Source organism: Pseudomonas sp. UBA5706, assembly GCF_002419965.1.
Lineage (GTDB): Bacteria > Pseudomonadota > Gammaproteobacteria > Pseudomonadales > Pseudomonadaceae > Aquipseudomonas.
The window spans coordinates 1-115,343 of sequence record NZ_DIHC01000057.1; the positions used below are offsets into that span (position 1 = coordinate 1).

106 protein-coding genes, 1 tRNA gene and 1 pseudogene (1 of these 108 running past the window's edge) are annotated in these 115,343 nt (G+C 59.3%); 39 read left to right on the forward strand and 69 right to left on the reverse strand.

All coding sequences use genetic code 11. From position 1 onward, the window contains the following. The 6 genes from B3I26_RS25875 to B3I26_RS25900 all read left to right on the forward strand — a co-directional run. A partial coding sequence (locus B3I26_RS25875) for a L,D-transpeptidase family protein (protein WP_296262287.1) occupies positions 1-88 on the forward strand: 88 nt, incomplete at its 5' end. A 589-nt stretch (positions 89-677) separates the two neighbouring features. Continuing rightward, positions 678-1,409 carry a GntR family transcriptional regulator gene (locus B3I26_RS25880; RefSeq protein ID WP_296262054.1) on the forward strand — a complete coding sequence of 244 codons (732 nt, stop codon included), beginning with the start codon at positions 678-680 and terminating at the stop codon, positions 1,407-1,409. Between the two features lie 46 nt (positions 1,410-1,455). Next, a complete protein-coding gene (gene nagA, locus B3I26_RS25885; protein ID WP_296262058.1) occupies positions 1,456-2,565 on the forward strand; it encodes an N-acetylglucosamine-6-phosphate deacetylase in 1,110 nt (369 codons plus the stop codon). Then, a complete protein-coding gene (locus B3I26_RS25890) occupies positions 2,543-3,565 on the forward strand; it encodes an SIS domain-containing protein (RefSeq protein WP_296262060.1) in 1,023 nt (340 codons plus the stop codon). Before nagA ends, B3I26_RS25890 begins: the two co-directional genes overlap by 23 nt. 39 nt (positions 3,566-3,604) lie before the next feature. Beyond that, positions 3,605-6,145, forward strand: coding sequence for a phosphoenolpyruvate--protein phosphotransferase (gene ptsP, locus B3I26_RS25895; RefSeq protein WP_296262062.1), 2,541 nt, complete (start codon positions 3,605-3,607; stop codon positions 6,143-6,145). A 99-nt stretch (positions 6,146-6,244) separates the two neighbouring features. Next, positions 6,245-7,882: a PTS transporter subunit EIIC gene (locus tag B3I26_RS25900; protein WP_409522039.1), complete on the forward strand. Its 1,638-nt coding sequence runs from the start codon at positions 6,245-6,247 to the stop codon at positions 7,880-7,882. A 96-nt stretch (positions 7,883-7,978) separates the two neighbouring features. On the opposite strand, the gene B3I26_RS25905 is transcribed toward B3I26_RS25900, so the two are convergent. Both B3I26_RS25905 and purL read right to left on the reverse strand, forming a co-directional pair. Next, positions 7,979-8,290 carry a YqfO family protein gene (locus tag B3I26_RS25905; protein WP_296262066.1) on the reverse strand — a complete coding sequence of 104 codons (312 nt, stop codon included), beginning with the start codon at positions 8,288-8,290 and terminating at the stop codon, positions 7,979-7,981. Positions 8,291-8,296: 6 nt separating this feature from the next. Continuing rightward, positions 8,297-12,196, reverse strand: coding sequence for a phosphoribosylformylglycinamidine synthase (gene purL / locus B3I26_RS25910; RefSeq protein WP_296262068.1), 3,900 nt, complete (start codon positions 12,194-12,196; stop codon positions 8,297-8,299). Positions 12,197-12,409: 213 nt separating this feature from the next. On the opposite strand from purL, the gene mltF reads away from it, so the two are divergent. Next, positions 12,410-13,870, forward strand: a complete 1,461-nt coding sequence (gene mltF, locus B3I26_RS25915) for a membrane-bound lytic murein transglycosylase MltF (RefSeq protein ID WP_296262073.1) — start codon at positions 12,410-12,412, stop codon at positions 13,868-13,870. Positions 13,871-13,980: 110 nt separating this feature from the next. Here the strand turns inward: mltF and tadA are convergent, their stop codons facing one another. From tadA to B3I26_RS25930, 3 genes are all read right to left on the reverse strand, one after another. Beyond that, on the reverse strand, positions 13,981-14,463 hold the full coding sequence (tadA, locus tag B3I26_RS25920) for a tRNA adenosine(34) deaminase TadA (protein WP_296262076.1): 483 nt from the start codon (positions 14,461-14,463) through the stop codon (positions 13,981-13,983). Next, positions 14,463-15,836, reverse strand: coding sequence for a multicopper oxidase family protein (locus B3I26_RS25925; RefSeq protein WP_296262079.1), 1,374 nt, complete (start codon positions 15,834-15,836; stop codon positions 14,463-14,465). Before B3I26_RS25925 ends, tadA begins: the two co-directional genes overlap by 1 nt. A gap of 195 nt (positions 15,837-16,031) precedes the next feature. Beyond that, positions 16,032-17,639 carry an IclR family transcriptional regulator domain-containing protein gene (locus tag B3I26_RS25930; RefSeq protein ID WP_296262082.1) on the reverse strand — a complete coding sequence of 536 codons (1,608 nt, stop codon included), beginning with the start codon at positions 17,637-17,639 and terminating at the stop codon, positions 16,032-16,034. Between the two features lie 166 nt (positions 17,640-17,805). Here B3I26_RS25930 and B3I26_RS25935 point away from each other — a divergent pair, with 166 nt between their 5' ends. The 11 genes and pseudogenes from B3I26_RS25935 to B3I26_RS25985 all read left to right on the forward strand — a co-directional run bounded on the left by B3I26_RS25935 (position 17,806) and on the right by B3I26_RS25985 (position 30,325). After that, on the forward strand, positions 17,806-18,618 hold the full coding sequence (locus tag B3I26_RS25935) for a ribonuclease activity regulator RraA (protein ID WP_296262083.1): 813 nt from the start codon (positions 17,806-17,808) through the stop codon (positions 18,616-18,618). Further along, a complete protein-coding gene (locus tag B3I26_RS25940; RefSeq protein ID WP_296262087.1) occupies positions 18,615-19,070 on the forward strand; it encodes a nuclear transport factor 2 family protein in 456 nt (151 codons plus the stop codon). Before B3I26_RS25935 ends, B3I26_RS25940 begins: the two co-directional genes overlap by 4 nt. Beyond that, positions 19,070-20,488, forward strand: a complete 1,419-nt coding sequence (locus tag B3I26_RS25945; protein ID WP_296262090.1) for an aldehyde dehydrogenase (NADP(+)) — start codon at positions 19,070-19,072, stop codon at positions 20,486-20,488. Before B3I26_RS25940 ends, B3I26_RS25945 begins: the two co-directional genes overlap by 1 nt. Beyond that, positions 20,485-20,796, forward strand: coding sequence for a Dabb family protein (locus B3I26_RS25950; protein ID WP_296262092.1), 312 nt, complete (start codon positions 20,485-20,487; stop codon positions 20,794-20,796). The genes B3I26_RS25945 and B3I26_RS25950 overlap by 4 nt, the downstream gene beginning before the upstream one ends. Positions 20,797-20,870: 74 nt before the next feature. Next, positions 20,871-22,277, forward strand: coding sequence for an MFS transporter (locus tag B3I26_RS25955; protein ID WP_296262095.1), 1,407 nt, complete (start codon positions 20,871-20,873; stop codon positions 22,275-22,277). 46 nt (positions 22,278-22,323) lie between these two features. Then, positions 22,324-23,409 (forward strand): mannonate dehydratase, encoded by a 1,086-nt coding sequence (locus B3I26_RS25960; protein WP_296262097.1) that lies wholly within the window; start codon positions 22,324-22,326, stop codon positions 23,407-23,409. Between the two features lie 149 nt (positions 23,410-23,558). Beyond that, positions 23,559-25,091, forward strand: coding sequence for a UxaA family hydrolase (locus tag B3I26_RS25965; RefSeq protein ID WP_296262098.1), 1,533 nt, complete (start codon positions 23,559-23,561; stop codon positions 25,089-25,091). 207 nt (positions 25,092-25,298) lie between these two features. Next, entirely contained in the window at positions 25,299-28,241 is a 2,943-nt protein-coding gene (locus B3I26_RS25970; protein ID WP_296262099.1) for a membrane-targeted effector domain-containing toxin, read from the forward strand. 353 nt (positions 28,242-28,594) lie between these two features. After that, positions 28,595-29,089 (forward strand): annotated as a pseudogene (locus B3I26_RS25975) (Hcp family type VI secretion system effector). An 11-nt stretch (positions 29,090-29,100) separates the two neighbouring features. Continuing rightward, positions 29,101-29,946 (forward strand): RNase A-like domain-containing protein, encoded by an 846-nt coding sequence (locus B3I26_RS25980; protein WP_296262101.1) that lies wholly within the window; start codon positions 29,101-29,103, stop codon positions 29,944-29,946. A gap of 7 nt (positions 29,947-29,953) precedes the next feature. Further along, positions 29,954-30,325, forward strand: a complete 372-nt coding sequence (locus tag B3I26_RS25985) for a hypothetical protein (RefSeq protein ID WP_296262103.1) — start codon at positions 29,954-29,956, stop codon at positions 30,323-30,325. A gap of 270 nt (positions 30,326-30,595) precedes the next feature. Here B3I26_RS25985 and guaA read toward each other — a convergent pair whose 3' ends face one another. From guaA to B3I26_RS26005, 4 genes are all read right to left on the reverse strand, one after another. Next, positions 30,596-32,173 carry a glutamine-hydrolyzing GMP synthase gene (gene guaA / locus B3I26_RS25990; RefSeq protein ID WP_296262104.1) on the reverse strand — a complete coding sequence of 526 codons (1,578 nt, stop codon included), beginning with the start codon at positions 32,171-32,173 and terminating at the stop codon, positions 30,596-30,598. Between the two features lie 118 nt (positions 32,174-32,291). Continuing rightward, positions 32,292-33,761, reverse strand: coding sequence for an IMP dehydrogenase (guaB, locus tag B3I26_RS25995; protein WP_133752266.1), 1,470 nt, complete (start codon positions 33,759-33,761; stop codon positions 32,292-32,294). Between the two features lie 127 nt (positions 33,762-33,888). Continuing rightward, complete coding sequence (locus B3I26_RS26000) at positions 33,889-34,437, reverse strand: sugar ABC transporter ATPase (protein ID WP_296262108.1); 549 nt, start codon at positions 34,435-34,437, stop codon at positions 33,889-33,891. Between the two features lie 73 nt (positions 34,438-34,510). Next, a complete protein-coding gene (locus B3I26_RS26005; RefSeq protein WP_296262110.1) occupies positions 34,511-35,296 on the reverse strand; it encodes a sulfite exporter TauE/SafE family protein in 786 nt (261 codons plus the stop codon). A gap of 136 nt (positions 35,297-35,432) precedes the next feature. Between B3I26_RS26005 and xseA the strand changes: the two genes are divergently transcribed. The 3 genes from xseA (at position 35,433) to leuA (ending at position 39,719) form a co-directional block, all read left to right on the forward strand. Further along, a complete protein-coding gene (gene xseA / locus B3I26_RS26010) occupies positions 35,433-36,812 on the forward strand; it encodes an exodeoxyribonuclease VII large subunit (RefSeq protein WP_296262289.1) in 1,380 nt (459 codons plus the stop codon). Between the two features lie 3 nt (positions 36,813-36,815). After that, a complete protein-coding gene (locus B3I26_RS26015) occupies positions 36,816-37,658 on the forward strand; it encodes a M23 family metallopeptidase (RefSeq protein WP_296262113.1) in 843 nt (280 codons plus the stop codon). Positions 37,659-38,036: 378 nt separating this feature from the next. Next, entirely contained in the window at positions 38,037-39,719 is a 1,683-nt protein-coding gene (leuA, locus tag B3I26_RS26020) for a 2-isopropylmalate synthase (protein ID WP_296262114.1), read from the forward strand. 197 nt (positions 39,720-39,916) lie between these two features. On the opposite strand, the gene B3I26_RS26025 is transcribed toward leuA, so the two are convergent. The 23 genes from B3I26_RS26025 to trmJ form a co-directional block, all read right to left on the reverse strand. Beyond that, positions 39,917-40,327, reverse strand: coding sequence for a hypothetical protein (locus B3I26_RS26025; protein ID WP_296262117.1), 411 nt, complete (start codon positions 40,325-40,327; stop codon positions 39,917-39,919). Between the two features lie 120 nt (positions 40,328-40,447). Further along, positions 40,448-40,879 (reverse strand): hypothetical protein, encoded by a 432-nt coding sequence (locus tag B3I26_RS26030; protein WP_296262120.1) that lies wholly within the window; start codon positions 40,877-40,879, stop codon positions 40,448-40,450. 58 nt (positions 40,880-40,937) lie between these two features. After that, a complete protein-coding gene (locus B3I26_RS26035) occupies positions 40,938-41,729 on the reverse strand; it encodes an amidohydrolase (RefSeq protein ID WP_296262123.1) in 792 nt (263 codons plus the stop codon). Next, on the reverse strand, positions 41,717-42,865 hold the full coding sequence (locus tag B3I26_RS26040) for a pyridoxal phosphate-dependent aminotransferase (RefSeq protein WP_296262124.1): 1,149 nt from the start codon (positions 42,863-42,865) through the stop codon (positions 41,717-41,719). The genes B3I26_RS26035 and B3I26_RS26040 overlap by 13 nt, the downstream gene beginning before the upstream one ends. A gap of 118 nt (positions 42,866-42,983) precedes the next feature. Next, the gene (gene der, locus B3I26_RS26045; RefSeq protein WP_296262126.1) at positions 42,984-44,453 is read right to left on the reverse strand and encodes a ribosome biogenesis GTPase Der; all 1,470 of its coding nucleotides are present in this window, start codon (positions 44,451-44,453) and stop codon (positions 42,984-42,986) included. Between the two features lie 149 nt (positions 44,454-44,602). Next, the gene (gene bamB / locus B3I26_RS26050; RefSeq protein WP_296262128.1) at positions 44,603-45,754 is read right to left on the reverse strand and encodes an outer membrane protein assembly factor BamB; all 1,152 of its coding nucleotides are present in this window, start codon (positions 45,752-45,754) and stop codon (positions 44,603-44,605) included. Beyond that, on the reverse strand, positions 45,747-46,388 hold the full coding sequence (locus B3I26_RS26055; protein ID WP_296262132.1) for a YfgM family protein: 642 nt from the start codon (positions 46,386-46,388) through the stop codon (positions 45,747-45,749). The genes bamB and B3I26_RS26055 overlap by 8 nt, the downstream gene beginning before the upstream one ends. Positions 46,389-46,424: 36 nt before the next feature. After that, the gene (gene hisS / locus B3I26_RS26060; RefSeq protein WP_296262134.1) at positions 46,425-47,714 is read right to left on the reverse strand and encodes a histidine--tRNA ligase; all 1,290 of its coding nucleotides are present in this window, start codon (positions 47,712-47,714) and stop codon (positions 46,425-46,427) included. A gap of 20 nt (positions 47,715-47,734) precedes the next feature. Then, positions 47,735-48,844, reverse strand: a complete 1,110-nt coding sequence (gene ispG, locus B3I26_RS26065) for a flavodoxin-dependent (E)-4-hydroxy-3-methylbut-2-enyl-diphosphate synthase (RefSeq protein WP_296262136.1) — start codon at positions 48,842-48,844, stop codon at positions 47,735-47,737. Between the two features lie 3 nt (positions 48,845-48,847). Further along, positions 48,848-49,855 (reverse strand): RodZ domain-containing protein, encoded by a 1,008-nt coding sequence (locus B3I26_RS26070; protein ID WP_296262138.1) that lies wholly within the window; start codon positions 49,853-49,855, stop codon positions 48,848-48,850. Next, complete coding sequence (gene pilW, locus B3I26_RS26075) at positions 49,855-50,613, reverse strand: type IV pilus biogenesis/stability protein PilW (protein WP_296262142.1); 759 nt, start codon at positions 50,611-50,613, stop codon at positions 49,855-49,857. Before pilW ends, B3I26_RS26070 begins: the two co-directional genes overlap by 1 nt. Positions 50,614-50,639: 26 nt before the next feature. Next, positions 50,640-51,788 carry a 23S rRNA (adenine(2503)-C(2))-methyltransferase RlmN gene (rlmN, locus tag B3I26_RS26080; protein WP_296262146.1) on the reverse strand — a complete coding sequence of 383 codons (1,149 nt, stop codon included), beginning with the start codon at positions 51,786-51,788 and terminating at the stop codon, positions 50,640-50,642. 27 nt (positions 51,789-51,815) lie between these two features. After that, entirely contained in the window at positions 51,816-52,241 is a 426-nt protein-coding gene (ndk, locus tag B3I26_RS26085) for a nucleoside-diphosphate kinase (RefSeq protein WP_133752248.1), read from the reverse strand. Positions 52,242-52,331: 90 nt separating this feature from the next. Continuing rightward, the gene (iscX, locus tag B3I26_RS26090; RefSeq protein ID WP_296262149.1) at positions 52,332-52,532 is read right to left on the reverse strand and encodes a Fe-S cluster assembly protein IscX; all 201 of its coding nucleotides are present in this window, start codon (positions 52,530-52,532) and stop codon (positions 52,332-52,334) included. Between the two features lie 13 nt (positions 52,533-52,545). Further along, the gene (gene fdx, locus B3I26_RS26095) at positions 52,546-52,887 is read right to left on the reverse strand and encodes an ISC system 2Fe-2S type ferredoxin (RefSeq protein WP_296262151.1); all 342 of its coding nucleotides are present in this window, start codon (positions 52,885-52,887) and stop codon (positions 52,546-52,548) included. A gap of 3 nt (positions 52,888-52,890) precedes the next feature. Then, complete coding sequence (hscA, locus tag B3I26_RS26100; RefSeq protein ID WP_296262154.1) at positions 52,891-54,753, reverse strand: Fe-S protein assembly chaperone HscA; 1,863 nt, start codon at positions 54,751-54,753, stop codon at positions 52,891-52,893. A 46-nt stretch (positions 54,754-54,799) separates the two neighbouring features. After that, positions 54,800-55,318, reverse strand: a complete 519-nt coding sequence (gene hscB / locus B3I26_RS26105; RefSeq protein ID WP_296262156.1) for a co-chaperone HscB — start codon at positions 55,316-55,318, stop codon at positions 54,800-54,802. 8 nt (positions 55,319-55,326) lie between these two features. Then, positions 55,327-55,650 carry an iron-sulfur cluster assembly protein IscA gene (gene iscA, locus B3I26_RS26110; RefSeq protein WP_296262160.1) on the reverse strand — a complete coding sequence of 108 codons (324 nt, stop codon included), beginning with the start codon at positions 55,648-55,650 and terminating at the stop codon, positions 55,327-55,329. A gap of 35 nt (positions 55,651-55,685) precedes the next feature. After that, a complete protein-coding gene (gene iscU / locus B3I26_RS26115; protein ID WP_133752242.1) occupies positions 55,686-56,072 on the reverse strand; it encodes a Fe-S cluster assembly scaffold IscU in 387 nt (128 codons plus the stop codon). 90 nt (positions 56,073-56,162) lie between these two features. Continuing rightward, a complete protein-coding gene (locus B3I26_RS26120; RefSeq protein WP_296262165.1) occupies positions 56,163-57,377 on the reverse strand; it encodes an IscS subfamily cysteine desulfurase in 1,215 nt (404 codons plus the stop codon). Between the two features lie 44 nt (positions 57,378-57,421). Beyond that, positions 57,422-57,913 carry a Fe-S cluster assembly transcriptional regulator IscR gene (iscR, locus tag B3I26_RS26125; RefSeq protein ID WP_296262167.1) on the reverse strand — a complete coding sequence of 164 codons (492 nt, stop codon included), beginning with the start codon at positions 57,911-57,913 and terminating at the stop codon, positions 57,422-57,424. Positions 57,914-58,083: 170 nt separating this feature from the next. Continuing rightward, positions 58,084-58,884: a serine O-acetyltransferase gene (gene cysE, locus B3I26_RS26130; protein WP_296262171.1), complete on the reverse strand. Its 801-nt coding sequence runs from the start codon at positions 58,882-58,884 to the stop codon at positions 58,084-58,086. After that, the gene (gene trmJ / locus B3I26_RS26135) at positions 58,884-59,657 is read right to left on the reverse strand and encodes a tRNA (cytosine(32)/uridine(32)-2'-O)-methyltransferase TrmJ (RefSeq protein WP_296262173.1); all 774 of its coding nucleotides are present in this window, start codon (positions 59,655-59,657) and stop codon (positions 58,884-58,886) included. The genes cysE and trmJ overlap by 1 nt, the downstream gene beginning before the upstream one ends. Positions 59,658-59,894: 237 nt before the next feature. On the opposite strand from trmJ, the gene suhB reads away from it, so the two are divergent. Continuing rightward, positions 59,895-60,710 carry an inositol-phosphate phosphatase gene (suhB, locus tag B3I26_RS26140; protein ID WP_296262175.1) on the forward strand — a complete coding sequence of 272 codons (816 nt, stop codon included), beginning with the start codon at positions 59,895-59,897 and terminating at the stop codon, positions 60,708-60,710. Positions 60,711-60,949: 239 nt separating this feature from the next. On the opposite strand, the gene B3I26_RS26145 is transcribed toward suhB, so the two are convergent. Continuing rightward, positions 60,950-61,882 carry a LysR substrate-binding domain-containing protein gene (locus B3I26_RS26145; protein WP_296262177.1) on the reverse strand — a complete coding sequence of 311 codons (933 nt, stop codon included), beginning with the start codon at positions 61,880-61,882 and terminating at the stop codon, positions 60,950-60,952. A gap of 131 nt (positions 61,883-62,013) precedes the next feature. Between B3I26_RS26145 and B3I26_RS26150 the strand changes: the two genes are divergently transcribed. After that, complete coding sequence (locus B3I26_RS26150) at positions 62,014-63,234, forward strand: cation:dicarboxylate symporter family transporter (protein WP_296262179.1); 1,221 nt, start codon at positions 62,014-62,016, stop codon at positions 63,232-63,234. Between the two features lie 135 nt (positions 63,235-63,369). On the opposite strand, the gene B3I26_RS26155 is transcribed toward B3I26_RS26150, so the two are convergent. The 8 genes from B3I26_RS26155 to queA all read right to left on the reverse strand — a co-directional run bounded on the left by B3I26_RS26155 (position 63,370) and on the right by queA (position 72,707). Continuing rightward, positions 63,370-64,968, reverse strand: coding sequence for an argininosuccinate lyase (locus B3I26_RS26155; protein ID WP_296262182.1), 1,599 nt, complete (start codon positions 64,966-64,968; stop codon positions 63,370-63,372). Positions 64,969-65,034: 66 nt separating this feature from the next. Continuing rightward, positions 65,035-66,276, reverse strand: a complete 1,242-nt coding sequence (locus B3I26_RS26160; RefSeq protein ID WP_296262184.1) for an OprD family porin — start codon at positions 66,274-66,276, stop codon at positions 65,035-65,037. Positions 66,277-66,600: 324 nt separating this feature from the next. Beyond that, complete coding sequence (locus tag B3I26_RS26165; protein ID WP_296262186.1) at positions 66,601-67,146, reverse strand: glycine zipper 2TM domain-containing protein; 546 nt, start codon at positions 67,144-67,146, stop codon at positions 66,601-66,603. Between the two features lie 120 nt (positions 67,147-67,266). Further along, the gene (gene secF, locus B3I26_RS26170) at positions 67,267-68,178 is read right to left on the reverse strand and encodes a protein translocase subunit SecF (protein ID WP_296262189.1); all 912 of its coding nucleotides are present in this window, start codon (positions 68,176-68,178) and stop codon (positions 67,267-67,269) included. A 9-nt stretch (positions 68,179-68,187) separates the two neighbouring features. Next, positions 68,188-70,056 carry a protein translocase subunit SecD gene (gene secD, locus B3I26_RS26175; protein WP_296262191.1) on the reverse strand — a complete coding sequence of 623 codons (1,869 nt, stop codon included), beginning with the start codon at positions 70,054-70,056 and terminating at the stop codon, positions 68,188-68,190. 62 nt (positions 70,057-70,118) lie between these two features. Then, positions 70,119-70,457 (reverse strand): preprotein translocase subunit YajC, encoded by a 339-nt coding sequence (gene yajC, locus B3I26_RS26180; protein WP_110950009.1) that lies wholly within the window; start codon positions 70,455-70,457, stop codon positions 70,119-70,121. Positions 70,458-70,512: 55 nt separating this feature from the next. Then, positions 70,513-71,628, reverse strand: a complete 1,116-nt coding sequence (tgt, locus tag B3I26_RS26185; protein WP_296262290.1) for a tRNA guanosine(34) transglycosylase Tgt — start codon at positions 71,626-71,628, stop codon at positions 70,513-70,515. 14 nt (positions 71,629-71,642) lie between these two features. Then, positions 71,643-72,707, reverse strand: a complete 1,065-nt coding sequence (gene queA / locus B3I26_RS26190; protein ID WP_296262194.1) for a tRNA preQ1(34) S-adenosylmethionine ribosyltransferase-isomerase QueA — start codon at positions 72,705-72,707, stop codon at positions 71,643-71,645. A gap of 108 nt (positions 72,708-72,815) precedes the next feature. On the opposite strand from queA, the gene B3I26_RS26195 reads away from it, so the two are divergent. From B3I26_RS26195 to B3I26_RS26210, 4 genes are all read left to right on the forward strand, one after another. Then, positions 72,816-72,900, forward strand: a tRNA-Leu gene (locus tag B3I26_RS26195). Between the two features lie 236 nt (positions 72,901-73,136). After that, positions 73,137-74,261: an alkene reductase gene (locus B3I26_RS26200; RefSeq protein WP_296262195.1), complete on the forward strand. Its 1,125-nt coding sequence runs from the start codon at positions 73,137-73,139 to the stop codon at positions 74,259-74,261. A 52-nt stretch (positions 74,262-74,313) separates the two neighbouring features. Next, positions 74,314-74,640 carry an ArsR/SmtB family transcription factor gene (locus B3I26_RS26205; protein ID WP_296262196.1) on the forward strand — a complete coding sequence of 109 codons (327 nt, stop codon included), beginning with the start codon at positions 74,314-74,316 and terminating at the stop codon, positions 74,638-74,640. Positions 74,641-74,846: 206 nt separating this feature from the next. Then, entirely contained in the window at positions 74,847-76,088 is a 1,242-nt protein-coding gene (locus B3I26_RS26210; RefSeq protein WP_296262198.1) for a DUF1835 domain-containing protein, read from the forward strand. Positions 76,089-76,308: 220 nt separating this feature from the next. On the opposite strand, the gene B3I26_RS26215 is transcribed toward B3I26_RS26210, so the two are convergent. The 4 genes from B3I26_RS26215 to B3I26_RS26230 form a co-directional block, all read right to left on the reverse strand. Then, positions 76,309-76,947 carry a DUF2268 domain-containing putative Zn-dependent protease gene (locus tag B3I26_RS26215; protein WP_296262200.1) on the reverse strand — a complete coding sequence of 213 codons (639 nt, stop codon included), beginning with the start codon at positions 76,945-76,947 and terminating at the stop codon, positions 76,309-76,311. Positions 76,948-77,035: 88 nt separating this feature from the next. Beyond that, positions 77,036-77,548 carry a BRO-N domain-containing protein gene (locus B3I26_RS26220; RefSeq protein WP_296262202.1) on the reverse strand — a complete coding sequence of 171 codons (513 nt, stop codon included), beginning with the start codon at positions 77,546-77,548 and terminating at the stop codon, positions 77,036-77,038. A gap of 404 nt (positions 77,549-77,952) precedes the next feature. After that, complete coding sequence (locus tag B3I26_RS26225; protein WP_296262203.1) at positions 77,953-78,153, reverse strand: hypothetical protein; 201 nt, start codon at positions 78,151-78,153, stop codon at positions 77,953-77,955. 243 nt (positions 78,154-78,396) lie between these two features. Further along, a complete protein-coding gene (locus B3I26_RS26230) occupies positions 78,397-78,765 on the reverse strand; it encodes a hypothetical protein (protein ID WP_296262204.1) in 369 nt (122 codons plus the stop codon). Positions 78,766-79,453: 688 nt separating this feature from the next. Here B3I26_RS26230 and B3I26_RS26235 point away from each other — a divergent pair. The 3 genes from B3I26_RS26235 (at position 79,454) to B3I26_RS26245 (ending at position 82,107) form a co-directional block, all read left to right on the forward strand. Then, positions 79,454-80,044 (forward strand): DedA family protein, encoded by a 591-nt coding sequence (locus B3I26_RS26235; RefSeq protein WP_296262205.1) that lies wholly within the window; start codon positions 79,454-79,456, stop codon positions 80,042-80,044. A 150-nt stretch (positions 80,045-80,194) separates the two neighbouring features. Beyond that, complete coding sequence (locus B3I26_RS26240) at positions 80,195-80,980, forward strand: transporter substrate-binding domain-containing protein (protein ID WP_296262206.1); 786 nt, start codon at positions 80,195-80,197, stop codon at positions 80,978-80,980. A 146-nt stretch (positions 80,981-81,126) separates the two neighbouring features. Continuing rightward, positions 81,127-82,107: an ATPase gene (locus B3I26_RS26245; RefSeq protein WP_296262207.1), complete on the forward strand. Its 981-nt coding sequence runs from the start codon at positions 81,127-81,129 to the stop codon at positions 82,105-82,107. 43 nt (positions 82,108-82,150) lie between these two features. On the opposite strand, the gene B3I26_RS26250 is transcribed toward B3I26_RS26245, so the two are convergent. The 9 genes from B3I26_RS26250 to hmpA all read right to left on the reverse strand — a co-directional run bounded on the left by B3I26_RS26250 (position 82,151) and on the right by hmpA (position 91,245). Further along, positions 82,151-82,774 (reverse strand): CatB-related O-acetyltransferase, encoded by a 624-nt coding sequence (locus B3I26_RS26250; RefSeq protein ID WP_296262208.1) that lies wholly within the window; start codon positions 82,772-82,774, stop codon positions 82,151-82,153. 41 nt (positions 82,775-82,815) lie between these two features. Then, on the reverse strand, positions 82,816-83,673 hold the full coding sequence (locus B3I26_RS26255; RefSeq protein ID WP_296262209.1) for a glycosyltransferase family 2 protein: 858 nt from the start codon (positions 83,671-83,673) through the stop codon (positions 82,816-82,818). A gap of 287 nt (positions 83,674-83,960) precedes the next feature. Next, positions 83,961-84,851, reverse strand: a complete 891-nt coding sequence (cyoE, locus tag B3I26_RS26260; protein ID WP_296262211.1) for a heme o synthase — start codon at positions 84,849-84,851, stop codon at positions 83,961-83,963. A 10-nt stretch (positions 84,852-84,861) separates the two neighbouring features. Further along, positions 84,862-85,194, reverse strand: coding sequence for a cytochrome o ubiquinol oxidase subunit IV (gene cyoD / locus B3I26_RS26265; RefSeq protein ID WP_296262212.1), 333 nt, complete (start codon positions 85,192-85,194; stop codon positions 84,862-84,864). Continuing rightward, a complete protein-coding gene (locus B3I26_RS26270; RefSeq protein ID WP_296262214.1) occupies positions 85,195-85,827 on the reverse strand; it encodes a cytochrome o ubiquinol oxidase subunit III in 633 nt (210 codons plus the stop codon). Between the two features lie 3 nt (positions 85,828-85,830). Continuing rightward, positions 85,831-87,849: a cytochrome o ubiquinol oxidase subunit I gene (cyoB, locus tag B3I26_RS26275; protein WP_296262217.1), complete on the reverse strand. Its 2,019-nt coding sequence runs from the start codon at positions 87,847-87,849 to the stop codon at positions 85,831-85,833. Between the two features lie 3 nt (positions 87,850-87,852). Continuing rightward, entirely contained in the window at positions 87,853-88,788 is a 936-nt protein-coding gene (gene cyoA, locus B3I26_RS26280) for a ubiquinol oxidase subunit II (RefSeq protein ID WP_296262219.1), read from the reverse strand. Between the two features lie 469 nt (positions 88,789-89,257). Next, positions 89,258-89,767, reverse strand: coding sequence for a disulfide bond formation protein B (locus B3I26_RS26285; protein ID WP_296262220.1), 510 nt, complete (start codon positions 89,765-89,767; stop codon positions 89,258-89,260). Positions 89,768-90,063: 296 nt separating this feature from the next. Continuing rightward, positions 90,064-91,245, reverse strand: coding sequence for an NO-inducible flavohemoprotein (hmpA, locus tag B3I26_RS26290; protein WP_296262221.1), 1,182 nt, complete (start codon positions 91,243-91,245; stop codon positions 90,064-90,066). 288 nt (positions 91,246-91,533) lie between these two features. On the opposite strand from hmpA, the gene B3I26_RS26295 reads away from it, so the two are divergent. From B3I26_RS26295 to B3I26_RS26305, 3 genes are read left to right on the forward strand one after another with little or no spacing between them, the layout of a single operon-like run. Then, positions 91,534-92,430 (forward strand): chemotaxis protein CheV, encoded by an 897-nt coding sequence (locus tag B3I26_RS26295; RefSeq protein WP_296262222.1) that lies wholly within the window; start codon positions 91,534-91,536, stop codon positions 92,428-92,430. A 41-nt stretch (positions 92,431-92,471) separates the two neighbouring features. Continuing rightward, positions 92,472-92,933: a GNAT family N-acetyltransferase gene (locus B3I26_RS26300; protein WP_296262223.1), complete on the forward strand. Its 462-nt coding sequence runs from the start codon at positions 92,472-92,474 to the stop codon at positions 92,931-92,933. A 51-nt stretch (positions 92,934-92,984) separates the two neighbouring features. Further along, positions 92,985-93,308 carry a hypothetical protein gene (locus B3I26_RS26305; protein ID WP_296262225.1) on the forward strand — a complete coding sequence of 108 codons (324 nt, stop codon included), beginning with the start codon at positions 92,985-92,987 and terminating at the stop codon, positions 93,306-93,308. A 372-nt stretch (positions 93,309-93,680) separates the two neighbouring features. Here B3I26_RS26305 and B3I26_RS26310 read toward each other — a convergent pair whose 3' ends face one another. From B3I26_RS26310 to B3I26_RS26340, 7 genes are all read right to left on the reverse strand, one after another. Further along, positions 93,681-93,917 carry a hypothetical protein gene (locus tag B3I26_RS26310; RefSeq protein ID WP_296262226.1) on the reverse strand — a complete coding sequence of 79 codons (237 nt, stop codon included), beginning with the start codon at positions 93,915-93,917 and terminating at the stop codon, positions 93,681-93,683. A gap of 106 nt (positions 93,918-94,023) precedes the next feature. After that, on the reverse strand, positions 94,024-95,016 hold the full coding sequence (locus B3I26_RS26315) for a fimbrial protein (RefSeq protein WP_296262227.1): 993 nt from the start codon (positions 95,014-95,016) through the stop codon (positions 94,024-94,026). A gap of 2 nt (positions 95,017-95,018) precedes the next feature. Next, the gene (locus B3I26_RS26320; protein ID WP_409522040.1) at positions 95,019-95,756 is read right to left on the reverse strand and encodes a fimbrial biogenesis chaperone; all 738 of its coding nucleotides are present in this window, start codon (positions 95,754-95,756) and stop codon (positions 95,019-95,021) included. 20 nt (positions 95,757-95,776) lie between these two features. Next, on the reverse strand, positions 95,777-98,224 hold the full coding sequence (locus B3I26_RS26325; RefSeq protein ID WP_296262229.1) for a fimbria/pilus outer membrane usher protein: 2,448 nt from the start codon (positions 98,222-98,224) through the stop codon (positions 95,777-95,779). A 285-nt stretch (positions 98,225-98,509) separates the two neighbouring features. After that, positions 98,510-99,265, reverse strand: coding sequence for a fimbrial biogenesis chaperone (locus B3I26_RS26330; protein ID WP_296262230.1), 756 nt, complete (start codon positions 99,263-99,265; stop codon positions 98,510-98,512). A gap of 61 nt (positions 99,266-99,326) precedes the next feature. Further along, positions 99,327-99,911 (reverse strand): fimbrial protein, encoded by a 585-nt coding sequence (locus B3I26_RS26335; protein ID WP_296262231.1) that lies wholly within the window; start codon positions 99,909-99,911, stop codon positions 99,327-99,329. Positions 99,912-100,234: 323 nt separating this feature from the next. Continuing rightward, entirely contained in the window at positions 100,235-100,573 is a 339-nt protein-coding gene (locus B3I26_RS26340) for a hypothetical protein (RefSeq protein ID WP_296262232.1), read from the reverse strand. A 265-nt stretch (positions 100,574-100,838) separates the two neighbouring features. Between B3I26_RS26340 and B3I26_RS26345 the strand changes: the two genes are divergently transcribed. Genes B3I26_RS26345 through B3I26_RS26360 form a run of 4 tightly spaced genes read left to right on the forward strand, consistent with a single transcriptional unit; the run spans position 100,839 to position 107,207 of the window. After that, positions 100,839-102,011, forward strand: coding sequence for an efflux RND transporter periplasmic adaptor subunit (locus B3I26_RS26345; protein WP_296262233.1), 1,173 nt, complete (start codon positions 100,839-100,841; stop codon positions 102,009-102,011). Continuing rightward, positions 102,008-105,142: a multidrug efflux RND transporter permease subunit gene (locus B3I26_RS26350; RefSeq protein WP_296262234.1), complete on the forward strand. Its 3,135-nt coding sequence runs from the start codon at positions 102,008-102,010 to the stop codon at positions 105,140-105,142. The genes B3I26_RS26345 and B3I26_RS26350 overlap by 4 nt, the downstream gene beginning before the upstream one ends. A gap of 24 nt (positions 105,143-105,166) precedes the next feature. After that, positions 105,167-105,844 (forward strand): heavy metal response regulator transcription factor, encoded by a 678-nt coding sequence (locus B3I26_RS26355; RefSeq protein ID WP_296262235.1) that lies wholly within the window; start codon positions 105,167-105,169, stop codon positions 105,842-105,844. Continuing rightward, complete coding sequence (locus tag B3I26_RS26360) at positions 105,834-107,207, forward strand: heavy metal sensor histidine kinase (RefSeq protein WP_296262238.1); 1,374 nt, start codon at positions 105,834-105,836, stop codon at positions 107,205-107,207. The genes B3I26_RS26355 and B3I26_RS26360 overlap by 11 nt, the downstream gene beginning before the upstream one ends. A 414-nt stretch (positions 107,208-107,621) precedes the next feature. Here B3I26_RS26360 and B3I26_RS26365 read toward each other — a convergent pair whose 3' ends face one another. Next, complete coding sequence (locus B3I26_RS26365) at positions 107,622-107,960, reverse strand: zinc ribbon domain-containing protein YjdM (RefSeq protein WP_296262240.1); 339 nt, start codon at positions 107,958-107,960, stop codon at positions 107,622-107,624. 157 nt (positions 107,961-108,117) lie between these two features. On the opposite strand from B3I26_RS26365, the gene B3I26_RS26370 reads away from it, so the two are divergent. After that, complete coding sequence (locus tag B3I26_RS26370) at positions 108,118-108,546, forward strand: DUF1810 domain-containing protein (RefSeq protein ID WP_296262242.1); 429 nt, start codon at positions 108,118-108,120, stop codon at positions 108,544-108,546. Between the two features lie 166 nt (positions 108,547-108,712). On the opposite strand, the gene B3I26_RS26375 is transcribed toward B3I26_RS26370, so the two are convergent. From B3I26_RS26375 to pmbA, 6 genes are all read right to left on the reverse strand, one after another. Then, on the reverse strand, positions 108,713-109,600 hold the full coding sequence (locus B3I26_RS26375) for a ZIP family metal transporter (RefSeq protein ID WP_296262243.1): 888 nt from the start codon (positions 109,598-109,600) through the stop codon (positions 108,713-108,715). A 29-nt stretch (positions 109,601-109,629) separates the two neighbouring features. Then, positions 109,630-110,241 carry a superoxide dismutase gene (locus tag B3I26_RS26380; RefSeq protein WP_296262244.1) on the reverse strand — a complete coding sequence of 204 codons (612 nt, stop codon included), beginning with the start codon at positions 110,239-110,241 and terminating at the stop codon, positions 109,630-109,632. 1 nt (position 110,242) lies between these two features. Next, the gene (locus B3I26_RS26385; RefSeq protein ID WP_296262245.1) at positions 110,243-110,704 is read right to left on the reverse strand and encodes a hypothetical protein; all 462 of its coding nucleotides are present in this window, start codon (positions 110,702-110,704) and stop codon (positions 110,243-110,245) included. A 44-nt stretch (positions 110,705-110,748) separates the two neighbouring features. Further along, positions 110,749-112,125 carry a class II fumarate hydratase gene (locus B3I26_RS26390; RefSeq protein ID WP_296262246.1) on the reverse strand — a complete coding sequence of 459 codons (1,377 nt, stop codon included), beginning with the start codon at positions 112,123-112,125 and terminating at the stop codon, positions 110,749-110,751. Then, positions 112,118-112,513, reverse strand: coding sequence for a FagA protein (locus tag B3I26_RS26395; protein ID WP_296262248.1), 396 nt, complete (start codon positions 112,511-112,513; stop codon positions 112,118-112,120). Before B3I26_RS26395 ends, B3I26_RS26390 begins: the two co-directional genes overlap by 8 nt. A 533-nt stretch (positions 112,514-113,046) precedes the next feature. Continuing rightward, positions 113,047-114,393, reverse strand: coding sequence for a metalloprotease PmbA (gene pmbA / locus B3I26_RS26400; RefSeq protein ID WP_296262249.1), 1,347 nt, complete (start codon positions 114,391-114,393; stop codon positions 113,047-113,049). Positions 114,394-114,486: 93 nt separating this feature from the next. On the opposite strand from pmbA, the gene yjgA reads away from it, so the two are divergent. Beyond that, positions 114,487-115,008, forward strand: coding sequence for a ribosome biogenesis factor YjgA (yjgA, locus tag B3I26_RS26405; RefSeq protein ID WP_296262250.1), 522 nt, complete (start codon positions 114,487-114,489; stop codon positions 115,006-115,008). 50 nt (positions 115,009-115,058) lie between these two features. On the opposite strand, the gene tldD is transcribed toward yjgA, so the two are convergent. Then, positions 115,059-115,343, reverse strand: the 3' portion of a protein-coding gene (tldD, locus tag B3I26_RS26410) for a metalloprotease TldD (RefSeq protein ID WP_296262252.1). The gene runs 1,155 nt beyond the window's last position; the window shows 285 of its 1,440 coding nt (coding positions 1,156-1,440); the start codon falls outside the window, past its right edge; its stop codon occupies positions 115,059-115,061.

The following is a 115,343-nucleotide window of genomic DNA, read 5'->3' on the forward strand; positions in this document are numbered from 1 at the left end:
CAATGGCTGCATCGCCATGAAAAACAGTGACATTCGTGAGGTATGGGATCTGGTCAAGGACGGTACGATGATTGAGATCCGGCCGTAGCTGTGGACCAGTTAGATACCAGTTACGCGCCAGGGTCACCCGCCGCCGGTTGTTTTGCCCACACGGCGTAGGGTGCAGTGTGCTCGCGATCCGGCACGAAGTGGCAGCAACCCCAGGCATGGGACTTGCCTGGCGCGCCGAATGCGTCTGGTCTTACTGCCGCTACGCGCCAGATCGCGAGCAAGCTTCGCTCCTACGGCCTTCGGCCAGCGTCAAAAGCTGATCGCGATACGGCAGCTCAGTCGCGGGCAAGCCTACGGCCTTCGGCCAGCGTCAAAAGCGGGTCGCGATACGGCAGCTCAGTCGCGGGCAAGCCTGCCGCCTACGGCCTTCGGCCAGCGTCAAAAGCTGATCGCGATACGGCAGTTCAGTCGTGGGCAAGTCTGCCGCCTACGGGCTTCGGCCAGCGTCAAAAGCGGGTCGCGTTACGGCAGTTCAGGGGTGGGCAGCGCCTGCGGGATTTACTCGTCACCACCCCGTGACGAAAAAAACCTCCTGACTGATACCACTTCCATTGACGTGGTATGCAAGTGGTATTACTTTCGGCCCTATCCTCCGAACGTAATAACCATCACTTCGGTCCTTGCTCATGAATTCACTGCTTTCCCTGCGTCCAGACGACAGCCAGCCGACGCCGCTTTACCTGCAGTTGGCGCGTAATCTGGAAGCGGCGATCCATGCAGGTCTTTGGAAGGCCGAGCAGGCATTGCCCTCCGAGCGCAGTCTTAGCGAAACCCTGAACATATCCCGAGTGACCGCCCGCAAGGCGCTGGAGATTTTGCTTGCACAAGGGCTGATCCGCCGCAGCCAGGGTTCGGGCACGTTCATTACACCGCGCCTGGAACAACCGCTGTCACGCCTGTCCAGTTTCAGCGAAATGCTTCGCCTTAAAGGCTTCACCCCAACCTCCCAGTGGCTTGAGCGCGACATTACCTTACCGACCCACGAAGAATTGATCCGGCTGAGCCTGTCGCCTACCGAAAAAGTCGCGCGGCTCAAGAGGCTGCGCAAAGCCGATGGCATCGTCATGGCAGTTGAACTCAGCGCCCTGCCCGCCGCGCTGCTGCCACAACCGCAGGCCATCGGCGATTCGCTTTACGCCCACCTCGACTCGATAGGTCGGCCGGTGGTGCGTGCCCTTCAGCACATTCGCGCGATCAACGCTTCACCGCAAATGGCCGCACTGGTCGGCCTTGAAACCGGCACCGCCATGTTGCTCATGACCCGTATCGGTTATCTGGCCGACAACACGCCCATCGAGCTGACCGACACTTACTGCCGTGACGATTACTACGATTTCGTGGCAGAGCTGCGCAGGTAAAGCGCTGCGCAGCTCTAGCGAATCCACCGAATACAACGGAGCCTGCATGTCCGATTTCAACATCCTCACTCCCGACGGCTGGATTCGCGGCCAGCTGCAGCACCGCGACGGTCGGGTGACCAGCGTTCAGGGCGCCCCGTGCAACCCGCAGGACAACGACCTGCCCTACCTGCTGCCAGGCTTCATTGACCTGCACGTTCACGGAGGCGGCGGCAGCGACATCATGGAGGGCGCCGAGGGGTTCGCCACCATAGCCGGCACCCACCTGCGTTTCGGCACGACCTCGCTGCTTGCCACCACCATGACTGCCCCCGCCGTCGAGATCCGTCAGATCCTTGAGCAACTGGGTAGCTATTGTCGGGACCGCGCGCCAGACACCGCCCGCGTACTGGGCGTGCACCTGGAGGGCCCTTACATCAATCCCGGAAAACTTGGCGCGCAACCCAACCATGCGCACGCTGCGCTGTTAAGCGAAGTTGAAGATTACCTGGCCATCGCGCCAATCAAGGTGATTACCATCGCCCCGGAAATCGCCGGCCATGTGGCATTGATCAAAGCCTTGTCGTCCCGAGGCGTGCGCTTGCAAATCGGCCACACCCTGGGCAGTTATGAAGAAGGCGTCGAAGCCCTTAAAGCTGGCGCCACCAGCTTCACCCACCTGTACAACGCCATGAGCGCGCTGCATCACCGCGAGCCGGGCATCGTCGGCGCAGCACTGGCCCATGCCCGGTACGCCGAGTTGATCCCTGACCTGCTGCATGTGCATCCCGGTGCGATCCGCGTCGCCCTGCGCTCGATTCCCTGCCTGTACTGCGTAACGGATTCCACGGCCGCCACCGGCATGCCCGATGGTGAATACAGGCTGGGCAGTCACACCGTCACCAAATGCCTAGGTGGAGTGCGCCTGGCCGACGGCACGCTGGCTGGCAGCACGCTAACCATGGATCAGGCGCTGCGCAATCTGGTGAAGATCGGCGTGACATTGGCCGAAGCGTCCCAGCGCCTGTCGCAATTTCCCGCGGACTACCTGGGCATCGAAGAGCGCGGTCGCCTGCGACAAGGCAGCTGGGCCGACGCTGTGTGCCTGGATCGCGACCTGAAAATCACTGCCGTCATGGTCGAAGGAGAGACCCTTGAACTCAAAAATGCTCGATGAGGCGCTGGCCTCTGCCGATGTGATCCGGCGTCAACTGGAGGTGCTTGAGCCTCGCCTGATCGACCTGGCGCAACGCCTGCGCGAGGCCGAGCCGCACGTGATCCTGTCAGTCGCCAGAGGCAGTTCCGACCATGCTGCCAGCTACTTCACCTATCTGGCCATGCAGCTCACTGGCGTGCCGGTGGCCTCGCTGCCGATGTCAGTAGTGACCCTGCATGACTCAGCGATGCGCGTGCTGGGCCAACCGGCCATTGGCTTTTCGCAGTCGGGGCAAAGCCCTGATCTGGTGGACAGCCTACGCACACTGCGTAAGCGCGGCGCGCTGAGCATCGCCATGGTCAACGCCGAAGGCTCGCCCCTGGAACAGGTCTGCGAATACACCCTGCCCCTGAGCGCCGGACCGGAATTGAGCGTTGCGGCCACCAAAAGCTTCATCGCAACGCTGAGCGCGAGCGCACGTTTGCTGGCGCATTGGCAACAGGATGGGCCGTTATTGCAAGCCGGTCAGACGCTACCCGAGCGGTTGCATGAGGCGGCGCGTCAGGACTGGTCGGCGGCCATCGACGCGCTGCGCGACTCTCAGCGACTGATGGTGATCGGTCGCGGCACGGGCTTTGCGATCGCTCAGGAAGCGGCACTCAAGTTCAAGGAAACCTCGGCTATTCAGGCCGAGGCCTTCAGCAGCGCCGAAGTACGCCATGGCCCGATGGCGTTGGTGGACGATGAGTATCCGTTGCTGATCTTCGCCACCCGCGGCACCGAACAGGCCAGCCTGCTTACCCTGGCCGCGGACATGCGCCAACGCGGGGCCAAGGTGCTGCTGGCTGCCCCCGACGATATCGCAGAACGCGACCTGACCCTGACCTGTGCCGATCATCCGGCCCTCGATCCAATCCTCGCCATCCAGAGCTTCTATGTGATGGCGGCCGCCTTGGCCGAGGCGCGAGGGTTGGACCCGGACCAGCCGCGACACCTGAGCAAAGTCACCAAAACCCGTTGATGCCACGCCGCTTCAACCCACGCCTGCAAGGACGAAGTCATGCATAACAATAACCAAATGACGTTCAGCGCTCCGTTCAGCGGAGCGGTATTGAAACTGGCAACCGTTCCCGACCCGGTATTCGCCGGCGGCACCATGGGCGATGGCTTGGCCATCGACCCGTTGGATGACGTGCTGCACGCGCCGTTTGGCGGCGTGGTGATCAACATCGCGCGCAGCCGTCACGCCATCAATCTGCGGGCCGATAACGGCAGCGAGTGGCTGCTGCATGTGGGCATCGACACCGTGGCGCTGGGGGGCGAGGGATTCGAGGCCTTGGTCAAGGAGGGTCAAAGGATCAAGGAAGGCCAGCCGCTGCTGCGTTTCCAGATGGACCCTGTTGCGCGCAACAGTCTGAGCCTGGTCAGCCCACTGATTCTGCTTAATGGCGACCGCTTCAGCCTGACGCCGGTTCATCACTCAGGCTCTGTCAATGTCGGCGAGCCGCTGCTGACCATCAGCGCACTCGGTCCCATCACCGCAGACAAAGCGAGCAGCGACCAGTGCATCGAGCCATCTCGCGGCAGCACGCGCGTGGCACATAGTGGCGGCCTGCATGCGCGTCCTGCGGCGCTGATACGTCAGACCGCGCGCCAGTTCGCAAGCAATGCCGAACTGCACTTCGCCGGCGCCAGCGCCTCAACCGAAAGTGTGACCGCCCTGATGGGGCTGGGCGTCGCCGAACAGGACGAAGTGGAAGTGGTATGTCTGGGCCACGACAGTGAAGTGGCGTTGCAGGCGTTGCTCAAAGCGTTATCGACAGCCTCGCCGAATGAAAAACCGCCAGCAGCCGTCACACCTCGAACCGGCCCTCATCTGGCCCCTAAAAGTGACGTGTTGAACGGCGTCATCGCCTCTCCCGGACTGGCCAGCGGCCCGCTTTTCCGCCTCGACGCCCTTGAACTGGAGGAGGACCAGGGCGGCTATAGCCCCGGAGAGCAACGACAGATTCTGAACGAAGCACTGGTGCAGGTGCGTACCGATATCAGCAGTTCTCTGGATCATAATCAACACGAACAAAGCGCAATTTTCGCCACCCACTTGGCGATGCTCGAAGACCCGGCCCTGCTAGACGCCGCCTACGATGCCATTGATCAGGGCCACAGCGCGGCTCATGCCTGGAGCAACGCGGTACTGGCGCAGTGCTCGATGCTGGAAAGACTCGACAACCCGTTGCTCGCCGAACGTGCCAACGACCTGCGCGACCTGCGCCAGCGCGTGCTGCTGACCCTGCTGGGCGACCGTCGCGATGTGCAGGTTCCGGCAGGCGCGATTGTCGTTACCCGCGAGCTGACACCTTCTGACTTGCTGATGCTGGTTAAGTGCGGGATCGGCGGCATTTGCATGGCCGACGGTGGCGCCACCTCTCACCTCGCCATTCTCGCCCGCAGCAAGGGCGTGCCTTGCGTGGTGGCGTTGGGCGCCGGGGTTCTTGCTCTCCCAGCGGGCCAGGAGGTTGTGCTGGACGCCGACCAGGGACATCTTGAGCTCAAACCCGATGCGGCGCGCCTGCAACACATCCACAGCCTTCGCGCGCAACGCTTCGACCAGCGCAAGCGTCAGCAACAACACGCGCATCTTGCAGCGCAGACACAGGATGGCGTGGGCATCGATGTCGCGGCCAACATCGGCTCACGCGCCGATGCTGAAAACGCTCAACTCAATGGCGCGGACGGCGTCGGCCTGCTGCGTACCGAGTTTCTCTTTGTTGGCCGCAGTACAGCGCCCACCGAAGACGAGCAGCTGTTGGCCTATCAAGCAGTGCTCGACGCCATGCCCGGGAAACCGGTGATCATCCGCACTATTGACGTCGGCGGCGACAAGCAGCTCGACTACCTGCCATTGCCTGCCGAGGCCAACCCGGTGCTGGGCCTTCGCGGTATCCGTCTCGGTCAGGCGCGCCCTGAACTGCTGGACCAGCAACTGCGCGCGCTGCTTCGGGTCAAGCCGCTGGCGCGCTGCCGCATTCTGTTGCCGATGATCACCGAGGTCGGCGAATTGCTGGACGTTCGGGCGCGGATCGACGCCTTGGCGCAGCAGACCGGGATCAGCGAACGGCCGCAGCTGGGGGTGATGATCGAGGTACCTTCCGCCGCCCTTCTGGCCGGGCAATTGGCCGAGCACGCTGACTTCCTGTCCATCGGCACCAATGACTTGTCGCAGTACACGCTGGCCATGGACCGCGATCACGCTGGGCTTGCCGCGCGCGTCGATGCTCTGCACCCCGCGCTGCTGCGCCTGATCGCCATGACCTGCAGCGCCGCAGAGAACCACGGGCGCTGGGTCGGGGTCTGCGGGGCGTTGGCATCGGACCCTTTGGCAACGGCTGCGCTGATCGGACTGGGCGTACGCGAGTTGTCCGTAAGCCCGCCCCAGGTCGCCGAGATAAAAGCGCAGGTGCGTGAACTCGACACCCGGCAGTGCCAGGCCCTCGCTCAGCATCTGCTGGGGCTGTGCAGCGCCGAAGATGTACGCGCAGCCTGCGCCACGTTTCGGGCGCAAGTCCCTCCGCACATCGCAGGCGTTGCACAGCACACCTGACAACTGACATTAAGAACAAGAACAACAGACCAGAGATCAAGGAGAGACGCCGTGTATCAACATTTCATCGAAGGGTTACAGCGACTGGGGCGGGCGTTGATGTTGCCCATCGCGATCCTGCCCATTGCAGGTCTGCTGCTGCGCCTGGGCGACACCGACCTGCTGGACATCGCCATCATCCACTCGGCCGGCAACGCCATCTTCAGTAACCTGGCGCTGATCTTCGCCATCGGCATCGCCGTGGGTTTCGCCCGCGACAATAATGGTACTGCCGGGCTGGCGGGGGCGATTGGCTACCTGGTGATGACCTCGACGCTCAAAGTGCTCGACCCACACATCGACATGGGCATGCTCGCCGGGATCATCGCGGGGCTATTGGGCGGCGCGCTGTATAACCGTTTCAAGGAAATCGCCCTGCCGGAGTACCTGGCGTTCTTCGGGGGGCGGCGATTCGTGCCTATCGTGACGGGCTTGTCGGCGGTGGCGCTGGGACTGCTGTTCGGCCTGATCTGGCCGCCGGTTCAGCAAGCGATCAATTCGCTGGGCCAGTTGATGCTGGAAAGCGGCAGCATCGGTGCGTTCTTCTTCGGCGTGATGAACCGCATCCTGATTATCACCGGGCTGCATCACATCCTGAACAATCTGGTCTGGTTCGTCTTTGGCAGCTTCACCGATCCGCAAACCGGGCGTGCAGTCACTGGTGATCTGGCACGATATTTCGCTGGCGATCCCCACGCGGGCCAGTTCATGACCGGGATGTTCCCGATGATGATCTTCGGCCTGCCGGCCGCGTGCCTGGCGATGTACCGTAACGCGCTGCCGCAGCAACGCAAGCTGATCGGCGGGATTCTGCTTTCGATGGCGCTGACCTCAGCACTGACCGGCGTGACCGAGCCCATCGAGTTCGCCTTCATGTTCCTCGCACCGATGCTGTACGTGCTCCACGCCTTGCTGACCGGGCTTTCCATGGCGCTGGCGAACATGCTGAACATTCACTTGGGCTTCACCTTTTCCGGCGGCGCGATCGATATGGCGCTGGGTTGGGGCAGGTCCACCAATGGCTGGCTGGTGTTCCCGCTGGGCCTGGCCTATGCGCTGGTGTATTACGTGGTGTTCGATCAGTGCATCAAGCGCTTCAACCTGAAAACCCCAGGGCGCGAGCAAGTTGCCAGTCAAGCGTCTCAGGTGGGGCAAAGCGACCGGGCGGGTGCGTACATCCAGGCATTGGGCGGCGCTGAAAACCTGTTGGGCATCGATGCGTGTACCACACGGCTGCGCCTGCAACTGGCGGATCGCAGCAAAGCACTTGACGTGGAGTTGAAAGCCCTGGGCGCCATGGCCGTGGTGCGTCCGGGCAATGCGAGGAGTTTGCAGGTAGTGGTAGGGCCGATGGCCGATGGGCTGGCGGACGAACTGCGCAACGCCCTGCCCCATGCAGCGAAAGCGCCTGTTGCGCAGACGCCGATGAACACACAAACCCATCGGCCTGTGGATACTGGCCAAGCTGCGCAGTGGTTCAAGGCATTGGGTGGGAAGGATTTGATGGACGTGGAATGCGTAGCCCTGACGCGCTTGCGGGTCCAGCTCAAGGATGGGCAATCGCTGGCGGCAAGTCAGTTGGAGGCGCTAGGGTCACAGGGAGTCAGAAGCCTGGGCAATGGGGTCTGGCATGTATTGGTGGGGGACGGTGCTCAGGGGTTGAGCGAGGCGTTGCGAACCATGGTGCGAGCGCGGTGACACAAACACCTGTAGCCGAATGGCTTGCCGGCGGTGACGTCCTGGAGAACGCTGCCGCCGTCACGCCGGACGGCTACAAAAGATTTGCGTTGGGCACTAAATGTCTTCCAGCTTCCACACTTCATAAGCCGGTGTTTCATAGGGGTGGCTGCTTTTGAGGGCAGCCACCGCTGGCTTAATCAGTTCATCGGCGACGACCAGCTCTACTTTCCATTCTTCGACGTACTCGATCTCACCCGCCTGTCCAATGAACGGCTGACTGCCGTCCAGTGGGCGAAACTGGCCATGACCGAGCACCTGCCATGAGCAGTTGTCGTAAGCACCGATTCGCCCCGCACCGGCGGCGAATAATGCTTGCTTGACCTGCTCCACATGGCTCTGAGGAACGAAGAAGGCGAGCTTGTACATCTTCGATCAGTTCACCCAGACGCGAGCGTTACGGAACATCCGCATCCACGCGCCGTCTTCGGCCCACTCATCCGGGCGCCACGAGTTGTTCACGGCGCGGAACACGCGCTCAGGGTGCGGCATCATGATGGTGACACGCCCGTCGCGCGTGGTCAGACCGGTGATACCGCGCGGCGAGCCATTCGGGTTGGCCGGGTAGGTTTCGGTCACCTTGCCATGGTTGTCGACGAAGCGCATGGCCACGGTGCCGGACACATCGCTTTGCAGCAGCGCTTCAGGCGACTTGAATTCCGCATGCCCCTCGCCGTGAGCAATAGCGATCGGCATGCGCGAACCGGCCATGCCTTGCAGGAAAATCGATACCGACTTCTGGATCTCGACCATCGCCACGCGACCCTCGAACTGCTCGGAGCGGTTACGCACGAAATGCGGCCAGAACTCGCTGCCCGGAATCAGCTCGCTGAGGTTGGACATCATTTGGCAACCATTGCACACGCCCAGGGCGAAGCTGTCAGTGCGCTGGAAGAAGCCCTGGAAGGCATCGCGGGCGCGGCTGTTGAACAGCGCGGACTTGGCCCAGCCTTCCCCGGCGCCCAGCACGTCGCCGTAGGAGAAGCCACCACAGGCGACCAGGCCTTTGAACTCATTCAGGTCGACACGACCAGCGAGGATGTCGCTCATGTGTACGTCGACCGAGGCGAAACCGGCACGGTCGAAGGCTGCGGCCATTTCCACCTGACCGTTCACGCCCTGCTCGCGCAGAACGGCGACCTGTGGACGCACGCCTTTCTTGATGTAAGGGGCGGCGATGTCGTCATTGACGTCGTAGCCGAGCTTGACGCTCAGGCCCGGATTGTCTTCTTCGAGCAGGGCATCGAATTCCTGATCGGCGCAGTCGGCGTTGTCGCGCAGGCGCTGGATCTGATAGCTGGTTTCGCTCCACTGACGTTGCAGCAGGCGACGGTCGCCCTTGAATAACGCTTCGCCATTGAGGCTGATCTTCACTTCGCTGTTGTTGATCGGCTGGCCGATCACTGCCACACAGTCTTCACCCAGGCCAGCGGCGCTGAATTGCTTGAGGACGACCGGCGTCGCGTCCTGACGCACTTGAATGACCGCACCCAGCTCTTCGTTGAAGAGAATGGCCGCGACTTTTTCAGGCTTGCCTGTCAGGGTGTCGAGTTCAAGATTCAGGCCACAGTGCCCGGCGAAGGCCATTTCCAGCGCCGTGGTCATCAGGCCGCCATCGGAACGGTCATGGTAGGCCAGCAGGTGGCCGTCGGCATTGAGGCCCTGGATGACCGCGAAGAACGCCTTGAGGTCTTCAGCGTCATCGACATCCGGCGCGGCGCTACCCAGTTTGCCGTGGGTCTGCGCAAGGATCGACGCACCCATGCGGTTCTGGCCACGACCCAGGTCGATCAGAATCAGGTCGGTAATGCCCTTGTCCATACGCAACTGCGGGGTCAGGGTGCTGCGAATGTCAGCGACCGGAGCGAAGCCGGTGACGATCAGCGACAGCGGCGACGTCACGGTTTTTTCCGTGCCTTCATCGCTCCAGCGGGTCTTCATGGACATCGAGTCCTTGCCCACCGGAATGGTGATGCCCAGCTCAGGGCACAGCTCCATGCCGACCGCTTTGACGGTGTCGTACAGACGCGCGTCTTCGCCCGGATGACCGGCTGCGGACATCCAGTTGGCCGACAGTTTGATGTCGGACATTTTCTCGATACGCGAGGCGGCAATGTTGGTCAGGGTCTCGCCAATCGCCATGCGACCGGATGCCGGGGCATCCAGCAGCGCCAGCGGTGTACGCTCGCCCATGGCCATCGCTTCACCGGTATAGACGTCGAAGCTGGTGGCGGTCACGGCAACGTCGGCCACCGGCACCTGCCACGGGCCAACCATCTGGTCGCGATTGACCAGACCGGTGATGCTGCGGTCGCCGATGGTGATCAAGAAGTTCTTGCTGGCCACGGCCGGGTGGTGCAGTACGCGTTGTACGCTCTCTTCGAGGTCCAGGGTGCTTGGGTCGAAGTCGTCACCCAGTTCAGCCTCGCGAGTGGCCGACCGGTGCATGCGCGGCGCCTTGCCCAGCAGCACTTCCAGCGGCATGTCCACGGGGCTGTTGCCGAAGTGACTGTCGGTTACGGTCAACTGCGGTTCTTCGGTGGCTTCACCGACCACCGCGAACGGGCAGCGCTCACGTTCGCAGATCGCTTTGAAGCGTTCGAAATCAGGGGCGCTGACGGCCAGAACGTAACGTTCCTGCGATTCGTTGCTCCAGATTTCCAGCGGCGCCATGCCGGGTTCGTCGTTGGGCACGTTACGCAGTTCAAAGCGCCCGCCACGGCCACCATCGTTGACCAGTTCCGGGAAGGCATTGGACAGACCGCCCGCGCCAACGTCATGGATGAAAGCGATCGGGTTGTTGTCACCCAGCTGCCAGCAGCGGTCGATAACTTCCTGGCAGCGGCGTTCCATTTCAGGGTTTTCACGCTGGACGGAGGCGAAATCCAGGTCCGCCGAGCTGGTGCCGGTGGCCATGGACGAGGCCGCGCCGCCGCCCAGCCCGATCAGCATGGCCGGGCCGCCGAGCACGATCAGCTTGGCGCCAATGGTGATTTCGCCCTTCTGCACGTGCTCTTCACGGATGTTGCCCATGCCGCCAGCCAGCATGATCGGCTTGTGGTAACCGCGCACTTCTTCGCCGTGAGGGGTATTGATGGACTGTTCGAAGGTACGGAAGTAACCGGTCAGCGCCGGACGACCGAATTCGTTATTGAACGCGGCGCCGCCCAGCGGGCCTTCGATCATGATGTCCAACGGGGTGACGATACGCTCGGGCTTGCCGTAAGGCTTTTCCCAGGGTTGCGCGAAACCGGGGATATTCAGGTTGGACACGGTGAAGCCGGTCAGGCCCGCTTTCGGCTTGGCGCCACGGCCGGTTGCACCTTCGTCGCGGATCTCGCCACCGGAGCCAGTGGAAGCGCCCGGGAACGGAGCGATCGCCGTTGGGTGGTTGTGGGTCTCGACCTTCATCAGAATATGCACCGGCTCCTGCACCGCGCCGTACTGGCGGGTCTCAGGGTCCGGAAAGAAGCGACCGGCAACGCTGCCGACGATTACCGAGGCGTTGTCCTTGTAAGCGGACAGTACGCCTTCGCTGTGCATCTGATAGGTGTTCTTGATCATGCCGAACAGGCTTTTTTCCTGGCTCTGACCGTCGATGTCCCAACTGGCGTTGAAGATCTTGTGGCGGCAGTGCTCGGAGTTCGCCTGGGCGAACATCATCAGCTCGATGTCGTGCGGGTTACGTTTGAGGCCGGTAAAAGCACTGACCAAATAATCGATTTCGTCTTCAGCCAGGGCCAGGCCCAACTCGACATTGGCCTTTTCCAGAGCAGCGCGACCGCCACCGAGCACATCGACGGCAGTCAGCGGCTTGGGCTCGGCGTGGCTGAACAACCCGGCGGCCTCTTCCAGCGCACCCAGCACCAGTTGAGTCATGCGGTCGTGCAGGCTGTCGGCAATGATTTGCGCATCAGCGTCGCTAAACTGGCCTTCTACATAAAAGGCAATGCCGCGCTCGATCCGCTGAACGCTGGTCAGGCTGCAATTACGCGCGATGTCGGTGGCCTTGCTCGACCAAGGCGAGATGGTGCCCAAACGCGGCAGCACCAGAAACAGACGACCGCGAGGCTCTTGAACCGGCACACTCGGGCCGTATTTCAACAGACGGGCAAGGACCTGCTGCTCATCCTCGGTCAGGACGCCAGTGACCTCAGCGAAGTGGGCGAATTCAGCGTACAGGCCACTGACAGCTGGAACTTTGTCGCTCAGCTGTTCAAGTAATTTCTTGTGGCGGAAGGCAGAAAGGGCGGGAGCACCACGCAAGATCAACATCGTCGGGACAGCCTCGGGGAAGGGGGTGTGCTTTGAGGCCGTGCATTCTAGACTAAACACGATCTTTGGGCACCCGAAACGAAGACCTGGACGCGTCCGAACGTCGGTGCGAGACCGTTTCTTACACTGATGGGTAAAAAACTTCGCGCTCTATCAGACGCAACCCGTGCTGTCGAGATATGGCGCTCAGCACGCTTTGCGTATACTGCACCGATGTTTTCCCCATCGGATTTCCGCCCACGCTGTGCCAAGTGGCTCATCGCAACCGGAATCTTCCTGCTGCTCGGTGCCTGTGTTGAAAAACCCAACACGCTGGAACGAGTCAAGGAGGATGGCGTCTTGCGCGTCGTCACCCGCAACAGCCCGGCAACCTACTTCCAGGACCGCAATGGCGAGACCGGCTTCGAGTACGAGCTGGTCAAGCGGTTCGCCGACGACCTGGGCGTCGAGCTGAAGATCGAAACCGCCGACAATCTCGACGACCTGTTCGACCAGATCAACAAACCCGGTGGACCGGTGCTGGGCGCGGCGGGTCTGGTCAGTACCGAAAACCGCGCCAGACAGGTGCGCTTTTCCCACTCGTATCTGGAAGTCACCCCGCAAGTCATCTACCGCAATGGCCAGTCACGCCCTACCGATCCGGGCGATCTGGTGGGCAAGCGTATCCTGGTCCTCAAGGGCAGCAGCCATGCCGAGCAACTGGCGGCGCTGAAGGTCAAGTACCCCGGGATCAATTACGACGAATCGGATCAGGTCGAAGTCGTGGACCTGCTGCGCATGGTGGACGAGGGGCAGATCGACCTGACCCTGGTGGACTCCAACGAGCTGGCGATGAACCAGGTGTATTTTCCTAATGTGCGCGTGGCGTTCGACCTGGGTGATGGGCGTGATCAGCGGTGGGCCGTGGCGCCGGGCGATGACAACAGCCTGCTCAACGAGATCAATGCCTATCTCGACAAGATGCAAAAGAACGGCATGCTGCAGCGGCTCAAGGACCGCTATTACGGGCACGTTGACGTGCTTGGCTACGTGGGCGCCTATACCTTCGCCCAGCATTTGCAGGAGCGCCTGCCCAAGTACGAGAAGCACTTCCAGTCCGCCGCCAAGGAAGAACAGGTGGACTGGCGTCTGCTGGCGGCGATCGGCTATCAGGAGTCGCTGTGGCAACCGGGCGTGACGTCCAAGACCGGCGTTCGCGGGCTGATGATGCTCACCCAGAGCACGGCCCAGGCGATGGGCGTGTCCAACCGGCTGGACGCCAGGCAAAGCATTCAGGGCGGCGCCAAGTACTTCGCCTACGTCAAGGATCAGCTCGATGAAACGATCAAGGAGCCGGATCGCACATGGCTGGCGCTGGCCTCCTACAACATTGGCACCGGCCATCTGGACGACGCACGCAAGCTCGCGGAAAACGAAGGGCTGAACCCGGATAAATGGCTGGACGTGAAGAAGATGCTGCCACGCCTGTCGCAGAAGAAGTGGTACAGCAAAACACGATACGGCTATGCACGGGGCGGCGAGCCGGTCAGTTTCGTCGCCAACATCCGGCGCTATTACGACATTCTTACCTGGGTAACCCAGCCGCAGCTGGAAGGTAGCCAGGTGGCCGACGGCGCGCTGCATGTACCGGGCGTGGACAAGACCAAACCGCCGGAAGACAAGGCGCCGCTGTAGCAGGGATGATCTTGCCTGCGCTGACGTACCCTGTAACAGGCCGACCTGGCGCGGACACGTCCAGATTGCAGCCACCCGCAAGCCGGACGGCTGCAGGTCATGCACGTGCCTCAGCCCTTCGCTCGGCGCATCCTGAAGAACTCACTTAGCATCGCCCCGCACTCCTCGCCCAGCACCCCGCCCTCGAACAGCACCCGGTGATTGAGAAACGGCTGAGTGAAAAACTGTCCCTGGCTTTGCACCGCGCCCGCCTTGGGCTCAGTCGCGCCATACACCACGCGACCGACACGCGAATGCACGATCAACCCCGCGCACATGCTGCACGGCTCCAGGGTCACGTACAACGTGCTGCCCGGCAGGCGGTAGTTGCTCAACGCTCGGGCCGCTGCACGAATGGCGACCATCTCGGCGTGGGCGCTGGGGTCGTTGCCGCTGATGGGGCAGTTGTAGCCGCGGCCGATGATCACGCCGTTCTGCACCAGTACCGCACCCACCGGCACCTCGCCCAACCTCGCCCCTTCGGCGGCCAGCGCCAGGGCTTCACGCATGAAATGTTGATCGCCGCTGCGATCAATGATTTGCGGCTGCCGCATTACGAAACCTCGATAGCTGCCATAAGACCGGTTTCCATGTGATCGATCACATGGCAGTGGAACATCCACACGCCGGGATTATCCGCTACCAGCGCCACGCGTGCCCGTTCGTTCCTGCCCAGCAGATAGGTATCGGTGAAATAAGGGATGATTTTCCTGCGGTTGGAGGCGATGACCTTGAAGCTCATGCCATGCAGATGGATAGGATGCTGGTATTGGGTCATGTTCTTCAGCTCGAAGATATAGCTCTTGCCCTTTTCAAGCCGGGCAATCGGCCGCTCGGCGCAGGTCCTGTCGGTGATGTCCCAGGCCTGACCGTTGATCTGCCACAAACTGGCTGGCTTGCCGTTTTCGACATTGACCGACACCGCCCCCGCCCACTCGAAATTGAAGTTAAGCTTTTCGGCGTTGGCCAGATCTGGCTCGGCCACCGGGTTGGCGGGCAACGCTGGCGGCCATTCACCCGGCGCGTCGTGGCTAGCCACCGAGCGCAACGTGCCCAGGCGTACGGGCCCGTTGCGCAGGGACAGTTCTTCACCCGCGGCCGGGGCCTTGATTGCCAGACAGATGCGCATCCCCGGCCCCAGCCAGTAATCCCTACCCAGCGGGCGCGGCTCGACCGGATTACCGTCCAGGGCATAGATCATTGCCTCGGCACCTGGCAGATTGAGGCGGTAGGTCACGGTGTTGTCGAGATTGAGAATGCGCACGCGGGTAATCTGTCCTGCGGGCAACTCAACCACGCCCTGGGCGACACCGTTGATTGTCGATAACCGCCCCGCCGTACCTTCCCGCGCAGCCTCGCGGATCACGCTGAACGCAGTGAAGGCCCCTTGCTCGTCCACGTGCCAGCTTTTCAGGCTGACCGTGCGCTCATGGGCGAATCCGGTCGGCTGGCGCTCTTCGACGATCAGCGGCCCGACCAGTCCACGCCCCAGTTCTTCGCTGCTGCTCACATGGGGGTGATACCAGTAGCTGCCCGCGTCGGGCACACGAAACTTGTAATCGAAATATTCGCCGGGCTTGACCGGCAGTTGCGAGACGTACGGCACGCCGTCCATTTCCAGAGGCAGACGAATACCGTGCCAATGAACGGTGGTCTCCACCGGCAACCGATTGATGAACCGCACTCGCAACCATTCACCCTGACGGACCCGCAACTCGGTACCCGGTGCCGAGCCGCCAAAGGCCCAGGCCTGTGTCTGGTGCCCGGCAACCAGTTCGACATCCAGCGGCGCAGCGATCAGTTCAAAGTCGTGCCCTTCTCCGGGCCCACGTTTGCCCAGCCAGTACCGCGAAGCGCCATCCGCGCCCAGCCCTACCACGGCAAGGCCGGCTAAACCTCCGAGAATTTGTCGACGGGTAAAGGACATGCGCGCGAGCCCTCGAAAAAAGACCGCCACGATACGCGCGCAGTTACAAAACCTTAAGCGAGAGGCCCTGCTGATTTGCTTCAACACATTACAAACGGCAGATGCCCCCCCCCTGCAGTCGCCATGGAAAACATCAAGAACGACGAATATCGGTTTTTCACCCTCGCGCTCCGCAAAGGTTTGTTAATGGCTGAGTCAGGTTGGCCAGGATGTCGTGCCACCGACAACGCCACGCTGCTGAGCCTTGAGCTTGAACAGCCGCCCGGAAGCGGGGGCGTTGGACAGCATTTCCATGGGCACGTCGTGGCGCGCGCTGGTGATATACAGGGTGTCGTGCTGCACGCCACCGAATGCAAGATCGGTAGGACCGGGAATCGGTAAGCCGACCATACGGTCGATACTGCCATCGGCAGCGAACCGCACCAGACTCCAGCCGTCGCGAAGGGTGGTCCAGACGCCGCCGTCGCGGTCCAGCGCCAAGCCACTGAGCCGCCCGGACCCCTTCGGCAGCGAGGCCAGACGCCTGACGTTCGGGCTGCCCGCAGACATGACATAGACCGTGCCGCTTTGCGGGCCGGTCGCGTACAGCGCCTGCCCTTCCTCGTCCCAGCACAGTGATGTGATGGGCTCCTGAAACTCCCACGGTGCACGCAGATCACCGTGGTGGCTGAGTTCACCGACCTTGCAGCCGCCAGCGGTGGCCAGGCACGCCCAAAGACTCCCGCAAGGGTGGGCCGACAAGCCCTTGAGCGACTTGCCAGGCCACTGAGGCAAAGGGTGTTCGATGCCAGCGAAATCAAACAGCGACCAACCGTGGACATGCGCGATCAGCAAGCCATGACGATGCAACTCCATCGCCACGATGGGCGATTCCAGCCGTGCAAAAATCCGCTCACCGTCGGCCGTCAGCATATGGATGGCGGGCGCCAGGGTATCTGCCCAAAACAGTGTGCTGCGATCCTTCGACCAGCGCGGGAAAGCGCCATTGAATGACCATGGGCAGTCGACCATTTCCACGTCTGAATCCCCAAGTCGGACCCGCGGCTCGTTAAGCTGCGCACCGACACGCCGCGCCGCATCACTCAATTCCGGGCCGAGCAGTTCCAGGCGCTGCAACGTCAGCCGGTACGCCGGCCCCGCTACGCTCAACGCGCCGCGAACGTTACCGGCATTGTCACGGATGCTGGCCGCCACGCAGCGCACACCCATGACGATCTCCTCGTCATCGATCGCATAGCCTCGAGCACGGGTTATCTGCAGTTCGGTGTGCAAGCGACGGCGGTCGGTGATCGTCAACTCGGTTAGCGGCGTCAGCGTCAAACCCTTGAGGATGGCCTCGCGGCTCACCTCGTCCAGCGCCGCCAGGATCGCCTTGCCCTGCCCGGTGCAATACAACGGCTTGCTCTGGCCCAGTGTGGCTGCCGAGCGGGTGGAATGCGCACCGTCGCATCGCTCCAGCGACCTCACCTGATTGCCATCGAGCACGGCCAGATAGGAGGTTTCCCCCGTCAGGTCACGCAGCGCTCGCAGCTCGAAGCTCGCAGCCGCCACCAGATCCGGCATCAGGTAGGCATTGCGCACCAGCTCCAGGTAGCGAAAACCGAGCCGGTAGACCTTGCGCACCGGATCGCGCCGGATCATGCCCCTGTCCACCAGGCTTGCGATGATTCGGTACAGCGTCGTCTTGGGCAATGACAAACGCGCCGCTAGATCAGCCTGCATCACGCCGCCGGGCGCAGAGCCGATCGCCTCCAGAACATCTAGCGCTTTCTCCAGCGCCCCTGTGCCTTCACCCTTACTCATCAATAATTCCCACCATATGGAACATGTACAGGCTTTGAGCATACGAGCTGTGTTGCAAGCGTCAACAAATCTCTAGGATCAGGACAAAACCCATGGCTGCCTGACGGTTTCTTCCCAAAATATGGGAATACGCAGCGCTGGCACACGCTAAGCCCGGAGAACAGGAATGACGCAGATCCATCAGTACGCGGACACACTGACCAACACCCCCGAACGTAACGTCGCCATTACCGATGAGGTATTGGCCAGGCTGGCCCGCTGCAGCAGCGGCTCGCTGACAACCCAACTGTTCAAACTGGGGTTTCGCCAGCCAGCGCTAGTGGGCCTGCGGGCGCTTAACAGAGATATCCAGCCGTTTGCCGGCCGCGCCTTCACCATGCGTTTCATACCGGCGCGCGAAGATATCGACACCTACGGCACCATGACCACCAAGCCCAACCAGGACAATCTGCAATGGCAGGGCGTGGAGCAAATCCAGCCGGGCGACGTATTGGTGATCGACAGTCAGAACGACCCCCGCGCTGCGTCGGCAGGCAACATCCTGGTCACACGGCTGTTGGCCCGTGGCGCGCGCGCAATCGTCACCGACGGCGCGCTGCGTGACGGCAGTGAAATTGCCGCGCTGCCCCTTCCGGCTTACGCGCGTGAAGTCACCGCCACCACCCGTATCTCTTATCACCACGTCGCCGACCTGCAGGTTCCGATTGGCTGCGCGGGCGTTGCGGTGTATCCCGGCGACGTGATCGTCGGTGACGGCGATGGCCTGACCGTGGTGCCAGCGCACCTGGCCGAGGAGTTGGCCGACTACTGCCTCGTTCAGGACGATCTGGAGGCTTATCTGGCGATGCGCATCGCGGCGGGCGAGGCATTGTGGGGGGTGTACCCACCGAGCCCTGCAGCGATTTCCGATTATCATGCCTGGGTTGCTTCGGGCCGCCCGGCCATCCCGAGCATCATCAAAAAGGCGGGTGAGCAATGAGCAAGCAAGCCGACTATGCCGCGCTGATTCGTCGTTATTTCGCTGCATGCAACGCCGCTGATCATGCCGGGCTGGTGTCGTGCTTCACCCCGGATGCCGTGCATTACTTCCCTGCCGGCCTGCCGGAAATCCCGTGGCGCGGCGCCCATACCATTGCCTCCAAATGGGTGTGGTGCGTGGAAAACCTGGGCTCTCAATGGACCATCGAGAAGATCCTGGTCAGCCATGACAGCCCTGAAGCGGTGATCGAGTGGACGCACTGGAAAGGCAAACTCGGCACGGCGCTGCGCGGTGACGAGTGGTACATCTTCGATGAGAAGACCGGCCTGATCAAAGAGATCCGCGCCTACTACGCCTCACCTGCCGACCAGCAAGTGGCAATCAACGAGCTGGTGGATTTCGACTATGTCGCTCGGGGCTATCACCTCGAACCTGCAACAGGGGACAAGTGATGAGTTCGGATATTCAAGCAATCGATCAGGCAGTAGAAGCCGCGGCTTGCGTGGCCGGTTTCTGGGCTGAATCAAACAGCGCAGTGCGCGCTGCCTTGCTGCGCGGGCTGGCCGCCGGACTTGAGCAACAGCAGCAGGCGTTGGTGGCGGTGGCCGATGAAGAAACCGGTCTTGGCACACCACGCCTGAATGGCGAGGTTGCGCGCACGGCCTTTCAATTGCGCGGGTTTGCTAACGAGGTCGAAGCAGGGGTGCCGTATGGCGTCGTGGATGATCAGGCCGTGGCTGGTGCGCCCCCTGCAGGACGGCCCCACCTGACGCGGGTGCAGCAACCGCTGGGCCCGGTCGCGATGTTCAGTGCCAGCAACTTCCCGTTTGCCTTCTCGGTGTTGGGCGGCGATACCGCCTCGGCACTCGCAGCCGGCTGCCCGGTGGTGGTGAAGGCGCACTCGGGTCATCCGCGGCTGTCCCGCGCCGTGCATGAAGTGGCCCAAGGTGTACTTGCGGCGCAAAAGTTGCCTGCCGGTCTGCTCGGCCTGGTTGACGGCGCGTCACGCGCTGGCGGAGTGCATCTGGTTGCCCATCCGCAGATTGCCGCGGTGGCGTTCACCGGCTCTTACCAGGGCGGCGTGGCCCTGTGGAAAGCGGCCAACGAGCGCCCGCGTCCCGTTCCGTTTTTTGGCGAGCTGGGCTCGATCAATCCATTGGTCGCACTGCCGCAGATTCTCGAGCACGACGGCGCAGCCCTGGCGACAACACTGGCTGCCTCCATCACAAGCGGCACAGGGCAGTTCTGCACCAGCCCTGGCGTCATCGTGCTGCTCGAACATCCGGCCAGCGATCAGTTCATCGCCCAACTGAGCGACGCGCTGCAACCGATCAAGACCCACCGGATGCTCACGCCCGGTATGCGCAGCGGCTTCGACAGCGGTGTCGCTCAGCTCTCGAAGTCCGCGTCTGCAAGGGCGCTTTTCATGCCGTTGACTGACGGCGACGGACCTGCCCCGCGCCTGTTCGAAGTCGACGCACAGGCCCTCATCAGCGACGCGCACTTGCGCGAGGAGATGTTTGGGCCTGCTGCGGTGGTGGTCAAGGTCAGGTCCGTGAGCCAGGCGATCGAGGTATTGCACGCCATTGGAGGCAGCCTGACAGCAACGTTGTGGGGCCTTGAGCAAGACTGCGCCGACAACCGCGCACTGCTGCGGGCCGCGCGCCAAATCGCAGGCCGCGTGCTGTTCAGCGGCGTTCCAACCGGCGTCGCGGTCACCCACGCGCAGCAGCATGGCGGGCCATGGCCAGCCTCCACGCAACCCCACACCACGTCGGTGGGATACGCAGCACTTGCACGCTTCGTACGCCCGGTGGCGCTGCAGGATGCGCCCTCCTGGGCACTCACCGAAGGGAGTCTCCAGCCATGATGATGCACATCGTGATGTTCCGCCGCCTGCCTTCGGTGCCGAAAAACGACGAGCTGGAAAACCATCTGGTGCAGTGGATGAAAGACTTGCATCAGGACATCGACTTCGCGCGCAGCTGGAAGGTCTCGGCCAACGAACTGGATCGGCCTATCTGCTGGGACTACTTGCTGGAGACCTCCTTCGACAACGCCGACGCAGTCAACCGCTACCTGCCTCATCCGGCGCACATGGCACTGGTTACCGAATTGAAGAAGTACTTCGAGTGGGCAGCAGTCGACTACACGCAGACAGACGCACCAGCGGTTTGATACCGACCAGGGCATTGGCGGCTCTCGCCCGCCAACGCCTCAGCACTCCACAACAATAACTAGACGAGGCACACATGAACAATAACGAGCGTTATGCGCTGCAGGGTCCTGCGCCCAGCCCTGCACCACTCCCCGCTGCCTCGGTCAGGGCGCAGGCGGGGGCTGCAACCGCAAGCAAAACCCGCTACCGCTTCCTGATCCTGGCAATGATCACCATTGTCCTGGCCCTGAGCACCGGCGACCGTGCGGCACTGTCGGTTGCCGGTTCGGACATGGGCAAGGAGCTGGGCATCAGCTCGGTGGAAATGGGCTACCTCTTTTCCGCGTTCAGCTGGGCTTACGTGCTGTTTCTGATTCCGTCCGGATGGCTGACCGATCGCATCGGCTCCAAGCGCTCCATGATGCTGGCCGTGGTGGTCTGGTCCTGCTTTACGGTGATGATGGGCATGGTGCACTTCATCGGCCTGGTCGTCCCGTTGCTGCTGGCGCTGCGTTTCATGCTGGGCGCTGCCGAATCGCCGGTGGGACCGGCTTCGGGCCGGATCATCGCGGCGTGGTTCCCGTCGTCCGAGCGAGGCATCGCCGGTGCGATCTTCAACAGCGCGCAATACCTCTCCCTGGCCCTCTTCACCCCCGTGATGGGTTGGCTTTGCTACAGGTACGGTTGGGAATACGTGTTCATCATCATGGGGGCGATCGGGCTGGTCATCGCCGCAGCGTGGTGGAAATTCTACTACCTGCCAGTCGATCACCCGGCAATGAACAGCGAAGAGCTTGAATACATTCGCGCCGGCGAAGGCCTGGTGGATCTGGAAAGTCTGAAAGACAAGGCGGCCAACACCGGCGGCGGCATGAAGATGCGCCAGATCGGCCAATTGTTCCGCAGCCGCATGCTGGTCGGGATTTTCCTGGCGCAGTACTGCATTACCTCGATCACTTGGTTCTTCATGACCTGGTTCCCTATCTACCTGGTCAAGGAACGCGGCTTCGATATCCTCCAGGCGGGCTTCATCTCTGCGATACCGGCGCTGTGCGGCTTGGTGGGCGGGGTCTCGAGCGGCTTCATTTCCGACCTGATTCTGAAGAAGACAGGCTCGCTGAGCCTCGCGCGTAAAACGCCGATCACCATTGGCTTGCTGCTCAGTGCCAGCATCATCCTGTGCAACTACGCCGATAGCGCGACGATGGTCGTGGCCCTGATGAGCCTGGCCTTCTTTGGCAAAGGCTTCGGCTCGATGGGCTGGACGATCGTTGCCGACACTGCGCCCAAGGAGCTGATCGGCACCACCGGGGGCGTATTCAATGCGTTTGGCAACATGGCGGGCATCGTCACTCCCGTGGTCATCGGCTACATCTTGCAAACCACCGGTTCGTTCGACGGCGCACTGCTCTATGTCGGCGCCCATGGCCTGGTGGCAGTGGCCAGCTACTGCCTGATCGTCGGCAAGATTCAACGTTTCAAGCTACAGCCCAAGGCCTGAGTCAGGCTTGGCTTTTACGTCTAACAACGCTTAAGAGGCATCAACCATGAAGATGATTTTTCGCTGGCACGGGCCCAAAGATCCAATCAGCCTGCAGTACATCAATCAGATTCCGGGACTGTACGGCATCGTTTCTTCTCTTTACGACACGCCGCTGGGAGAAGTCTGGACGCAGGACCAAATTGGCGCGCTGCGTGATGCTGCGTCAGGCTACGGACTGAAAATGGATGTGGTGGACAGCTTTCGAGTGCATGAGGACATCAAGCTTGGCAAACCCACTCGCGAAGCACTCATCCCGAATTACATAGAAACGCTGAAAAACCTCGCCGCCAGCGGCATCAAGATCGTCTGCTACAACTTCATGCCGGTGTTCGACTGGACGCGCACGCAAATGGAGTACGCACTGCCGGACGGCTCGAATACGCTGTCATTCGAGGCCTCGCTGGTCGATCGGCTGGATGTGTCCAAGGGCGTGATTCCGCTGCCCGGCATCGGCACGAAATACCCCGCGGAAAAACTGCAGGCGCTGCTGCAGGAATACGAGAACGTAAGCACCGAGCAGATGTGGCGCAACCTTGAATGGTTTCTCGCCAAACTGGTTCCGGTCGCCGAGCAACTGGGCCTCAAGCTGGCCTTGCATGCGGACGATCCACCCCGCTCGGTATTTGGCCTGCCGCGCATCATCAAAAACATCGAAGATCACCGCAGGGTGCTGAACATCATTGATTCGCCGGCCAACGGGTTGACCCTGTGCAGCGGCACGCTGGGTTCGGATCTGAACAACGATGTGCCGTCTTTCATCAATGAGTTCGCCGCTCGCCAACGCGTGCATTACGTGCACCTGCGCAATGTCAAAGTATTCGAGAACGGTGACTTCTATGAAAGCGCCCATCCTACGCAATGCGGTTCGCTGGATATGGCGGAAATCCTTAAAGCGCTGCACGACGCGCAGTTCACAGGCTATGCGCGCCCCGACCATGGCCGGATGATCTGGGGAGAAACGGGCGTGCCGGGCTACGGACTTTACGATCGAGCGCTGGGGATCATGTACCTGCAGGGCTTGTGGGAAGGCATTGGCAAGGAAAAGGCCAAGGCGGTCATACGCCAACAGGGATCAAAAGCGGTTGCGTGACTCAGGCCTAACTGACGGTGCTGGCCGCGGGTGCCCGCACCTGACTGCTCGTTCAGGGACATGCGAGCAGCGCAGGCGGGGCCGAAACAGACCGCCGGCTCAGTAATGACCGGACCTTCAGAACTCATTATAAAAGCAGGACCCAAGCCATGACTTCCCGTGAAATCAGCCCTGTCATCCGCCTCGACCCCGCCGACAACGTGGTCGTGGCACGCGTTGAAATCAGCGCCGGGACCGCCGTACCCAGCGAACACCTGACGACCCTGCAGAACGTTCCCGTGGGTCATAAAATCGCTGCGCGCCTGATCGAGAAAGGCCAGCCAGTGCTCAAGTACAACACCGTCATCGGCTACGCCAGCGACGACCTCCCGGCTGGCACCTGGATGCACAGCCATAACATTGCATTCGGTGAAACCGCCCGCGACTATCGCTACGCTCAGGATTACGTACCTACCGACCTGCTGCCGGCCGAACAGCGTGCGACCTTTCAGGGCATTGTCCGCGCCGACGGCCGCGTCGCCACGCGCAATTACCTGGGCGTTTTCGTGGTGGGTAACTGCGGCGCCACCGTCGCCCGCAAGATCGCTAATCACTTCGATGAAGAGCGCCTTGCCGCATACCCGAACATCGACGGCGTGGTGCCCTTCGTCCACGAGATCGGTTGCGGCATGGAGATGACCGGCGAGCCGATGAACCTGCTGCGCCGGACCATCGGCGGGCACGTCAAACACGCCAATACCGCAGGCGGCCTGCTGATCGCGCTGGGCTGCGAACGCAACAACATTTATGGCTTCATCGAGCAGGAACAACTGGCGCTGGGCGACATGCTCAAGTCATTGGTGATTCAGGATGTCGGCGGCGTGAAAAGCGCGGTCGAGCAAGGCATCAGGATGATCGAAGCCATGCTGCCTCAAGCCAATGCCGTTCAACGTGAAACGGTGTCGGCCGAACACTTGATCGTCGGCATGCAGTGCGGAGGTTCGGATGGGTTTTCCGGGTTGTCGGCAAACCCGGCGCTGGGCGCGGCGGTCGACATTCTGGTGCGCCACGGTGGCACCGCGATCCTTTCCGAGACCTCGGAAATCTTTGGCGTCGAACACACGCTCACGGCGCGCGCCGCGACCCCGGAAATCGGCCGCAAACTGATCGAACGCATCGAGTGGTGGCTGGAATACAACCGCGGCCGCGACACGCAGATCAACGGTCGAGTGAGCCCCGGCAATAACGCTGGGGGCTTGGCCAACGTGCTAGAAAAATCCCTGGGCGGCGCCAAGAAAGGCGGCAATGCTCCGCTGATGGAAGTCTACGAATACGCTTACCCGGTTAACACCCATGGGCTGGTGTTCATGGACACCCCTGGCTACGACCCGGTGTCGGCTACGGGTCAGATCGCAGGCGGCGCCAATATGATTGCCTTTACCACCGGGCGTGGGTCCTGCTTCGGTTCGGTACCGGCGCCGACCTTCAAACTGGCGAGCAACTCGCCAATGTTCACTCGCATGAGCGATGACATGGACATCAACTGCGGCCAGATCATCGACGGCGACAAAACCATTGGCCAAATGGGTCAGGAGATCTTCGAACGCCTGCTGGCGCACGCCTCTGGCGACAAGACCAAAAGCGAGTTGAATGGACTGGGCGAGGACGAATTCTGCCCTTGGCAAATCGGCGTGCTTGCCTGAGTGACGCCCCACTACCCTGCCGCGCACCGCCGCGGCAGGGAGCTGACCCAATATCGCTGCGAACGCGCGGAACGCCCCCTATGCGAGGGCGAATGCGGTTCCTGAATAGGGAGCAAAACAAGCAGGCACCGGGTGCGGTACATATTTAGTACCCATTAAGTCAGGCAAATCGGGAACCTCAAGGCTCATTTATCAAGGACGACGAAGATGCCTTCCCTCATTGCCAACACTTTGGATCTCAATGCCGATCGAACATCGCTCGAAGCCATCAGCAAGAAGCTGGTCGCGAACTGCCCCGACATGCGGGAAATGGCGCGGGCTGCCGCGTCCGAACTCCTGCGCAAGCACTGCATCGACCACCTGGAACCTGACGCCGTCTACTGGCATCGCTTCGATGTCGCTGACAGCAGTGCTTTTACCTTTAGCGGTTGGCGGCACCTGGCCAAACCGATTTCATCGCTGACCTTGCCGCAGCTGGTCATGCATCGCTTTAACGCAGCCGACCAAGAGCAGGCCGACACCCTGCAGGTGATGAGCGGTTTCTACACAGCAGGACCCGACGCCGAGGTTTTCGATGAATCCAACCAGGTGTGCCTGCTACCCAAAGATGCGATGGACGCCTTTTGGGCCCTGGACTTCAAACGCCAATTCACTTTCAAGATGAACACCTTTTGGCAGAACCGTGCGCACGATTTCAGAACCCTGGCCAAGGCCAGCTTCATCGCCAGGGCCGTGGAGGATCATCGCAGCGGCGCCCTGGACACCGAGCAATTTGGCACACTCATGGCCGCCGTAGGCGTGGATCCGGGCAAACCAATCACCTTGGCCATGCTGCAATCCGAAGTACCGCTGGGGGTTGGGATACGTGTCGCAAAGCTAGACATCGCCGGGTATGAATCCAGTGACCTCCTGCGAATCGTCGAAGACAGCGGTCGGCAATTTCTTTATGTGCCCGGGGAGGTCAACGCGTTCCACGTCTTCGATACCCCTGACGCACTGCAGTGGTGGCTGATGAATCACTGCAACGAGGTCCACAATCGGGCGCAATTAATGTCGCACTTTCCGCTATCCGTGCATGCACAGGGCGATCAGCAGATCGGCTTGAATCATGCGTTGGACCTGATGTTCAGCAACTGGGGCACGCATGCTCAATCGGTCATCAATCGGGACGACCGCTCGGTCAGCGGCGATCCATTCACACACCTGCGCGATGCCGCCCGAGCGCGCATGAAGGCCGACGCCGAATTTGCCCTGTACTCGAACAACGAGATGCGCAGGCAGATGTGGATCGGTTACTTGCAAGCCTTCGGACAAACCTTTGGCGCCCTGGCGGCATTGGACTGGCCTATTGCTTTGGCGGCGGTGGGCGCAGGCTTGGTCGACGTTGGCTTGAACGTCGATGAAGCGATACACGGGCACACCACAGCGGATCGCAAAAGTGGCGTGATTGGCGCCATCCTCAGTGGCATCGATGTACTGTTCAACGCGGCCTTCCTGGCACAAGGCGCAACGCCTGAACTTGCCGACATTGCGCCTGAAGGTGAGTCGATCGCAGCAGTACCGGATGTCGAGATTGAAGCGCCGAGCGCGCCCTCTTCCGCGCAGCCGCAACCTGCGATGGCAAATCCGACAGACACTGATGAATTAGCCGACCTGCTGAAACCCTTCGAGACCAATGAAGTGCTTGAGGACTATCCCCAGCCGCCGACCAGCGGCCGGATGCGTAATGTCTATCAGACAGACCACGACACGACGCTTATCTCGATCGAAGGCATCGGCTATCAGGTGCGCTATGTCAATGAACTGAACAGCTGGGTCATCGTCGATCCACAGAATCCTTTCTCGTTTCACCGCAACCTGCCCGTGCGTTTGAACGCTGCGGGAAACTGGGAACCTGTCCAGCAGGGCCTGCGCGGCGGCGGTGGCGCATTACGCACGTTATCGGCGAGAACGGATTCAGTAGGGCCTATCCTCGCGGCCCCGCCAAGCCCCTATGACCTGCCTCAGAGGCTGCGAGAACCCTTGCGCGCGCGGGTAGAAAACCCCAGCAACAGGCCGTTTGAAGGGAATTACATGTCGCTGGACCCCAATGATCCCATCCAGGATTTTTTCGCTATGCGTCGTCGCCTGGCCAGCGATACGGACGCTTTTTATGCACACTTGCAACTCCCCGAGCGCCCGCCGATACCCGTCATCGCGTCTGAATCAACGCCAAAAGTCGCCCTCAAGCAATTTTATGAAACCGCGCCCGGACTGGTAATCGGCGAGAGTCACAACTGCGTCGCAAGCAAACAATTCTTGATCGACAACATGGGGCAGCTGGCCAAACAAAAGGTCAGGACGCTGTACATGGAGCACCTGCTGACCGATCTGCATCAGGCGGACCTGGACACCTTCGCTAGGACCGGCGCGATGCCCGCCAAGCTGGAAGCGTACCTGGAGCAATTGGACTGGGGTCACCTAACCGACTCGACCGGTCGCTATACTTTCCTCAATCTGGTCAAAACGGCCAACAGACACCGCCTCAACATACGCGCCATCGACTGCATGAGCAGTTACAGATTCTCAGGGCTGCCCGACCGCGACAGGACAGTGCGCCTCAAGCTCATGAACTATTTCGCACATACGGTCATCAACGCCGATCAAGCCGCTTTGGGCCGTGGGCGGTGGGTCGCGCTGGTAGGCAACGCACACGCCAATACGTATCGTCAGGTCGCAGGAGTTGCTGAAATCGAGGGGGTCGTCGGGCTGCGCATCGTCGACGTCAACCCAGGCGAAGCGACCGGTTACGACGTCGATCCCGGTGCAAATGTGAACGACGCAATGGGCAGGCCCGTCGGCAGCGTCAAAAGTGATTTGAGGCTACGTATGGCGGTCAAAGGGCGTAGAGCCCACTTTGTCGAAGCCCCTAATCTGGTCCATGACCGCCTGCCCCATTCAGGCGAGTTCGCCATCATGCGAACAGGTGATACTGCCGAGCTCGTCCACCGCAGCCGAGACGGACTTCTCCACTGCACACCCATCAAGCAAGACGGCACGCAGCTCTATATCCAGCGCCCGGAATGGCCAGCAGTGAGCGGACGCCGCTATGGCGCACTCGCCGAACTGACCGCCGCCTTAAAGCTGACAGGCTTGAGACAGAGCATCTGAAACAACAAAGCCGGATGCGTCCATCGAGGGCGCATCCGGCTCTGTGGGGGAATTGCGGAAGTTCTGGAAGAGGCTTTAGCGGGGTATGGAGATCATTCCCACTCTATTATCAACAGTAGATCAAATCACATTTAAATCAACTACTTATAAATCAATCAAATTCGGACACCATAAAATATACCATCCAGTGTATGACTGATGCTCGCATGTCTCCAAATCAGAAACGCCTGTCGATTGGCAAGGCTCATGATCACCTCTCAACGTCCGACAGCCAAGCACATGTCGGACTGGCAATTCGAGCTGAAATTCAGTTAGTGTTCTGACCTAAATTTCTGAAAAGCAGGGAGCTAAGCATGTCATTTGATGCATTTATGAAGGTTGATGGGGTTGAGGGCGAGTCGCTGGACGATGGGCACAAAGGTTAGATTGAGCTGCTTTCCTATCACTACGACGCCGTGCAGTCGATCAGTCAGACAGCAAGCTCCAGTGGTTGCGCTTCCGCTGGAGGTGTTTCCCTCGGGGATTTTCAGATCAGCAAGAACATTGACCGCGCCACCCCTAAGCTATTTGAGCTTTGCTGCAGAGGCTCACATATCAAGACCGTGACGATTCGAGTCCATCGTGCAGGAACTGAAAAATTCAAGTATTTGGATATCGTGCTTGAAGAGGTGCTGATCGCATTGGTCAGCGGACAGGGCGCAGAACAATCCGGCTTCCCTGTCGAAGTCGTGACCCTGAATTACGGGCGCATTAAATTCGAATATTCACAGCAGCGGCGTGCCGATGGTGGGAGTGCGGGCATCGTTTCTGGTGGTTGGGACAGGACCGCTAACAAACCATTTGCGTAAGGAAACGCATGATGTCTGACGATGGAAGCTTTCGCGTAGTCCTCAATTTTGCTCAGATGGCTGCAATACTCACGCACGAGTCACTGACACCCGCTGAGATTATGTCCAATCGTATATTTGGAAGCCTTCGGCTTGTCGGCGGAATTATCGAGCTTGCAGGTTCAGGTGTGCTATGTGCGTTACCTGAGCCAACGATGATTTCAAAAGTCGGGTGCGTTGCAATGGGGGTTCACGCTTCTGATCAACTTTCAGCTGCCTCTACGCAGATTGTGACAGGCCAGCAAACTGACTCATATGCATTCAAAGCTGGAGCGACGGCGGCCGAAGCTTTAGGTGCCTCTCGAGCAACAGGCCAGGTTATTGGGTTAGCTACCGAATTCGTAGTGCCTTTAACTACTGCATCTATGTACAACGCTTTTCGAGTTTCCTCGGTACGTGCTGGCAGGATGAGCATTGCTGTAAGTGAAATGCCTCTCCACGCACCCAGAAAAGGAATTGGTGGTCACACTTTAAGAGACCATTATCAAAAAAATATCTCAGACTTGCAAAAACGATTACGTAAAGTAAGAACCGCTCAGGCAATGACAACATTTGAAAATATGGAAATAGCCGAATGGGCGATCAGCCAGGCATTGAAGACTAACAAGCTGAAAATCATAATGTTTTCTAAAATAAAATTCTTGCGCACAAAAAATCGACTGACGCTAGTGAGCGAGCTAAATACCGACATTGGCTGGGGCATTATGAGGTCCGCGCAAACGACACCTGTAAGAATGACTAAAGTGAGAGTTGTCATTGAATTTGCTGAATTTAATCACATGCCAGCTTATATTGTCACAGCGTTTCCAATTTCTTGAGGTGTCCATGCGTGGCTACATGCAACTGATTGATTTTATGCGTGAACTAGGTGATGGAATTCTTGATCATCTGCCTGAAGAACAAAGAATAGGGATTCTCGACACTGAAAAAATAGTTGAGAATTGGATGTTGCGGAAGTCTTATCTCCAGGCCCTTTCTTTGAAAAAAGATATTACTACCTATGCTGACCTGTATAAAACAGGTGACTACGCCGTTGATGAGATTTTGGCAGACTATGATTTATGCTTCATCCCTGAGAGGTTTGGTGTTGAAGAACATATTTTTCTTACTAGCGTCCTCGGCTTGATTGATTTTCATATTGAGAAAAAGAGAAAAACTTTCTTTATTAAGTGCTTTGGCTGGCTAGGCTACAAATAGAGATTCTGCGTGTACAAATGATACTCACGACTACATAAATCATGAGAGCGGGCAGGAAAGAGTATTTAATACTGGCAACTCAGTTCCTGACTGACATCTCCAGGCGTAGCACTCTCGATACCATGCCGGCATTGCTAATGCCGGTTATGGTATCGAGGCACTTGTGCTGATGCCAACCATCCGCGCCATGAAAAACGCCATTGATGACACAGTAAAAGTCACTATCTATACTTATTTTTTACAACTAAATCAGATAGTTGCGAATACCCCCTACTCCCACTCAATCGTCGCCGGCGGCTTGCTCGACACGTCGTACGTCACGCGGGAGATGCCTTCGATTTCGTTGATGATGCGGCCGCTGACGGTTTCCAGCAGTTCGTAAGGCAGGTGTGCCCAACGTGCGGTCATGAAGTCGATGGTTTCAACGGCGCGCAGGGCGACGACCCAGGCGTAACGACGACCATCGCCTACGACGCCTACCGACTTCACGGGTTGGAACACCACGAACGCCTGGCTGACCTTGTGGTACCAGTCGGCTTTGCGCAGTTCTTCGATGAAGATGTGGTCGGCGCGACGCAGCAGGTCGGCGTACTCTTTCTTCACTTCGCCAAGGATGCGAACACCCAGGCCCGGACCCGGGAATGGATGACGGTAGACCATGTCGTACGGCAGGCCCAGTTCCAGGCCCAGGCGACGGACTTCGTCCTTGAACAGTTCGCGCAGCGGCTCGACCAGTTTCAGGTTCATCTCTTCCGGCAGGCCGCCCACGTTGTGGTGCGACTTGATCACGTGAGCCTTGCCGCTTTTGGCGCCAGCGGACTCGATCACGTCCGGGTAGATAGTGCCCTGTGCCAGGTACTTGATGTTGTGCAGCTTGTTCGATTCGGCATCAAAGACGTCGATGAACGTGCGGCCGATGATCTTGCGCTTCTTCTCAGGGTCGCTTTCGCCCGCCAGATTGTCGAGGAACTGCGCTTCGGCATTGGCGCGGATCACCTTGACGCCCATGTTCTCGGCGAACATGGCCATTACTTGCTCGCCTTCGTGCAAACGCAGCAGACCGTTATCGACGAAGACACAGGTCAGCTGGTCGCCGATGGCCTTGTGCAGAAGGGCAGCAACCACGGAAGAGTCAACACCGCCGGACAGACCCAGCAGCACGTTATCGGTGCCGACCTGAGCGCGGACCTGAGCGATGGCGTCCTCGGCGATCTTCGACGCAGTCCACAACGCTTCACAGTCGCAGATGTCGAGGATGAAGCGCGACAGGATGCGACCGCCCTGCTTGGTGTGGGTCACTTCCGGGTGGAACTGCACGCCGTAATAGCCACGAGTGTCGTCGGCCATACCGGCAATCGGACAGCTTGGAGTGCTGGCCAGCACATGAAACTCTGCAGGCAATTTGGTGACCTTGTCACCGTGGCTCATCCATACGTCGAGGCCGAACAGGCCGTCCGCATCGATGTGGTCTTCGATGCCATCGAGCAGGCGGCTTTTGCCGACGACGTCGACTCGGGCGTAACCAAACTCGCGCAGCTCGGAGCCTTCAACTTTGCCGCCGAGTTGTTCAGCCATGGTCTGCATGCCGTAGCAGATACCGAAAACCGGGACGCCCAGGTCGAATACGGCTTGCGGGCAGCGCGGGCTGTCGGCTTCGTGCACGGACTCGGGGCCGCCGGCGAGGATGACGCCTTTTGGCGCGAATTCGCGAATCGCTTCGTCGTCCATGTCGAAGGGGTGCAGCTCGCAATACACACCGATTTCACGCACGCGGCGGGCGATCAGTTGGGTGTACTGGGAACCGAAGTCCAGGATAAGGATGCGGTGGGCGTGAATATCGAGGGCCATGGAAAACTCTCTGGAGCAGCTGCGAGCGTCAAGCTGCAAGCTGAAAGATTAGCGATATCTGAGCGGTAGCTGCATTGTGCAACTACCGCTTGAAGCTTGAAGCTCGTAGACGAAGGCTTTAGCCGACCCGGTAGTTCGGCGCTTCCTTGGTGATCTGCACGTCATGCACATGGGACTCGGCCATGCCGGCGCCAGTGATGCGTACGAATTCAGGCTTGGTGCGCATTTCCTGAATGTGGGCGCTGCCGGTATAGCCCATGGAAGAACGCAGGCCACCCATCAACTGGTGAATGATGGCGGCCAGCGAGCCTTTGTAGGCAACGCGACCTTCGATACCTTCCGGTACCAGCTTCTCGGCGCCTTCGGACGAATCCTGGAAGTAGCGGTCCGAGGAGCCTTGCGCCTGGGACATCGCACCCAGCGAGCCCATGCCGCGATAAGCTTTGTACGAACGACCCTGGAACAGTTCGATTTCGCCCGGCGCCTCTTCAGTACCGGCAAACATCGAGCCCATCATCACGCAATAGGCACCGGCCACGATGGCCTTGGACAGGTCACCGGAGAATCGGATGCCGCCGTCGGCAATCAGGGGAACGTCGGTGCCTTCCAGCGCCGAGGCGACGTTGGCGATGGCGCTGATTTGCGGCACGCCGACGCCTGCAACGATACGGGTGGTACAGATCGAGCCAGGGCCGATACCGACCTTGACGCCGTCAGCGCCGGCTTCGACCAATGCACGAGCGGCCGCGCCGGTGGCGATGTTGCCGCCGATGACCTGCACGTCGGGGAAGTTCTGCTTGACCCAGCGAACGCGATCGATCACACCTTTGGAGTGACCGTGAGCGGTATCGACGACGATAACGTCGACGCCTGCAGCGACCAGTGCGCTGACGCGCTCGCCGGTATCTTTACCAGTGCCCACCGCAGCGCCGACACGCAGGCGACCTTGGTCGTCCTTGCTGGCCAGCGGGTAGGCCTTGGATTTCTCGATGTCCTTGACGGTCATCATGCCCTTGAGCGCGAACTTGTCGTCGACGATCAGGACTTTTTCCAGGCGATGCTTGTGCAATAGCTCGCGGACTTCGTACTTGTCGGCGCCTTCGCGAACGGTGACCAGACGCTCTTTGGGCGTCATCACTTCACGCACGGGCACATCCAGACGGTTTTCGAAGCGAACGTCGCGGGAGGTCACGATGCCGACGAGTTCACCGTCGTGCAGGACCGGAACGCCGGAAATGTTGTGTTGACGGGTCAGTTCGAACAGGTCCCGAACCGTGGCGTCGGCCTCGATGGTGATCGGGTCCTTGACCACACCCGCTTCGAACTTCTTGACCTTGCGCACTTCGGCAGCCTGCTGCTCGACGGTCATGTTCTTGTGGATAATGCCGATGCCGCCTTCCTGAGCCATGGCAATGGCCAGACGGGCTTCAGTGACGGTGTCCATAGCGGCGGAAACGAGGGGGATGTTCAGTTCGATGCCACGGGTCAATCGGGTTTTCAGACTGACTTCGTTGGGAAGCACCTCGGAATAACCGGGCACAAGGAGAATGTCGTCGAATGTAAGGGCTTCTTGGCTGATACGCAGCATCGCTGGGCTCCCGAGCGGGAAAATGGAAGCGCGCCATTATACCCAGACAGGTCTCCTTGCTCAATGTAAAGATCAGGCTATTTGCGCACCACCATGATCGACTCGATTGAGCATCAAACCCCTCTTTTTATAGCCGCACTTTGACGAAAGACACCGGGCGGTCCAGACGTTCGGCGAACTCTTCTACGAAACGGGCCTTGAAGCCTGCGTCCAGCCAGTTATTGAAGATAAATCCCAGGTTGGAAAAGCCGCAGGGATCGAGAAAAAGAAAGCCATTGATGTCGTCCTCATGGCGACATTCCGGGCAAATGAAGTTATCGGTATGGCCCGGCATCCATTCTTCCAGACTGTCGAACAGCGCTTCGCCAATCTCGCGACGACATTCGGGGCAACCGGCTTCCTCCTTGAAACCCTGCTGCGGCGTATAGATACAGCGCTTGAGCACGATTTCCAGGCCATTGACCGGCTGGCCGTAAGGCAACGCATCAGGGTTTTCGACAAAGCGTCGGGCGCCGGGCGCAATCGCGTAGGCCATGCGATTGAAACTGCGGCCGCACGTGGTCAGCGTTTGCTCGACGACATCGAGCTTCACCAGCCAGCGCAGAATCGCCCGCGCTTTGGCCTCATGGGCCGGAAAGCTGGATATCTGCGGGACAATGATGCTTTGGGTATTCATGTCGGGCCTGCCTGACGCTGGATCGGGGGACGGCAGCTTAATACCACCGCCGATCACGTCAAGCAGCACGTTTTCAGCTTGTCAGGTAACGACCGATCAACGTGATGCCACTGATCAGCACCAGCCAGGTGACCAGCCGCACGAATGTCTCGCGGGACAGGCGCATGACCAGACGCCGGCCAACCCACGAGCCGATCATCATCGCGGGTAACAGGCACACGGCCAGCAGCAGCAACGACATTTGCGCGTAGACGCCGGTGATCACGAACAGGCTCAGCCGCACCAGGGTACTGCAACTGATTAGCGCATTCTGCGTGGCGCGCGCCTGGGTTTTATCGGTCAAGCGCCCGTTGAGGTAGATCGCATACAAAAAGCCGCCGCTACCGAACAGGGCGCCAAACAGTCCACCTATAGTCCCCATGGGCACCGACCAGATGGCCGACAGCTGGGTAGGCCGGACTTTAACCGCGAGGCTGTAAAGCGAGTAGCCGACCAGAAACAGCCCCATCATTAATAGAAGCACGTCGGACTTAAGGTTCAGCAGGAACAGCACCCCCAACGTACAACCGATGGCCATGCACGGCACCATGCGCAGCAGCTCGGCGCGCACCACCGACTCGCGCGATGGCAGCAGGTGACTGAACGCAGCGATGAAATCCAGCATGACCAACAGCGGAATGATCCGCGACAACGGCATGAAATGAATCAGCACAGGACCGGCCACCAGCGCCGTGCCGAAGCCGGCGATGGCGAAGACCAGATAGGCCGCGATGACCCCGCCTTCGATGAACAACCAGTCCATTGGGGTCAACCCCAATTGATTGAAAACGTCCGATAGCTCGGCGAGGGTAGTGACCATTATTTCCTCCTTGGATGGGCGGCGGCGCACAGCATACTCGAAATGGCGTCCCGCTTCGCCTGTAGCAACCGACAAGCCTTGCACCTGCAGGTGCGAGTACACGACAACGTGCCCCAATGCCTTTATCATGCCTGCCATGATCAAAGACCCCTTCGCAAGACTCGGCCTTGACCGGGAAATCCTCACCGTCAGCCAGCTCAACGGCCGTGCTCGCGTGCTGCTGGAAGATGTGTTTTCCAACATCTGGGTCGAGGGTGAGATTTCCAACCTGTCGCGACCGGCTTCCGGTCATGTGTACTTCACGCTTAAGGACACCGGCGCGCAGGTGCGCTGCGCCCTGTTTCGCAGCAACGCTGCGCGGGTGCGCCAGGCACTGAAGGACGGGCTGGCGGTCAAAGTGCGTGGCAAGGTCTCGCTGTTCGAGGGGCGCGGCGACTATCAGTTGATCCTCGACACCGTCGAGCCGGCCGGTGATGGCGCGCTGCGGTTGGCTTTCGATGCGTTGAAAGAAAAACTCAACGCCGAGGGCCTTTTCAGTGCTGAGCGCAAGGTACCCCTGCCCCTGCATCCGCAGCGCATCGGTATCATCAGCTCGCCCACAGGCGCGGTGATTCGCGACATCATCAGCGTGTTCCGCCGCCGCGCGCCGCGGGTCGAACTGACGCTGATCCCGACCGCGGTGCAGGGTCGAGAGGCAATTAACCAGATCGTTCGCGCACTGAAACTGGCCGATTCCCGTGGCTTTGATGCGCTGATCCTGGCCAGAGGCGGAGGTTCGCTGGAGGATTTGTGGTGCTTCAACGAAGAGGCCGTGGCCCGCGCCATCGATGCCTGCGTGACGCCGATCGTCAGCGCCGTCGGCCATGAAACCGATGTTTCCATCAGTGATTTCGTGGCCGACATCCGCGCACCGACGCCCTCCGCTGCTGCCGAACTGCTGGCTCCTGATTCCAGCGACCTGCACCGTCGCGTGGAGAGCCTGCAACGGCGCCTGATCAGTCGCATGCAGGATCGGCTGATGCGCGAACAGCTGCGGCTGGACGGCATCTCTCGCCGCTTGCGTCATCCAGGTGAGCGCCTGCGCCAGCGTGCCCAGCGTCTGGACGATCTGGACATGCGCATGCGCCGGGCGTTCGAACAGCAAATGCACAAACGCCAGGTGCGCATGAGCCACCTGCAAAGCCGTCTGGCTGCACAACATCCGGGACGCACCCTGGCGTTCCTGCGTCAGCGCCTGACCGTGCTGGCCGAGCGCCTTCCCCGCGCCATCAAGGAAGACCTCAAGACCCGTCGCTTGCAATTGCAAAGCCAGGTGCAGACGCTGAACGTGGTCAGCCCGCTTGCCACATTGGGTCGCGGCTACAGCATCCTGCTGGACGAGCGCGGCAGGGCAATTCGCGCAGCCGAACAGACCCACACAGGCCAACGCCTGACGGCAAAGCTGGGCGAAGGCGAGTTGCAAGTGCGGGTCGAGGACAATCATCTGACACCCGTCACCCTTTCTCTTCTGGACTGATCGATGCCGCTTCTTACCTTCCGTTCTCTGATCGGTGCCGCGCTGGCCCTGTGTCTGACGCTCCCGGCATATGCCGACAGTTACATCGCCCGCCTTTTGAACAAGCCCGTACCCGGCGGCGTCGCGGTGATCGACCTTGGCCCGGCTGTTCAAGCACCGAAAGCAACCTTTCAAGGCAAACCGGTACTGGTGGTCAAGGATCAGGATGCACGGTGGCTGGCGGTGGTGGGCATTGCGCTGAGCATCAAACCCGGCACTTCACAGCAAGTCAGCAGCGCAGGCCGCAATCTGCCGTTCACGGTGGGCAGCAAGAAGTACCCTGAGCAGCACATCACGCTGAAGAATCAGCGTCAGGTCAATCCGAACCCCGATGACTTGAAACGCATCGAGCAGGAACTGGATGTGCAAGTGCGCGCCTATCGCAGCTTCAGCCCGGTTACGCCGAGCAACCTGCTGCTGGATAAACCCGTCGATGGTCCGCTCTCCAGCAAATTCGGTGTACGGCGCTTCTTCAATGGCGAAGAACGCAATCCCCACGCAGGTCTGGACTTTGCCGTTCCGGCGGGCACGCCCATCAAAGCCCCTGCCGCTGGCAAGGTCATTCTGATCGGCAATTATTTCTTTAACGGCAACACGGTGTTCGTCGACCACGGGCAAGGCTTCATCAGCATGTACTGTCATATGTCGAAGATTGACGTGAAAGTCGGCGATGCGGTGCCTCGTGGGGGGGTGGTGGGGCGCGTTGGCTCGACGGGGCGTGCGACGGGGCCGCATATGCACTGGAATGTCAGCCTAAACGATGCACGGGTCGATCCGGCGATCTTCATCAACGCATTCCAGCCCTGATCATTCAGGGTGTGCCGACTTCCGGCAGCGCATGGCCCGGTAGCAGCGACAATGCGGGCCGGGACCCGCGTTTTCGCCAATCGACAACGCTCCGCAATAAAATTTCACATACGCATCGCCGGACGCCACGAAATCCTGTAAATCCGGCTTTACCGAGATCATCTCCCAATTTTTTGCAAGTGCTTGTCAGCTTTCACCCCATTGGTTACGTTGCACACATGAAAACTGCTCACACCCTCATTCTGCTGCGTCAACATCGTTGCCTCCGCCTCGTCAGTGCTCGACTGCCAGGCTAAATCGCGGTGCCTTGACCCTGTCTGTCCAGTAAATCGGCTGGCCGCCCTCCCCCGGCCCTGAGTACAAAAAAGGATTATTAACATGACCATGCTCAACGATCCCTCGGCGAAGTACCGCGCGTTTCCGACCATCGACCTGCCTGACCGTACCTGGCCTTCCAAGACCATTACCGAGGTGCCGATCTGGTGCAGCTCCGACTTGCGTGACGGTAACCAGTCGCTGATCGAGCCAATGGATTCGGTCAAAAAACTGCGCTTCTGGAAAACGCTGGTGCAGGTTGGCGTAAAGGAAATCGAAGCGTCGTTCCCGGCCGCATCGCAAACCGATTTCGACTTCGTGCGTACCTTGATCGAAGACGGTCACATTCCGGACGACACCACCATCCAGGTGCTGACCCAAGGCCGTGAAGACCTGATCGCCCGCACCTTCGAATCCCTGCGCGGCGCCAAGAAAGCCATCGTGCATCTTTACAACGCGACGTCTCCGTCGTTCCGCCGCATCGTCTTCAACCAGGATAAGGATGGGGTCAAAGCCATCGCGGTCAACGCGGCCAAACTGTTCGTCAAATACGCCGCCCAACAGCCGCAAACCCAATGGCAGTTCGAGTACTCGCCGGAAACCTTCAGCGCCACTGAGCTGGACTTCGCCAAGGAAGTCTGTGACGCCGTAATCGAAGTGTGGAATGCCACACCGCAGAACAAGGTGATCCTCAACCTGCCAGCCACCGTCGAAGTGGCAACCCCGAATATCTACGCCGACCAGATCGAGTGGTTCTGCCGCAACATCAACCGTCGCGACAGCGTGATCATCAGCTTGCACACCCACAACGACCGTGGCACAGGCGTGGCCGCGACCGAATTGGGCCTGATGGCCGGCGCCGACCGCGTCGAAGGCTGCCTGTTCGGCAACGGCGAGCGCACCGGCAACGTCGACCTGGTGACGGTTGCCCTGAACATGTACACCCAGGGCCTGAACCCGCAGTTGGATTTTTCCGACATCGACGGCGTGCGCAAGGTCGTCGAAGAGTGCAACCAGATTCCGGTGCATCCGCGCCACCCGTACGTCGGCGACCTGGTCCATACCGCGTTCTCCGGCTCGCACCAGGACGCTATCCGCAAAGGCTTTACCCAGCAAAAAGACGGCGCGCTGTGGGAAGTGCCTTACCTGCCGATCGATCCGGCGGACATCGGCCGCAGCTATGAGGCGGTCATTCGGGTGAACAGCCAATCCGGCAAAGGTGGCATCACTTACCTGCTGGAGCAGGAATACGGAATCTCCCTCCCACGTCGCATGCAGATCGAGTTCAGCCAAGTGGTTCAGGGCGAGACCGATCGTCTGGGCCTGGAAATGACCGCGCAGCAAATCTACTCGCTGTTCAAGACCGAATACCTGCAAGCCAACAAGCCCTATGCCCTGGTCAGCCATCGTCTGCAGGAAGAGAACGGTCACAGCGCTGTTGAAGTCGAAGTCACCGGCAAGGGTGATAGCGAAAGCAATCTGCATTGGAAAGGCCGCGGCAACGGCGCGCTGGAGGCACTGGTGGCGGGTCTGCCGGTCAAGGCGGAGATCATGGATTACAACGAGCATGCTATCGGCGCAGGCACCACGGCCAAGGCCGCAGCCTATATCGAACTGCGTGTAAACGGTGAGCGCGCCGTGCACGGTGTGGGCATCGACGAAAACATCACCACCGCCAGCTTCAAGGCACTGTTCAGTGCATTAAACCGCGCGCTGATCCAGGCCGAAACCGCGCAGGCTGCTTGATCGTTAGGACGCGGCAGGATGGTACACGGTGTAGCAGCGCGGTTTGTCGGCCATAGCGTTCTAAAGATAGCTATCGCCGGCAAGCCGTATTGCTAACAGGGGTTCAAACCCGGTGAAAGCCTACACCTCAATGCGATATCCCTAAAAAAGGCCCTGGAGCATAGGCTTCAGGGCCTTTTCATTTCCTGGCGTTGGGCTCAAGCGGTGGTGCTGACCGTGCCTTTCATCAATTCCAGCAACGCCGCCTGCTGAGCGTTTAACTGTGCCATGGTGCTAGCAATCTGCTGCTGGACCGCCATCACCTGCTGTGCTTTCTCTTCGTCGGGCGCTTTACTGTTCTGCGCGACTGCCAGTTGAGCCTGCTGTTGCTGCAGTATCTTCTGGGTCTGCTTTATCTGCTCCTGCAACTGCTTAATCGCCTGGTCGGTCGGCGACGCGGGCTCGTCACCGGCCTTGTCGGCGCCTTTAGCCTGAGGATCATGGTAGACGTTGCCTCGCAGACTCACATTGGCGGTAGTCGCATCGCTCTTGGCGGACTCGTCATTCTTGAACCCAGCCGTGAACACGCTGGAGTAAGCACTCAACGAACTCGTATTGATTGTGGTCATGATGAACTCCTGTTCTGTGCACTTTGTATCGGCCAGTGTACAAAGAACTGAAGAGCATCGTTTCGCGCACGCAAAAACGCCCCATAGCCAATGGCCGTGGAGCGCTTGCGAGTAAGAGGATCAGGCGGTGGTGTTGATGCTGCCGGACTTCTCCAGCTGCACCAATGCAGCTTCTTGCGTAGCAAGCGTGGCAGCAGTAGATGAAATCTGGCCTTCGATGGCCATTGCGCGCTGCGCTTTTTCTTCGTCCGAACCTTTGCTGACCTGAGCGGCCGCCAGTTGCTGTTCCTGTTGCTGCAGTTGCTTCTGGGTTTCCTTGATCTGGGCTTCAAGCTTCTCGATCGCCTGCTCGCTTTCGCTGGAAGAACTGGAGCTTGAGCCCGCGCCACCTGCTGCGCTGGCACCGCCAGCTTGCGTGGTGGAACTGGTGGCAGCGGCCGCCGTGGTCGAGGTATCGCTGTCGGTGCTGGCAGTCGTGGTGGCGTCTTTCTTGACCGCTACGGTAAAGCTGCTGGCGTAAGAAGCAAGTGAGGACGTGCTGATGGTGGTCATACCGATCTCCTGTTTTGGTACAACGCTATCGACCGCAAACCCCGTAAACTCTATGACTTTAGTGTATCTCGAATGTATCAGCGTCGAGATATGCCGGGAATTTCTGCCGATAGCTCGCCAGGCTTTCGGCGGACAGGCTGACGTGAAACACGCCATCGGCCTCGCCGCTGTTCAGCAGGCTCTCGCCCTGAAAATCCAGTACCTGACTGTCGCCGGTATAGCCCAGGCCTTTGCCATCAATGCCGATGCGATTTACCGCTGCCACATAACACAGGTTCTCGATGGCCCGTGCCGGCAGCAAACGGTTCCAGTGCAGACGTCTGGCCCCTGGCCAGTTGGCCGTGTACAGCAGCAGATCGGTGCCCTGCGCGCCCCGGCTCCACACGGGAAAACGCAGGTCGTAGCAGATCAACGGGCGAATTCGCCAGCCTTTGAGTTCGAACTGCACTTGCCGCTCGCCGGGGCTGTAATGCTCGTGTTCGTTGGCCATGCGGAACAGGTGGCGCTTGTCATAGTGCAAAAGCTCGCCATCGGGACGCGCCCACAGCAGACGGTTGCGGTGACTGCCATCGGCAGCACGAATGATCACGCTGCCCGTCACCACCGCATCAAGGCGCCTGGCCTGCTTCAGCAGCCACTGTGAAGTGATGCCGTTCTCGGGCTCGGCCAGCATCTGGGACGCCATCGAAAACCCTGTGGTGAACATCTCCGGCAGAATCACCAGGTCAGCGCCCTCCGCTTGAGCGAGCAGTTCTTCGAAGTGCGCGTGGTTAGCCTTGCAGTCATGCCAGACCAGAGTGGTCTGCACCAAGGCGATGTTCAGGCTTTGCAGCGGGCTTAGATCGCGCATAGTTTTTCCGCTGCCTGAAGCAACGTCTCCTCACGCTTGGGAAAGCACAAGCGAATCAAACGCTGGCCTTCAGGCGGGTTCTGGTAGAACACCGATGGCGGAATGCTCGCTACCCCGTGTTCACGGGTCATCCATAGCGACATCTCGACGTCGTTCAGATCAGGACGAATCCCCGAGTAATCGACCAGTTGAAAATAAGTCCCGGCAGCGCGCGTGAAGGTGAAGCGCGAGGTTTGCAGCCGGTCGCAAAAGAAATCACGCTTGGCCTGATAGAACGCTGGTAATTCTTCGACATGTTCCGGGCACGCCGCCATGAAGTCGGCCAAGGCCCATTGCAACGGAGTAACACCGCAGAAAGCAACGAACTGATGGACCTTGCGCATTTCGGCAGTGAGCGCGGGGGGCGCTATCAGGTAACCGGTTTTCCAGCCAGTCACATGATAGGTCTTACCGAACGAACTGATCACGAAAGCACGTTCATAAAGCTCTTCATGCGCCAGGACGCTGACATGCTTCACGCCGTCGAATACCAGATGTTCGTACACCTCATCACTGACGAGGTAAATGTCCCGGTCGCGGATCAGCGCTGCCAGTCGGTCCAGTTCCTCACGGGTGATCAGGGCGCCACTGGGGTTGTGGGGCGTATTGATCACGATCATGCGAGTCTTGGGACTCAGCGCCGCGCCGAGCTGTTCCCAATCGATGGAGAACTCGCCGTCCTTGAGTTGCACATGCACGCAACGCCCGCCTGCCAGCTCGACCGAAGGCGCGTAGCTGTCATAACACGGGTCGAACACGATGACCTCATCGCCCGCGCGCACGACGGCCTGAATCGCGCAAAAGATTGCGTGGGTCGCACCGGGCGTGATGGTGACTTCGGTGTCGACATTGACCTGACGACCGTAGGAGCGCTCGATCTTGGCAGCGACCTGCTGTCGTAATGCGGGCAGTCCGGCCGACGGCGCATATTGGTTGAACCCGTCCATGGTGCGGCGGCAAAGGGCTTCGCGCAGCGCGTCGGGCCCTTCGAAGTCGGGAAAACCCTGAGACAGATTGATCGCACCGGTATCGGCTGCAAGCTGGGACATCACGGTGAAAATAGTGGTACCAACGTTCGGCAATTTGCTGGTGATCATGGGGTTTTCCTGCTCCACACCCAGCTCCAGAACGGCACGGGGACTCGCAGAATAGCCCAGACGACGCTCACAAAAAAAGGCGCTACTTGCGCCTTTTCAAAGAAAGTCCGTTACACGATTAACGCTTGTCGCGTCGTTTCTTGTCGGCTTTCTTGTGGTGCGACATCAAGCGACGCTTCTTGTTGACCTGGCGGTCGGTCAGCGTGTTCTTATTGCCTTCGTACGGGTTTTCACCGCCCTTGAACTCAATGCGGATCGGGGTACCGACCAGCTTGAGCACACGACGGTAGGTGTTTTCCAGATAACGCACGTAAGACTTCGGAACCTTCTCGACCTGGTTACCGTGGATCACGATCAGCGGTGGGTTCGCACCACCCAAGTGAGCGTAACGCAGTTTGATACGACGGCTACCGACCATCGGTGGCGCGTGCTCACTGACCGCGTCTTCGAGGATCTGGGTCAGACGGCTGGTCGGCCAGCGCGTAACAGCTGACTTGAACGAGTTCTGCACTGATTGATACAGGTTGCCGACACCCGTGCCATGCAACGCAGAGATGAAATGGATATCGGCAAAGTCGACGAAGAACAACCGACGTTCCAGCTCGGTCTTCACATAATCGCGCTCGCTCGGCACCATGCCGTCCCACTTGTTCAAAGCAATGACCAGCGCACGACCGGCTTCCAGGGCGAAGCCCAGCAGATTCAGATCGTGGTCGACGACACCTTCTCGGGCGTCCATCACGAAGATCACCACGTTGGCGTCCTTAATCGCCTGAAGGGTTTTGACCACGGAGAATTTTTCGACTTCTTCGTGGATCTTGCCGCGCTTGCGCACGCCGGCGGTGTCGATCAGCGTGTACTTCTCGTCGTTACGTTCGAACGGGATGTAGATACTGTCGCGGGTGGTGCCGGGCTGGTCATAGACGATGACGCGGTCTTCCCCGAGCATGCGGTTAACCAGCGTGGACTTGCCGACGTTCGGGCGACCGATGATCGCGATCTTGATGCCATCTTTTTCGCTCGGGCCAGGGATGCGCTTGGCTTCTTCGCCCTCGGCAACGTCTTCCTCTTCACCCTCTTCCACTTCATCGGCGTCTTTGGGAAAGTCGCGCAGGGCGATTTCCAGCATCTGCGTGATGCCGCGACCGTGAGCACCGGCGACCGGGATTGCATCGCCCATGCCCAGTGGGGCGAACTCGGCGCGAGCCATGTCAGGGTCAATGTTGTCGACCTTGTTGGCAACCACATACGAGGTTTTGTTGCGCTTGCGCAGGTGCTCGCCAATCATCTGGTCGGCGGCGGTAAAGCCCGCTTTGGCGTCTACCAGAAACAACACGACATCGGCTTCTTCGATGGCCAGCAGCGACTGCTCGGCCATCTTTTCGTCCATGCCGTGCTCATCACCAGAAATACCGCCGGTGTCGATCAGGATGTAGGTACGCCCTTGCCACTTGGCCTCACCGTATTGGCGATCACGGGTCAGACCGGACAAGTCGCCGACGATGGCGTCGCGAGTCCTGGTCAGGCGATTGAACAAGGTGGACTTGCCGACGTTCGGTCGACCCACCAGGGCGATTACGGGAACCATGCGGCTCTCCACTTCGTTATTTCAGAAAATACAAAAGCCGCTGCAAGGCAGCGGCCGGAGTTCGGAGCGACACCAAAGTGCCGCAAGCCCCGTCAGAGCGGGGCTGCCGGAGAGAGCCGTTGAAAGGCCTTCCCCAGCATAGACAGCCATCACTTGATCGTCAGGGCTTCCAGCTTGCCGCTGTTACCAAAGACGTAAATGGTGTTGCCCGAAACCAGCGGGCGTGCACGCAGGCCATCGCTGTCGATCTTTTCACGGCCAACGAAGTGACCGTCGACCTGGCTGAGCAGATGCAGATAGCCTTCCATGTCGCCAACCGCTACGTAGCTGGAGAACACTTCAGGCGATCCCAACTGGCGGCGAGCCAGCGAGTCATTGCTCCACAGCGCAGTGGACGAACGCTCATCGACGCCTTCGACGGTGCCGTTGGCCAGGGAAACGTAGACGCTACCAAAACCCTGGGCGACGCCCGAATAGCTCGACGCATCACGCTGCCACAGCACACGGCCGCTCTGCAGTTCCAGACCCGCAACGCGGCCCTGATAGGTTGCGACGTACAGCGTACTGCCGGACAACAGCAGCCCGCCGTCGATGTCGACCACGCGATCCAGCTCCGAGCGGCCCTGTGGAATCGCTACGCGCTGCTCCCAGACCGGCACGCCGTTGGTGGTGTCCAGCGCCACGACCTTACCGGTCGACAGGCCAGCAAGGGCCAACTGAGAGGTAACGATCGGTGCACCGGTGCCACGCAAAGTCAGGACCGCAGGCGTGCTTTCGTAGATCCAGCGTTGGCTGCCGGTGGCGGCATCGTAACCGATAACCTTGTCGTCCTGTGTCTGGGCAACGACAACATCACCATTGGTGGCTGGCGCGGAGAGTACTTCGCTGGTCGCCTTTGCCTTCCACTTCTGTTCACCGGTGGCTTCGTCGAGAACGATCACTTCGCCACGCAGGGTGCCGACCATGACCAGGCCAAAACCCACACCGACTGCGCCGGAGACAGGCTGTTCGAGCTCTTTCTTCCAGACCACATCACCGTTGCCGCGGTTGATCGCCATGATCAGACCGTTGGCGTCGGCAGCGTAGATGTTCTCGCCGTCGATGGCGGGAACCAGCATGTTGTAGATGTCGCCCTGGCCGTCACCGACCGAGCGGCTCCACAGCTTCTGCAGAACCACTTCTTCTTTGAAGTCGGTCAACTCGGCCGGAGGCAATTCCTTTTTGCTGTTGCTGCTGCAACCCGCGGCCAGAATGGCCAGAGCCAGCAATGCTGCATGTTTCCAACGAATCACGTCACGCATCCCCTTTCGCCAGATCGTCGAGCTTCATTTGCAGACCGCCCACCGCCGATTGTTCGGACAGCGCAGCCTTGGCCTTCTTGTATGCAGCGTAGGCATCATCAGTACGACCCAACTGAACCAGCAGGTCGCCGCGCAGCTCTTCACGAGCGGCCTCGAACGACTTGTCGACCTGACCGTCGAGCAGCTTCAGCGCATCGTCAGCCTTGTTCTGCGCAGCGAGCACGCGAGCCAGACGTTGACGGGCGATTTCGCCAAGGGTCGGATTGACCGGTTTGTCGCTGACGGCCTTCAGTTCGTTTGCAGCGTCGTCCAGCTTGCCAGTATCGACCGCAACCTTGGCCACGAACAGGCTGCCGTATTGAGCGTAGGCCGTACCACCAAACTCGCTTTTGAGCTTGCCGGCGATTTCAGCCACTTGACCGGCATCTGCCTGACCGCTTGGGGTCAGCGCCGTTTCCAGCAACTGCTGGTACAGGGCCGATGCACCTTGTGCCTGACTGTTCTGATGGCGATGCCAGAACTGCCAGCCCAACACCACGATCACCGCAAGCAGAGCGCCGGTGACCAGAGGCTTGCCGTTACGCTGCCACCAGTCCTTGACCACGGCCAGCTGTTCATCATCAGTACTCGACACCCCAATACTCCTATCCAATTCGGCTGTTTATTAGCTTCATGCCTGCACAATGCAGGAGGCCAGGTGCTCGGAAAGAGCATCCCAGGCAATATTTTGTTGTTCGCCCTGACCGCGCAAAGGTTTGAAGCCCACTTCCTTGCGAGCCAGCTCTTCATCACCAAGAATCAGCGCATACGGCGCACCGCTCTTGTCGGCCTTCTTGAACTGGCTTTTGAAGCTGCCAGCCCCAGCATTGACCTGCAGACGCAGATTCGGGGAGTGATCGCGCAAACGCTCTGACAGCGCCAGTGCAGCCAATTCGGCGGCTTCGCCAAAGGCGCAGACGTAAACATCGACAGTGCGCGAAATTTCTTCAGGGACCTGCTCCAGCGTCTCCAGCAGCAGGACCAGCCGCTCGATGCCCATGGCAAAACCGACACCGGCAGTGGGTTTGCCGCCCATCTGCTCGACCAGACCGTCGTAGCGGCCACCTGCACAGACAGTACCCTGGGCACCGAGCTGATCGGTGACCCATTCGAAAACCGTCTTACTGTAGTAATCCAGGCCACGCACCAGCTTGGGATTGATCACGTAGGGAATCCCGGCGGCGTCCAGACGCGATTTCAGACCCTCGAAGTGGGCACGCGACTCCTCGTCAAGATAATCGGCGAGCTTCGGCGCATCCACTAGCACGGCCTGGGTTTCAGGATGCTTGGTGTCGAGCACTCGCAGCGGGTTTGTCGTCAGACGGCGCTGGCTGTCTTCGTCCAATTGCTCCAGGCGGGCCGACAGGTACTCGACCAGCGCTTCACGGTAGCGGGCGCGCGCCTCACTGGTGCCCAGGCTGTTCAGTTCCAGCCTGACCGCGCTGCGGATGCCCAGCAGGCCCCATAGGCGCCAAGTCAGGACGATCAGTTCGGCATCGATGTCTGGCCCATCAAGGTTGAACACTTCGCAGCCGATCTGGTGGAACTGGCGATAACGGCCTTTCTGCGGACGCTCGTGGCGGAACATCGGACCGATGTACCACAGTTTCTGCACCTGGCCGCCGCCGGTGATGCCATGCTCCAGCACCGCACGTACGCACGCAGCCGTGCCTTCGGGGCGCAGTGTCAGCGAGTCACCGTTGCGGTCGGCAAAGGTGTACATCTCTTTCTCGACGATATCGGTAACTTCGCCAATGGAGCGCTTGAACAGGTCGGTGAACTCGACGATCGGCATACGGATCTGGCGGTAACCGTAGTTATCCAGCAAACGCGAAACGGTGCCTTCGAAATAGCGCCACAGCGGCGTCTGATCCGGCAGGATGTCGTTCATGCCACGAATGGCTTGCAGAGACTTACTCACAAAAATTCCTTGGAAACTGGTTAGCCGCGAACGATAAGCGCTGCATCGGCCTGGGCCTTTTGGGCCGCTTTCTCACGGATCAAGCGTTCGAGCTCGTCCACGAGATTGTCATTGGTCAGCTTTTGCGCCGGCTTACCATCTATGTAGATCAGGTTCGGCGTGCCACCGGTGAGGCCGATATGGGCCTCCTTGGCTTCCCCAGGACCGTTCACTACACAGCCAATCACCGCGACATCCAGCGGGACCAGCAGGTCCTCAAGGCGCCCTTCCAGCTCGTTCATGGTTTTGACGACATCGAAATTCTGCCGCGAACAGCTCGGACAGGCGATGAAATTAATGCCACGGGAACGCAGATGCAGCGACTTGAGAATGTCGTAACCGACCTTCACTTCTTCAACAGGGTCGGCGGCCAGCGAGATACGAATGGTATCGCCAATTCCTTCGGCCAGCAGCATACCTAGGCCGACGGCCGATTTCACCGTGCCTGAACGCAAACCACCGGCTTCGGTGATTCCCAGGTGCAGTGGCTGGACGATTTGCCTGGCCAGAAGGCGATAGGCTTCGACGGCCATGAACACGTCCGAGGCCTTGACGCTGACCTTGAAGTCCTGGAAATTCAGGCGATCAAGGTGCTCGACGTGACGCAACGCCGACTCCACCAACGCAGCCGGAGTGGGTTCGCCGTATTTCTTCTGCAGGTCCTTTTCCAGTGAACCGGCATTGACGCCGATGCGGATCGGGATGCCGCGGTCACGGGCTGCGTCTACCACCGCGCGCACACGGTCTTCACGACCGATGTTGCCCGGATTGATGCGCAGGCAGTCGACGCCCAACTCCGCCACGCGCAAGGCAATCCGGTAATCGAAGTGGATATCGGCGACCAGCGGCACCTTGACCAGTTGCTTGATGCGACCGAATGCCTCGGCGGCGTCCATGTCCGGCACGGAGACACGAACGATGTCCACACCGGCCGCTTCCAGGCGATTGATCTGGGCGACGGTGGCCGCCACATCATTGGTGTCGCTGTTGGTCATGCTTTGCACCGCAATCGGTGCATCACCGCCAACCGGCACGGAGCCGACCCAGATTTTACGAGATTCGCGACGTTTGATTGGAGATTCGCCGTGCATGACTTATTGCCCCAGCTTCATGCGAGCCGTCTGGCCCGATGTGAAAGGTGTGACGTCCACCGGCTGACCGTTGTAGCTGACCTGCGCAGCATGGGCGACACCCAGGCGCACCGCCAGCGGCGGTTTGCCACTGACATCGACGCTGTCGCCGGCACGCTTGAGGCCGCTGGTCAGTACCTTGCCATTGCTGTCGGTGACCTGGAACCAGCAATCGGCAGTGAACTGTAATTGCACCCGACCGAAACCGGCCGCAACCGGCGCGGCTTCAGCAGCGGGCGCCGGCGCGGGTGCAGCCGTGGTGGCCGGACTCGTGGGGGTGTGAGCAGGCACTACCGGGATCGCCGGGGCGCCGTGAGTCGGGGCTGCCCCCACTGCAGGCGCGGTGGTAACCGGGGCAGGCGCGGTTGGCGCAGCGGAAGTCGTCGGCGCTGATGCGGGAGAATCGGCGTTGTTCAACGGCAATGGCGCCGTGTTGCTCTGCCCTTCAACGACCGCCTGATCTTCCGGCTCGTCCAGCGGATGAATCTGCGTGGTGCCATCGGCGCTTTCGACTTCGACGTGCTCCATGCCCAGACTGGTCGGTTCCTTGCCGCGCAGTGTCGCCTGGTCCTGCCACCAGACAAAACCGCCGCCAATCAATGCCACCAGCAGCAACAGGCTGACGATGCGCAGGATGTTATGGGACAGCCGCACGGGCTCTTCTATACGGCCTAAAGCATGCACGTTGCTGCCTTTGCCGTCGGTGCCGGTGTACTGGTCGAACTGGCTGACCAGCGCGCCTTGATCCAGGCCCATGAGTTTCGCGTAGGCACGGATGTATCCCCGGGCAAAGGTATGACCGGGGAGCTTGTCAAAATCTCCTGACTCGACATAACCCAGGGAAGTCGCGGTGAGGTTCAGCCTCAGAGCCACATCTGGCAGCGACCAGTTTTTACTCTCGCGTGCCTGGCGCAACGTTTCTCCAGGATTCGTACGAGTGGCTGCTACAACTTCGGGATGCGCCGCTTTCATCATTGCTCCGACAGGTATTGCTGATATTCCGGCGTACCGGGATAGAGTCTTTTAAGTTGCAGACCATAGCTGGCTGCCTTGTTGCGATCGTCATAAATCTTCGCCAGACGCGTACCCAACAACAGACTACGTGCATTCTGCTCGCTAAGCTGGCTGAAGCGTTCGTAATAGTCACGCGCCGGCACATAATGCCTGTCTTCGTAAGACAACTCAGCCATTTCCAGCAAGGCGCGCGGTTGCTGACGGTCGAGCCGCAAGGCCTTGCTGAACTGTTCCCCCGCCACATCACGGTTGCCCAGCATCAGCGAGGTCATGCCCAGGTTCTCGAAAACCCTTGCTCGTTCAGCGTAGAGGTTATCGTCGGCGGCCTGCTCAAAGCGCTCGTAAGCTTCCTTGTAACGCTTCTGCTCGTAAAGAAAACTGCCATAGTTATTGAGGATACGAGCGTCCTTGGGGCGGGAGGACAGTGCCTTTTTGTAGTACTGATCGGCCAGCTCGGGCTCGGCCTCGGCCTGAAATACCAGGCCCAGCGCCGAATTGGCGTCGGCATCGGAACTGTCCAGTTCCAGCGCTTTTTTCAGCGGCGCCTTCGCGCGCTCCATCTGCCCCTGCTGCAGATAACCCAGACCCAATTGCACGTAGGCCTGACGAGCCTCCTCACGTCCCTTGCCGGTACTCAGCGGATCGACGTTGCCCGTGGAAACACAGCCCACCAGCAGCGTGGCAAAACACAGCAGCAGCGCAGCGCGCAGAGACATAGAGATCCTCTCAGTCAAATTCGCAGTCAGGTTCGAGCCGCAGCCACCTGAACCCCTTCGGTCTCGGCACTGAGTTCGCGCACAGCGATATAGCGTTCGCTGCGGCGAGTGCGGTCCATTACCTGCCCGACCAGCTGGCCGCAGGCCGCATCGATATCTTCACCACGGGTCGTGCGCACGGTCACGTTGAATCCGGCCTGATGCAGCAGGTCCTGGAAACGACGGATCGCATTATTGCTAGGACGCTCGTAACCCGAATGAGGGAACGGGTTGAACGGGATCAGGTTGACCTTGCAAGGCGTGTCCTTGAGCAACTCGATCATCTCGATGGCGTGCTCGGGCCTGTCGTTGACATCCTTGAGCAACGTGTACTCGATGGTCAACACGCGCTTTTCGCCCAGTGCCGACATGTAGTTGCGGCAGGACTCGAGCAGCATCTTCAACGGATACTTCTTGTTGATCGGTACCAACTGATTACGCAGCGCATCGTTCGGTGCGTGCAGTGACAACGCCAGCGAAACATCAATGTGCTTGGCCAGTTGATCGATCATCGGCACCACGCCCGAGGTGGACAAGGTCACCCGGCGCTTGGAAATGCCATAACCCAGGTCATCCATCATCAGATGCATCGCCGAGATAACGTTGTCGAAGTTCAGCAATGGCTCGCCCATCCCCATCATCACCACGTTGGTGATGGCGCGGTCGATGGTGGCCGGGACACTGCCGAAGGATTTGTTGGCAATCCACACCTGGCCGATGACTTCGGCGGCGGTGAGATTGCTATTGAAGCCTTGCTTGCCGGTAGAGCAGAAACTGCAATCCAGCGCACAGCCCGCCTGGGAGGACACGCACAACGTGCCGCGCTTGCCCTGCGGGATGTAGACGGTCTCGACGCAGCTGCCGGACTCTACGCGCACGACCCACTTACGGGTGCCGTCGCTGGAGATGTCCTCGCTGACAACTTCGGGACCACGAATTTCGGCACGGCGCTCGAGCTTTTCGCGCAGCGCCTTGCCGACGTTCGTCATGGCTTCGAAATTATCGACGCCAAAATGGTGAATCCACTTCATGACCTGACCGGCACGGAAGCGTTTCTCCCCGATGGACTCGAAGAATTTTTCCATTTCCGGCTGGGTCAGACCCAGCAGGTTGATTTTGCCAGTTGTATCAGTCATGGATTCACCCTCACTCGCAGCAGCAGCTTAGCGAGTGGTTACCTCGGTAGCAGCGAAGAAGTAAGCAATTTCGCGAGCAGCAGCAGCTTCGGAATCCGAGCCGTGAACAGCGTTGGCATCGATGGAGTCAGCGAAGTCAGCACGGATGGTGCCGGCAGCAGCTTCTTTAGGGTTGGTCGCACCCATCAGCTCACGGTTCAGCGCGATAGCGTTTTCGCCTTCCAGAACCTGAACGACAACCGGACCGGAGATCATGAAGGCAACCAGGTCACCAAAGAAACCACGAGCGCTGTGTTCAGCGTAGAAACCTTCTGCTTCGGCTTTAGACAGTTGCTTCAGCTTGGAAGCAACGACGCGCAGACCGGCTTTTTCAAAGCGGGTGGTGATCTCGCCGATTACGTTTTTTGCAACGGCATCGGGCTTGATGATCGAGAAAGTACGTTGAACAGCCATGGTGGAACTCCAGAAACGGTGATTATTGCGAAAAATTAAACCCGCGAATTATACGCGGGTTCTGGTGTATTGCCTAACGTGCAAAGATGATCAGTCTATTTCATCGGCCCAGCGGGTCTGGACCGCTTCCAGTACCTTCTCGCCTACCCTGCCGGACGTATCGTCGAACTCCGGCAACTGGAGGATCATCTTCTGCAGTTTGGTGAAACCTACCGAGTAGGGATCGACTCCAGGGTGGGCTTCGGCCAGCTCTTCGGCGATGCGCTGGACATCATTCCAACCATAGCTCATGACAATCCCTCGATCAGTGCGGCGCTTCAGCGGCGTGGTTAAGCGAATACTTCGGGATCTCGACCGTCAGGTCTTCGGTACCGACCTTGGCCTGACAGGCCAGACGCGAAGTGGGCTCCAGCCCCCACGCACGATCAAGGTAGTCCTCTTCCAGCTCATCGGCCTCCTCCAGCGAATTGAAGCCTTCGCGAACGATGCAGTGGCACGTCGTGCAGGCACACACTCCGCCGCACGCACTTTCCATGTCGATGTGGTGTTCGTGAGCCAGTTCCAGAATCGATATGCCTGGCTCAGCCTCCACGACCAGCCCCTCCGGACAAAACTCCTTGTGGGGCAGAAAAATCACCTGCGGCATCAGTTATTCCTCAATCTCATTCAGGTTGCGTCCCGACAAGGCGGCCTTGACCGTCGAGTCCAGGCGGCGGGCTGCGAACGCATCGGTCACCTGCGACAGACGCTTGGTCTGCTGCTCGATAGCCGCACCGTCGCTGCCCTTCATCAATTCACGGAGTTGCTCGACCTGCATGTCAATGACTACGCGCTCTTCGGCGTCGAGCAAACGTTCACCGTCGGCCTGCAGTGCGCCTTCGACGGCTTCGATGAGCCGCTGGGCGTCGACCTGCTGCTCGCGCAACACGCGGGCGACCTTGTCATCACCGGCGTACTGGAACGAGTCCTTGAGCATGCGGGCGACTTCGCCATCGGTCAGGCCATAGGAAGGCTTGACCTGGATGCTGGACTCCACGCCGGACGCCAGTTCGCGAGCGGACACACTCAGCAGGCCATCGGCATCGACCTGGAAAGTGACGCGAATCTTCGCCGCACCAGCGACCATCGCCGGAATGCCGCGCAGGTCGAAACGCGCCAGCGAACGGCAGTCGCTGATCAGCTCACGCTCACCTTGCAGGACGTGAATCATCATCGCCGACTGACCGTCCTTGTAGGTGGTGAACTCTTGCGCGCGAGCCACGGGAATCGTGGTGTTGCGCGCAATCACCTTCTCCATCAGCCCGCCCATGGTCTCAAGCCCCAAGGACAGCGGAATGACGTCCAGCAGCAACAGTTCGCCACCCTCGCGCTTGTTGCCGGCGAGTGTGTCGGCCTGAATCGCCGCGCCGATAGCGACCACCTGGTCCGGGTCGATCTCGGTCAGCGGCTGGCGACCAAACAAGTCGGCGACCGCTTCACGCACACGCGGCACGCGAGTCGAGCCGCCGACCATCACCACCGCTTCCACCTCATTCATCTCGATGCCGCAATCACGTACGGCACGACGGCAAGCCTTGAGGCTGCGAGCGATCATCGGCTCGATCAGTGCATCGAAAGAAGCGCGAGTCAGCACACCGCGCCACTGGCCATAAACGACATCGACCGAATCGGTATCGGTCAATGCCTCTTTGGCGGCGCAGGCGGTCTGCATCAGGCTGCGCTGGGCAGAGGGATCCAGATCATTCGACAGACCGGCCTCAGTGATGATCCAGTTGGCAATGGCGTGGTCGAAATCGTCCCCACCCAGCGCGCTGTCGCCGCCGGTGGCCATGACTTCGAAGACACCACCCGTCAGGCGCAGAATCGAGATATCGAAGGTGCCGCCCCCCAGGTCATAGATCGCCACAACGCCTTCGGCATTCTGATCCAGACCGTAAGCCACCGCGGCGGCCGTGGGCTCGTTAAGCAAGCGCAGCACGGTGAGGCCCGCCAGCTTGGCGGCGTCCTTGGTGGCTTGCCGCTGGGCGTCGTCGAAATAAGCAGGAACAGTGATCACTGCACCGACCAGATCGCCACCCAGCGTCGCCTCGGCGCGCTGACGCAGCACCTTGAGGATGTCAGCGGACACTTCGACCGGGCTTTTTGCCCCCTGCACGGTATCGATGAAGGGCATGTGCGACTCGCCGCCGATGAAGCGGTAAGGCAGTTGCTCACCCAAGTGTTTCACATCGGAAATGCCACGCCCCATGAGGCGCTTGACCGAAATGATGGTGTTCAGCGGGTCGGTTGCGGCGGCGTCCTTCGCGGACTGTCCGACTTCGACACGGTCGGCGTGATAACGCACCGCCGAAGGCAGGATGACCTGTCCGTGCTGATCGGGAAGAGGCTCACTGATGCCGCTGCGCAGGGCAGCGACCAGCGAGTTGGTGGTGCCGAGATCGATCCCGACGGCCAGACGACGCTGATGAGGTTGTGGACTTTGGCCGGGTTCGGCGATCTGCAGTAGAGCCATTGCTTTTCTGATATCACTGGCGCGCCGCCCAGGAGGCGGCGCGGGGTTAATCGTCGAGGCGCTCTTCCAGCTGGCGCACTTCGTAGGAGAGCTTGTCGAGGAACTGCATGCGGCGCATCAGCCTTTCGGCCTGCTCGCGCTGTGCAGCATCGTCCCAACAGGCTGCGAAGCTTTCGTTCAGTTCTTCCTGCGCCAACTTGAGACGACGCTTGAAGGTCGCCACACCGTCCAGGTCCGCTGCATCCTGCAGGTCTTCGAGTTCCTCGCGCCACTGCATCTGCTGCATCAGGAACTCGGGGTCGTGCACGGTGACTTCCAGCGGAACTTCGCCCCTGAGCGCCAACAGGTAACGCGCCCGCTTCGGCGCGCTCTTGAGGGTCTGGTAGGCATCGTTCAGGCTCGCCGAGCGCTCCAGCGCAACACGCTGCTCACGCGCGGAGGCGTCAGCGAAGCGGTCGGGGTGCACGCTACGGGCGAGCTCGCGATAACGCGTGGCAAGCAGATCCAGATCCAGGCGAAAGCCCGGTTGCAGATCGAATAAAGCGAAGTGACAAGGAGTACCCACAATAAGCCTCAGACGTTGAAGCTTTCGCCGCAGCCACATTCACCGCGCGAGTTGGGGTTATTGAACTTGAAGCCTTCGTTCAACCCTTCCTTGACGAAATCAAGCTCGGTGCCGTCGAGGTAAACCAGACTCTTGGGATCGATGATCACCTTGACGCCATAGTGCTCGAACACTGTGTCTTCACTTTCCGGCTCGTCGACGAACTCGAGTACATAAGCCAGGCCGGAACACCCCGTGGTGCGAACACCCAGGCGAATGCCATCACCTTTGCCGCGCCCTTCGAGGGAGCGACGCACGTGGTTAGCGGCAGCTTCGGTCATGCTGATAGCCATCGTGACTCCTTACTTGCAAGCGGGATGAAGACTGCTCAGAGCAGGCCTTTCTTCTGCTTGTAGTCGTGAACGGCAGCCTTGATAGCGTCTTCGGCGAGTACGGAGCAGTGAATCTTCACCGGCGGCAGCGCCAGTTCTTCAGCCAGCTGAGTGTTTTTGATGGTCTCTGCTTCGGCCAGCGTCTTGCCTTTCATCCACTCGGTTGCCAGGGAGCTGGAAGCGATGGCCGAACCGCAGCCATAGGTCTTGAACTTGGCGTCTTCGATAATGCCTTGCTCATTGACTTTGATCTGCAGGCGCATGACGTCGCCGCAAGCTGGCGCGCCGACCATGCCGGTGCCAACATCAGGATCTTCCGCGTTCATCTTGCCGACGTTGCGCGGGTTCTCGTAGTGGTCAATGACCTTTTCGCTGTAAGCCATGGTGCATTCCTCATCAGGTTCGTCGCTCTCGCGACACTTTGAAAACTAACGAATCCGGTTTTAAAGTGCCGCGTCTGTGGCGACTTTAAATTAGTGCGCCGCCCACTCGATCTTGGAGATGTCGACGCCGTCTTTGAACATGTCCCACAGCGGCGACAAGGCGCGCAGCTTAGTGACCGCCTCGCAGACTTTCTGCGCAGCCCAATCGATTTCTTCTTCAGTGGTGAAGCGGCCAAAGGTGAAGCGAATCGAGCTGTGTGCCAGCTCGTCGTTGCGGCCCAGGGCGCGCAGCACGTAGGAAGGCTCCAGAGAAGCAGATGTGCACGCTGAACCGGACGAAACCGCCAGATCCTTGAGCGCCATGATCAGCGACTCGCCTTCGACATAGTTGAAGCTCAGGTTCAGGTTGTGCGGCACGCGGGCCGTCAGGCTTCCGTTGACGTACAACTCTTCCAGATGCTCGACCTGCTGGTAAAAACGGTCGCTAAGCGCCTTGATTCGCACGTTCTCGGCAGTCATGTCTTCCTTGGCAATACGGAAGGCTTCGCCCATGCCGACGATCTGGTGAGTCGCCAGGGTGCCGGAACGCATGCCGCGCTCATGACCGCCACCGTGCATGGTCGCCTCGATACGTACGCGAGGCTTGCGGCTGACGTACAGCGCGCCAATGCCTTTGGGGCCGTACGTCTTGTGGGCAGAGAAGGACATCATGTCGACTTTCAGCTTCGACAGGTCGATATCAACCTTGCCGGTTGACTGTGCAGCGTCGACATGGAACAGCACGCCGCGCGAGCGGGTCAGCTCGCCAATGGCTGCGATATCGTTGATCGTGCCGATTTCGTTGTTCACATGCATGATCGAAACCAGGATGGTGTCGTCACGCAGAACAGCTTCGATCATCGCCGCAGTGATCAGACCGTCTGTGGTCGGCTCCAGGTAGGTGACTTCGAACCCTTCGCGCTCCAATTGGCGCATGGTGTCCAGAACAGCCTTGTGTTCGATCTTGCTGGTGATCAGGTGCTTGCCCTTGGTGCCGTAGAAATGCGCCGCACCCTTGATCGCGAGGTTATCGGACTCGGTGGCACCGGAGGTCCAGACGATTTCACGCGGGTCGGCATTGACCAGATCGGCGACCTGACGACGTGCGTTCTCGACCGCTTCCTCGGCTTTCCAGCCAAAGACGTGGGAGCGAGACGCCGGGTTGCCGAAGTTGCCATCGACCAGCAGGCAATCGCTCATTTTTTGCGCAACACGCGGATCGACCGGGGTCGTCGCGGAATAATCGAGGTAAATCGGCAATCTCATTGAATATCTCCTATCGGGCAGGCGCGCCGCGCGTTCATCTGCGTTCACTCAACGGCGGATGTTTCAATCTTGTCCAGAAGCTGCGTTTTGTTGTTGCAGCGACGCAGATCCTGACGTTGGGCGACTTCCTGCACTTCACGGCGAGTGACGAGGTCGGCCAGGCTGATACCGCTCAGAAATTCGTGAATCTGCTGACTGAGATCGCACCATAAATGGTGTGTCAGACAGGTATCGCCAGCATGGCAATCACCGAGACCCTGGCAACGTGTCGCGTCGACCGATTCATTGACCGCATCGATCACCTGTGCCACCTGAATCCCCTGCATGGTGCGGGACAACTGATAGCCGCCACCGGGTCCACGCACGCTGGACACCAGATTGCTGCGGCGCAGCTTGGCAAACAGTTGCTCAAGATAGGAAAGGGAAATCCCTTGCCGCTCGGAGATGTCGGCCAGGGACACTGGCCCATGCTGCGCATGTAACGCCAGGTCGAGCATGGCAGTTACGGCGTATCGGCCCTTTGTAGTCAGTCGCATGACATGTACCGCGGAGGTTCGGAATAGTGGCGAGTATGCTATTCCCGAGTATTTAAGTCAACTATAAGACCTAGTGAATTAGTCGGGATTACCCGCAAAAGCGCGGCGGAATGATAGCAAAGCCAAGGCCGAAATAGCACGCGCGGGTTTTGCCTCGCAGCGCCACAGGCTTAATCCTGAATGACCCTGCCCTCATTTCGCTCATCGATGCAGTCGAACACTTCTTTGCGCAGCTCAGGAAGCTCCTTTTCGCGGTACTCGCAGCCCAGGCTCTTGAGCGCTTTGCCCATGTCCTCCATGCGCAGGTCCACGGCCTGCAGATGATCAAGCAGCTGACCGATCGCCCTGGCAACTGGATCCGGCATGTCTTCGCTGACGCCGTAGGCATCGAAGCCGATCTTCTCTGCCATGGCCTTGCGCTTGGCTTGGGCGCTGTTTTGCTCGGAAGCGGCCTCGTCAACCTTGACGATAATCCGGCCGGGAATACCGACTACGGTTGCGCCCGCTGGCACAGGCTTGGTGACCACTGCGTTGGAACCAACCTTCGCGCCCGCACCTACCGTAAACGGACCGAGCACCTTGGCGCCCGCCCCCACCACTACACCGGACTCCAGCGTCGGGTGGCGCTTGCCTTTATTCCAGCTGGTGCCGCCCAGGGTCACGCCTTGGTAGAGGGTCACGTCGTCACCAATCTCAGCCGTTTCGCCGATGACGATGCCCATACCGTGATCGATGAAAAAGCGTCTGCCCACCTTGGCGCCGGGATGGATTTCGATCCCCGTCAGCCAGCGACCGAAGTTGGACACCATGCGCGCCAGCCATTTCAGATCCTTGCGCCATAACCAGCCAGACAATCGATGCAACCAGATCGCGTGCATGCCGGGGTAGCAGGTCAGCACTTCAAATGCATTTCGCGCCGCCGGATCACGGTGAAACACGCTTTGAATATCTTCTCGCAGACGCTCGAACATCACTGATCCTTCCGCTTGTAGGGCTCACCGTTGGCCGCTTTCTGGGTTTCGGTGAGGATGCCACGCAAAATGCTCATTTCAGATCGGTTGACAGCGCAACGTCCATAAAGCCGACGCAACCGCGCCATCAGGTGCCGAGGTTTCTCCGGGTCGAGGAAGCCGATGTTCACCAGGGTGGCTTGCAGATGATCGTAGAACTTCTCCATCTCATCCATCGTCGCCAGTTCGGTACTGCGCACCGAGTTCACCTCGAACTTCTCGACCTTGCTCGCCTGTCCTTCGCTCGCCAGCCACGCCATGCGCGTTTCATAGCTGAGCACCTGCACGGCGGCTGCAAGGTTCAGTGAGCTGAATTCGGGGTCGGAGGGGATATGCACGTGGAAGTGACAGCGTTGCAACTCCTCGTTGGTCAGCCCGGCGTATTCACGGCCGAACACCAACGCGATCTCTTCCCCCTGCGCGGCATGCTCTATCGTCTTGACGCCAGCTTCACGGGGGTCCAACAACGGCCAGGGGATGCGACGGTCCCGGGCGCTGGTGCCCATCACCAGGTTGCAGCCGACCAGGGCATCTTCCAGGGTTGCAACCACCTGGGCGGTTTCCAGGATATCGCTGGCCCCCGAAGCGCGGGCATCGGCCTCATGGTGGGGAAACAGTGCAGGGTCGACCAGCACCAGACGTGCAAGTCCCATGTTCTTCATGGCACGCGCCGCGCCACCGATATTTCCCGGATGGCTGGTTCCGACCAGGACAACACGAATATTTTGCAGCACGGGTGAAGTCTCGCTAGCAGGTGAAAAGGGGGTCGAATCTTACAGAAGCGCCCGGCCCAAGGCTATGAACCCTTGCGCTCTGCACCCTACATACACCCTAAAACAGCAACGGGCCAGCCGCCTTGCAGTGGGCATGAGGTGATCAGACGCAGGGGCAAACGGTTGAGTTGCGCTGGAAATCGTCGACAAGAACCCATAGAATGCCCGGCTCTCTTTAACGACCTAGGTGATACATCCATGCAGCCCATGCTGAATATCGCGCTGCGCGCCGCCCGCAGCGCCAGCGAATTGATTTTCCGCTCCATCGAGCGCCTGGATACCATCAAGGTCGACGAAAAAGACGCGAAAGACTACGTAACCGAGGTCGATCGCGCGGCAGAAAAAGTCATCATCGATGCGCTGCTCAAGGCCTACCCCACCCACGGCATCCTCGGCGAAGAAACCGGCCTGAAAGAAGGCAGCGGTGAAGGCGCCGATTACCTGTGGGTCATTGACCCGCTGGACGGCACCACCAACTTCGTTCGCGGCGTTCCGCACTTCGCGGTCAGCATCGCGTGCAAATACCGTGGCCGCCTGGAGCACGCCGTTGTCCTGGACCCGGTACGCCAGGAAGAGTTTACCGCCACCCGTGGCCGTGGTGCTCAACTGAACGGTCGTCGTCTGCGCGTCAGCCCACGCAAGAGCCTGGAAGGCGCGCTGCTTGGTACAGGTTTCCCGTTCCGCGAGAACCAGCTGGATAACCTCGAAAACTACATGAACATGTTCCGCTCGCTGGTTGGCCAGACCGCAGGCATCCGTCGCGCCGGTGCAGCCAGCCTGGACCTGGCCTACGTGGCCGCAGGCCGCTTCGACGCGTTCTGGGAATCGGGTCTGTCCGAATGGGATATGGCGGCAGGCGCTCTGCTGATTCAGGAAGCAGGCGGTCTGGTCAGCGACTTCAACGGCGGCCACGACTTCCTCGAGAAGGGCCACATCGTTGCAGGCAACACCAAGTGTTTCAAAGCAGTCCTGACGTCGATCGCTCCGTTTGTGCCAGCTTCGCTGAAGCGCTAAGTTTCGCCGCTGCAAAAAAACCGGCCATGTGCCGGTTTTTTTATGCCTGCCGTACAAAGGAAAAACACAGCCACTGTACGAACCCGTTGCATCAGGTACGTGCGCGGCGACTGACCTCTCGCGTTCGCTGCCGTCGTAACCTCCGACGTCTCCAACAGGACAGTCGACTGCCACGCCTTTGACTTTGCCAAATAGCGGCGCGAAGCAAGCCAAGTTCGATAAAACAACGCGCACGGGTGTTAGCGCAGTGTGATTTTCCGTCCGCTCAACTCTCGGGAAAGATCAATGAAATTCCCCAGAGGCGGTAGTTGATTGAAGCTGCGACAGACCAGCGTGATGGGCGCGTGCAGGCGAGGTCGGGCATTGCCGATCCTGCAGTAGACGACGCTTTGCTTGTGCACATCCTTCATCGAGGCAGGCACGATGGAAATCCCCGCCCCTGCAGCCACGAGACTGACATTGGTGAGCATGCGTTCGACCTCGAAAGCGATCTTGGGGTTGAAGCCTGCGTTCTGGCAGGCCTTGATCAGATTGGCATACATCCCCGGTGCGCCTGGACGACGAACCAGAATGAACTGTTCGTCAGCCAGATCCGGCAGAGCGATGACAGGCGCTTGATCTCCCGTCACATACCCTGCCAACAAGCTATGGCCCACCGGCAATGTCAGCAACATTTCTTCATTGAGCAGTCGGTGAAACTCGATGCTCTGATGACGACTGACCGGCGCGCGCAAGATACCGACATCCACGCTGCCCTCGAGGGTCGCATCCGTCAGTTGTTGAGCACTGCCCTCCTTGAGCGATACGGCCACTCCCGGAAAGCGCTCGCGGTAGGCGCGGATGATGCGAGGGATCAGCGGATGGGCCGCCGCCGAGCTGGTAAAGCCAACGCTGAGCTGTCCCTCGATACCGTGGGCTGCGCGTGAGGCCTTGAGTGAACCTTCCTTGACCCGCTCGAGAATGTCTTGCGCCTCTTGCAGGAAGACCTGCCCGCCCGCTGTCAGATCGACGCCCTTGGAGTGACGCTTGAACAACTCGAAGCCCAGCTCGCCTTCCAGCGCACGAATCTGTTGGCTGAGTGGCGGTTGCTGCATGTTCAGTCGGGCAGCCGCACGGGTGAAGTGCCGCTCTTGGGCCACCATCACGAAATAGCGCAGATGACGAAGCTCCATGGTGGTCTATCTCGCAACGAGGTTCTATGATTGCCGCCGATCGATGCGACATTGGCCGTCCAGCGTGCCCAATCGCCATCCCGCAGGCAAGACACACACATAACAATAAGTACGCCCACTTCGGACACCCGATGCCTATCAGGCTTCTCAACAGTACGACGCTGCAACTTTTCCTGGCCATTGTCTGCGGCGCGCTTCTGGGCGTCTTCGATCCCAAGCTTGCCGTCGAGATGAAACCCTTGAGCGACGGATTTATCCGCGTCATCGGTTGGCTAATGCCGTTGATGATGTTTTTGCTGATCGCGTCCGGCGTCGCGGGCTTGCAGGTGCGCCAGCGTGGACTAGCGGGCAAGGCACTGGTGTATTTTCTGGCCATGACGTTGCTGTCATTGTCCCTGGGCTGCCTGATTGCCGACCTGACTCATCCAGGCATCGGCACCGCAGCTGGCGCATCGGGTCAGGTGCCAAACCTGGCCAACGCACTGCCTTCGTCTCCAACGTTCTCATGGGCAGCAGTCACGTCGATGCTTACCCGCGCGCTCACGCAGAACCCCATCCTGCAGGTAATGCTGGCGGGGCTGCTGACAGGCGCATTGATGGCCAGAGCCAGGGGCCATCGGCATGCCGATGCGTTACGCATCCGCCTGGAAAAAATCGTAGAACTGCTGTTCAAGGGTTTGAGGCTGATCCTGCGATTCGCCCCCCTCGCCGCTTTCGGCGCCATAGCCTTCACCATCGGCCGGTTCGGCCCATCCTCGGCACTACCGCTGTTCAAATTCGTCGCGGTCATGTACCTGGCGTGCGGAGCATTCGTGCTGCTGGTATTGATGCCGATCGCCCGGGCGTCGGGCGCTTCACTGTGGTCGTTGGTAATCCACATCAAGGATGAGCTGCTACTGGTCGCTTTCACCGGCTCCTCGGTAGCAGCACTTGCAGGGCTGATCGAGAAGATGCAGGCCTTGGGTTGCGACCGGCAACTGGCCCGCCTGGTCCTGACCACCGGCTACACCTTTAACCTTAGCGGCTCGAACATCTACCTGATCACGGCAGTGCTGTTTCTGGCGCAGATGTCGGGCATCGAACTGACAGGAGCCGATTTACTGACCCTGCTGCTGATTTCCCTGGCGACGTCCCTGGGTTCTACCAGCATGGCGGGGTCGGCGTTCTTCACCCTGATCGCAACGCTGAATCTGCTGCACGTCGTGCCGCTGGAAGGAGTGGGTTTGCTGCTGGGCGTTGAGCGCCTGATGAAGTGTCGCGTGTTGACCAACGTGCTGGGCAACTGCGTGGCGTGCCTGGCGATTGCGCGCTGGCAGCAGGGGCTTGCGTTTGATCCTGTTCGCAGGGCGTAGCAGGGTTTACTGCGGCGCAGCCGCTTGTGAGCGAGCTGCATGCCTACGCCTTTTGGGCACGCGCAGACCATCGTGTTTTTGCCGCCCGGTCAGAGGCAAGACCGTGTAAAAGCGCCTTGCCGCGCCGGATCGTATTTAACCTTTGGACGACAATAACTTCTCGAACGCCCGATCCAGATTTCCTTCAGCTTGTGTCAGCTTTTCCCGGCGCTCACGCAGCCACGCCTGATCGGCATCCAGCGTCTTATGCGCTTCGACCAGCATGCGCTTGACCTCTTCCGGTTGCGGGCCGCCAGTTCCTTTGCGCGTTTTGACCATGTTTTCAGGCGACAGCGATGCGCGGAACGTCGCCTCGTCCAGCGGCAGGGTATTTTGCTTCCACTGATACTTGTCCGCTGCCTTGGTGTAAAGCTTCTGCGCATCGGCGTAAGGGAAGGTTTTCGGGGTCAGGCCCTGATCACGGGCCTGCTCGACTATCAGCGACGCGAAGCTATGGCCGATACGGAATGGTACCTTCTGCGTACGCTCCAGGGTGTCAGCCAGTTCCATAGAAGTGGTCCACTCGTTCTCCAGCTCCTCCCGGGCGCGCTGGGGATTGACCTGTAACGCATCGAGCACTGCATCCATCGCACCGAACATGTCCTTGGTCGAGTCGAAGATACCGAGCGAGTCGAACGCGAATTTGTAGTCGGTCATACCGGTGGTCACGTTATGCGCACGCAAGGTCACTGTCTGGGCCAGCCCTACAACATCAGAAGCGGATTCACGCGCACGCATCAGCAGACCGGGGTTGCGCTTTTGCGGCATCGCACTGCTGGTGTAGGTCTTTTCCTCATCCAGCAGCAACCAAGGACGAATCTGGTGGTACTGGGTATGAATATCGCCAATCAATGCGCCGACGCGAATGGCCGATGAGGACGCAATGTTCGCCGCCTCGATCGGGATGTCATAGGTCGACACCTGGCTGGAATCCAGCGAGTTTTCGCGCACACCGTCAAAGCCCAACAGCTCGGCCATGCGTTCACGGTTCAGCGGGTAGGCCGAGTTCGCCAGCACCGCCGTGCCCATGGGGCTTTGGTTCAACCGCTGATACAGCTCGCGAATCCGCTGGCCGTCCCGATCGAACGCCGCTTCATACGCCAATAGATAGTGCGCGTAGGTGATCGGCATTGCCTGCACGCCGTTGGTGTACGCCGGGATCAGCGTATCGACGTTCTTCTCTGCCAGCTCCAGCAGACGCTTTCGGGTCGCATTCATCGCTTCGCTATAGGCCAGTACGTCCGAGCGCAATTTAGCCAGGCGGTAGGTGGCGAGCATGTCCTGACGGCTGCGACCAGAGTGAATCAGCGAGGCTTCAGGGCCGATCTTGCTGGTCATGATGTCTTCAAGCTGGAGCACGTCGCTGGGGCGTTTGCCATTGGGTTGATCCGCCTGATCGATGGCGAAGCGCACGCCGGTGGCAATCTTCTGACCCATCTCGGGTTTGACGATGCCCTCTTCGGTGAGCATGACGATCGAAGCCTTGTTGATCCGGTTCAGCCAGGAGAACTGGCTTTCGGTCTTGCTGCCTTGGGTTTTCGACTTGTCGACCGTCGCACCAATCTTCGCGGCCTGCGCGGCGCACTCTTCAGTGGTCTTGCAGGGTAGATCGGCGGTATTGGCCGCATAGGCGCCATAGCCGTTGAACAGGGCAAAGGCCACGGCCAGATGGATAAGATTTTTTCTTGTTGGCATTTCAGGCTCCAATGCGGCAATGGCCGAAGGTGGGCGTTGTCGGGATGTTGCTGAAAACCTGACGCATCACAGTAGCGGCAGGGTGTAGCTGACAATCACGCGGTTTTGGTCGATGTTGTTGCCGCCGTTGCTGCGATAACTGCCGTTGCGCCACTTCAACTCGAGGTTTTTTAATGCGCCGCTCTGGAACACATAGGCAATGTCGGTGTTGCGCTCCCACTCGGTGCCCTCCTCTTTGCCGCGCGCGAAGTTGTCGCCTTTGAGATAGCGGGTCATAAAGGTCAGGCCCGGCACACCGATGGCGGCAAAGTTGTAATCGTAGCGAGCCTGCCACGAGCGCTCTTCGGGGTTGGCGAAATCGGGGGAGATCATCACGTAGTTGACGAGAAACGAATCGGTGCCCGCCAGATGAGGGAAGCCGGTCTCGCCATTCATGCGCTGGTAGGCTAGGCCGAAACCATGGCCGCTGACGTTGTAGGTGAATTTGGCGCCGATGGCGGTATTGTCGACATTGGTGTTGCCATCCTTTAACGAGCGCGCGTAACGCAGGTCACTCTTGATTGACTGCGACCCGCTCAAGGGAAAGCTGTGCAGCAGCGTGACGATGTGCTGTTTGTAATTGTTTTCAAGGCCGCCGTAGTTGTACGACGTGGTCAGGCCCTTGCTCCAGTTGTAACTGGCGCTGGCGAAGTCGAACTTGTCGCTGGGACGACCGCCCTTGATGCTTTTGCCGGTGGCTTCAATGTCCTCGTGACCGCTATCGTTGCGCTCAGTGTTGCTGGTCAGACGCCCGACATTGAGGGTCATGTCGTTGATGTCTTTGGACGTCAGTTGAGCACCGCGAAACGTTTGCGGCAGCAGGCGTCCGTCATTGGGCAAAACGGTCGGCAATTTGGGCATCAGCGTGCCAACGCGCAACACACTTTTGGAAATCCGGGCCTTGGCGGTCACGCCCGAACGGCCATAGTCGTCCGGCGCTTTATCGTCACCGACCGGCAGCAGACCGGTGTTGCGCCGGTCAGGACCCGAGTCCAGCTTCAGCCCGAAAAGCCCAATGGCATCCACGCCAAAACCCACCGTACCTTCGGTAAAGCCGGATTCGTAATTAAGGATCAGGCCCTGGGCCCACTCATCGCGTTTGGACTGGCTCGCGCCGTCCTGCCGGTAGTCACTGTTGAAGTAAAAGTTGCGAAATTCGAGGTCGGCTTTGCTGTCTTCGAAGAAATCGGCTTCAGCGAAGCCTGGACAGGTCAGGCTCAAACCCAAGGCGGCAGACTTGATTCCTAGAGATACAGGGCTTTTAGGCATTTTTATGTCCCACTTGGTATCGCTGATTTTTATTAGACTTGTGCATTCGGTTCAGTGGGCGCAGGCGCCTTGGACCGTCTGAAAAAGCTTACGCGGCGGGAGTGGGGATTAAAAATATATAGTTACTACCGACATGAGACTTATAACGTATCGACATTCTGATCAGTGGCTGGCCGACCTGCGACGAGCGATTTGAGATCCCTACCGCTGGCAACAAGGCTGAGACAGAGCAGGATCAGAGCATCACAATTCTCAAGCTCATGAATCCCAGGCAAAAAAACACCCCTGCGTGAGGGGTGTTTTCAACAGCGTTCAAACCAGGGCTTATTGGCCCGCCTGACTCAACTCCAACTGACCGTCCTTGTTAACCGGAATCTGGCTGCCTGGATCACGGTCCATGCGCACCTGACCGACCTTGTCGTTGAGCTTGTACTTCACGTTGTAGCCAACAACCTTGTCGCTGATGTCATTAACGGTGTTGCAGCGCGTTTCGGTGGTCGAGTAAGTATCGCGGTTCTGCATGCCTTCCTGAACCTTGTTACCGGCATAACCGCCGCCTACAGCACCCGCAACGGTCGCGATTTTCTTGCCATTACCACCGCCCACCCGGTTACCCAGCAAGCCACCCGCCACGGCACCAATGACGCTACCCATGATCTGGTGCTGGTCCTTGACCGGAGCGCGATGGGTGACCGCGACGTCCTTGCACACCTGACGAGGGGTTTTGATCTGCTCTTTGACAGGCTCGACGGCGAGTACATCTGCGTACTCAGGGCCGTTTGATTTAACGAGGCTATAGGTGGCCAAAGCACCGCCGGCGGTGACACCGACGGCACCCAATACTGCACCAACTAGCAACGATTTGTTCACAGTGAACCTCCTGACCAAATTCAGCGCGATTGCTCGCGCTACTCCCAGCCTTGGAGCACAAAAAAAGGCGCGAGTTCACACTCGCGCCTTTTCACCTGATGACCAGGTCAGAAGACATCGTTACGGACGATCGTCGACCTTTTCAGTGGTCACCGGCGGCAGCAGGTCTTCGGAACGCAGGTTCAGCCAGATCAGCACTACGTTAGCGATGTAGATCGACGAGTAAGTGCCCGCCACAACACCAATGAACAGAGCAACGGAGAAACCGTGCAGGCTGTCACCACCGAAGATCCACAGCGCGCCGATCGCCAGCAGCGTGGAAATCGATGTCGCCATGGTCCGCAGCAGGGTCTGGGTGGTCGAGATGTTGATGTTCTCGATCAGCGAAGCCTTGCGCAGCAGGCGGAAGTTCTCACGCACACGGTCGAAGACCACGATGGTGTCGTTGAGCGAGTAACCGATGATTGCCAACACGGCCGCCAGTACGGTGAGGTCGAAGGTCACCTGGAAGAACGACAGGATACCCATCGTCACCACCACGTCGTGGATCAGCGAAACGATGGCACCGACCGCGAACTTCCACTGGAAGCGGAAAGCCAGGTAGATCAGCACGCCACCCAGCGCCAGCAACATACCGATGCCGCCTTGATCGCGCAGTTCTTCACCCACTTGCGGGCCGACGAACTCGACGCGCTTGACCGTTACCGGGTTATCGGCACCGGTCTTGCGCAGCGCTTCGGCCACCTGAGCACCCAGCTGGGGATCTTCACCCGGCATCCGCACCAGCAGGTCGGTGGTCGCGCCGAAACTCTGCACGATGGCTTCGTGGTAGCCCGAAGACACCAACTCCTCGCGCACCTTGCCAAGATCGGCAGGATGCTCGTAAGTCAGCTCGATCAGCGTACCGCCAGTAAAGTCCAGCCCGAAGTTGAGCCCTTTATGGAACCAGCTAAACAGCGCCAGCACGGTAAGAAGCATGGTAACGGCGAACGCAACGTTGCGAACGCCCATGAAGTTGATCGTACGTTTCATGTCAGCCCCTTAAATCCACAGCTTCTTGACGTCACGACCGCCATAAATCAGGTTGACCATTGCGCGGGTCACCATGATGGCTGTGAACATCGAGGTAAAGATCCCGAGGGACATGGTCACGGCGAAACCTTTCACTGGCCCTGTGCCCATGGCATAAAGAATGCCGCCGACCAGAAGCGAAGTCAGGTTGGCGTCGAGAATCGCAGTGTAGGCGCGGTCGAAACCTTCGTTGATCGCACGCTGCACGCTCATGCCATTGGCCAGTTCCTCACGAATCCGCGAGAAGATCAGCACGTTGGCGTCCACCGCCATACCCATGGTCAACACGATACCGGCGATACCCGGCAGGGTCAGCGTTGCACCCAGCAGCGACATCAGCGCCAGCAGCATGACCATGTTGAAGGCCAGTGCGACGGTCGCGATCAAACCGAAGAAACGGTAGATAGCGATAATAAAGATCGACACGAACAGCATGCCCCACAGGGAAGCGTCGATACCTTTGGTGATGTTGTCGGCACCCAGGCTTGGACCGATTGTGCGCTCTTCAGCGAAGTACATCGGCGCGGCCAGACCACCGGCACGCAGCAACAGCGCAAGCTCGGAAGACTCACCCTGGCCGTTCAGACCGGTGATGCGGAACTGAGCGCCCAGCGGCGACTGAATGGTCGCCAGGCTGATGATCTTCTTTTCTTCCTTGAAGGTTTGCACCGGCACATCTTTCTCGACACCGTCCACAACCTGTTTGGTGTAGGTAGTGGTCGGCTTCTGCTCGATGAAGATCACCGCCATGCTGCGACCAACGTTGGCGCGGGTCGCGCGGCTCATCAGATCGCCGCCGTGACCGTCCAGCTTGATGTTCACCTGCGGGCGGCCGTGCTCATCGAAGCCGGCCTTGGCGTCGGTCACCTGGTCACCGGTGATGATCAGGCCACGCTCGACCGCTGCAGCAGGACGACCGCCTTCGCGAAACTCGAACATTTCGGTGGTGGCCTTGGTGTCGTCCGGGCCTGCGCCGAGACGGAACTCAAGGTTGGCGGTCTTGCCGAGAATACGCTTGGCTTCGGCGGTGTCCTGCACGCCCGGCAGCTCGACCACGATGCGATTTGCACCCTGACGCTGAACCAGTGGCTCGGCCACGCCCAACTCGTTGACGCGGTTACGTACCGTGGTCAGGTTCTGCTTGATCGAATATTCACGGATTTCGGCAATCTTGGCCTGAGTCATCGCCAGACGCAGGATCGGCATTTCGCCACGATCGGTCGTGGTGATATCGAAATCGCTGTAATCCTTGCGGATCAGGGCACGGGCCTGTTCGCGGGAATCGGTGTCACTGAAGCCCAGTTGAATGGCGTTGCCATCCTGCGGCAGGCTGCGATAGCGCAGTTTTTCCTTGCGCAGCAGGCTTTTCACTTCGCCTTCGTAGACATTCAGACGGGCGCTCAGGGCCTTGTCCATGTCGACTTCAAGCAGGAAGTGAACGCCGCCGGACAAGTCCAGACCCAGCTTCATCGGGGTTGCGCCAATGCTGCGCAGCCACTTGGGCGTAGTCTGTGCCAGGTTCAACGCCACGACATAGTCATCGCCCAACGCCTTGCGGGCGACATCCTTGGCGGGCAGTTGGTCTTCCTGTTTGCTCAGACGCAACAAACCGCCCTTGCCATTCTCGGCAAGAGACGCGCCCTTGACCGCGATACCAGCATCGGTAAGCGCTTTGCTTACGCGATCCAGATCAGCCTGATTGACCTGCAGCGCAGTGCTTGCGCCGCTGACCTGAATGGCCGGGTCATCAGGGTAGAGATTGGGTGCGGAATAAATAAAGCCGATCGCCAGCACTGCCAGGATCAGGATGTATTTCCACAGAGGGTATTTGTTCAACATCACGCCGCCTGCTTATAACGCGGGGCGCCTTGCGCGCCCCGTCGATTGGTAAAGGACTGGAATCAGATGGCTTTCAGGGTGCCCTTAGGCAGGGTGGCAGCGATGGCGCCCTTCTGGATCTTCAGTTCTACAGTGTCGGAAACTTCGATCACCACGAAGTCGTCGGTCACTTTGTTGATCTTGCCCGCGATGCCGCCGGAAGTGACGACTTCATCGCCCTTCTGCAAGTTGCCCAGCAGGTTCTTCTGCTCTTTGGCACGCTTGGCCTGTGGGCGCCAGATCATCAGATAGAAGATGACCAGAAAGCCGACCAGGAAGATCCACTCGAAGCCGCCGCCCATGGGACCTGCCGGGGCAGGTGCAGCCGCGTCCGCAAAAGCGGAAGAGATGAAAAAGCTCATTTAACACTCCAGTTGCATAATTTTAATAATAAGAAGCGGTACGACCGGCTGTCATTCAGTCCAGCAGCGGCGTTGCGAGCCCGCGTTTGGCATAGAAGGTGTCGACAAAGGCGGCCAATGTACCTTGTTGAATAGCCTCGCGCAAACCAGCCATAAGCAGCTGGTAATGCCGCAAATTATGGATCGTATTGAGCATGCTCCCCAGCATTTCGCCGCACTTGTCCAAGTGATGCAGATACGCGCGGGAGAAGTTCTTGCAGGTATAGCAATCGCAGGTCGGATCCAGTGGCGAATCATCGTGGCGATGAAATGCGTTGCGAATCTTCAGCACACCGGTGTCGATGAACAGATGACCGTTGCGAGCATTGCGCGTCGGCATGACGCAGTCGAACATATCGACTCCGCGGCGCACACCTTCAACCAGGTCCTCGGGCTTGCCTACACCCATAAGGTAACGAGGTTTGTCAGCCGGCATCCGGCCTGGCAGATAATCCAGGACCTTGATCATTTCGTGCTTGGGCTCGCCCACCGATAGACCGCCGATGGCCAGGCCGTCGAAATCCAGCTCGCTCAAGCCTTCCAGCGAGCGCATGCGCAGATTCTCGTGCATACCGCCCTGAACGATGCCGAACAGCGCCGCGGTATTCTCGCCATGGGCGATTTTCGAGCGCTTGGCCCAACGCAGCGACAACTCCATCGACGTACGCGCGACATCTTCATCAGCCGGGTACGGCGTGCATTCGTCGAAGATCATCACGATGTCCGACCCCAGGTCACGCTGCACCTGCATCGACTCTTCAGGACCCATGAACACCTTCGCGCCATCTACCGGAGAGGCGAAGGTCACGCCCTCCTCCTTGATCTTGCGCATGGCGCCCAGGCTGAACACCTGGAAACCGCCGGAGTCGGTCAGGATCGGGCCTTTCCACTGCATGAAATCGTGCAGGTCGCCGTGGCCCTTGATCACTTCGGTGCCCGGGCGCAGCCACAGGTGAAAGGTGTTGCCGAGGATGATCTGCGCACCCGTGGCTTCGATATCCCGAGGCAGCATGCCCTTGACCGTACCGTAGGTCCCTACGGGCATGAACGCCGGCGTTTCGACCACGCCACGGGGAAAGGTCAGACGACCGCGACGCGCCTTGCCATCGGTGGCAAGCAACTCGAAAGACATACGACAGGTGCGACTCATGCTTGATCCTCTGAGGCCGAGTCCTTGGGAGCCGTCGGCGCGGGATTGCGGGTGATGAACATGGCATCCCCGTAACTGAAAAAGCGGTAACCGTTGTCCACCGCTGCCGCGTAGGCCGCCATGGTTTCCGGATAACCGGCGAATGCCGAAACCAGCATCAACAGCGTGGATTCAGGCAAATGGAAGTTGGTCACCAAGGCATCGACCACATGAAATGGTCGCCCCGGATAGATAAAGATATCGGTGTCGCCACTGAACGGTTTGAGTACGCCATCGCGAGCTGCACTCTCCAGCGAGCGGACACTGGTCGTACCGACCGCGATCACCCGACCCCCGCGCGCGCGACAGGCAGCAACAGCATCGACCACGTCCTGAGTGACTTCCAGCCACTCGTTGTGCATGTGGTGATCCTCGATCCGCTCGACGCGCACCGGCTGAAACGTCCCCGCCCCCACATGCAGGGTGACGAACGCTGACTCGACACCCTTCTTGGCAATCGCATCCATCATCGTCTGATCGAAATGCAACCCCGCCGTCGGCGCCGCCACCGCACCGGCACGCTGCGCGTACACCGTCTGGTATCGCTCACGGTCGGCGTCGTCATCCGGGCGATCTATATAAGGAGGCAATGGCATATGCCCCACGCGCTCCAACAACGGCAGAACCGGCTCTGCAAAACGCAGCTCGAACAACGCATCGTGACGCGCGACCATCTCGGCTTCGCCACCGCCATCGATGAGGATTGTCGAACCCGCCTTCGGCGACTTGCTGGAACGCACATGAGCGAGCACACGATGCTGATCCAGCACCCGCTCCACCAGAATCTCCAGCTTGCCGCCCGAGGCTTTCTGCCCGAACAGACGCGCCGGAATCACCCGGGTATTGTTGAAAACCATGAGATCGCCAGAGCGCAAATAATCCAGCAAATCAGTGAATTGGCGATGAGCCAGCGCGCCGCTCGGCCCATCGAGGGTCAGCAAACGGCTACTGCGACGCTCCGCCAACGGATGGCGAGCGATCAATGCATCAGGGAGTTCGAAGGTAAAGTCGGCGACACGCATGATGGGGTTCGTCTAGCAGGGCCGCGAAGTTTAGCCGAAAACCTGAAAATTGACCATGAAACATGATTGACCAACGGTAATCTCATCTCTATACTTCGCCGCCATTGAGCCCTGATGGCGGAATTGGTAGACGCGGCGGATTCAAAATCCGTTTTCGAAAGAAGTGGGAGTTCGATTCTCCCTCGGGGCACCAAACAGTAGGACCTTCAAGAGGTTGCATAGCTTGGAGGAAAAGAAAACCGGCCATATTTGAGCCGGTTTTTTTGTGTCCGTCATTCCAACCTCGCTCTACCTGCTTGAGGGAGTCCTTAAAAGCTCAACGCCCACAGTCAGCTATCGCACCGGCAATTTGTCGCGCACCAACAAACACATTCACACATTCGAATATGTTAATGTGTCGGCCTCTTCCTTGAACTGCCCGGATCCGAAATGACCGACTCAAGCTTGTTTGAACCGCTGTCCTTTGCTGGCTTCACCCTCAGAAACAGAATCGCGCTACCGCCGTTGACTCGCTCCCGGAGCACGCAGCCCGGTGACATCCCCAATGCGTTGATGAGCGAGTATTACAAGCAACGTGCCAGTGCGGGCTTCATGGTCACTGAAGGTACGCAGATCGAGCCACGGGGCCAGGGTTATGCCTGGACCCCCGGTATTTATAGCGAAGAACAGGTAAAAGGCTGGAAGCAGGTAACCCGCGCTGTTCATGGGCAAGGCGGCGTGATTTTTTGCCAGCTTTGGCACGTAGGTCGGGTTTCGCACACCAGCTTGCAGCCTGAATCTCAGCCTCCTGTCGCGCCCTCTGCGATCAAAGCGACGGCCGTTAAAGTGTTTATCGAGACCGGCCCGGCATCCGGTGCTTTGGCGGACCCAAGTCAGCCCCGTGAGCTGACTATTGAGGAGGTTAGGGAGTTGATCGAGCTCTATCGGCTGGCGGCGGTGAATGCGAAAGAGGCGGGTTTTGACGGAGTGGAATTGCATTCGGCTAATGGCTATCTGCTCAACCAATTCATTTCCGAGCACACCAACCTCCGTACTGATGAATATGGCGGATCGCTGGATAATCGCCTGCGTTTCTTACGCGAAGTGACCGAAGCCGTTATTTCTGTTTTCGGGGCCGAGCGTGTAGGTGTGCGGTTCTCGCCGCTGTTTGAAACCACCACTGAGGCTCGTGTTTATCTGGGTCTTGTGGAAAGCGATCCGCACGCCACTTACATTCAGGCCGCGTCCATGCTCAATGGCTTGGGCATCGGTTACCTGTCCATCGCTGAAGCTGACTGGGATAACTGCCCTGACCTGCCGCTATCGTTTCGTAAGTCGCTGCGTGAGGTTTTTACCAGGCCAATCATGTACTCCGGGTGCTACACCGAAGAGAAAGCCAAGCGAATGCTGGCTGACGGTTATGGAGACCTGTTCGGTTTTGGGCGCACGTTTATTGCCAATCCCGATCTACCTTATCGATTCAAAAACGGCTTACCGCTCAATCCAGTGGATCACGCGACGCTTTATGGTGGCGCAAAGGAAGGCTATATCGACTATCCATTTAGTAAGCCATAAACTGCCGCCCTCAATGGCGAGACTGTCTCGTCGGCAAGGGACGGGTATCGAAATGCAGGAGTTGAACGAGACGCTCAAAGTGCTCACCAACCCGACACGGCGAGCCGTGCTGGGTTGGCTTAAAGACCCGCACGAGTCCTTTAAAGGTTGCCTGCAGCTGTATGACTTCAGCGTGTACGGGGTCTGTGCGAGCCTGATTCAGGAAAAAAGCGGGCTCTCACAACCCGCCACGTCGATTTGCTTGAAGTCCTTACATGATCAGGGTCTGGTAAAGGCCAGCAAGGTCGGCAAATGGACGTATTACAAGCGCGATGAAGACCGGCTGGCCGCAGCGATTGCCGGACTCTTGGAAGATATAGGGGTCGATCTTAAAAAGTGATTCGATGGGTTTGGCTCATCGGCTCGATCAGGAGGATTTAAAAGCGACGAGCCCCCGCTTTACTTCCGTCATCGCTTCCCGCTAAAGTCCGCGCCTGGGCGTTTGCTGCGCCTGCGGTCCGCGCGAAGGGTTACCCCAAGCATGCTTCCCACATTCTCATTCCAGCTCCTGGCTTGTCGGCGGACCGAGCCCTGTAAGGAGTTGGCATGCCTGCCACTAACGCTTCCCATCATCACGGTCTTCCAGATTTACCCTCCCTGCGTAAACGCGCCAAGCGTCTTTTAAAGGCACTGAATAACGACCAGGCTGACGATGCTCGTGCGCAGCTTCGAGCACTGGGTTTGTCGGGCCCTGACTATCGACTGGCCGACACGCAATGGCTACTGGCTCGCGAAATGGGCTTCGCCAGTTGGCCCAAACTGATTTCCCACGCTGACAGTGTCGCGTTCGCAGCACGCCATCCCGGCTTCGCTGCAACGCACGAAGCCTCGGTCCAGCATTGGCGTTGCGGAAACGACATCGAGCACAGCCTGCGAATCACCGGTTTCTCAGGCTCGTTTCACATGTTCGATGATCCGATGGTCATGGGTCCGGTCCCCGCTCTACCTGACGACGAATACTGGGCGGTACGAGCGGCTTTCGCAGAGCAGGCATTCGGGTTGTCTTCCCGTGATATCCAACAGCGCCAGGCCGTGCAGCGTGAGGCATTGGCGCAACTGACTACCGATAGCGAGCTGGTGCTGTGGTGCGAGGCAGATGCCTACGATCAATTGTTTCTGGTGCGGCTATTGGCAAGCCTGCCTGCCCTGCCACGCCGACTTGAATTGATTGAAATCAATCACGTGCCCGGCGTGGAACGGTTTATAGGCATAGGCCAACTGGCCCCGGACCTGCTCGCTTGGCTCTGGCCGCAACGGCGCCCGCTCGGTGAGGACGCGCTGATGCTGGCCCGTAAGGTCTGGGCCGCCTACACCGCGGCAGACCCAAGTGACTGGGCCCGGCTTGCCAATCAACAGCATGCGGTACTGCCGCTGCTGGGGCCTGCTCTGATGCGCCAGTTGCAAGAGCTTCCCGGCGCGGTGGATGGCCTGAGCCTCACCCAGCGCCTGACACTGCGCATCCTCGCCGACCATGGTGAGCTGCCCGCGGGCAAGGTCTTCGGCCACCTGATGATGAGCTACGAGCCGCTTCCCTATTTGGGGGATTTGATGTTCAACGCGCTGCTCCACCCGCTGATTCATGCGCCGCATCCGCTGGTGCATGAACAGCCGGGAAGCGAATGGCAGAAGCGCGCCGTTCGAATCACCCCATTGGGCGAGCAAATTCTGCGAGGGCACGCCAACTGGCTCGATCATGCGCCGGCCGAGCGTTGGGTGGGCGGGGTGTGCATCGTGGCTGATCACGCGCCTTGGGTGGTGAGTGACGAAGGAAGGGTATGGCGTCGCTAGGCCAAGTCTAGCTTGGGTTCGTAGCCACGAGATCAGGCACTGTGATAGCGGTAAGCGCTGGAAGCGCTGCAGGCTTCCAGCGCTTACCGCACTGATCAAAACAAGTCTGTTAAATCAGGCGTCCCGTTTCGCCGTCACGGAATAATCGAAGACACTCAAGGCATTCGATTCAAGCGACGCCGCGGGAGAACGGGCGAAACACTGAAAGGATGGGTCAGACTCACCCTAGAGCGCTACGGAACGCCTCTGCATCCAATTGCGCAAGGTCCGAAGCCCGGCTGCCAGGGTGTTCCGAGAGGAATCTGCCAACCAACCGAAACCCCAGGGAATACCCCAGCCACTTGGGTAAACCGGCGCTCCCGAAAAACCACGCCGCGTGGTCATGATCGGACCGGCTCCATTGCGTCTGGGCAGTGGCAATGTAAGGCTGAATCTCGCATGCACCGAGTTGCTCCCAGGGTTCCGGCGAACCGCCACAGACCTGCAGCGCAAAATGCCCTGCCAGCCCCTCCGAAACCAGTGACTCACCTAATGTCTTCTCATATCCGGGACCTTGCCAGCGAGCTGCGTGATGAAGCTCGTGCGCGAACATGCGCTCAAGGGACGCATCGGCGTTGTCCCTGAGCACCGGGCTTGCGGGATCGACAGTCAGATAAATGACCCCTGCCTCAGCCGCATACCCCAGATGGCCTTTCTCAGGAATCACGTGAGTGCCAGCCTTTACCACAACGTCGAGCGGCGACAACGCCATCAACGAACCGGCAATCTGGTGAGTCCGGGACAAGGCCGTACGAAGCCATTGGTTGATGTCGGTCAACGTGCCGCGAGCGTCGAGCAGATGAAGATTCAGCGCTGCCATGGCATGCCTTTTGTTGTGGATTGCACTCAATTTGTGGATTGCACTCAATATCGGCGAGGTTACCAGAGAGCAAGGAACGTGCACCCGCTCATCCCCTCAACCACGCGGCGCGCCAGAGCCCTGAAAATCGACTGGGTTTTCGCTCGCCCCTCGTATCAACTGGCTTTGCGATCAGCTCCGGCAGATCCCTAAACCGCACCCAGTAATCACTCTGCCATTCCAGTAATCCGACCGAACTACCGGACCACCTCATCGAACTCATGCTCGGCAAAGCCTGCTCGGTCTTGTCACGCAGGGTCGGCAACACCTCGTGAGTCAGCCAATGCCTTAGCGCTCGATTCTCGGGAACGTAGTGGTGGACGAGCATGGCAAACAGGCCGGATTCGCTGATGAGGAGTTGCTGGGTGCACTCCCCGTTGGCGTTGAGCCAGGCGGTTCGGCGTTGATCGGGGTCCAGCTTCCAGGTGGCGCGTTCGTCGAGCGCTTTGCCCATGAGACGGGCCGTGTCCTGAAGGCAGAACCAGGCCTGATTTTCCAGCAGAAGCGCGCGAAGTTGGCGGTGGTGGCGGATGAAGATTTGGGATTTGTAGCAGCCGGTCATTGCCTAATCTCCGGTTGGCAGATAGGTGAGACGGACTGAGTGTATTGAGATTGCGGTGCCTGCATGGGTAAGACTCCTTGGTTACGGCCACCCTATGTCGTCAAACATTAGGGTGGCGGCTGTGCGAAGGTTGACGAATCGGCCCAAGAATCCGGCAGACCCGGAGGTCTCCGACGCACAGCCGCCATAGCACGAACCTCAAGCAATAGCTTAAGTCATGTAGAGCAATGCTGATGCACCTTGAGAACAGATCGTCAAATCCGGTCGCCACAATGAACGACGGCAGGGAGACTAGCGTGGGTGTTTTGTGTGGACAACCCGCAGGCAGCAATTCAGAAAGGTCCTACACGCCAGCCGCTTTGGTGACTAGCAGGCCCTCCCGTTACCTTGGTCATCGCGGTGTGTCAGCGGGAATCGAGTTGAATGGATTTGCTGCCGGTTCCCGGCAGATCGCGAGCAAGCTTGCTCCTACGGCCTGCGGCCAGAATCGAAATAGCGGACGTAATCGCTTCCATTCTGAATCGAAATAGCGGACGTAACCGATTCCGTTCTGAATCGAAATAGCGGACATAATCGATTCCGTTCTGAATCGAAATAGCGGACATAATCGATTCCGTTCTGAATCGAAATAGCGGACATAATCGATTCCGTTCTGAGTCGAAATAGCGGACGTAATCGATTCCGTTCTGAATCGAAATGGCGGACGTGGCCGATTCCGTTGTGAATTGAATCTGTCTGCGGATGTAAGGCAGAAGATGCGACTTATTGATCTGTCTATAAAACGCTTCCTTTTTCTCACCACTTCGGATGACCCCGCCTTCTGCAACTCGCTATGCTGGCGTATCCCATCAGCGCCTCAACCACCGCCTAATATCGTCCAGAACAGATCGTCTTTGAACAGCCATTCTTTTTTTGATGATCAACAGCGCTAAAAGTAGCAACTCAGGTCCGTCGCAGCCAAATCGTTCGGGGATGAATAGCAGGTCCTCAAGCTCCAACAGTTCGTCAACCGAATAGTCACCCGCAGCGAATTTCTTCGCGTATGACAATATATCTTTCTCCAGGGAACGGATGGCGAGATACGACTTTCTCGCGACCCACCGGTCCACTATTTCATCCAGGGTGAGCGGAGCCGCTCTTAGCTCTTCAGGGAGGTGGTCTTGCATCACTTCCGACAAATCGCCCATAAAATCTATTAACTGTACGTAACTACGCATATAACTCTCACGGAATAGGATAGGCGGTGAATATATAAATAGGCTTTTTGTTAAATTCATTAAACTAAACGATCACTTCAACCCTGCTCATTTTAACGGAAACTTCCGGCGACCTCCGCTTAGGCGCAAGCTGCAATAATCCGGTTTGTCGATATTTCATAGGGTGATAGCGATTCGTGTTCCAGAATCGAGGCCAATTGGGCAAGGTCAAGCATGACGCGGAATTCGTCCTGATCAGGCAAAGCGTATTCCTTATGTGAAGCAGTTCTTCACGCTCTGTATACCCAGGCATTAGAGAGATGCGTGTTAACCAAAGCCGCGCGTAGATAGATGCAAATGTAAGTTGTGATGTGGGGGTCGAAAACTAGCGCGGGCTGTGTTGCTGAACAACCCAACTATCGAAATTCAGAAGATTCCTACACGGTAGAGCGCTCCGCCTTTCGAATGAAAAGAGGCTATTGGGTACCGTGGCTATGATGTTGACAGAGCGGCCTGGTCTGCATCTGCAGTCAGGTGCACGCCCGTCCCTGCATGCGCCTGCGGCTCGGCATCGCGAACGCAGCGATCCCCCGATAAAAACACGAGCAGGCAACGCGATAGAACTGTTCGCGCCCCGATTCGGTCGAACGGCATGCCTTCCGCTGGATAACCCGGCGGCTGATTCACCTTTTCGGGGCCGCCGGTTCTTATGTTTGAACATCTCGACATCAATTATCTGCTCGTCAACTACGGCTATTGGGCCGTGTTCGTGGGTTGCCTGCTCGAAGGCGAGACCATTCTGATTCTCGGCGGCCTTGCGGCTCACCAAACGTCCCTGCGGCTGATCGATGTGATTGCCGTCGCCACCTTGGGCGGGATGGTGGGTGACCAGATTCTGTTCTGGATCGGCCGCTATTTCGGGCCGCGGATATTGCCGCGCCTGCATCGTCAGAAAGCGGCGATTGACCGGGTCTCCGGGCTGATCGAACGCTACCCGACGGCGTCGATTTTCTCCGTGCGCTTTCTTTACGGCATGCGTTTGGTCGGGCCACTGGTGATTGGTGCCAGTCGCCTGTCGCCGATTCGCTTCTCGCTGGTCAATCTGCTCGGCGCGGCGGTGTGGGCCACGCTATTCGTGATGGGCGGTTATTGGGCGGGCGAGGCGTTGGAGAATCTGTTGGGAAATCTAAAACCTTATCGTCTGCCGATCTTTATCGGTGTTGTGGTCGTTGCGGCAGGGGTGGCGTTGTACCGCCATCGCCGGGCGAAGGTTCGCGCCGCACGGCCGTCGACGAAGTAACTCGTACACCGGCCGGGGTTATCGCTTTCGCGACGCCGGCCTTGCTCTGCAACTCAAAACCTGCCGAAGATCTGTCTTGCCAACCCTTCCCCAGTGCCCCGCTCGCCTCTATAACGACAACCCGGCTCATTGATTCACAGGATCGACAGCATGAACACATGCATTACCGCCAGCCTCCTGCTGGGCGTGTTGGGCGTAGCTCAGGCGCAGGCCGCCGAGCCGATTTCGCATCTGGATGCGGTTCAGCAGCGGGGCGAATTGGCCGTCTGCACGACGGGCGATTACAAGCCTTATACCTTTCTCAAGCCCGACGGCCAGTACGAGGGCATCGACATTGAGCTGGCGCAGTCGCTCGCACAGGGTCTGGGGGTGAAGGTGAAGTGGGAGCCGACGACCTGGAAAACCCTGATGACAGACTTCACCGCGGGTAAATGCGACATCGCAGTGGGCGGGATTTCGGTGACGCTGGACCGCCAGAAGAATGCGTTTTTCAGCGATACCCTCGATGTCGACGGCAAGGTGCCGCTGGTGCGCTGCGAGGATCAATCGAAGTACCAGAGCGTTGCGCAAATCAACCAACCCAACGTGCGCGTGATCGAGCCGCAAGGTGGAATCAACGAGGCATTTGCCCGGGCTTATCTGCCCAATGCCAAGCTTGAATTCCATGACAACAAGACGATCTTTCAGCAGGTGCTGGACAACAAGGCCGACGTGATGATCACCGACGCTTCTGAAGCCTTGTACCAACAGAAGCGCATGCCGGGGCTGTGCACGGTGAACCCTTCGCGCTATATGCAATATGGCGAGAAGGCGTACCTGTTGCCCCGTGACGATGTGAGCTGGAAGTCGTATGTGGATCAGTGGCTGCACCTGTCGAAGGCCACGGGGGCGTATCACAAGGTGGTGGCGCAGTGGCTGGCGGTGCCGCCGCAGTAAACGAATCCCTCCGTCGGTCCGGCTTGCCGGGGGGTGGCGTCATTGATAGCAGCCCGCTGCACGGCACGATTTAAGCGCTTGTGCAGTGCGCTGGCGATTGAGCATCATGCTCGCACGTCACCTCGGCGAAGGACCCTGCCGCATTCATGAAGACCAGCAAGAGCATCACCCGCGCGTTTTGTGTCGAATTGCAGCAAGAACTCTCGATCGTTGCTGCGCGGCGTGAGTATTTCTCCCAGGAACCGCCTCGGGCGCGCTTCAACTTTCTGTGCTCGACAGAGGCCTGTCGCGCGCAGGGCGTGAAGATCACGGGCGTGCGTTATGACGTGAAGCCCCAGGAGCATCCAACCTTCGTCGCGGCGCACTTCAGGGCCAACCCCAATTACGAGCACCACGTCGATTGTGAATGGGTCGACGAGGGCGCGCCTGACGAAGAAACTCCCGCGCTTCAGGAAACCGAATCGCAGAGCGCGCTGCGCAAGGTCAAACGCAAACTGGATGATTACATCGATGTGTTTGACCCCGCACTCAGGGAGCGCGTGAAATCAGAACCCGCTGCGGCTCCTGCGCCCGACAAGACTCCAGATGAACAAACGACCGATGTAAGGGCTGCGTCTGACACGCCGAAAAACAAACAGCCTGCGCAAACCCGCACCAATAATCTGGAGCGGCTGGTGGACAGCTTCCGTCAGGCTCAGGCGCAGCTCACCAAGGAAGAGTTCGCCCTGCTGACTCTGCGCGTTCCGGGTCAGGGTGAGGTTTCGCTGCGTGCGTATTTTCGCCATATCAAGTTCGCCCAATTGGCGGACCCGCGCAGGGTGCTCTACGGCGGCGGGCTGGTGGAGCGCTATGGCACCGGGTTCAAGTTCAAATTCTTCGATCGGCTGCAAGGCAAGCAGGTGACGCTGTACGTCTCACCTGCCCAGATGCAGGCCTATCGTTCAAGCCGCTATATCAGTGAGCTTTTGAGTCACGCCAATGAGGTGCGCTTCTTTACCGTGTTTGCGTTGGGGACGCTCAAAGCCAGCCCTTCGGGCAAGAGCGTCAGCGTGGAGATCGAGGATTTGCGACATCTGGCGATTGTGCTCGGCCCGGCAAAAACCCCAGACGAGCACCAGTCGCAGTGAGCCGCCTGTCATCCTTCAGAAAGGGTCAACCGGAGGCTCAGCATCACGCCGCGTTGCGCGACGTGATGTAGTCCAGAAAGGTGCTCAGGTCCGAACCTGAGAGCATTCTGGCGACAGATTTGACCTCTTCCATCGGCCAGTCCCACCACGCCGCACGCAGCAGTTGCTCGCGAACCTCTTCGTCGAAGCGCCAGCGGATGAATTTGCAGGGATTGCCGCCGACCACCGCGAACGGCGGCACGTCTCGGGCGACTACCGCTCCAGCGGCCACGATGGCACCATGCCCGATGGTCACGCCGGACAGGATGGTGGCACCGGCGCAGATCCAGCAATCGCTGCCGATGAGTACATCGCCTTTGCTCGGCGCGTAATCCTTGATGTCTTCCAGCCCCTTCATCATCGCCGGGAAGGGATAGGTGGTGAGCCAATCAGTACGGTGCTCGCCGCCGAGCAGGACCTTCACCCCGGCGGCAATCGAGGTATAAGAACCGATGCGCAGCACGGTGTCGTCACCGAACTCGAACACTTCCGGAATGCCATAGGTGCCCGTGCCCACGACGTAGTGCGGATAGCGCAGGCGGATTTTCTCCGGCGCACGTTCGAGCTTATCCAGGCTGCGCAGGCGCTTTCTGGTTTTGCGGGTCTTGAGCAGTTCGAGGAGTTTCATGCAGTTGTCCGTAAGCGAAAGCAGGCGCGCCGGTGATCGGTTCAGCTGCCTTGGCGGTGCAGCAACAGACGCTTGAAGCGGCGGAAGGTGGTTTTGTTGAACTGTCGGAAGGGGATCGAGCGCAGCAATGTCCAAGCGTACTTTTTATCGCTGACCACTGCGTACTTCAAGGCTTTGTTGATGATCGCAGTCAATCCGCGGTTATACGCCGGGTGCGTTCGATAGGGGGCGATGGTGCGCATGTCGGCGTCTAACAGCACCTTGTAGCGCCGCGACAGGTTGTTGGGGTGGCGGCGGTAGCGGGTGACGCTCACCGGCAGCACATGAACCTCATAGCCTTTGCAGGCGATTTTGAGGGTCATTTGGAAATCCTGGACCCTGATGTCGGGGTCGTAAAAATCAACGCTTTTAAGCGCATCCATGCGGTATAGCGACACCGGGGCACCGACCACGACCGCGTCGCCGAGGATTTCATCGAAGGTAAGCTTCTTGATCCCTGAGAGCTTCTGGATCTTGGTGTCGTTGCCGTCCGAGTCCATGTAGATAATCAGCGCGCCGACACAGCCGACTTCTGGGTGCTGGTTCAGGTACTCGGCGCGCAGACGCACGGATGAGGGCAGCATGATGTCGTCCAGATCAGGCGTGCAAACGTAGTCACCCCGAGCGTACTTGAGCCCGTGGTTCAAGGCGGCACTGACGCCGCCGTTGGCCTGGGAGTACAGCTGGAAATCGTATTTGCCTTGCAGCGCCTCAAGCATCGCCACGCTGTTATCACTGGAACCATCGTCGACGATGATGACTTCGAAGTTCTGATAGTCCTGGGCGAAGATGCTGGCAATGGCGGCGTCCAGATACCTTTCTGCGTTGTAGCAGGGCGCGATGATCGATACGAGGGGCATCGAGTCATGCTGGGGCCGCAGTTCTGGGGTGATTTGGTCAGTCATAATTCTGTTTGTTGTGTCTCTACGACCGGATCAGATGCATTTCGCTACGATCCCTGTACAAAACAGACACATGATGCGGCAAAGCGATGGCTTTTGTCATGAATGATTGGCGGTTGGGATTGGAAAAAACAGTCAGGCCCTAGCGGGTCGAGGGTGTATTCAATGCAATCCATGGATGGCAGCCAATAAAAAACCCCGCTGCTCATACGAACAACGGGGTCTTTTTTGTTGGGTTCAGGCGATCAAGGCGCTGCGTACGTTACCAGCAGTTCCTTAGTTACCTGAAAATCCAGCGACATTGCCACGCTCAAAGCTGTGATAGTGAAGATGGAGAACACGAACAGCTTGCGTGCCCAAACGATGTCGTCTTTGGCCTTGTAGCCTGTCCACGCCATGTATAACCAGTACATGCCCATCGCAGCAGCGACGGCCAGATAGTTGAGCCCGGCGTAACCGCCGAACGTCAGCATCAACGTCGCCAACAGAAACGCCAGGATGTAGATCAGGATATGCCGCTTGGCCACCCGAATGCCGCGCTTGACCGGAAGAACCGGAATCGAGGCAGCCAGGTAGTCGTTGAAGCGGAAAATCGCGATGGCGTAGGAGTGAGGCATCTGCCACAGGCTGAACATGACCAGCAAAGTCAGCGCAGCAAGGTCGAAGCTGTTACTCACTGCGACATAGCCAATGACGGGAGGCATCGCTCCGGAGAGACTGCCGACCAATGTTCCGTGAACGGATTTGCGTTTCAGGTACAGGCTGTAGAAGCCGACGTAAATCACAAAACCGATCACTGCAAACAGTGCCGCCAGGGCGTTGGCCTTGAAGTACAACAGGCCAACACCGATCACACCCAGCACCGTGGCATAAGCCAGCGCCAGTTTCAGGGAAACCAGCCCCTGAACCAGCACACGGTTCTTAGTGCGTTCCATCTTCAGATCGATATCGCGGTCGATGCAGTTGTTGAAGACACAACCGGACGCTACGACCAGCGACGTACCAATCATCGCTACGAGGAACAGGCCGAAATCGACATGCCCCTTGGACGCCAGAAAAAAGCCACCAGCCACCGAAAGCACGTTACCGAAAATGATCCCCGGTTTGGTGATTTGGATAAAGTGCTTCAGTGACATCAGGTTTTCCTCACTTCGCCATCATGGCGGTGTGAATGCTGAACATGATCCAGACAGTCAGGCCCACCAGCAGAAGGATAACCAGCGTTGCGAACGCGAAAGCGACCACGTTGTTGCGCTGTCCAGTCGAACGATCCAGGTGCAGGAAATACACCAGGTGAACCAGAACCTGAACGACTGCGAAGATCAGCACGACCCACAGGGTGGCGATTTTCGAGATTGTCGGGAACATCACCAGACCGAAAGGAACCGCGGTCAGGATGATCGACAGTACGAAACCGACCATGTACGACTTGTAGCTGCCATGGCTGGAGTCGTCATGAGATTGATGTGAATTCGCCATTTAGATGGTCCCCATCAGATAGACAACGGTGAACACGCAGATCCAGACCACGTCCAGGAAGTGCCAGAACAGGCTGAGCATGCTCAGGCGGGTCTGGTTGGTCCCGGTCAGGCCGTGCTTGTTGACCTGGTACATCAGGATCGCCATCCAGATCAGACCGCTGGTTACGTGCACACCGTGGGTGCCTACCAGCGTGAAGAACGCCGAGAGGAAGCCGCTGCGGTTAGGACCGTAGCCTTCGGAGATCAGCATGTGGAACTCATTGATCTCCATGCCGATGAAGCCCAGACCGAACAGGAAGGTCACGAACAACCAACCCAGCACGCCCGACTTGTTGCCTTTGTGCATCGCCAACATGGCGAAACCGTAGGTGATCGAACTGAGCAACAGGCAGGCGGTTTCGCCAAGCACGTAAGGCAGTTCGAAAATGTCGTGGCCCGAAGGACCACCTGCGACGTTGTTAACCAGCACTGCATAGGCGGCGAAGATCGACGCGAACAAAATGCAGTCGGTCATCAGGTACAACCAGAAGCCGAAGATTTTCATCTCGCCGGCGTCGTGATGACCGTGATCATGATCATGGTCATGCGCGTGGTCGTGACCCTTCGCACCATCAAATACTAAGTTCGACATTGTTTATGCCTGCTCCAGCTTGTTGACAGGAGTGTTTGCCTGAGCATTGCGGACCGAGTCCAGGATCCTGTGGTGTTCGCCTTCGATACGTGCCACTTCGGAAGCAGGAACCATGAAGCCCTGATCGTCACGTGCAGCGTGAATGACGAAATAGATGATCGTGCCGGCGAGGCTCGCGATCGACAGCCACCAGATGTGCCAGATCATTGCAAAACCGAAAACGGTAAGCAGCGCACCCATCACCAGACCGGTTGCCGTGTTGTTCGGCATGTGGATGTCGGAGTACCTGGCCGGAACCTTGTACGCTTCGCCATCACGTTTGGCTGCGTAGAACGCATCGATCTCTTCAGCCTTCGGCATTTCTGCGAAGTTGTAGAACGGAGGTGGCGAGGAAGTCGACCACTCCAGGGTGTGGCCATTCCAGGGGTCACCGGTGAGATCGCGGTTCTGATCACGGTCACGGATACTTACGTACAGCTGGATCAGTTGGCAGGCAACACCCACCGCGATCAGCATGGCGCCCCAGAAGGCAACGTGCAGGTAAGGAGTCCAGTCCGGGTTATCAGTTGTGTTCAGGCGACGGGTCATGCCCATGAAGCCCAGCGCGTACAGCGGCATGAATGCCACGTAGAAGCCAGAGATCCAGAACCAGAACGCTGCCTTGCCCCACTTTTCGTTCAGCTTGAAGCCGAACGCTTTCGGGAACCAGAACGCGAAGCCCGCGATGTAACCGAATACAGCACCACCGATGATCACGTTGTGGAAGTGCGCGATCACGAACAGGCTGTTGTGCAGTACGAAGTCAGCGCCCGGCACTGCCAGCAGTACACCGGTCATACCACCAATGGAGAAGGTGACCATGAAGCCCAGGGTCCACATGACGGGTGCAGTGAAGCGCAGACGTCCCTGGTAGATCGTGAACAGCCAGTTGAACAGTTTCACACCCGTCGGGATGGAGATCAGCATCGTCGCCAGTCCGAAGAAGGCGTTGACACTTGCACCCGAGCCCATGGTGAAGAAGTGGTGCAGCCAGACCATGAAGCCCAGTACGGAGATCGCACCCGAGGCGTAGATCATCGAATGGTGGCCGAACAAGCGCTTGCCGGTGAACGTCGAGATAACCTCGGAGAAAACACCGAACGCCGGCAGGATGAGGATGTAAACCTCAGGGTGACCCCATGCCCAGAACAGGTTCACGTACATCATTGGGTTACCACCCAATTCGTTCGTGAAGATATGGAAGTCCAGGTAACGGTCAAGAGTCAGCAGCGCCAAGGTCGCGGTCAGGATCGGGAATGAAGCCACGATCAGGACGTTGGCCCAGGTGCAGGTCCAGGTGAAGATAGGCATGTCCATCATTTTCATGCCAGGCGCACGCATCTTCAGAACGGTAACCAGGAAGTTAACGCCCGTCAGTGTCGTACCCAAACCTGATAGCTGAAGTGCCCAGATGTAGTAATCCACACCCACGCCCGGGCTGTAGCCCAGTTCAGACAGCGGTGGATAAGCAACCCAACCTGTACGTGCGAATTCGCCGACACCCAGGGACACGTTCACCAGAACCACACCGGAGATCAGCAGGTACAGGGACAGGGAGTTCAGGAACGGGAACGCAACGTCGCGAGCGCCGATCTGCAGAGGCAGAACGATGTTCATCAGACCGGTGAAGAATGGCATCGCCATGAAAATGATCATGATCACACCGTGAGCGGTGAAGATCTGGTCATAGTGTTCAGGCGGCAGATAGCCAGGCGACCCTTCAGTGGCCAGGGCCAGTTGGGAACGCATCATCACGGCGTCAGCAAAACCGCGAATCAACATGACCATGGCGATGGCGATGTACATCACACCGATTTTCTTATGGTCAACCGATGTCAGCCACTCGGTCCACAAGTAGGTCCATTTCTTGAAATACGTGATCAGACCGAGCACCGCCACACCGCCAATAGCGATCATGGCAAGCGTGATCATGACTATCGGTTCGTGAAACGGTATCGCGTCCAGACTTAATTTACCAAACATCGTTTACTCCTCTGCCTGCGCAGCTGAATGCTTACCCATGTCCATCCCTTCCGTACCGGCCACTTCTTTCTTCTCGTGAACAATCTTGCCCGGCTTCATACCTTCATACTTATCGATGATAGTCTGGAACAGGTTTGGAGCGACTGCAGAGTAGAGTTCAACGGGGTTGCGTTCGCTAGGTTTGGCCAATGCAGCGTATTCAGCCGTTCCCAGCTGTTTAGGTGAACTCTTGACTTCGGCAACCCAGGCATCGAAGTCTGCCTGTGAAGTGGCGGTTGCCTTGAATTTCATGCCGGTGAAGCCCGCGCCGCTGTAGTTGGCGGAGATACCGTCGAATTCGCCATTTTCATTGGCGATCAAGTGCAGCTTGGTCTGCATGCCGGCCATGGCGTAGATCTGGCCGCCCAGTGCCGGGATGAAGAACGAGTTCATGACCGCATCGGAAGTAATGCGGAAATTGACCGGCGTGTTGGCCGGGAACACGATCTTGTTAACGGTGGCGATGCCCTGTTCCGGGTAGATGAACAGCCACTTCCAATCCAGCGCCACTACCTCGATGGTCACCGGTTTGACGTCGGACTCAAGCGGACGGTAAGGGTCCAGCGCATGGGTCGACTTGTAGGTGAAGTAACCAAGAATGGCGATGATGATCATCGGGATCACCCACACGATCAGTTCGATTCGGGTCGAATGCGCCCAATCGGGGGTGTAAGTGGCCTTCTTGTTCGACGCGCGATACTTCCAGGCGAAGATGATGGTCATGCAAATGACCGGCACCACCACTAGCAGCATGAGCAAAGTAGCCGTGACGATCAGGTCACGCTCTTGCACGCCAATATGGCCCTTGGGATCCAGCAGGGTGTAATCGCACCCGCTGAGCAGGAGCATGCTGAAAAGGGCCAAGAAGCCAAAAAACCTGGGGTACCTTTTTTTACTCATCTCACGACCTCTAAAAGCAGCTTTCGCATCGCAGTTGGGTTTCGATCGCCAACACTTCACCCTGCCAGGTGCTGGCAAATTCTTTGGATTGAACAGGGGCCTGTCAGGAAGCGTGCGGCCTCGTAACAAATCCAGGTGCTGCAGTGGTTTCTTATTCGAATGGTGGCAACCGCCATGCGGTCCAAATCCCTTTGCGCAGACATTCGGAATTTGACTCAAGAGGCCATCCAGACGGCGTCTACAAAGGCGTAAAAAACGCTTTCCGACCTCGATTTACGCCGCCTCCAAGAGAAGGGGGCGTTAAGTGGGGGCGATTGTAGATACGTAAAGTTTTATTGACTATGAGTTTCTGCGCAACAGTTAATTTCCGGATCGGTAAGAATGCGCGCATATGCCGCACCCGAAAAAACCGCAAAGGCCCTAAATTTACTAAGGAATTCGGGGCCTTTTTTTCCGCAACACTTTGTAATCAACGTGCTTTCAGACGGTTGCGGACGATACCGACTGGTACCAGAATCACGGTGAGAACGAAAGCGATCAATGCCCACTGAGCAAGCGACAGTCCGAAAACTGGCGGATATGGCGTCTCGCAGAAGCCAGCCACCTGAAAGCCAAGGGGAAACAGGGAGGCCAGTGGCAGGCCATCGACGATCGGCTGCAACACATCGATACCGCAGCTTTCGGTGGGATGGCTCTGAATCCACACATGGCGCCCGGCAGCAATCACGCCTCCCACAGCGCTGAGCGTGACCAGTACTTCACAGATGCTCAGGCTCAAGCGACCCGGCATGGCCGCGCCAATGAACGCGAAAATGGCAATGAACAATAGTGCGTAGCGTTGCAGTATGCACAGGGGGCAAGGTGCCTCGCCCAGCACGACCTGCATGTAAAGCGCCCCGCCGATCAGTGCGAGACAGATGATCCCTAGCAGGGACAGGAACTGCTTTTCGCGTCGCAGGTAAACAATCTCGTCAGTCATTCACATACCCTTTGAATGTGGTGTCCTTGCAGATCGACAGATCCACCTCGTTGCGTGCCACGCAGTGCCCGCAAAGCCGACAATTCTACCATCGTCGCAGCGGCCCGCCGGAGCAGATGGTGAGCACGGGCGCATTAGCCGGATATTAACCGTGTCACGTAACACCGGCGGGCACCAGAGACGACCCTTCCCTATATAGGAACATGCGACCCTTTGCCGCGGTAGCTGGTCGAGCCACGCTTCTTATATATAGAAGGATGCGTCCATTTGTCGCAGCCCCTGCATCACTTGAATACTCACTCCAGTGCTGACGCTGGTCCGAAGAATTCATAATGCATTTGCTTGTCCGGCACGCCTGCCGCTCGCAGTTGGCGTTTGACTGCGGCCATAAAGCCCTTCGGCCCCAGAAAGTAAGCGTCCAGGTCACGATTGGCTGGCAGCCACTGCTCCAACTGCGCCTGATCCAGCAACCCTGCTGCATGAGCCGCGGGGCTAATGCCGTCATCTTCGCTGTAAAGGTAAAAAAGTTTGAGCTGTGGATGCTTGCCCGCCAGCTCTTCGACCCAGTCGCGGAAGGCGTGAACCGCGCCATTACGTGCGCAGTGGATGAAGTGAACCGGCCGCTGGGTTTCCACTGCTGCCTCCAGCATCGTCAGCGTAGGTGTAATACCCACGCCCCCGCTGATCAGCACCAGAGGCTTGTTGCTAGCCTCAAGTGTGAATTCGCCCGAAGGCGGAAACAAATTGATGCTGCCTCCGACTTGCAGTTGATCGTGCAGATAGTTGGACGCCCGACCATCGGGTACGCGCTTGACGCTGATGCGGTACTGGTTATTCCTCGCTCGTGCCGACAACGAATAGTTGCGCCGAATCTCTTCGCCATCGAGGAACAGTTGCAAACCAATGTACTGGCCCGCGGTGAAGTCAAGGATCGCCTGGCCATCGACCGGAGCAAAGTAGAACGAGGTGATCTCGGCACTTTCCGGCATCCTGGCCACCACCTTGAACGCACGGGCACCGCGCCAGCCACCGGGGGCGCGGGCTTTTTCGTCATAGAGGGCGGTTTCATGGCCGATGAGGATGTCGGCCAGTTGCTGGTAAGCGTTGCCCCAGGCACCGATGACCTCATCGGTGGCGATATCGGCACCCAGCACTTCCCGGATCGCTTGCAGCAGACATTCACCCACGAGGGGGTAATGCTCGGGCAGAATCTGCAAGGCGACATGCTTGTTGATGATCCTGGAAACCAGATCGCCCAGCTGTTCGAGCTGATCGATGTGCCGTGCATACATCAGTACGCCATTGGCCAACGCTCGAGGCTGATCACCGCTCGCTTGATGGGCTTGGTTGAACAACGGCTGGACCTGGGGATAGGTGTTGAGCAGCTTGCTGTAGAAATGAGTAGTCAGCGCCTCGCCGCCGCTTTCCAGCAGCGGCACAGTGGATTTGACGATGGCACGATCCGATGCATTCAACATGGGGATTCCTTGAACATGATTGAAAAATGAATGCCTTGTCTGTATCAGGAAGCGTGCCACAACAAATAGTCTTAAAAATCAAATCGATATGATATTAAAGTCATTTTGACTACAGATATGTGCAGTCATAAACACCTCCAAGGAGTCTTTTTGACAGCGATCGCAGCGCCTGCGCTTTCCAGTCCACACCAAAAAGGTTAAAGCCAGCCTGCTGAGAGTCGATACACCGTTATCGACGGCTGTTTGCGCGCTCTGGCGCATTCAGACACTGCATGAAAGAAGGTTAATATGTCCAAAAACGCTCGAGCAGATTCGCTCTCGCTGCTGCTCTTCACGCTACGTAGCGGAAAGTTGATGGCGATCAACCTGCTCAAGGTCAGTGAGATCATTCCCTGCCCTCCCCTCACCCGGCTGCCCGAATCGCACCCGCACGTCAAAGGCGTGGCGACATTGCGCGGCAACTCGTTATCGGTAATTGACCTGAGCCGCGCGATTGGAGAACGTCCGCTGGTCGACCCCCACGGCGGCTGCCTTATCGTGACCGATGTCAGCCGCTCCAAGCAGGGGTTGCACGTGCAGGCGGTGAGCAAGATCGTCCATTGCCTGACCACGGACATCCGTCCGCCGCCCTTCGGCTCGGGCAACAAGTCGTTCATCACAGGCGTCACCCAGGTGGATGGCACGCTGGTGCAGGTGCTGGACATCGAGAAGGTCATTCATGGTATCGCTCCAGCGCAGATCCTCGCCGAATCCACAGAACTCAGCACCGCAGATGCCGAGGTCCTGACCAAGGCGCGGATTCTGGTCGTCGATGACAGCCAGGTCGCGCTGCAACAGTCGGTCATCACCCTGCGCAACCTGGGGCTTGACTGCCATACCGCGCGCAGTGCCCGCGAGGCGATCGACCAGCTGCTGGACCTGCAAGGTACGGCGCAGCAGATCAACGTGGTGGTCTCCGATATCGAGATGTCGGAGATGGACGGCTATGCGCTCACCCGCACCCTGCGCGAGACTCCGGACTTTCAAGAGCTCTACGTATTGCTGCACACTTCGCTGGACAGCGCGATGAACGCCGAAAAAGCCAAGGCGGCGGGCGCCAACGCGGTGCTAACCAAATTTTCCTCGCCCGAGCTGACACGATGCTTGATCGAAGCCGCACGTACGGTCGAAGCCCAAGGGATCTGAGACCCGCCCCGGACGACGCATCCAGCGCTCACTACTGGCTGATGCGTCGCGACCTCACTCAGCCCCTTCGCGCAGGGACCTGGCCGCAGTCACTGCGCACAGTGCCCGTCAGCGCCGAAAACGCCAGCGCCGTCCACCAATTGCTGATGCTGGGGACCGAACTGGGTGGCGGGCGCGTGCCAGCGTTCGAAACGTGGCTGAGCGGCTTTGAGAACGATCCGGAATTCGATCCGCGGCTGTGCTTCGTCGTGCACGATCCGTTTGGCGTGGCAGCAGTGGCGCAATGCTGGACCAGTTCATTCATCCGCAACCTGGTGGTTCATCCTCGTGCTCAGGGACGTGGCGTGGCGCTTGCCGTACTGCGTCGGGTGTTCGAGGCCTTTGCCGAACGTCACGAAAGACAGGTCGATCTCAAGGTCATGGAGAGCAATCTGACTGCCCGCCGCGTATATGAGCGCGCCGGTATGCAGTATGTGGAACGCTGCGAACTGGAACCGCGCTGAACCAGTCAAACTGACGGTCATTGAACTGATAAAGAACCGATAGAGATGCGCGTGAAACGAATCATCCTGCTGTTACTGGGCCTGACCGCAGTCGTCGGTCAAGCCAATGCCTCGAGTGCGGATGCCTGGAAAGCATCCAACAAGGCGCTGCTGGACGGATGCATTGCTGCCAGTTCATTGAAGAACGCCAAGCCCGCCGGGGCAATCGCGATGTTCGATGACAGCGTGGGGTACGACGCGCTGTTGATCAAGGGCCAGTACAAGCAGGCGTTCATGAAGAACAGGCCCGGTACCGAACTGTGCCTATACGACCGCAAGAACAACAAAGCGCTGATCACCGAGTGGGATAACGTGACGACGTTGCCTAATAAGTAGTTTTTCGACGCGACCCTTGTCGGCGAGTAAGAGGCATCCATGACAAGCGTCGCGGTCGTGCTTTTCCCCCATGTCCAGTCTTTGGCGCCGCCGGGCCTCTCGACGTGTTCGCCGAAGCCAATCGTTTCGTAGCCGAGGAAGAAGGCCACCGATAGTCACCATCGGCGCCACGCGCTACCCGATCATTGCCGCGCGGACGCGGCTGGTCTTCAGTCAGCGCCTGGGGTGACGCCAACACAGTATCGGGACAGCTTTCGCAAGCAGGGTTGAACAGGGAGCGCCTGTGGAAGCGACCACAGGGTAAGTGCCCGGGCAGCAGATTTGAGCACTCTGCCCCGCACCGACAGTTATCCGGCTTTCGCGCGCAGTCGGTCAGCGCTTGCCCATCGAGCGCCGAGTGCCCGATGGCGCGGCGCCGGGACGCTTGTCGTGGTTCGACTTGCCCGGCCCTTTGTAGTGCGCCGGTTCTTTCTTGGCCTGCAACAGCTCGCCCGGTTTGAACGGAAAACTGAACGATGCGATCACCGGTTTCTTCTCCCCGCCCTCAGAAGTAGCAACTTCGGTTTCGACGGCAATGTCGGGAGCTGGCGTGTGTTCGGGAGTGGTCATGGAAGCTCCGTGATCGCAAACGGTCGATGGGTAAACAGGCCGAGCCCGCAAGCCGCGCAGCATACCTCAATCCCCACGCAACCGCCTGTGGCAACCGAGCGATGGTTTACTTATAAAACAGATCCACCATCACTTGCGCCGAGAAAGGTCCAGCCACTGGCGTGCGGGTCTGCCACACCAGCTCGGCGTTGAAATCAGTGGTACCTGAATAGGTTTCATCTGGCAGGTCGATGAGGTGGAAAGGCTCGTTGAAACGAATGGGGCGATGCGCCGGTGCGCGGGTAATACGAATGCCGATGCTGTCGTTGCCCACCGGCACCAGCACATCGCCTAGCAGCTTGCCAGACACAGGCGTAAACCGCGCGTTGAGACTGTACGGAGAATCGCAGGTGCGACTGGTCGCCAATGCAAATTGCCGAACGGTCGCCACCTCGCCTGCGCGAACATTCTGGATTGGCACGATACCGAACTCGACCGTCTCCGGCAGTACCCGCAGTTCGGCGTTGCAAGCGACGAAGCGCAGTCCGGAAAGACTGTTGATGATGTAGTTGAGGTTATTGTCAGGCAACGGATTCATGCCCTGGGCGCTGTCGATTTGAAACACTCGATAATCGAGCAGGTCACTGGCCACGCCCGAGGGCGGCGTAGGCCCGAACTTCTCGATGAACACTGAAAACAACAGGTTGAAGACGGCCTTCGGGCACGCCGGGCCATTACCCACGCCCTCCATACAAGCCGGGAGCACGTGCTGCGTCGCAACCGGGCCACTGCCGTGCACATAATCGACGCCATTGAGCGTGATCCCGGCCCGGATCCCCTCGCCGATGCGTTGTTTATCAGGGTTTAGGTACAGCACCACATCCTCTGCCGGCCCGAATCGTTCGCGGGAACATTCGACGACGAGGTGATGCCGCTCCGAACGCCACGCCGCGCGGCCGTCGGGCAACGTCGCGGGTATGGCGACGGTGCTGCTCAGATCAGCGTAAATCGCAGCCTCGCCCGCCCCCTGGGTCTTGCAGGTCATGGCCATGCCGGTGACCGGGAGCAGCAACAATAGAGCGAACGTCGAATACCCGCGCCAGAAAGACAAGGTGGCCATGGTCAGCATTTCCCTATGGATGAGCCGGCGGACGGCCGCAATCGCGCTGTGAACGGCGTGTGGTATTGGGCCGGTGCACAAAAGTCGCGCAGCCCGCCGTAGTCGGTCAGCGCGCTAAAACTCAGGCCTGTTTCACCTGTGCCTATTGTCGGCGTTGGCTGCAACGGCAGTGAACGCGCGGAAAAAGGCGCGAGCATCAAGTCTTCTGCGACTTCGACCTGGTTGAACGCAAGCTTATGCAGCGCCACATGGAACGGCGTCGGATTACGCACTCTCAGCACCTGGTGATCGTCGCTGTCCCACTGCCAGGCAAGATGCTGCGCCGCCTCGGCAGCATCGCCTTCCAGCCCGGCCGGTCGATAGAACACGTTGATGCGCTGGCGTACGGCAATGTTCAACTGCTGGCTGGGCGCGCTGCGACGCGGCACTTCCAGCACGTACAGATGCAGCAACGACTCGCGGTCCTGGGGCATGCCTACGCCTTGATAAAGCACGCGCAAGGTCTGCCTGCCCTGGGGCGGCAACTGCGCCAGGTGCGGAGTGAGCACAAACGGCAGGTCGGCCGCCGCCTCATTGGCACCGGCGTCCGTGAGCCAGGCCTGAATCAGCACTTGAGTGTGACCAGGGTTGCGGATCTCGATTTTCGCCTCAGCAAACCGACCATCGAATACCAGACGCGTGCCCGCCAATGTCACCACGGCCTGGGCGTTATGGCAGAGCAATGTTGCCAATACGAACATCACGATTGCGATTGCCCCCTTCACAGGCAGACCACCTTGACCCGGTCATAGGTGCGTTGTGGGTCTCGGGGAGGGAGATCGAACTGCGCGCGGCAGTGTTGATCGGACCACTTTATGACCAACTCGCCACTGTCCTGCTCACTCAAGACCAACGCGCGGCCAGAGGGGTCCACGGCAGCCAGCAGCTTGCCTTGCTCATCCTCGACCATCGCGCCCAACGGCAGATGCCCGCCGTCATGGTGAAGCAACTCGAACTGCACGCGCCGCCCCACCGTGGCCTTGAAACTGACCACAGGCACGGCCCCACGACGCGGGATAAGCTGAGTAACGGCGTTTTCCAGTTCGACATCGGCGCCCAATTGCCGAGTATCCAGGCTAACCCAATTGGCGCGGTAAGGCTGGGTGTAAGGAAGAATGGCGTAGCCGTTGCTTGCGGTTTCGACATTGCTGAAATTGCTCAGGCGGGCCCCCGTGACATCCGCGACCTGCACCAGCGCGAAGGTTTCGCCTAACGGCTGTCCGAAATTCACCCCGCCGCCGTGGGCGACCACCGACCCTGTCGCCCCGAGGCTGAAACTGTGATAGTCGCGGCCCTGACCGTAACCGGCGTCGAAGCGTCCGAACGGCGTGGTGGTATTGAGCTTGCCGGAGCCGCTGGCCCCTGACCGGCTGTCGTGTCCGGCCTGCAGGGAGTAGAACGTGTTACGGTCATCGAAGACCTGCCCGTTGAGACCGCCCTGCACCGTGGCGTCGCCGGAGCTGTCATGCACGGCGTTGAAAAACGCCCGTGACGAGGACGGACTGTCGCCCAGCGGCAAGCTTAGGGTCAGTGCGATGCGGTTATCCGAGCGGCTCTGGCCATCGCGCTGGAAGGTCTGATTGCGCTCCAGCGAAACGCCATAACTGAGGCTGCGCCAGGCAGCGCTCCAGGACAGGTACAACTGCCGGGTTTTGCCTGTCGAGTTCCAGTAACGTTGCTCGGAACCGGTCAGGCTAAGCGACGCCGACTGTTCGGCCAGGGCCTGGGTCAGGTTGAGCTCGACCCGATCCTTTGCGCGGCCAATGGCGCGATCGAAGGCGGGACCGCCCAGGGCCTGCAGTTCGTCGACATGCTCTTCGAAGGTGCGGTATCTATCAGTGGAGTGGCGATAACCGGCCACCGCGAGCGTGGTGTTGGTCAGCTCCAGCGTATTGGCATAGCGCATACGTAAGCTTTGCCCGGTGTAGGATTGGCGCTGTGGCTGGCTGATGGATTGAGTCAGGTCCAGGGAAACCGCGCCCAGCCCGGTATTGATGCCTGCCCCGATGCTAGCTGCCTGAAAATCCTCGGCCACCTGCGCGCCGCCGAAGGCAGTCACATGCTCCGTCAGCCCGTAAATCAGCGTCGCGCTGGTGAAGAATGGCGACTGCGCGCGCTCATCGTGACTGTCGTAATGGCCTGCGGCGAGGCTAAAACGCGACGCACCTTTGGGCACCATGATGGGCAACGACGCATAAGCCTGCACGAATACCCGCCTGCGCCCGTCAGCTTCGATCACGGTAATTTCCAAATCACCATTAGAGCCGCTGGGATAGAGGTCGGAGATCTCGAACGGCCCCGGCGGGACGTTACCGCTGTAAAGCATGAAGCCGCTTTGGCGCACCTCCACCGTAGCGTTGGTGTCGGCAATCCCGTGAATGATCGGCGCGTAGACCCTTTCGCTGTCAGGCAGCATGCCGTCATCCGAGGCGAGCATTGCGCCGATGAAACGCACGCTGTCGAACACCTGCGAATCGGTGAAGGTTTCACCCAGGGTCAATTGGCTCTTGAAGGCGGTGATGTCGCGCTGCACGAAGGTTCGGTTGCTGCGAAAACGATAGGGCTGGGTGCTGCCGTAAACCAGCGAAGATTCATTGCGCAACCGCCACGCGCCCAGATTCAGCCCGTTGCGCAGGCCCAGAAAATACTGGTCCTGCGTCTGGCCGGACCGGCTGCGGCGTGCAGCGCTGAAGCTGTAATTGGCGAATGCAGCCCTCTGGCCCTCGTCCCACAGCTGCGGCGACACATAGCCACGAACCCTGCGTGACATCATCGCCTGGGGAATGCTGACGTTCAGCCGCAGGCTGGTGGGCTGGTACTCGACATGGGCAAACTCGACCCTGGCAGGCAAATCGAAACAATGACCGGGCGTGCTGCCACTTTCGTCCAGACCCGAGGTGTCCATGCCCAACTGCGCGAGCAGGTCCAGGGTCAGGCAGGCTTCGACCACGCCGCTGGCAGGGTTGGCCGCGAAGTCAAGGTCACGCCGGCCACTCAAGGTGCGGTTGACGTAGATATCGACCCGGTAGGTGCCCGGCGCCACGCTGTTGCCTTGAAGAAAGGCTTCCAGATCCGCTGGCTGGTCCGTGCCCTGGATGAACGCGGTGTTGAATTTTACCTCCGCAGATGCCAAGCGCTGGCCAGTACTGCCGCTGCTGCCGTCGGCCATCGCGACTGCACTGGAGCCGACCACCCATGCGGCGGTGGCGGCGATACAGATGGATAACGGGTGACGCCCCGCAGTGGTGTGCGGTCGCGATGCGGACCTGCGTCTCCACGGCAGGACGGTATTGGAAATACATCTTTTTATGTGCCTGTCTCGCCGTTCCATTAGCTAGCTCACTCGTGCGCTGAGTGCCGATGCGCTGCAGAATCGTTTCTCACAGGCGTGCGACGCAGTAGCCGAACACGCATCCGGCTCAAAAAATGGGTCAACGAAAATGCCCGCCCAGCGCTACTCAGGAGCTGATTCGACTTTGCTGGCTTGAGTCACTCGCTCGCCTGAGACCTTGGCGCGGTAAGGCTCCTGAGCACCAAAGTCGTTGATGCTGATGAACGCCAGGTCCAGGGGCCCGCGCGAGTTCACCGGCTGCAGCGGCAAGCGCAGGCGTGTCTTGGGCGCCAGCATCCGACTGTCTTCCTTGAGCAGTACCTGCCCGTCATGCGTGACCTCAAGCTTGATCGTTGAGACGTGATAAGGCCCGGGGTTGGTGACCTCCAATTGCCCGTCTCGCAGCTGCCACTGCAGTGCTTGCGCTGCTTGGAGCGGATTGTCCGTGAGCCCCTGTGGCCGGTAGAACAGCTTGATGCGCTGGCGGATGGCGATCTGCAGCTCGTTGTCGCGGGCGGTCTGGGGGATTTCCTGCACATTCAGCCAGAGCACCGACTCGCGGTCGCTCGCCAGTCCTTCACCGGAATAGATAATGCGGATCAGTTGCTTGGCGTTTCCGGCCATCCGCGCCAGCGAAGGGGTGATCGCGAACAGCGGACTGATCGCCGACTGGATCTGGCTTTGGTCCTCCAGCCAGGACTGCGCGAGGATTTCGCCCGTCCCGGTGTTGTGCACCTGCAGGCTGGCCTCCCTGTCGGCGCCCTGATAAATGACACGCGTAGTATTGAGCACGATGCCCGCGTGGGCATGGGCAGCCAGGGTCATCGCCAGTACCGCGCACAACCCGCGCAGCGAGCGCCCAAGGAGAGAAAAACACATGATGGAAGCGTCTCGAAATCGGAGGGTAGCGGGACGAGCTGTGCTCACCCCGCCGGTGGCATCACTGATAGTCCATCACGAACGGCAAGAAGCCATCTGCGTTACCCGGATTGGTGGCCGCACCATTGAGCACGTAGACCGCGCCGAAGTTGAGTTCTGCGGTAGCGCCGCCAGCCCCATCCTGTATCAGGTCGGCGCTGATGGTTTCGTTGCCGGAAAGATCCATCAACTGGTACGAAGCGTTGAGCATACCGATGCCTACACCGTCGGCAGCACCGGTGGTGCGCAGCAGTCGTTGGTCTCGGTTATCCAGGCCGCTGCCTTGGCGTGCGACGAAGCGCATGTCGACAGTGTCGTAGGCTGAAGCGCCCCCGGTGCAGTTGACCAATAGCTGGATAGGCGCGGCGGTTTCGAGCCGGTTATCGGCAAAACGGCCGATATCAGCGAACGATACATTGCCAAGATCGACGTTGATGTCGCCTGGGTTGGTCCCGGCGCTTGCACCGGTACCGGCATTTATGTCGCAGGTAATGTCGGTCAGCGTGCCGTTGAGTACCAGTCGGCCATTGTTCGCCGCGCTGGCAGTGCCCGCCAGGCTCAGGCCCAGTGCCGCCACGATAGCTATAGAGAGAGAAATGTTGTTCATCTTAACGACGCTCCTTGTGTCAATTCGTATGTGCCCAATAGGGCGGCAACGACTATATGCGGGCGGCGCAGGATCAGATGTCAGGCTACCTACCTCGCGCATGCAGAAATGACAGTGGCGCCTGCAAGAACTTTCTGCAGGAGCTGACAGACTGAATCCTAAACCGCCGAATGGCGTGGCTTTGCGGACAACCACCCAAAGGAAGGTTGGCCCAACCTATCTGCGAGGTGGTGAGCCATCGCCTGATGAGGAATACAAAAAAACCGCCTTGGCCGGAGTCGGCAGGGGCGGTTCTACGCACGCGAAACGGGGCACGCGCGTTGTCACTGGTAGGTCAGGGTTACGATGCCGCTGCGCGGCCCGAATACAGTCGATGTGCGCTCGATATAAAACGTCGACACCGGTATCGCAGCGCCCTCACAGGCGTCGTCGTGCTTAACCAACTCGAGTGTCAGGTACGCATTCAATTTGAGGGATTTGTGTTCGTACGAATGCGTAGGGGCAGTCAGCACCCTGGCCTCGCACCCCGCGTTGACGAGCCGCCCGTGGAACACCACCGTGTTTTTCTTTGCTGAGGCTGCTAAAACATCGGGGGCGAACAGTACGAAAGCTTCAATTAACGCCATCGACGAAAGCGTCGAGAAAGCCTGTTTGCTTTTCATCGCCGCAGTGCGGCGTGAAGCCCACCTGTCACTGCTTAGTCGACCCGCCGACAATCGACAAAAATTCATCAACATCCTTATAGGATTTTCCGCCTCCGGATTCGGTATTGTGCTGCTGCACCTTCTCTTTATGCCTGTTCATCCTCGGCCCTTCATCCACCTGACAATATTGACAGGTAGCAGTCATGCTGCTGACCGGGTCAAAGGTTTATAAAGAACGCTGTCGATTATCTGCCCTCCACACTTTCGATGGCGTTATCTCTGTATGTCCCAAAAGAAAAAATCTGTGCTAGCCATCGCCGTTCTTGCTGTGCTGCTTGCTGTGGGTGTCTGGGCAATCAAGCGTCCAGTCGAGAAAAAGACCAGTGAGCCGGCGGCGGTGCCGGTTCAGGTGATCCATGTGGTCAAGCAGGATGTCCCGCGATACGTCACCGGTATCGGTTCGGTGTTATCGCTGCAAAGCGTGGTGATTCGCCCGCAGGTCGATGGCATCCTCACTCGCCTGCTGGTCAAGGAGGGACAACAGGTCAAGACCGGAGACCTATTGGCGACCATCGACGACCGCTCCATCCGCGCGGCCCTGGATCAGACCAAGGCGCAACTGAGCCAGAGCCAGGCGCAACTGGATGTGGCCGAACTCGACCTCATGCGTTACAAACTGCTAACCGTCGACAACGGCATCTCCAAGCAGCAGTACGACCAGCAGCAAGCGCTGGTCAACCAGCTCAAGGCCACCGTGCTGGGTAACCAGGCGTCGATCAATGCCTCGCAGGTGCAGCTTTCCTACACTCAGATTCGTTCGCCGGTGACCGGCCGCGTCGGTATCCGCAATGTCGATGAAGGCAATTTCCTGCGAGTCAGCGACGCAACCGGGCTGTTCTCGGTGACCCAGATCGACCCGGTTTTCGTGGAGTTTTCCCTGCCGCAACAGATGCTCCCGATCCTCCACGGCCTGCTCGCCGCCCCGGCGCCGGCGAAGGTCAACGCCTATGTCGGCGAAGGCACCAACGGGACGTTGCTGGGCGAAGGCAAGCTGATGCTGATCGACAACCAGGTGGCAGCCACTACCGGGACCATTCGCGCCAAGGCGGTGTTCGACAACGCGGCCGAGAAGCTATGGCCCGGCCAGTTGGTGACCGTGCGAATTCAGACCGCCATCGACCACGATGCCTTGAAAGTGCCACCGCAGGTTGTGCAGCGCGGCATGGACCAGCATTTCGTGTATCGGGTCAAAGGCGACAGCGTTGAGGTAGTCCCGGTCAACGTGCTGTATCAGGACAGCGACCTGGTCCTGATCAGCGGCGTCAATGCCGACGACGCACTCATCAGCGATGGCCAGTCGCGGCTCAAGAACGGCTCACGTATCGAGGTGGTAAAGGCTGATCCGGTAGACAGCGTGGCCGACGCCGCGACCGCGTCTACGGGAGCGGTGAAATGAAGGTGCGTGGAGGCGTATCCGCGTGGTGCGTGAATCATCCGATTGCCACCGTCCTGCTGACCTTCGCCCTGGTTCTGCTGGGCTGCATTGCGTTTCCACGGCTGCCGGTCGCGCCGTTGCCGGAAGCCGAATTTCCCACCATTCAGGTCTCGGCAACCCTGCCCGGCGCCAGCCCTGAAACCATGGCCTCATCGGTGGCAACGCCGCTTGAAGTCCAATTCAGCGCCATCCCGGGCATGACCCAAATGACGTCGAGCAGCGCGTTGGGGTCAACCAACCTGACCCTGCAATTCGTCCTGAGCAAGAGCATCGACACCGCGGCTCAGGAAGTCCAGGCCGCGATCAACACCGCATCGGGTCGGCTGCCTGCAGACCTGCCTACGGCGCCGACCTGGCGCAAGGTCAACCCCGCCGACAGCCCGGTACTGATTCTCAGCGTCAGCTCCGATCTGATGCCGGCCACCGAACTGAGCGATGTCACCGAATCCCTTCTGGCCCGTCAGTTGAGTCAGATCAACGGCGTCGGCCAGGTCTCCATTACCGGTCAGCGGCGTCCGGCCATTCGGGTGCAGGCGGCGCCGGAAAAGCTGGCTTCTCTCGGCCTGACCCTGGCCGACTTGCGCGGCACATTGCAGCAGACCAGCCTCAACCTCGCCAAGGGCGCGCTGTACGGCAAGGACAGCGTCTCGACCCTGGCGTCCAACGACCAGTTGTTCCAGGCCAAGGACTACGAGCAGTTGATCGTTTCCTACAAGGATGGTGCCCCGGTTCACTTGCGTGACGTCGCTCACGTCATTAACGGCTCGGAAAATGCTTACGTCAACGCTTGGTCGGGGGATCAGCAAGGCGTCAATATCGTGGTCTTCCGCCAGCCGGGCGCCAACATCGTCGAGACCGTGGATCGGGTGCTGGGAGAGCTACCGCGCTTGCAGGAAATGCTCCCCGCGTCGGTTGACGTCACGGTACTCAGCGACCGCACCAAGACCATTCGCGCGTCGTTGCACGAAGTGGAAATGACCCTGCTGATCGCTATCGCGCTGGTGATCGCAGTAATGGCGCTGTTCCTGCGTCAGCTGTCGGCAACGCTCATCGTGACCGCAGTGCTGGGCGTGTCGCTGGTGGCCAGTTTCGCCCTGATGTACGTCCTGGGATTTAGCCTGAATAACCTGACGCTGGTCGCAATCGTGGTGGCTGTTGGCTTTGTGGTCGACGATGCGATCGTGGTGGTGGAGAACATCCACAGGCATCTTGAAGCGGGCGAAGACATGCACGATGCGGCGATCAAGGGCGCGGGCGAAATCGGATTTACCGTAGTCTCGATCAGCTTCTCGCTGGTTGCCGCGTTCATTCCGCTGCTGTTCATGGGCGGCGTGGTCGGGCGGCTGTTCAAGGAGTTCGCTCTGACCGCGACGTCGACCATTCTGATTTCGGTCATGGTCTCGCTGACCCTCGCGCCGACCCTGGCCGCGCTGTTCATGCGTGCGCCACAACACGACCCTCATGCCAGCCCCGGTTTTGGCGAGCGGCTGTTGGCGCACTATGCCCGAGGGGTCCGCTTTGCCCTCGCCCACCCACGCATGATGCTGGGTATATTCGGCATGACGCTGGTGCTGGCAGTGGCTGGCTACGTACTCATTCCCAAGGGCTTCTTCCCGGTTCAGGACACCGGCATGGTCATGGGAACCAGTGAGGCCGCCGCGGATATTTCTTACCCCGACATGGTGGAGAAACACAAGCAACTGGCGAAGATCATAGGCGCCGATCCAGCGGTCAAAGCCTTCTCGCACTCGGTAGGCGTGAGCGGCAGCAACCAGACCATCGCCAATGGCCGGGTATGGATCGCGCTGAAGGACCGGCAGGATCGCGACGTATCCGCCAGCCAGTTCATCGACCGCATCCGACCCAAGCTGGCGAAAATTCCCGGCATCGTGCTGTACCTGCGCGCAGGCCAGGACATCAATTTGAGTTCCGGTCCCAGCCGCGCGCAGTATCAATACGTGCTCAAGAGCAATAACGGTGCGCTGCTCAATGAATGGACGCAAAAGCTTACGCAGAAGCTGAGATCGATCCCGGCCTTGCGCGACCTGTCCAACGACCTGCAGCTGGGCGGCAGTGTCACCCATCTGGACATCGACCGCAGCGCCGCCGCGCGTTTCGGCCTCACCACCGCCGACGTCGATCAGGCCCTCTACGATGCATTCGGCCAGCGGCAGATCAACGAATACCAAACCGACATCAATCAGTACAAAGTCATTCTTGAACTCGACCCTTCACAGCGCGGCAAGGCAGAAAGCCTGAACTACTTCTACCTGCGCTCGCCGCTGACCCAAGCCATGGTGCCGCTGTCGGCACTGGCCAAGGTTGGCGCGCCGAAGATGGGCCCACTGTCGATCAGCCACGACGGCATGTTCCCGGCCGCCAACCTGTCATTCAACCTGTCGCCGGGCGTAGCCCTGGGCGATGCGGTGCAGTTGCTCGATCAGGCCAAGAACGAGATCGGCATGCCGGCCTCGATCATCGGCAACTTCCAGGGGGCCGCCCAGGCGTTTCAGAGCTCTCTGGCCAACCAGCCATGGTTGATCCTTGCCGCGCTGGTGGCGGTTTACATCATTCTGGGCGTGCTGTACGAGAGCTTCGTGCACCCGCTGACGATTATCTCGACCCTGCCCTCGGCCGGCATCGGCGCACTGTTACTGTTGTGGCTGATGGGCCAGGATTTCTCGATCATGGGGCTTATCGGTATCGTGCTGCTGATCGGCATCGTCAAGAAGAACGGCATCCTGCTGGTGGACTTCGCGCTGGAGGGCCAGCGTCATCGTGGCCTGTCGCCGCAGGAGGCCATTTATGAGGCGTGTATTACCCGCTTCCGGCCCATCATCATGACCACCCTGGCGGCGCTGCTCGGTGCGCTGCCACTGATGCTCGGCTATGGTGTGGGCGCCGAGCTGCGTCAGCCGTTGGGGATCGCGGTCGTAGGTGGTTTGCTGGTGAGCCAGGCGCTGACGCTCTTCACCACGCCAGTGATTTACCTGCAACTTGAGCGAATCTTTCATCGCAGGCATCCGACACAGACCCCGACCACCCCTGCAACGGGTAACCAACCTGCGGCAATGCTCGCGACTGAAAAGTAAGCACAAAAAAGTGAGAGTGGTCCCATGCGCGTCCTGATTATCGAAGACGAAGAGAAAACCGCTGACTACCTGCACCGTGGTCTGACCGAACAGGGCTACACCACGGACGTTGCGCGCGATGGCATTGAAGGTCTGCACATGGCGCTGGAGAGTGAGTATGCGGTGATCATTCTCGACGTCATGCTGCCGGGCCTGGACGGCTATGGCGTGCTGCGTGCCTTGCGCGCCCGCAAGCAGACACCGGTGATCATGCTCACGGCCCGGGAAAACGTTGATGACCGCATCCGCGGCCTGCGCGAAGGCGCGGACGACTACCTGGGCAAACCATTTTCCTTCCTTGAGTTGGTCGCGCGCTTGCAGGCGCTTACCCGTCGCAGTGGCGGACATGAGCCGGTGCAGATCAGCATCGCCGACCTGTGGATCGACCTGATCAGCCGTAAGGCCACGCGCTCGGGTTCGCGCCTTGACCTGACCGCCAAGGAGTTCTCGCTGCTCAGCGTGCTGGCCCGCCGTCAGGGGGAAATTCTTTCCAAGACGTCGATTGCAGAGATGGTCTGGGATATCAATTTCGACAGTGACGCGAACGTGGTCGAAGTGGCGATCAAGCGCCTGCGCGCCAAGCTCGACGGGCCTTTCGAGCAAAAACTGCTGCACACCATTCGCGGCATGGGCTACGTGCTGGAGAGCCGTCGTGGCGAGTAACTCCATCGCCCTGCGCCTGAGCGGCATGTTCGCGCTGGTAGCATTGCTTGTGTTCCTGCTGATCGGCTGGGCTTTGTACCTGCAGGTGGACAAGGGCTTGGGCCTGTTGCCAGCCGCCGAAGTCGACGCGCGTTACAGCGTGCTGGAATCGGCGGTACAGCGCTACGGCAATCCCGAGCATTGGGCGAAGATCACCGCCAAGCTCAAACTGCTCAGTGAGGAAGACAAGCGTCTGCACTTCTGGGTCGTCAGTGATAACCCCGCCTATGAGTTCGGCAATCCCGACGCACAGATCCGCGCGTTCGCCAACGGCCCGCCGGGCATGCGCGATCTGAAGCTGCGCGGTCACGAATATCCGCTCAAGGTGCTGGTCAGTCAGTTCCCGGCCAAGGATCAGCGTCCTCCCTTGCGCTTTCTGACCGCCATCGACACCGAAACCTTCTGGCAGACGCAGCACTCGCTGTTGATCGCCTTGATCAGCCTGGCCGCCATCGGTATCGCCCTGGCGTCGGCCTTGGGTTACTGGGTGGCGCGGATCGGCCTCAAACCTCTGCTGGACCTGTCCCTGGAAGCGCGCAAGCTGGCGCCGCCGCGGTTGTCCGGGCGCCTGCGCTTGTCATCGTTGCCGCCTGAACTGGATCAGTTCGTAACCTCGTTCAACTCCACGCTCGAACGCGTCGAGCAAGCGTATTCGCGGCTGGAGTCGTTCAACGCCGACGTTGCCCATGAACTGCGCTCGCCGCTGACCAACCTGATCGGCCAGACCCAGGTGGCACTGACACGGGGGCGTTCGGCCGAACATTACTTCGAGGTGCTGCAATCGAATCTGGAAGAACTGGAGCGGCTGCGCTCGATCATCAATGACATGTTGTTTCTGGCCAGCGCCGATCAGGGCAGCAAGGCCACCGAGCTGACGGAGTCGTCACTGGCCGAGGAAGTCGCCACTACCCTCGATTATCTGGACTTCATTCTGGAAGACGCGCAGGTGCTGGTTCAGGTGCGCGGCGATGCCAGTGCGCCCATCGAAAAAGCTCATCTGCGACGCGCACTGATCAATCTGCTGCACAACGCGGTACAGCACACCACGCCCGGAGAAGTCATCCATGTGGATATCGCAGAAGAGGAGGATCACGTGAGTATCGGCGTGGCCAACCCCGGCGCGCAGATTTCCGGTGAGCACTTGCCCAAGTTGTTCGAGCGCTTTTACCGGGTCGACGCCTCACGCAGCAACAGCGGCGCCAATCATGGCCTGGGGCTGGCGATCGTTAAAGCGATCGCACTGATGCACGGCGGCACGGTATTCGTGCGCAGTGAAGACGGTGTGAATACGTTCGGGATGAATTTGCCGGGGGTGAGCGACTAGCCGCGCGCAGCTGCTGCAAGGCTTCAGCCGCTCGCATAGGTCTGGGGCGGGCCAGGACGATCACCAAAGCAACCCACGGGCTATCGTGCATCGATGCTGTCGTAAAGGCAGTGATGGTTCCGCACGCTCGGCGTGGGAACGCAGCCTTCAACGCTACGCGCCGCCTTGAGTGGACGCAGAGCGTCCAATGCGGTGTTACCACGCGGAGCGTGGGAAAAATCATGAAAGGCAGTGATGGTTCCGCACGCTCGGCGTGGGAACGCAGCCTTCAACGCTGCGCGCCGCCGTGAGTGGACGCAGAGCGTCCAATGCGGTGTTGCCACGCGGAGCGTGGGAACAATCATCATGCTGTCGTAAAGGCGGAGCGTTGGGAACAATCATTCGTGGGCAAGCGCGCTCCTGCAAATGCGTGCTTCAACCCTTTTTCACGAACTCCGATTTCAACTTCATCGCTCCAATGCCGTCAATCTTGCAGTCGATGTCGTGGTCTCCGTCCACCAAACGGATGTTCTTGACCTTGGTGCCGACCTTGACCACCAGCGAAGAGCCCTTGACCTTCAGGTCCTTGATGACGGTCACGGTGTCGCCGTCCTGAAGGGTGTTGCCGACGGCATCCTTGATGATTTTCACGTCATCGGCGGTTTCGGCCACGCCGTCAGCGGACCACTCGTGGGCGCATTCCGGGCAGACCAGCTGGGTGCCGTCTTCGTACGTGTATTCGGAATTGCATTTTGGGCACGGCGGTAAGCTCACGGCGGATCTCGCATCAGGAAGAAATAGGCGCAAGATTATAAGGGTTTTTAGGGGCCGGCGGGCAATGCGGATGAATTGGCCGGAAACCCTGAGTGTTTTGGCAGTCATAAAATGTATGCGCTGTCGCTGCCGGCGCCGATGATGCGGGAGGCTCCAAATGAACGATCAATACGACCTGCAACGTTTTCTCGATGCGCAACAACCTGTCTACGAAACCGCCCTGTCGGAGCTGCGCAATGGCCGCAAGCGCAGTCACTGGATGTGGTTCGTCTTTCCCCAATTGAAGGGGCTCGGTCACAGCGAAATGGCGCAGCGTTATGGCATTTCAGGACGCGAAGAGGCGCTGGCGTATTTGCAACACCCTTGTCTGGGCGCGCGGCTGGAAAGTTGCAGCGGCGCTCTGCTGCAATGGCGGCAGCGCAGCGCTACCGAGATCATGGGATCGCCGGACGACCTGAAGCTGCGTTCGAGCATGACGTTGTTTGCCAGCGTCGCGCCGCAGCATCCGCTGTTTCAAGAGGTGATTGAAGCGTTCTTTGGCGGCAAGCCGGACAGCGCGACAGTGTCCAGGCTCGGCCAGCGTTAAAAACGTCCGGCAACTGCTGGAACCTCTCCGACCGCTCCGTGCGCTTACGTAGCAAATACAGTGCCTGTAGAAGTGAATTCATTCCCGATTGGCCAGTACAGCCGATAACCTCGGCCCGCTTAACCGCCGCTTCGCGAATGAATTCGCTCTCACAGGTCATCCAAACTCACGCCAATGCCGTGTCCATCACCATCATCAGGCAAAAACCAATCAGCAGCCCGAGGCTGGCGATCTTGTCGTGCCCGTTGCGGCGCGATTCGGGGATGATTTCGTGGGTGACCACCAGCAGCATCGCCCCGGCTGCCAATGCAAGGCCGATCGGCAACAGCCAAGCGGCGACCTCCACCAGCCAGGCACAGAGCACGGCAAAGACTGGCTCGACCAAACCCGAAGCAGCGCCGATCAGAAAGGCATTGAGCCGCGACATACCGGCCGCAGCGAGCACCAGGGCAATAACCAGGCCCTCAGGCACGTCCTGCAACACGATGCCCATCGCCAGGCTGTCGGCATGGGCCAGACCGCCTCCCGCTGACACGCCAACAGCCATGCCTTCGGGAATGTTGTGGGCAATGATGGCAATGACGAACAGCCAGATATTGGGGGGGATCGTCGGTTTTTCCGCCACGTCGGCCAGCTGCGGACCTTGAGAAACCAGCGTATCGACAGCGAATAGCCCGACAGCCCCGCACAGAATGCCAAAGCTGACCAGCGCGCCAGCGCCCCACTGCGTGAAGCCCAGGCTTTGAGCGGCATTTAGCCCCGGCACGATCAAGGAAAACGCGGTCGCGGCGAGCATGATCCCGGCGCCAAAGCCCAGCAAGCCATCGGACACCGCCACCGGCATCCCGCGAATCACCAGCACCGGCACCGCGCCCAAGGCAGTTCCCAGCGCGCAGATGGCACCGCCCTCCAGCGCGGGCAACATCCGAGGCTCAAGACTCAAACACGAGAGCCCTTGGGCAATCAGTAACCCTGTACCGGCCAGTAACAGAACCGAACCCACGGCCAAACGCAACAACCGTCCACTGCTGATGGTGAGAAACGCCGAGCGCATAAACCGCCTTACTTGTTGTTATGAGTAGGTCAACCAATAGCCGACAGATAGCGCCTGGCGACTTCGTCCCAATTCACGACGTTGTAAAACGCGGCGATGTATTCGGGGCGGCGGTTCTGGTAGCGCAGGTAATAAGCATGTTCCCAGACGTCTAGACCAAGAATTGGCGTGTTGCCATTCATCAGCGGGCTGTCCTGGTTGCCGCTGCTTTCAACCACCAGTTTTTTCTCAGAAGTAACGCTAAGCCAGGCCCAACCACTGCCGAAACGCGTCAGCGCGGCTTTGGTAAACGCCTCCTTGAACGCCTCGATACCGCCCAGTTGTGCATCGATGGCCTTGGCCAGCTCGCCTGTTGGCAGACCTGCGCCCTTAGGGCTCATGACCTCCCAGAACAGCGAGTGGTTGGCATGACCGCCGCCTTGGTTGATGACCGCCGGGCGCAGCTTTTCCGGCAACTGACCGACGTTGGCGACCAGCTTTTCGATCGGCCACTCAGCGTACTCAGTGCCTTCGACGGCAGCGTTGAGGTTGTTGATGTAGGTCTGGTGGTGCTTGGTGTAGTGGATTTCCATGGTCTGCGCATCAATGTGCGGCTCAAGGGCATCGTAGGCGTATGGCAAGGCGGGCAAGGTATATGGCATGTCAATGGACTCCAAAGGACAAGGTGCCGGCGGCAGCGGCGTTGCGCTGTAGCGCCGAGCGTGAGTGTTCGCTGCTGCTGTTGAGCAGGCGCAGGGTGCTTGGGTATTCACCGTGTTCACTGATGAAGCCCAACAGTTCGCTGTAGGTTTTGTTGCTGTGACGAAACGCGGCCTGACGCAACGCAGGCGTCAGGCGCAAACTCTGGATCACTTGCAGCAGCCGTTGATGCGCCGAACACAGGTATTCGGCGCTCTCCTGCGGCTGATTCAGGCTCAGGTGCAAATCCGCGAGGTTGTGATGGGAGATCACGAATGCCGCTACCGCCTCGTCAGGGTCGTGCCAGCGCTCCAAAAGCACCTGAGCCAGCGCCAACGCTTGGAGATAAAGCTTGCGAGCGTCGACCAGATCGCCACGGTTGAAACAGCTGTTGCCTTCCAGGATGGTGGTTTTCCAATGCTCCATGGCGCGCCCTCCACAGGCGGTAACGGGGACAGAAACGACGTCGGTCAGATGCCGCCGGCAGTGAGTTTTTCCGGATCAAGCAGCGATTCCAGCTGAGCGCGATCCAGATCGGTGTGCTCCACTGCCACGTCGATGATCGGCCGACCTTCCTTGTAGGCGGTCTTGGCGATATGCGCGGCCTGCTGGTAGCCGATGATCGGGTTCAGCGCGGTGACCAGGATCGGGTTACGCGCCAGGGCTTCCTTGAGTTTGGCCTCGTTGACCTTGAAGGTCGCAATGGCCTTGTCCGCCAGCAGGCGGCTGGAAGTGGCCAGCAGCTCGATGCTCTGCAGCAGGTTGTGGGCGATGATCGGTAGCATCACGTTCAGTTCGAAGTTGCCCGACTGGCCCGCTACGGTGATTGCGGCGTCGTTGCCGATCACCTGAGCGGCGACCATGGCCGCGGCTTCCGGAATCACCGGATTGACCTTGCCCGGCATGATCGACGAGCCCGGCTGCAAGCCTTCCAGCTCGATTTCGCCAAGGCCCGCCAGGGGGCCCGAATTCATCCAGCGCAGGTCGTTGGCGATCTTCATCAGCGACACGGCGCAGGCCTTGAGCTGACCGGAGACGGCAACGGCGGTGTCCTGAGAACCGATCAGGGCGAACAGGTCCTTGCCCGGCACGAAGCCGACATGGCTCAGACGGCTCAGGTGTGCAGCAAAACGCGAAGCGAATTCGGGGTGCGCATTGATCCCGGTACCTACCGCCGTGCCGCCTTGAGCCAGGGCCTGCAAGCCTGGCAGCAGGTTTTCGATATGCTCGACGTTAGCCTTGATCTGCTGCGCCCAGCCGTTGAGCACTTGGCTCAGACGCACGGGCATGGCGTCCATCAGGTGCGTGCGGCCGGTTTTGATGAATGGGTGAACCTGCGCGGCCTTGTCTTCGATCACCTGAACCAGATGCGCAAGTGCAGGCAGCAGTTGCTCATGAATGGCCAGGGCGGCGCTGACGTGAATGGTAGTGGGGATGATGTCGTTGCTGCTCTGCCCGCAGTTGACGTGATCATTAGCATTTATCGGCTCACCCAGCCCGCGGCTGGCCAGGGTGGCGATCACCTCGTTGGCGTTCATGTTGGTGCTGGTGCCGGAACCGGTCTGGAACACGTCAACCGGGAAATGCGTCATGTAATCGCTGGACAGCAGTTGCTGGCAGGCGCTGACGATGGCGTTGCTCTGGCCTTCGGAAATCTGCTTTAACTCAAGGTTGGCCTGGGCTGCCGCAGCCTTGGCCAGCAGCAGCGCACGAATGAACTGGGCGGGCATGCGCAACTGACTGATCGGGAAATTGTTCACCGCACGCTGGGTCTGCGCGCCGTACAAGGCCTCGGTCGGGACCTGCAACTCGCCCATGCTGTCGCGTTCAATACGGGTATTACTCATCGGTAGATCCTTGCATCAGTTCAGCGAGAGAAATCGAGGGCTGCAACACACAGGTCGCCAGCTGATGGGAGAACGCCTGCCAGCGCTGGCGTTGCGCCGGGGATTGCGCGAGGGTTTGCAGATCGCGCAAAGGGCGCCAGGTCTGATCCAGGCACAAGCAACGCCAGTGCCAGGGCAATGCGGTGTCGCGGGCAGTATCGATCAGCAGGCGAAAGGTGCTTTCGGCGATCAACACCTGCGGGGTGGCGGTAAAACGGGCGAGGTAACGGCCTTCGGCCAGGTAATGCTCGATGACTCGCGGCTCGTCGGGGTCCAGGGCACAGCGAATCCGCAGACTCAGCGCACGCCAGTTTTCCAGATAAGGCGACTCGTGCAGGACAGTACCCATAACTTCAGGCTCGTTTAGCGAATGATAGTCATTATTAAATGAGTTTAAGAATCAAAACAACCCCGACGAATGGCGGACTGATCTCAGCCTTGGCGAAAGCGGTCGATCGTCCGCACGCTCTGCCTGGGGATGCAGCTGAAATGCCAGGCACCTGCTTGCGATGGACGCAGAGCGTCCAGAGAGGTGTTACCACGCACAGCGTGGGAACAATCATCAATGGAGGTAGGGCCTCAGCGCTGGCGGAAGCTGTTGATCATTTCGCCCGCTCTGCGTGGGATTGTAGAAACGCCAGGCACCAACTTGCGATGGACGCAGAGCGTCCGGGGAGCTGTTACCACGCGCAGCGTGGGAACAATCAATGAGTGGGAACAATCCAGTCCTCGGTGGGAGCGTCCGGAGGCTACGACGGTGGCGAATGTGCTTTATCTGACACTCCGCCTTCGCCACCGTCGTAACCTGCGCAAGCTCCCACGAGCGTTTAGGATGGGCCGGTTAATGCGCAAAAAAAGGGAGTGCATTGATGGTAGGGAAACTCAGCTGCCCGCCACCATCATCTTCTCGATCAACACCGAACCGGTGCGAATGTTACTGCGCAGTTCCAGATCACTGCCAACGGCGACGATCTGCTTGAACATGTCGCGCATGTTGCCAGCAATGGTCACTTCCTGAACGGGGAACTGGATCTCGCCGTTTTCCACCCAGAACCCCGCCGCACCGCGTGAATAATCGCCGGTCACCATATTCAGCCCGCTGCCCATCAGTTCAGTGACTAGCAGGCCACGCCCCATTTGGCGGATCAGCGCCGCCTGATCTTCGGTGCCATGGGAGACGAACAGGTTATGCACGCCGCCCGCGTTCGCCGTGCTCGGCAGGCCCAGCTTGCGTCCCGAGTAAGTGCTGAGGATGTAAGACACCAGTTCGCCGTTTTCAACGAAGGGCTTGGCGTAGGTCGCCAAGCCATCACCGTCGAACGCCGAGCTGCCCATGGCACGCATCAGATGCGGGCGCTCATCGATGGTCATCCATTCTGGAAACAGACGCTGACCGATGGCACCTTCCAGAAACGAAGACTTGCGGTACAGGTTGCCGCCGGAAATCGCACCCAGGAAGCTGCCGAACAGACCGCCCGCCAGTTCAGCCGAAAACAGCACCGGGACCTCGCAGGTCGGCACCGGACGGGCACCCAGTCGGCTTGCCGCGCGCTCGGCGGCTTTCTGACCAATCAACCGGCCGTCCATCAGCAGTTCGCCCTGGCGGCTGACGTCGTACCAGTAATCGCGCTGCATCTGGCCGTCTTGCTCGGCGATCATCACGCAACTCAGGCTGTGACGGGTCGAAGCGTAGCCGCCGATGAAGCCGTGACTGTTGCCATACACGCGGCAGCCTTGATGCACGTTCAACGTGGTGCCATCGGCGTTCTTGATCCGGCTGTCAGCATCGAACGCTGCCGCTTCACAGGTCAGCGCGCGCTCGATCGCTTCTTCCGGGGTGATACTCCAAGGGTGGAAGAGGTCAAAGTCCGGTTGTTCCTTGGCCATCAACGCGGCGTCGGCAAGACCTGAACTCTCGTCTTCGGAGGTGTGTTTGGCGATGGCCAGCGCAGCGGCGACGGTTTCACGAATCGCGTCAGGACCGCTGGCCGAGGTGCTGGCAGAGCCTTTGCGCTGGCCAACATACAAGGTGATGCCGAAACCCTGATCGCGATTGAACTCGACCGTTTCCACTTCACGCTGGCGAACCGAGGTCGACAGCCCCTGATCCACCGATACGGCGACTTCGCAGGCCGTCGCGCCCTGACGCCTGGCTTCGGCGACGATTTGCTCAACCTGCTGTTGCAGTGCTGGCAAGGCCTGCGGGCCGACGCTTTCTGATGCACTCATGACTTACTCCATCAAATTCCGATTTCGGCAGCCGGGCCGGACAAGTGGCCCCTGACTGGTTATCATGGCGGCGTTTATTTGCGGACTGCCCCCATGGTTGATTCTTACGACGACTCCTTCGACGGAGAGAAAAGCAAAACCCAGATCAAAAAAGAGCTGCACGCTCTGGTGGATCTGGGCGAACGCTTGACGACATTCAAGCCCGATGTGCTGGCCAAGCTGCCGCTGACCGACGAATTGCGTCGGGCACTGGCCGATGCTCCAAAGCACACCGCGCACATCGCGCGCAAACGCCACATCTCGTTCATCGGCCGGCTGATGCGCGATCAAAACCTGGACGAGATCCTGGTCCTGCTCGATCAGCTCGACGCCTCCACGCGCCAGTACAACGAGCGCTTTCACAATCTGGAGCGCTGGCGCGATCGTCTGGTAACCGGTACTGACGAGGTGCTTGAACAGTTCGTCGTCGAATACCCGGAAGCCGACCGTCAGCACCTGCGCTCGCTGATCCGTCACGCCCAGCATGAGGCCAGGCAGAACAAGGCCCCAACCGCGACCCGAAAAATCTTCAAATACATCCGCGAACTGGACGAAACCAAGCGCGGACTGCGTTAAAGCTGCTGCGCCGGGTGACGTTCACCCGGCGCCAGCCCATCACTACCCGATCAAGCGCCTGTGCCACCGACGGTGATCGCATCGATCTTCAAGGTCGGCTGGCCCACCCCCACCGGCACTGACTGCCCGTCCTTGCCGCAAGTGCCCACGCCGCTGTCCAGCGACAGGTCGTTACCGACCATCGACACCCGGCTCATGCATTCAGGACCATTGCCAATCAGCGTCGCGCCTTTGACCGGCGTGGTGATTTTGCCGTCCTCGATCAAATAGGCTTCGCTGGTGGAAAAGACGAACTTGCCGCTGGTGATATCGACCTGACCGCCACCCAGGTTGGC

Coding starts and splice junctions, on each gene's coding strand:
- xseA (WP_296262289.1), top strand. CDS start 35,433: ATGATCAAAGACCCCTTCGCAAGACTCGGCCTTGACCGGGAAATCCTC.
- B3I26_RS26310 (WP_296262226.1), bottom strand. CDS start 93,917: ATGACCACTCCCGAACACACGCCAGCTCCCGACATTGCCGTCGAAACC.
- B3I26_RS26210 (WP_296262198.1), top strand. CDS start 74,847: ATGCCTGCCACTAACGCTTCCCATCATCACGGTCTTCCAGATTTACCC.
- ispG (WP_296262136.1), bottom strand. CDS start 48,844: ATGCACGGCGAATCTCCAATCAAACGTCGCGAATCTCGTAAAATCTGG.
- B3I26_RS26070 (WP_296262138.1), bottom strand. CDS start 49,855: ATGAAAGCGGCGCATCCCGAAGTTGTAGCAGCCACTCGTACGAATCCT.
- B3I26_RS26370 (WP_296262242.1), top strand. CDS start 108,118: ATGAACGATCAATACGACCTGCAACGTTTTCTCGATGCGCAACAACCT.
- B3I26_RS26380 (WP_296262244.1), bottom strand. CDS start 110,241: ATGCCATATACCTTGCCCGCCTTGCCATACGCCTACGATGCCCTTGAG.
- B3I26_RS26120 (WP_296262165.1), bottom strand. CDS start 57,377: ATGAGATTGCCGATTTACCTCGATTATTCCGCGACGACCCCGGTCGAT.
- B3I26_RS26035 (WP_296262123.1), bottom strand. CDS start 41,729: ATGCGCGATCTAAGCCCGCTGCAAAGCCTGAACATCGCCTTGGTGCAG.
- B3I26_RS26375 (WP_296262243.1), bottom strand. CDS start 109,600: ATGCGCTCGGCGTTTCTCACCATCAGCAGTGGACGGTTGTTGCGTTTG.
- tgt (WP_296262290.1), bottom strand. CDS start 71,628: ATGTCTTTCGAGTTGCTTGCCACCGATGGCAAGGCGCGTCGCGGTCGT.
- hmpA (WP_296262221.1), bottom strand. CDS start 91,245: ATGTTGAATGCATCGGATCGTGCCATCGTCAAATCCACTGTGCCGCTG.
- B3I26_RS26230 (WP_296262204.1), bottom strand. CDS start 78,765: ATGCGTAGTTACGTACAGTTAATAGATTTTATGGGCGATTTGTCGGAA.
- B3I26_RS26200 (WP_296262195.1), top strand. CDS start 73,137: ATGACCGACTCAAGCTTGTTTGAACCGCTGTCCTTTGCTGGCTTCACC.
- nagA (WP_296262058.1), top strand. CDS start 1,456: ATGTCCGATTTCAACATCCTCACTCCCGACGGCTGGATTCGCGGCCAG.
- B3I26_RS25960 (WP_296262097.1), top strand. CDS start 22,324: ATGAAGATGATTTTTCGCTGGCACGGGCCCAAAGATCCAATCAGCCTG.
- cyoA (WP_296262219.1), bottom strand. CDS start 88,788: ATGAGTAAAAAAAGGTACCCCAGGTTTTTTGGCTTCTTGGCCCTTTTC.
- guaA (WP_296262104.1), bottom strand. CDS start 32,173: ATGGCCCTCGATATTCACGCCCACCGCATCCTTATCCTGGACTTCGGT.
- B3I26_RS26235 (WP_296262205.1), top strand. CDS start 79,454: ATGTTTGAACATCTCGACATCAATTATCTGCTCGTCAACTACGGCTAT.
- cyoD (WP_296262212.1), bottom strand. CDS start 85,194: ATGGCGAATTCACATCAATCTCATGACGACTCCAGCCATGGCAGCTAC.
- cyoE (WP_296262211.1), bottom strand. CDS start 84,851: ATGTCACTGAAGCACTTTATCCAAATCACCAAACCGGGGATCATTTTC.
- B3I26_RS26350 (WP_296262234.1), top strand. CDS start 102,008: ATGAAGGTGCGTGGAGGCGTATCCGCGTGGTGCGTGAATCATCCGATT.
- B3I26_RS26245 (WP_296262207.1), top strand. CDS start 81,127: ATGAAGACCAGCAAGAGCATCACCCGCGCGTTTTGTGTCGAATTGCAG.
- B3I26_RS26320 (WP_409522040.1), bottom strand. CDS start 95,756: ATGTTCGTATTGGCAACATTGCTCTGCCATAACGCCCAGGCCGTGGTG.
- yjgA (WP_296262250.1), top strand. CDS start 114,487: ATGGTTGATTCTTACGACGACTCCTTCGACGGAGAGAAAAGCAAAACC.
- der (WP_296262126.1), bottom strand. CDS start 44,453: ATGGTTCCCGTAATCGCCCTGGTGGGTCGACCGAACGTCGGCAAGTCC.
- pilW (WP_296262142.1), bottom strand. CDS start 50,613: ATGTCTCTGCGCGCTGCGCTGCTGCTGTGTTTTGCCACGCTGCTGGTG.
- B3I26_RS26150 (WP_296262179.1), top strand. CDS start 62,014: ATGCCTATCAGGCTTCTCAACAGTACGACGCTGCAACTTTTCCTGGCC.
- cysE (WP_296262171.1), bottom strand. CDS start 58,884: ATGTTCGAGCGTCTGCGAGAAGATATTCAAAGCGTGTTTCACCGTGAT.
- B3I26_RS25880 (WP_296262054.1), top strand. CDS start 678: ATGAATTCACTGCTTTCCCTGCGTCCAGACGACAGCCAGCCGACGCCG.
- B3I26_RS26225 (WP_296262203.1), bottom strand. CDS start 78,153: ATGTCCGCTATTTCGATTCAGAACGGAATCGATTATGTCCGCTATTTC.
- secD (WP_296262191.1), bottom strand. CDS start 70,056: ATGTTGAACAAATACCCTCTGTGGAAATACATCCTGATCCTGGCAGTG.
- B3I26_RS26390 (WP_296262246.1), bottom strand. CDS start 112,125: ATGAGTAATACCCGTATTGAACGCGACAGCATGGGCGAGTTGCAGGTC.
- B3I26_RS26325 (WP_296262229.1), bottom strand. CDS start 98,224: ATGGCCGACGGCAGCAGCGGCAGTACTGGCCAGCGCTTGGCATCTGCG.
- hscA (WP_296262154.1), bottom strand. CDS start 54,753: ATGGCTCTACTGCAGATCGCCGAACCCGGCCAAAGTCCACAACCTCAT.
- leuA (WP_296262114.1), top strand. CDS start 38,037: ATGACCATGCTCAACGATCCCTCGGCGAAGTACCGCGCGTTTCCGACC.
- suhB (WP_296262175.1), top strand. CDS start 59,895: ATGCAGCCCATGCTGAATATCGCGCTGCGCGCCGCCCGCAGCGCCAGC.
- guaB (WP_133752266.1), bottom strand. CDS start 33,761: ATGCTGCGTATCAGCCAAGAAGCCCTTACATTCGACGACATTCTCCTT.
- B3I26_RS26215 (WP_296262200.1), bottom strand. CDS start 76,947: ATGGCAGCGCTGAATCTTCATCTGCTCGACGCTCGCGGCACGTTGACC.
- B3I26_RS26355 (WP_296262235.1), top strand. CDS start 105,167: ATGCGCGTCCTGATTATCGAAGACGAAGAGAAAACCGCTGACTACCTG.
- B3I26_RS26285 (WP_296262220.1), bottom strand. CDS start 89,767: ATGACTGACGAGATTGTTTACCTGCGACGCGAAAAGCAGTTCCTGTCC.
- cyoB (WP_296262217.1), bottom strand. CDS start 87,849: ATGTTTGGTAAATTAAGTCTGGACGCGATACCGTTTCACGAACCGATA.
- B3I26_RS26240 (WP_296262206.1), top strand. CDS start 80,195: ATGAACACATGCATTACCGCCAGCCTCCTGCTGGGCGTGTTGGGCGTA.
- fdx (WP_296262151.1), bottom strand. CDS start 52,887: ATGCCGCAGGTGATTTTTCTGCCCCACAAGGAGTTTTGTCCGGAGGGG.
- B3I26_RS26345 (WP_296262233.1), top strand. CDS start 100,839: ATGTCCCAAAAGAAAAAATCTGTGCTAGCCATCGCCGTTCTTGCTGTG.
- B3I26_RS26220 (WP_296262202.1), bottom strand. CDS start 77,548: ATGACCGGCTGCTACAAATCCCAAATCTTCATCCGCCACCACCGCCAA.
- B3I26_RS25955 (WP_296262095.1), top strand. CDS start 20,871: ATGAACAATAACGAGCGTTATGCGCTGCAGGGTCCTGCGCCCAGCCCT.
- B3I26_RS26000 (WP_296262108.1), bottom strand. CDS start 34,437: ATGAATACCCAAAGCATCATTGTCCCGCAGATATCCAGCTTTCCGGCC.
- B3I26_RS26395 (WP_296262248.1), bottom strand. CDS start 112,513: ATGGGTACTGTCCTGCACGAGTCGCCTTATCTGGAAAACTGGCGTGCG.
- B3I26_RS25965 (WP_296262098.1), top strand. CDS start 23,559: ATGACTTCCCGTGAAATCAGCCCTGTCATCCGCCTCGACCCCGCCGAC.
- pmbA (WP_296262249.1), bottom strand. CDS start 114,393: ATGAGTGCATCAGAAAGCGTCGGCCCGCAGGCCTTGCCAGCACTGCAA.
- mltF (WP_296262073.1), top strand. CDS start 12,410: ATGTTTTCCCCATCGGATTTCCGCCCACGCTGTGCCAAGTGGCTCATC.
- B3I26_RS26295 (WP_296262222.1), top strand. CDS start 91,534: ATGTCCAAAAACGCTCGAGCAGATTCGCTCTCGCTGCTGCTCTTCACG.
- B3I26_RS25970 (WP_296262099.1), top strand. CDS start 25,299: ATGCCTTCCCTCATTGCCAACACTTTGGATCTCAATGCCGATCGAACA.
- B3I26_RS26335 (WP_296262231.1), bottom strand. CDS start 99,911: ATGAACAACATTTCTCTCTCTATAGCTATCGTGGCGGCACTGGGCCTG.
- B3I26_RS26315 (WP_296262227.1), bottom strand. CDS start 95,016: ATGGCCACCTTGTCTTTCTGGCGCGGGTATTCGACGTTCGCTCTATTG.
- rlmN (WP_296262146.1), bottom strand. CDS start 51,788: ATGACTGATACAACTGGCAAAATCAACCTGCTGGGTCTGACCCAGCCG.
- iscR (WP_296262167.1), bottom strand. CDS start 57,913: ATGCGACTGACTACAAAGGGCCGATACGCCGTAACTGCCATGCTCGAC.
- B3I26_RS26250 (WP_296262208.1), bottom strand. CDS start 82,774: ATGAAACTCCTCGAACTGCTCAAGACCCGCAAAACCAGAAAGCGCCTG.
- queA (WP_296262194.1), bottom strand. CDS start 72,707: ATGCGTGTCGCCGACTTTACCTTCGAACTCCCTGATGCATTGATCGCT.
- iscA (WP_296262160.1), bottom strand. CDS start 55,650: ATGGCTATCAGCATGACCGAAGCTGCCGCTAACCACGTGCGTCGCTCC.
- tadA (WP_296262076.1), bottom strand. CDS start 14,463: ATGCGGCAGCCGCAAATCATTGATCGCAGCGGCGATCAACATTTCATG.
- B3I26_RS25950 (WP_296262092.1), top strand. CDS start 20,485: ATGATGATGCACATCGTGATGTTCCGCCGCCTGCCTTCGGTGCCGAAA.
- B3I26_RS25925 (WP_296262079.1), bottom strand. CDS start 15,836: ATGTCCTTTACCCGTCGACAAATTCTCGGAGGTTTAGCCGGCCTTGCC.
- yajC (WP_110950009.1), bottom strand. CDS start 70,457: ATGAGCTTTTTCATCTCTTCCGCTTTTGCGGACGCGGCTGCACCTGCC.
- B3I26_RS25940 (WP_296262087.1), top strand. CDS start 18,615: ATGAGCAAGCAAGCCGACTATGCCGCGCTGATTCGTCGTTATTTCGCT.
- B3I26_RS26030 (WP_296262120.1), bottom strand. CDS start 40,879: ATGACCACCATCAGCACGTCCTCACTTGCTTCTTACGCCAGCAGCTTT.
- ndk (WP_133752248.1), bottom strand. CDS start 52,241: ATGGCTGTTCAACGTACTTTCTCGATCATCAAGCCCGATGCCGTTGCA.
- B3I26_RS25985 (WP_296262103.1), top strand. CDS start 29,954: ATGCGTGGCTACATGCAACTGATTGATTTTATGCGTGAACTAGGTGAT.
- B3I26_RS25930 (WP_296262082.1), bottom strand. CDS start 17,639: ATGAGTAAGGGTGAAGGCACAGGGGCGCTGGAGAAAGCGCTAGATGTT.
- B3I26_RS25900 (WP_409522039.1), top strand. CDS start 6,245: ATGTTGCCCATCGCGATCCTGCCCATTGCAGGTCTGCTGCTGCGCCTG.
- B3I26_RS26160 (WP_296262184.1), bottom strand. CDS start 66,276: ATGCCTAAAAGCCCTGTATCTCTAGGAATCAAGTCTGCCGCCTTGGGT.
- B3I26_RS25945 (WP_296262090.1), top strand. CDS start 19,070: ATGAGTTCGGATATTCAAGCAATCGATCAGGCAGTAGAAGCCGCGGCT.
- B3I26_RS26205 (WP_296262196.1), top strand. CDS start 74,314: ATGCAGGAGTTGAACGAGACGCTCAAAGTGCTCACCAACCCGACACGG.
- B3I26_RS26025 (WP_296262117.1), bottom strand. CDS start 40,327: ATGACCACAATCAATACGAGTTCGTTGAGTGCTTACTCCAGCGTGTTC.
- B3I26_RS25980 (WP_296262101.1), top strand. CDS start 29,101: ATGTCTGACGATGGAAGCTTTCGCGTAGTCCTCAATTTTGCTCAGATG.
- secF (WP_296262189.1), bottom strand. CDS start 68,178: ATGAAACGTACGATCAACTTCATGGGCGTTCGCAACGTTGCGTTCGCC.
- B3I26_RS26270 (WP_296262214.1), bottom strand. CDS start 85,827: ATGTCGAACTTAGTATTTGATGGTGCGAAGGGTCACGACCACGCGCAT.
- B3I26_RS26385 (WP_296262245.1), bottom strand. CDS start 110,704: ATGGAGCATTGGAAAACCACCATCCTGGAAGGCAACAGCTGTTTCAAC.
- purL (WP_296262068.1), bottom strand. CDS start 12,196: ATGTTGATCTTGCGTGGTGCTCCCGCCCTTTCTGCCTTCCGCCACAAG.
- bamB (WP_296262128.1), bottom strand. CDS start 45,754: ATGCGTGACGTGATTCGTTGGAAACATGCAGCATTGCTGGCTCTGGCC.
- ptsP (WP_296262062.1), top strand. CDS start 3,605: ATGCATAACAATAACCAAATGACGTTCAGCGCTCCGTTCAGCGGAGCG.
- B3I26_RS26040 (WP_296262124.1), bottom strand. CDS start 42,865: ATGATCACCAGCAAATTGCCGAACGTTGGTACCACTATTTTCACCGTG.
- B3I26_RS26145 (WP_296262177.1), bottom strand. CDS start 61,882: ATGGAGCTTCGTCATCTGCGCTATTTCGTGATGGTGGCCCAAGAGCGG.
- B3I26_RS26005 (WP_296262110.1), bottom strand. CDS start 35,296: ATGGTCACTACCCTCGCCGAGCTATCGGACGTTTTCAATCAATTGGGG.
- B3I26_RS26340 (WP_296262232.1), bottom strand. CDS start 100,573: ATGAAAAGCAAACAGGCTTTCTCGACGCTTTCGTCGATGGCGTTAATT.
- B3I26_RS25935 (WP_296262083.1), top strand. CDS start 17,806: ATGACGCAGATCCATCAGTACGCGGACACACTGACCAACACCCCCGAA.
- B3I26_RS26255 (WP_296262209.1), bottom strand. CDS start 83,673: ATGCCCCTCGTATCGATCATCGCGCCCTGCTACAACGCAGAAAGGTAT.
- B3I26_RS26155 (WP_296262182.1), bottom strand. CDS start 64,968: ATGCCAACAAGAAAAAATCTTATCCATCTGGCCGTGGCCTTTGCCCTG.
- B3I26_RS26300 (WP_296262223.1), top strand. CDS start 92,472: ATGCGTCGCGACCTCACTCAGCCCCTTCGCGCAGGGACCTGGCCGCAG.
- iscX (WP_296262149.1), bottom strand. CDS start 52,532: ATGAGCTATGGTTGGAATGATGTCCAGCGCATCGCCGAAGAGCTGGCC.
- B3I26_RS26330 (WP_296262230.1), bottom strand. CDS start 99,265: ATGTGTTTTTCTCTCCTTGGGCGCTCGCTGCGCGGGTTGTGCGCGGTA.
- iscU (WP_133752242.1), bottom strand. CDS start 56,072: ATGGCTTACAGCGAAAAGGTCATTGACCACTACGAGAACCCGCGCAAC.
- B3I26_RS26015 (WP_296262113.1), top strand. CDS start 36,816: ATGCCGCTTCTTACCTTCCGTTCTCTGATCGGTGCCGCGCTGGCCCTG.
- B3I26_RS25905 (WP_296262066.1), bottom strand. CDS start 8,290: ATGTACAAGCTCGCCTTCTTCGTTCCTCAGAGCCATGTGGAGCAGGTC.